Here is a 102,001-nt window from a genome sequence, read left to right as displayed (position 1 = left end):
CACGATCGCCGTGTCGCTGATCTGGTTGACGACCGCCAGGTCGTGGGAGATGAACACGTAGCTGATGCGGCTGCGGCTGCGGATGTCGGCCAGCAGGTTGAGGATCTGCGCCTGTACGGAGACGTCCAGTGCCGCGACCGCCTCGTCCAGTACCAGAACCTGCGGTTCGACGGCGATGGCGCGGGCGATGGCGACGCGTTGTCGCTGTCCGCCGGAGAGTTGGCGGGGCAGCATCGTGGCGTGCCGGTCGGTCAGTCCCACGGCGTCGAGCAGTTCCAGAGCCCGGCTGCGGCGCTGCCGCGCGCTCAGCGGGAAGTGCAGGGCGAGGCTGGTCTCGATGACGTCCCCGATGCGCTGCAACGGGTCGAGCGAGGAGTACGGGTCCTGGAAGACCATCTGGATCTCCCGGGCCCGGCGGCGCCGTTCGGCCGAGGTGGTACGGCCCTTGCGCGGACGTCCGCAGACACTGATCGTGCCGGCCGTGGGCGTTTCCAGACCCAGCAGCATGCGGGCGACGGTGGTCTTGCCCGAACCCGACTCGCCCACGACGGCCAGCGATTCACCGCGGGCGACGGTGAAGGACAGGCCGTCGACGGCGACGGAGCCCTTCCCGTAGACCTTGCGCAGCCCCTCGGCCCTGACCAGGATCTCGGTCACGGTTCCTCCGCTCGTATGCAGGCGACGTGGGCGCCGTCCACCGCGCGCAGCGGGGGGCGGACGGCAGAACACTCCGGTGTGCTGACCGCGCAGCGCGGGGCGAAGGCGCAGCCTTCCTCCGCCTCGAAGGCCGCGACCGCCCGGCCGGGTACGACGGGCAGCGGATGGACGACCCGGTCCAGGCTCGGCCGGGAGGACAGCAGGCCACGGGAGTACGGATGCCGGGGCGACTCGGTGAGCGCCTCGGCGGACTGCACCTCCACGATCCGTCCGGCATACATGACGCCGATGCGGTCGCAGGTCGCCGCGGCGAGTCCGATGTCGTGGGTGATCAGCAACATCGCCATGCCGCGATCCCTGCGCAGTTCGTCCAGGACGGCCATCACCTCCGATTGGGTGGTGACGTCCAGAGCGGTCGTGGGCTCGTCGGCGAGCACCAGATCGGGTTCCGCGGCCAGCACCGATGCGATCATGACGCGCTGCAGCAGCCCGCCGGACAGCTCGTGCGGATGCTGCCGCATCCGTCGCTCGCCGTCGGTGATGCCGACGTCGGCGAGGAGCCGCACGGCCTTGGCGTGCGCCTGTTTCGGGGAGGCCGACAGATTGGTGATCTGCGCTTCGGTGAGGAAGTCACCGATGCTGCGGACGGGGTTGATGTGTGCCCGGGGCTCCTGGAAGATCATCGCGATGCGCCGCGCCCGCAGGGCGCGCAACTCGCGCGTGCCCAGCTCCAGGACCGAGGTGTCGTCGAAGGAGATCCGGCCGCCCAGCCGTGCGCCGGGTGGGGTCAGTCGAAGGACGGACCGCGCGGTCATCGACTTGCCCGAGCCGGATTCGCCGACGAGGCCGACGGCTTCGCCCGGGGCGACGGTGAGGCTGACGTCGTCGACGAGTGTCCGCCACTGTCTGCGGCCGGCCGGCACCTCGAGCCGCAGCCGGTCCAGGACCAGCAGGTCCTCGCTCATCGCGCACCTCCCTGCCGACTGCCCAGCCGGTCGCCGAGCGCCGTCACCGCGACCACCACGACCACGATCAGTACGCCCGCGCTGATGGCCTCCATCGGCCGGCCGCGCATCGCGCCGTCCAGTCCGCTCTTGACCATCAGGCCCCAGTCGGCGGAGGGCGGCTGCACACCGAGTCCGAGGAACGAGATCGCGGCCAGGTCGATGATCGCGAAACCGAACGCCGACACGGACTGGGCCACGATCAGCGGGCGCAGGTTGGGCAGCAGATGCCGCCAGCAGATGGCCACGGCCGACCTGCCCTGGAGCCAGGCGGCGGCGACGTAGGGCAGGTTGCGCTCACGCAGCGCCGCGCTGCGGACGACGCGGGCCACATAGGGCATGTACGCCACGGAGAGGCCGATGACCACTCCGGTCATACCGGGACCGAGTACGGCCACGGTCACCAGGGCGAACACGATGCCGGGGACGGCGAACAGGACGTCGAGCAGCCGGGAGATGACGGCGTCGACCCGGCCTCCGGACCAGGCGGCGGTGATCGCGAGTGCGGTCCCCACCACCGTGGACAGCGCGATGGTGATCAGCGGTCCCAGGAGCGTGGTGCGGGCCCCGAACATCAGCCGCGACAGGATGTCCCGGCCGAGCGCGTCACCACCGAGCAGGTGGCTGCCGGTGCTCCCGGCCAGTGCGTTCAAGAGGTCGGGCCGGTCCGGATCGTAGGGCGCCAGCAGCGGTGCACAGGTGCTGACCACGGCGATGACCGCCAGCAGTGCGACCGCGGCCAGGCCCGTCGGGCCCAGGCGTGTCCTCATGCCGCCTCCCCGGGAGACAGACGGGGGTCGATGAGCGAGTAGCACAGGTCGACCACCAGGTTGACGATGACGAAAGCGGTGACCAGGACGAGGACGACGCCCTGCACCACGGCGAAGTCCCGCTGGAGAATGGCCCGCACCAGGAGCGAACCGAGCCCGTCCAGCGCGAAGATGTTCTCCACGACCACGGAGCCCGCGATCAGGCCGGCCACGGTCAGGCCCGTGACGGTCACGACCGGGATCGAGGCGTTGCGCAGCACGTGCCGCCGCACGATGTGAGATTCGGGAAGTCCCCGGCTGCGCGCGGTCTCCACGTGTTCGCGGCCCAACTCCTCGCCCACCGAGGCGCGGGTGATGCGGGCCAGGAAGCCGACGCTGCCGAGACTGAGCGCGATCGCGGGCAGGGTCAGGTGATAGAGCCGGTCCCCGAAGCCCGTTCCAGGGCCGAAGACCGGGAACCACCCCAGGCCGAGGGCGAAGACGACGACCAGCACCACGCCCACGACGAAGGGGGGAGTGGCGAGGAAGACGCTGTTCACGGCGGAGACGACCGTGTCGACCGGGCCCCGTCGCAGCGCTCCGAGCAGGCCGAGGGCGACGCCCGCGACGACGATGATGCCCGTGGCGTACAGCACGAGCAGCCCCGTCGTCGTCAGCCGGGTGGACATCAGGTCGGACACGTCCTGGCGGTAGACCAGGGACTGACCGAAGTCACCGTGCAGCGCGTCGCCCAGCCAGCTGAAGTAGCGGACCAGGAACGGCTGGTCGAGGTGGTACTGGTGGCGGATCGCCGCGATCTGCTCGGGTGTGCCGCTGCGATTGCCCAGCAGGAACGACATCGGACCGCCGGGGACCGTGTAGAGCAGTCCGTACACCAGGAACGAGGCCACGAGGAGGACCGCCGCGAGCGCGGCCAGCCGCCTCGCCAGGAATATCGGCCACCTCATCGCGCACCGATCCCGACGGCCCAGGGGTAGTACAGGTAGGAGAACGAGGCGACCGCTCCGGTGATCCGCTTGTTCATGTAGAGGATGACGGGGAGGGAGGTGATGGGGGTCCAGGGATCGTCTCGGCTGACCGTGGCCTGGAGCTTGCTGACCAGTGCGGCCCGCTGTCGCGGGTCGTAGGCGGCCTGTGCCTGTTTGACGGCGCCGTCCACGGACGCGTAGTCGTCGAAGTTGGACCGGCCGCCCTTGGTGAAGACCCGGTAGACGTCGAGTGGATCGGGCATGTTGCCGTACCAGGTGCTGAGGAAGGCGTCGATGCCCTCACGGGCCTTGGCGTCGCTGTAGAGGTTGCCGTACTGCTCGACCGGGATGACCTTGATCTTGACGGGGATCCCGATGTCCTCGCCGGCGGCCTTGATGATGCTCGCCGTCTGTTCGTGCACCGCGGAACTGCCCTGGATGCCGATGGTGAGGGGCCGGGACGGCTTGCCGGCGGCGCGCAGGAGCCGCCGGGCGCGGGTCAGGTCGGGGCTCGCCTCGGGCAGAGCGCCGTGTGCGGCGCGGAAGGTGCCGGCGGCGTAGCCCCAGTAGTCGGAGTTGGCCAACGCTCTTTCCGGGGCGGCGGCCCCCTGGAAGATCACCCGGGCGATGCCGGGGCGGTCGAGAGCGGCCGAGAGCGCCTGGCGCACGCGCGGGTCGGCGTACGGCCCGGACCTGGCGGCACCGAGCAGGGCCCAGAAGGTGAGGGAGCGGCCCAGTGTGACCGATCCGGCGCGGGAGTCGCGCAGTTGGCTGAGCCCGGCAGGGGGGAGGTAGAAGTACTGCCCGTCGACCTCGCCGGATCGCAGGGCGTTGACCGCGGTGGTCTCGTCGGCGATGAAACGGAACAACAAGGTCCGTGATTTCGCCTTCAGTTCGCTGTTCCAGTAGTGGTCGTTGCGGGTCAGCCGCAGCGAGTCGCCGGGTTTCCAGCTGGCGAACTCGAAGGGTCCGGTGCACATGAGGCCGCCTGTGGGAGAGCCCAGGTTCCTGTCGGCCTTGTCCAGGAACGACTTCTCCACGACCGCCCCGGCAGCGGTGGCCATGGCCTGGTTGAAGAGCACGTCGGGCTGCTTGAGGTCCACCGTGACCCGGTACCGCCCGGTGGCCTTGATCGAGGCGACGGTCTGGAAGTAGTCGCTCCACCAGGTGCCGAGCGCCGGGTCGAGGTGGCGGTTGAGGGAGGCCGCCACGTCGTCGGCGGTCATCGGGTTGCCGTCCCAGAACCTGACGTCCCTGCGCAGCGTGTAGACCCACCGGGTCGGGGTCGGATTCTCGGCCTTCTCGGCCAGACCGGGGCGGATCTTCAGATCGGGAGTGAGCCGCATCAGGCTCTCGCACATGTTCGCCAGCGCGGTGTTCTCGGCGTAGTTGAAGGAGCGGATCGGGTCGAGCGTCTGCGGCTCGTACGGCAGGTTCCAGGTGATCCGGTCCACGCCGTGGGCGGCCGCCGCCGTGGTGGTGGCGAGGTTCGCCGCCGTGTGGGCCAGCTGCGCCCCTCCCAGCGCCGTGGTGCCGCAGGCGGTCAGGGTGAGTGCGAGTCCGCCGGTGAGCAGGGCCGGCCGGCGGCGCTTCACCGAAGGCTCCCTTCGAGCCGTCCGTCACGGGCGATCACGTTCCCGGCCCGGACGACCATCGAGGGCAACGGCCGGTCGACGAGGACCTGGGCGACGGACTCCCCGGCCAGCAGGACGAAGTCGGCGGGGTCGCCGATGCGCAGGTCGGACCGTTCCAGGCCCATGACGTCCGCGCCGCCGTGCGCCGCCACGGCGTAGCACGCCGCCAGATCCTCGTCGGTACGGGCGTCGGTGCGGTACGCGAGCAGGTGCGCACGGGTGAACATGTCGCCGTCGCCGAACGGGGTCCATGCATCCCGCACTCCGTCCGAACCGGCGCCCACCCGCACGCCCCGAGCCACCAGCGGCCGGAAGGGCACGACCGGCTCGGCGCCCAGCGCGCACGTGGTCACCGCCACGTCCGCGTCGGCCAGCAGCTCGGCGGTGCGCTCCAGTTCCCCGGGGCCGCAGTCGGACAGGCAGAACGCGTGGCTGATCGTGACCTTGCCCTGCATGCCCGCGGCCCGGGTACGGCGGGTGATCTCCGCGATCTGCTGAAGGCCCGCACGGTCGCGGTCGTGCAGATGGATGTCGATGGGCGCGCCGGTGCGCTCGGCGATGCCGAACAGCACGTCCAGATGCCCATCCAGATCACCGTCGATGCCGACCGGATCCAGGCCGCCGACGATGTCGGCGCCCTCCTTGACCGCCTGCTCCAGCAGGTCGGCGGTGCCGGGCTCGGTGAGGAGGCCGAGCTGGGGGAAGGCCACCACCTGCAGGTCCATCGCCGTCGCGAACGGAGCGGCGGCGGCGCGGATGCCGTGCACGTGGGAGAGGCCGTGGACCGGTGCGACATCGGCGTGCGCGCGCATCGCCCTGGTGCCGCGGCCGACGGCCCGGGCGATCAGGGCGCCGGCGCGCTCGCGCACCGGAGAGGTCATGGCGCGCTGAGCGGCGACGTCGTCCGCGATCAACTCGCGCAGCGTGCCGGCGGGTTTCCGGCTCAGCCACGGCCGGCCCCAGGCCGACTTGTCGGGATGGATGTGTGCGTCGACGGGGGACGGCAGGGCGAGAGCGCCGCCCCCGTCGACGACGGCACAGTCCCCGGGCCGGGTCGCGGGATCGATGGCCGCGATGCGGCCGTCGGTCACCAGGACGTCGTGAGGATCGCCGCCATGGGGACGTATATGGGTGAACAGGGCGTGGGGCATGCCAACGACCGACCCCCTTCGAGTCGGTGGAAGGGCTGGATCTCCATCCTCGGAGGGTCATATGGTTATCAAGTCATCAGATGACTGGGAAGAGGGTGCATGAAACGCGTCGGACGGGTGTCGATCGTCGACACCGTGATCAACGAGATGCGCGGCGAGCTCGCGCGGGGCACATGGCAGGTCGGCGACCGGATACCGCCGGAGGACAAGCTCGCCGAAACCCTGGGCGTGAGCCGGCTCTCCATCCGCGAGGCGGTCCGGGTGCTCGTCCACGCGGGGCTGCTCACCACCCGGCAGGGCGACGGCACCTACGTCACCGCCACCGACGAGAGCCAGGTCGCGCTGCGCCGGCACTTCGACCGGGCCAGGACCGCCGACATCCTGGAAGTCCGCCGCGGCCTGGACATCGTCGCCGCCCGCCTCGCCGCCACCATGCGCACCGATGACGACCTCGCCTCGCTCCGCGAAGCCATGGAACGCAGGGAGGCCGCCGGACGGGCCGGGGACGTGGACGCGTTCACCGACGCCGATGTCGACTTCCACCTGCGCATCGCCGAGGCGTCCCACAACCAACTGCTCAGCGACCTCTACCGCAACATGAGCGACGCACTGTGGGAGACCGTCAAGGCCAACCAGTGCATGGACGACGCCGGTGACGACCCGTTCCACACGTCGCTGTTCGAAGCCGTGCGCGCCGGAGACCCGGTCGCCGCGACCGCCGCCGCGCTCGCCATCCTCGACGACTATCCGGAGGCTGAGGCGTGACCGCCGCCGATCTGCTGATCCGCGACGCCGACCTGGTCGTCACCATGGACGAAGCCCTCGGCGACCTGCCCGGAGGCTGGGTCGCCGTCACCGGCGGTCTGATCACCGGCCTGGGAACCGCTGCCGACCCGCCGCCTCCTGCCCTGAAGGCCGTCGACGCCGGCGGCTGTCTGGTCACCCCCGGACTGGTCAACTCCCACCAGCACCTGTACCAGAACCTCACCCGATCCGGAGACCGGCCGGACCTGGACGGCAGCCTGGAGGCCTGGTTCTGGCACTACTTCGGGATGTGGTCGCAACTGGACGAAGAGGCCGTCCGGCTGTCCACCGCCGTCGGTATGGCCGAACTCGCCTGGTCCGGATGCACCACGACGGTCGACCACCTCTACCTCCACCCGAGGCCCGGGCTCCTCGACGCCCAGATCGACGAAGCCGCCCGGCTGGGCATGCGGTTCACCGCCGTCCGCGGCACGATGACCATGGGGGAGCAGAACGGCGGCATCTGTCCCGACCACCTCGCCGAGGACGAGGACGCATACCTCGCGGACTGCGAACGACTGTTCGCCCGGCACCACGACCCCGCTCCGTCCGCGATGGTCCGCGTCGCCTTCGGGCCCACGAACCTGCTCAGCTGCACCCCCTCCACGATGACCAGGACGGCCGAGCTCGCCGACCGTCTCGCCGTTCGCCTCCACACCCACGTCGCCGACGACCCCGAAGAACACGCGTTCGTCACAGCCCGCTACGAGCGCCGACCCCTGGAAGTCCTCGACTCCCTCGGCTGGCTCACCGAGCGCACCTGGTGCGCCCACGTCGTCTACCCCTCCACGGCCGAGATGGCTCTGCTCGCCGAGCGCGGCGTCGGCGTCTCCCACTGCCCGAGTTCCACCGTCATCGGCGGCGGCCTGCCCGGCGGCCCCACTCCCGTACGCGAGATGCTCGACGCGGGCATCGCCGTCGGCATCGGCTGCGACGGCGCCACCGCCGCCGACCACCAGTCCCTGTGGATGGAGACCAAGACGGCCATGCTGCTGGCCCGCCTGCGGGGTGGTACGGCCGATGCCATGCCGGCCCGTGAGGCCCTGTGGATGGCCACCCGCGGCGGCGCCCGTGCCATCGGCCGCGAGGGAGAGGTCGGCGTTCTGCGTCACGCAGCCTGCGGGGACCTGGCCGTGTGGCGCATGGACACCCTTCCCTACGCCGGGGCCCTGGCCGACCCCGTCACCGCCCTGTTCAACTGCGGCCCCACCTGGGCCTGGCACACCGTCGTGGGCGGCCGCTTCCTGGTCGAGGACGGAGAACCCCGCATCACCGGACTCGACGAGACCCTCCGCCGCCACCGCGAGACCGAACGCAGGATCCAGGGAGTGACTGCTCCCAGCCTCTGAATCGTCACCACCGGCTGAGTGGCCCGGCGAACCCGTTGCCGGCCTCGGTGAAGAACGACACCTGGTGCACCGCACCGTGCCCAGCCGGCGGCGGGTCGTCCTCGCGGCCTGCCACGCGCCGCAGGGCCGGGAAGCGGCGCAGCCGTGCCAGGGCTGGAACTCTCAAGATGGGCTGGGAAGGTCCAGCTCGGCCCAGATGGTCTTGCCGTGCCGGGCGTACCGGGTTCCCCAGCGCTGGGTCAGCTGGGCGACGAGGAGCAGGCCGCGTCCGCCCTCGTCGAACACCCGAGCGCGCCGGAGGTGCGGCGCTGTGCTGCTCTCGTCGCGGACCTCGAAGATGAGGCTGCGGTCGCGGATGAGCCGCACCCGGATGGGCGGCCGGCCGTATCGGATCGCGTTGGTGACCAGTTCGCTCACCACCAGTTCGGCGACGAACGCGTAGTCCTCCAGTTCCCAGGCGGCCAACTGGTCGAGGGCGCTCTTGCGGACCTCGGCGACGGCCGTCGGTTCGGGCACCACGTCCCAAGTGGCGACCTGGTCGGCCCGGAGAGCGCGGGTGCGGGCCAGGAGCAGCGCGACGTCGTCGTCGGAGCGATCGGGGAGCACCGCGTCGACGACGGCGTCGCAGACGGTCTGTAGAGAACCGGCAGGCTGGGCCAGGGCTTGGCGTAACGCGTCGAGCCCCTCCCCGGCGTCGCGGTGACGGCCCTCGATGAGGCCGTCGGTGTAGAGGGCCAGAACGCTGCCTTCGGGCAGTTCGACCTCGGCCGCCTCGAAGGGAAAGCCGCCCAGGCCGAGAGGCGGGCCGGCGGGGAGGTCGAGGAACTCCACGGCGCCGTCCGGGCCGAGCACCGCGGGCGGGAAATGTCCGGCGCGGGCGAGGGTGCAGCGGCGGGAGACCGGGTCGTAGACCGCGTAGAGACACGTGGCACCGACCTCTCCCTGGGGTTGGGGGCCGGAGTCACCGGTGGCTTCCGCGGACAGGCGGATGACGACGTCGTCCAGGTGGGTGAGCAGTTCGTCGGGTGGGAGATCGATGTCGGCGAGGGTACGCACGGCGGCGCGCAGCCGACCCATGGTGGCCGACGCCTGAATGCCACGGCCGACGACGTCGCCGACGACCAGGGCGACCCGGGCACCGGAGATCGGGATGACGTCGAACCAGTCGCCGCCGATCCCGGCCTGAGCATCGGCGAACAGATAGCGGTGGGCGACTTCGACCGCTGTCTGCTCGGCCAACCGCTGGGGCAGCAGACTGCGCTGCAGGGTCACGGCGGTCATGCGCTCGCGTGTGTAGCGGCGGGCGTTGTCGATGCATACGGCCGTTCGGGCGGTGATCTCCTCCGCCAGCAGCAGGTCGTCGTGTTCGAAGGGGTCCGCGCGCCGATGACGGACGAAGAGGGCCACCCCGAGTGTGGCGCCGCGGGCCTGCAGCGGCACCACCATCACCGAATGGGCTCCCATGTCGCGGAGCCGGGCGGCCTGGGCCGGCTCGTGCTCCGCCCAGCGGATCAGGGCAGGATCGGTCCACTGGTATCTTGCCGGGCGCCCCGCCAACGACTCGGCCAGAGGGGAGGCGGCGGCATGAGTGACCGCCTCGCCCAGACCGATCGCGGACTCAGGCGTTCCCTGAAGGACGGACCGCTGGGCGGTACGGCGCATGGTGACCGGGCCCGTCACCGGGCCGGGCGGCGGCTCACCGCCGCCGTCGAGACTGGTCAGCAGATCCACGTCGGCGAAATCCGCAAGCCGGGGAACGGCCAGGTCGGCCAACTGCTGGGCGGTGAGAGTCATGTCCAGGCTCGTACCGATCTGGGTACCGGCCTCGTTGAGAAGCAGCAGCCGCTTCCGGGACTCGTACTGGTCGGTGGTGTCGTGCGCCGCGAAAGACACCCCGCGCAGGCGGCCGGCCGGGTCTTTCAGCGGTGCGAGATGAATCGACCATGCGTGCTCACGGCTCTCGCCCGGGACGCGCAGGTAGATCTCCAGGTGCTGCCGCTCATCGGTCTCCAGCACGCGGCGCATGGCATGGGCGACCTTCTCGGACTCCGGGTGGGGCACCATCTCCGTCACGCGCATCCCGCGCAGATGCTCCTCGGTGAGAGCGACCGCGCGTTCCTCGTCGGCGTTCGTCCGCACGTACCGCAGATCCGTGTCGAAGATCGCCAGAATGCACGGTGACTGGTCGAAGCACCACTCGACCGGGATGTCGTCCGGTGATCGGCGCGGCTCCGGGCCCGTCCGCCACACAAGGAGCCAGTCGGCACTGTCCGGCACGACCCGGTGATATGCGAGCAACTCACCCGCCACACGGCGGCCGTCCCGATGCCGCACCGCCACCTGGCCGCTCCAGCTCTGCCGTCCGAACAGGGGCTCCCCGAGAGCCTGGACATCCTCGGCGAGAAGGTCGAGGGCCGAACGCCCCACGACCTCCTCGGGCCGGTAGCCGAGCAGACGCCGCGCTCCCTCACTCCACCCGGTCACGATGCCCTGCTCATCGGTGGTGGCGGTGGCGGCGTCCGCCGTACCGAAAGGATCACTAGGCGCGTCTTTGGAAGCGCCGACGTCTCCCGTCACAGTGACTCCTACGCAGGGGATCATTTCCTGAGAGCGATACCCGCGCACGGGCATGACAGCTGCACCGCGTTACGGCAATTGGACGCCTTTGTCCGGAACCCTCGGCGGGCGGCTGTCAGTCGGGTCGACCATCGGCGGCATCGGCATGGCGATGGGCGCCATCACCAGGCGACCTGCGCCTCTCCACCCGGATGGAAGGCCCGGTAGGCGCAACAGCGTTGACTCCGGCTGCCGGGCCACGTGCCGCAGCGCCGCCAGCAGGTCGCCGCGCTCCAGCTTCCCGACGCCCTTGAGCGTCTCCCTGGTCGTCGAACGCTGCCGCAGGAAGTCCTCCTCTAAGTCCGGCGACATCGGCATCTTCGCCGGAGGGCTTCTCGCAGGCGCGGAGTCAGCGCCGTCGGCTCCTTGCTGCCGCTGTGAGGCCGGGCTGGAGGCGGCGAGCGGTGTCGAGATGATCGGCGGTCCAGATGATGCGGACTGCCGTGTCGGCAGCCTGCCGACGGTCGTCGCAAAGATCTCGACCGACGGACTCGACCAGGCAAGCCTCGTCATCGGGGTTGCGCGGAAGCGGGTCGGGGACCGAGTCCCGGTGCTCCAGGCATGCGGCCAGATCCCGGTACCAGCCGGTCACACGGTCGGAGATGGTGAGCAGGACCAGACGGGCGTCAGCACGGTCCGTTCCGGTGGACTGTGCGCCGGCGCGCTGCCACAGCCCCAGCACGGCCTCCGCTGCTAGGCGCAGTCCGACGATGCCGGTCACCAGGGTGGTCAGGTCGGCCAGGCGAACGGGCTTGGGGCCGCGCTCGGCAAGGTAACTGCGGAATGCGTCATCCAGCCGCCGAGCGGCTGCGGCCGCCTGGCGCTCCTCCTTCAGCGGCGACCCTGCGACCGGGGGGCGATTGCCGCACCTGCCGACCGCGTACTCGACCGCGCCGGCCAGGTAGTGGGCGCTTTCGGCGTACGCGGCGGCGAGAGCCCGGTCGACGGCGGCCGCTGCCCCGCGGGGCCAGAAGAAGATGCCCACCAGCATGCTCACTCCGCAGCCGATGGCGATGTCCTGCAGGCGCAGCAGCGCGATGTGCCAGTCGGGGTCCTGGCCGATGTTGAACAGGATGACGAGCATGACGGTGAAAGCCGCCTGACCGGCTGCGAAGGAGATCGCGGTAGGGGCGATTCCGGCGACGAGGACGGCGAGGGGAAGTAAGAACCAGAGCGCGGTGCCGTGGTGACCGATCAGGCGGAGCACCCCGGCGCCGGCGAGTGAGCCCACGATCGTGCCACCAAGGGCGCGTACCGCGTTCTGCCCGGTGTTGAGCGCGTTCGAGCGAAGAACCGACAGGGTGCCGAGCAGGATCCAGAACGAGTGCTGGACACTAGTCAGGCTCGCCAGGGCGACGGCGATGCCGAGACCGAGCGCGCCCCTCAGGCTGTTGTGCAGCCAGACCGAGTGAGGCTGGAGATGGGCCTCTGCCCGCTCGCGGGCAGCGGCAAGCGGTTCGGTGACGGAGCCGGGTTCGTAGCCGAGCAGCCGTTCACGCCAACTGCGCTGTTCGGCCGCAACGGCGAGGCGTACGTTCGCCGCGATCTGAAGGGTCGCGAATCCCAGCTTCTGGACGCGGAAGGGCATGTCCAAACTCTCGATGAAGGCGCGAGTATCCACTTCGGTTCCGGGGCGCCGGACGACGGGCAGACGGAGGGTGGCGCTGCGCTCGAGACTCTCCAGGGCCTTTCTGAGGTCGGCTGAGGCTGCCGGGAGCGGGTTGAGCGGAGCGTGCGGGTCCTCCAGCAGGCCGGCTGCCTGCTCAAGGGCCGTGGCGGCGGTCCCCAGCACGGCGTGGGTCTCGGGATCGCACGCGAAGACATCGGTCGCGTGCCGGTGTGCGGTCAGGGCGGCGGTGAGCCAGGTGAGCTCGTCGACCAGGCGCACGAGCGCGCGGGAACTGGTGGACAGTCCGGTGGGCCGGTAGGGAGTCGCGTCGAAGGCAGTGCGTAGATCGGTCGCCGAGGCGGCGGCCTGGCCGGCGATTTCCTCGCCCTCCTCGGGCGTCGGGGCATTCGGTTCGCCGGCCGACCGGGAAGCGTCGGCGCGCAGTTGCGCCGCTGCCGCGCGGCATGCCCGGGCGGCGGGCGCGCTGAGTGGGTCGGCGACCGGCCGGGGCCACAGGAGGGAGATCGCGAGCGTGGCGGCCAGCGCGGCAAGGCCCGCGCCTGCCAGCCTGCCCGGCAGCTCCGACAGCGGCGCCGGCGTGGTCACCGGGAGGACGAACGCCAGGAGCAGGGCGGTCGTCGAACCCGCAAGCACCGAGCTGACGACACCCGAGAAGAGGATCAGGAAGCCGATCACCACCATGACGGCGACCGCGAGCCAGGTAGTCCGGCCCACCAGCGTGCCGAGACAGATCAGCAGGGCCCACGCCGCCGCCAGGCCAACGTGTGCCCGGAGCCGCTGCACCATTGGACCGGTGAAGTCGACCAGCAGCAACATGGAGAATGATCCGAACGCGGAGTACGTCGCTATCGTTTGCGCCTGAATGACGTGAGAGCACAGCGCGAAAAGTGCGGGCATCACAAGCGCGGTACGCCCGGCCCGGCGTGTCGCCGCGAACTCCGGATCGTGCACGCACAGCCACTCCCGGAGTCGCGTGAGCCGGGTCCGGTCTGCTGTCGGCATCTGCCGGCACACCTCCTGTGCGGGCGACTCATCTGGGTTCTTTCAAGGGGGCACCGCTTTCGTCGGTGCCGCACAGCCGATGCGTCAGGTGCGGTGCTTGTTCACCCGGTCCAGGGTGAGGGCCGTGACGAGAGCTCCCACGACCGGAGCGGGCAGGTACACCCACATGGACGAGAGCAGCCCGGAGACCACGGCCGGTCCGAACTGGCGTGCGGGGTTGACGCAGCCTCCCGTGGTGGTGCCCAGCAGGGTTGTCGCTCCACCGATCAGCAGTCCGACCAGCCAGGGGACCAGGGGCGCCAGGTGAGCACTCCGGAGAAAGTACCCGACGAGAAACACGATGACGCCCATGCCGGCGGCCTCGGCCACGAACAAGTCGGGCGCCGTCCAGCCCGCTCCGGGCTGCAGCAGGGCGTAGGCGGTCGGGGACTCGGCGGTGAGCACCCCGACGGCCGCGCAGACGATCAACAGTTGAAGGTGAATCTGCTTGACCTGATCGGAAATGACGGATGGGCCGATCACCCATCGGACTATCGTGGTGACGCCGAAGAGAAGCACACATGCCAGGAGACATTCCAGGGCGCTGTGGCCGGCTATCACCGTTGGCCAGGGAGAGGCGTTGCCGTTCCGGCCGGCCTCGGCCCGCCGGAGGGCGCGGAGGTTTCTGGTGGTGCCTCATGAGTGGCTGCGGGACAGTTCCGGCTCGTGCTGCGACGTCTGGTCCTGTCGGGGAAGCAGGAGCGGGGTGGTCAGGATGAGCAGTCCCGCGACCGTGAGAGCGGTGCGTGTGCTGGTGACGTCGGCGAGCAGCCCGGCGAGTGCGGTGAGGACGGCGATGGAGGTCTGCTGGCCGATCGACCAGGCCGACAGGGTGCGGGCCACGAGATGCCTGGGGGTGTGTTCGAGCCGGTAGGTGGCGAGCACCGGGCTGTACAGGCTCATGTTGATGATGATGGCCAGCTCGACGGCCATCACAGTGACGAGACCGACGACGCCGGGACGGACAAAGGCCAGACCGATCAGCCAGATGGCGCGCAGGGTGCCGACGGTCCGGAAGACCGCGTGCTGGCCGTAGCGGACCACGACACGGCGGGCCAGCCGGGAGCCGATGAGTCCGCCGACACAGGGCGCGGCGAAGGCGAGGCCGTACTGCCAGGGCGGGAACCCGAGCTGGCGAAGCAGGAGCACGGCCAGCAGGGGCTCGGTGGCCATGATCAGACCGCCGACGAGCATGTTGTTGAGGTAGAGCGCCCGCAAACCGGGGTGCCCCATGAGGTGTCGCCAGCCGTCGAGCAGTGCGCCCGCCCGGACCGGGCCCTTGTCGGTCGTTCGCGCTGCTTCTTCCCGGCCGCGGATCGCGGTGATGCCCAACGCGGAGAGCAGGTAGCTGAGCGCGTCGGCCACCACGGTCGTGACCGGCCCGAACAGGCCGATCGCCGCCCCGCCAAGCGGTGGCCCCACCGCGATGGAGCTCCAGTTCGTGGACTCGAACCGTGCGTTGGCGACGAGCAGGTCATCCGGTCGGACGAGGGCCTTGAGGTAGGCGCCGCTGGCTGAGTTGAAGGCGATCTTGGCTGCGGCGACCACGGCCGAGACCACGAGCAGTTGGACGAAACTGAGCCATCCGAAGGCGTAGGCGACGGGGATCGTCGCCATGGCCGCAAACCGGGCCAGGTCCATCATGATCATGACCGGGCGCTTGCGCCGGAACTCCACCCACGGCGCGAGCCGCGCCGCGATCAGCGCACCCACCGCAGGCCCCACCGCGGACAGCGCAGACACCTCAGCGGGTCCGGCATGCAGCACCAGCACAGCGATCAGTGGCAACGCCCCGAACCCCAGACCGGACCCATATGCGCTCACCGCATATGACGCCCACAGCCAGCCGAACTGCCGGCCCAACCGTCTCCTGCCCACCATGCTCAGCGCACTCCCGTTGAGGTCCCACCCGAACAAACTGACGTTGACCGATGAGAGATAAGCGGGCAGGACAACAGCAGGTCAAACAACTGACCCGCCAGCAATCCACAACAATCAGTTGTTCACTAAGGTGGGTCGGCGTGGATCTCGAAGCAGTACGTACCTTCGTCGCCGTCGCGGAAGCGGGCCAGTTCCAGAAAGCCGCCGCCGACCTGTCGATCACCCAGCAGGCCGTCTCCAAACGCATCGCCACGCTGGAGCGCATGCTCGGCGTGCGGCTGTTCACCCGTGCCGCACGCGGCGCTGAGCTCACCATCGATGGGCAGGCGTTCCTGCCCCACGCACGCGAGCTGCTGCGCGTCGCCGAGCGCGCGGGCGCGTCCGTGCGCCCCGGCCGCCGTCCGCTGCGCGTCGACGTGCTCGCCTCGCGCAGCGCGCAGTCGGGCCTGATGCGCGGCTTCCACCGGGCACACCCCGAGATCGACCTAGACGTGATGATGCTGTTCGACATCGACACGGCCGTCACTGCCATTCGCTCCGGTGCGATCGACGCGTCCTTCCGCGCCGTCGCCGCGCCCGGCCGACCCCTTCCCGAGGACATCGCCTCCGTCCGGGTGCTCGACGAGCCGCTCCAGCTCCTCACCGGCCCCGCCCACGCACTGGCAGGCGCCCAGTCGGTGCCCCTCGCCCAACTCGTCGGACACCGGATCTGGATGCCCGGCATCGCCCCCGGCACCGAGTGGGCCGCCTACTACGACGACCTCATCGCCGAGTACGGCCTCACCATCGAGGCCACCGGCCCCAACTTCGGCTCCGATGCTCTCCTCGACACCATCGCCGACACACCGGCCCTGGCCACCTTCATGGGCGAGCCCACCCGCCTCATCTGGCCCGCCGGCCACGGCCTGCGCCGCATCCCGGTGACCGACCCGACGCCCGTCTACCCGCACTCGCTCCTCTGGCACCGCGACAACCCCCACCCAGCGCTGGCCACTCTCCGCACCCACCTCGCCGCCACGACGGCCGGCCACGACGCCGCCGGGACCTGGGCACCGGGCTGGGTGATTCCGCGTTGAACGCCCCGCCCCTGCCGGGCCAGCCCTACCCTGCCCGGCGCAGGCGGTCAACGGCGGGCGTCGCCGGGGGCGAGCAGGCTGGTCAGCTCGGAGATCGCCTCGGGGGAGGGCTTGAAGTAACGGCGGACGTTCTCCGGCTTCTTGTGCCGGGACTTCGCCATCAGCATCAACAGCGAGTCACCCTGCTCGCCGAGGTGGGTCAGGGCGGAATGGCGGTACTCGTGCAGGTCCCAGCCCGTACCCGGTCCGCGCAGGGCGGTGTGCTCGTCGAGCAGGGCGCGGGCCTGCCCGTACGAAAGCCGGGCCAGCCCGGTGTCCGGGCATACGTCGCGGGAGCTGACGACCTTGCCCGGCCCCGGGCGGCGGTGGGTGACAAACACCGGCCCGCGGGTGCGGCCCTTGAGCAGCCGGGGCAGCAGCCGGGCGGTGCCGGCATCCCAGTACACGGGCTCCAGCACGTAGTCCTCGCGTGACTGGCCCCGGCGGCGGGCCTTGGTCCGGGCACCCTTGGCCTTGACCAGGCAACGACGCCCGGCGACGTCCAGCTCCTCGATGTTGACGCCCAGGATCTCCTCGAACCGCCCGGCGGTCTCGTAGAGCATCCGCCACAGGGTCTTCTCCCGCAGGTGCACCTCCCTGCGCGCGATCAGCCGGTCGACCGCCATCTTCGAACGGGCCGGGGTCTCGGAATGCTGTCCGTGCTCGCCGAGCTCCAGCGCGAGCTGATCGTGGCCGTCCAGCAGATCGCCGACATGTTCGGCGTGCCCCGGTCGACGGTGTATGGCCACCTCGACAAGACGAAGACCGTGCCCCGCCAGCCCAAGAAGACCACGGCCGCGAAGCCCTGAAAGCTACCGGCGGGTTACTTGCTCCCCGGTGTCTGAGCTAGGACTCCGGGGCCGTGAAGTTCATGGTGCAGACCCTCGCCGCCGCTGGCGAACTCCAGCGCGAGCTGACCTACGACGGACTGCGCGCCGCCGAGGCCAAGGGCAACAAGGGCGGTCGCCGCCCCGCCATCGCGGCCGGGGCGACCGCAGCCGTGCGCAAGGCGTACCTGGAGGGCCGCTCCATCGCCGCCCTCGCCCGCGACCACCGCGTCAGCCGCGGCGCCATCCGCACCGCCGTCGCCGACCTCCTACCCGACCACACCGCCGCCGAGGAAGACGTCCCGGCTCCGGAGCTGCCGGTCACCCTCGACATGCCCGGCAAGGTCGCCGACTTCCTCCGCGCCACCGACCTGGACGACGTCGAGCGCGCTGCGCTCGATCAAGGGACGACCGTACGGCGCGGCCAGGGCTACACCCTGCGCGTCACCGCCGTCCCCGCCGTGCACCGCCAGTTCCTCGCCCGCTGCCAACCGCTCGACTTCGGCCAGGGCGTCCCGGCGGTACTGGCCCAGCGCAAGGCCCGCCGCGAGTACGAGAATCGGGTCAGCACTCTCACGCCCGAACCATGATCGTTCTCAGCGCCAACCGCTGTACCGTTGTTCCTACCGACGCCAATTGCATTGGATGCGGATAGGCGACACCTGTCCTGGAGGCGGCCCCGGGACCGCACAGAAGTGGGCCCACCAGGGCCGTTGACCTCGGTAGAACGGTAGCGATCGCGTCGGCGGACGTCTGCGAACCTCACTCCATCGAGCGATTGAACTGCGAAGACGCCCCCGAGTCGCATCTGATGCGAAATTCTCGCGTCAGATGCGATAGACGGAGAGTGATGGCGGATGGGTGGGGACGGTCTCGTTCCAGGGTCTGCTCGACTGCACTTGATCGACGGTCTGCCGATGCTGCGGCCGGATGAGCAAGTCTTCGAGGCGATGATCAAGGGCTGGCGCAACCAGCAGCTGGCCCGGAATCTCTCGCCGGGATACATCGATGACCAGGAACGCACGGTCCGGTCCTTCACCCGGCATTCCGACGCTATGCCGTGGCAGTGGACGTCACAGCACGTCGATGAGTGGTCGGCCGATCTGCGGGCCGTGCACGGCTGCGTCCGCTCCACCCTGCGCAACTACCAGGGTTCGGTACGGCAGTTCTGCGACTTCCTGACCAACCCCGCCTACGGGTGGGGTGACGAGTGTCTGCGGCACTTCGGGCCCCACCCCGTCCAGGTGGTCTACGACTGGAACGCCGCAGTGCACGCCGATGAAGCCGAGGGCCAGCCCGAACGCCGAGCCTTCACCAGGCCCGAGTTGGAAGCGTTCTTCGACCATGCTGACGAGGAGGTCCTGCGCGTTCGCGGCAAGGGCCGCAAGGGCTGGTTGCCGGCCTTCCGGGACGCCGCTTTGTTCAAGGTCGCATACGCCTACGGCCTGCGACGCAACGAGACCCGGATGCTGGATCTCACGGACTTCGGCCGCAATCCGGAGGGCCGAGAGTTCGGTGAGTACGGCACCCTGCTGGTCCGCTATGGCAAGGCCAAGAAGGGCTCGCCGCCCAAGCGTCGCAGCGTGCTGACCGTCTGGCACTGGACACCCGGCACCGTCGAGGAATGGATCAGCGAGGTCCGGCCTGGGATGCGGCACTCGAGCAGCCGGGCCCTCTGGCCGTCCGAGCGAGGCCCACGGATCGGGGTCCAGCGGCTGGACTCCCGATTCTCCGCCTACCGTGACGCCCTCGGCCTGGATTCTGCGCTGGAGTTCCACTCGCTGCGCCGGTCCTACATCACCCATCTGATCGAGGACGGCCACGACCCGCTGTTCGTCCAGCAGCAGGTCGGCCATGACCACGCGTCCACCACCGCGATCTACACCTGTGTTTCCTCCGACTTCCGCACCCGCTCCCTGCGTCGCGTCCTGGACGCCACCATCGAGGCCGCTCTGCGGCCGGGAAGGATCTCGTGATGCCACGCCAGATCAGCTATCGGTGGCGCCTGCGAGAGCTGATGGCCGCCCGAGGTATGTTCACCGTCGCCGAGCTCCTGCCGCACCTGACCGAACGCGGCATCACGCTGTCCTCCTCCCAGGTTCACCGTCTGGTCTCCGGCACCCCGGAACGGCTGTCCCTGCCGGTGCTGGCCACCCTCTGCGACATCCTCGACTGCACGCCCACCGATCTGATCGCCACCTCGGCTCAGAATCTCCCCGCCCGCCGCGCGGCCAGCGAAGAGGCGCCGATCAATCCCGCTGCCCGGCGGCCCACACGGGTCCGGCTGACGCCCGAGCGATGAGCGGTGACGCCGGAGGAGTACGAGCGGTGGATGATCCGCGACTGCGCACGCTGCGGCCGTCGAGCCTCGAAGTCCGCCGAGTGGTCGGACGGCCCGATCTGCCGGACCTGCTACGAACGCGCGATGCGCGTTCGCGGCTGCTGCCCCGGCTGCCGATCCGACCGACTGTTGCCGGGCCAGGACGTCGCTGGCACACCGATCTGCCGTGACTGCGCGGGGATTGTCCGTGACTTCTTCTGCGACCGCTGTGGCTTCGAGGGGTTGCTCCTCGGCGGGCGTCTCTGCGAACGCTGCACGCTCGCCGACACACTCCGCCAACTCCTCAACGACGGCACCGGCCGTGTCGCTCCTTCACTGCAACCACTGGTCACCGCCCTGCTGGAGACAGACCGGCCCAAGAGCCGCCTGATCTGGCTCCGCAACCCCAACGTCGTCCGCCTCCTCCGAGGCCTGGCCTCCGGCACCATCCCGCTCACCCACGACCAGTTGCACCAGGAAACACCCTGCCGAACCGTCGCTCACCTGCGTGACCTGCTGATGGACAGCGGCGTGCTGCCACGCGTCGACCGGCAACTCATGCTCTATCAGCGGTGGCTGACCGAACGGCTCGCCATCATCGAGGACCCCGAACACCGTCGGCATCTCCAGCGCTTCACCACCTGGCACCAGATGCGGCGCCTGCGGAGCAAGGCGGAGAAGGGGCCTCTGGGACGCTCCCAGACCGGCCAGGCGAAACAAGAGGTCACCCAGGCCGGCGCCTTCCTCGCCTGGCTCGCCGACCGAGGCCGCACCATCGAACACTGCCAGCAGGCCGACCTCGACGCCTGGCACACCGAGAAGCCGGCCACCCGGCGCCCGGCCCAGACGTTCCTGCGCTGGTGCATGAAGACGAACCGGATGCCCCACCTCACCCTGCCACCCCAGGTCATCAACCAGGACCAAGCGCCACTGCACCAGCACAGCCGACTAGCCATTCTCCGGCGGACCCTCAACGACGACTCCCTACCCCTGCGGGCCCGGGTCGCCGCCGTGCTCGTTCTCCTCTACGCGCAACCCGTCACCCGCATCGTCCGCCTCACTGTCGAAGACGTGACCGACGACGGAGTCACCGTCACCGTCCGCCTGGGAGACCCGCCCTCCCCGCTTCCGGAGCCCGTCGCTGACCTGATGCGGGCATACGTCCAGTCCTGCCAGCACCTCCCCTACGCCAGCAGCAGAAGCTCACAGTGGCTCTTCCCCGGCCGTCAGCCCGGACAGCCGATGAATCCCGTCAGCCTCCAAGCCCACCTGCGGAACATCGGCGTCCCGTCACAGCGCGGCAGAACCTCCGCGATCCGCCAACTCGTCCTCCAGGCCCCAGCCCCCGTCATCGCGAAGGCCCTCGGTTACCACGACAAGACAGCCACCCGCCTGGTCACCGAAGCCGGAGGAACCTGGAGCCGATACGCACCCGGCGACCACGCGCGGTGACACCGGGACCAACCGCACCCAGGAATACATGACACCTCAGCAGGCGAGCCCACCAGTCCCGCGGCCGTTCTCGGCGGACCTGATCTCGTCCGCGGTCATCCGTAGATCCCGCCAATCCTCGACAGCCAGCCGGGCCAATCGGATCATCTGCGCGAGATCACCCTGGGAGCACGTCAGGATGTCCTCAACCACATTCTCGCTCGGCGTGATGTCGCCATAGCAGTCGTGCCACGCGAACTCGACCAGTTCCAGCAAATCGAGCGCTGCAGGAGCCGCACCCTTCCCGACCGCCGCCTCGACTCTCGCCGTGCGTTCTGCCCGACGAGCCGCCCTTCCCACTGCCACAAGCCCCTCCACCTGGAAGACGTGTTACCGACAAGACACAAACTTGCACAGGAGCACCCGCCACGGCACCGCGGCCTGGAACATTCTCCAGCCCGGCGGCCGTGTGAACTAAGCCGAGGGCAGGCCAGCAGACATGAAAGCTCGCCACTCAGAGTGACCCACCGCAGTGCTCCACGCTCGAATACGCGACACATCAACATGCGGGGTTACCAGTCCCGAGGTCGTTCCACGCCTGGCGCCGACGTTACGAAGCCGGGCCTGTACGGCCTGAAAGACAGCTCCGGCGCTCCGCACCACACGCCGCGCGGCACGACAGCCGACGTGGCCGAGAAGATCCTCTGGCCGCGTCGGCAGTACCACTTCGGCGCGGGTGGAGATCGCCATGGATCTGCGGCGCGCTCGGTCAGCGCTGGGGCACCCGGTACACCACGAACGGCAAGGTCATCCGGGTCGAGCAGTCGCTGCCCTGGCGGTCGGGGACAGAGGGCCAGGAAGCACGCCTCAGCGCCTACGGCATACTCCCCGTCCCTCGGTCGCGGGGCTCGGTGAGCGCGTGACGCGGTGGCGTCGCGGGGCCAGGCGGCACAAGGACGCCGTGCCGGCGAGGCCACAGCGGAGCGGCGGCTTCCGACGCATCCACGGTGGCATGGCGGGGCGCACGGTGCGGTCGTCAAGCGTCGACCTGCTGTTTGACGCGCGGTGCAGCCGGACCTAGAGTTTGAAACCAATCGGTACCAAACTGGGTCCCGACAGACGCGGAAAGGCGCATCGTGACGCTCAGCGCTGCACTTGTACAAAAGCTCATCACCGCCGCGCAGGCGGAGGCCGTCCAGCGGGGATTTCCGCCGGTCAACATCAGCGTGTGTGACTCCGCAGGGCACCTCGCGGGATTCCTCCGCATGGACAGGGCCGTCCTCGGCACCATCGACGTCGCGCATCGCAAGGCGCGTACGGCTGCCCTCTTCGAGACCGACAGCGCGGCCCTCGGCGGGGTGGCGCACCCCGACGGGCCCAGTTACATGGTCGAGCACACCAACGGCGGGCTGATCAACTTCGGCGGCGGAGTCGTCGTCAAGGACGACGGCGGCATCGTCATCGGCCCGGTCGGCGTCTCCGGCGCTTCCGTGGAGCAGGACGAGGCCATCGCCCAGGCAGCCGCCGCTGCCGCACGCACCAAGGAGCTCCTCGGCGATGCCGCGTAGCGTTCTCTCCCTGGCCATCTCGACATTCGCCATCGGGACCACCGAATTCGTGATCGTCGGGATCATCCCGTCGATCGCAGGTGACTTGAGGGTCAGCCTCCCCACCGCCGGACTCCTGGTGAGCCTGTACGCCCTGTCGATCACCATCGGCGCGCCGTTGTTCACCGCGCTCACCGGGCGGGTCGACCGCCGCAAGCTCGTCATATGCCTGATGGTGATCTTCCTCCTCGGAAACCTGGTGGCGGGCTTCGCGCCGGGCTTCGGCACGCTGCTCGCGGCGCGTGTCATCACAGCCTTCGCTCACGCGGTCTTCTTCAGCGTCGGGGCGGCCGTCGCCTCCTCGCTCGTTCCGCGGGAGAAGGCCAACGGTGCCGTGGCCGTCATGTTCGGCGGCCTGACGGTGGCCATGGTGCTGGGTGTGCCGCTCGGCTCGTGGATAGGCGAGACATTCGACTGGCGTCTTCCTTTCCTGGTCGTGACCGCGCTGGCGGCGGTGAGTGTCATCGCTTTGCTGGCCCTTCTGCCGAAGGAGATCCCCCACACGCCGCCGAGCAGCCTGCTCTCCCAGCTCCGGCTGCTCCGCAACGGCCGGCTGGTGACGATGTACCTCATCACCGCGTTGGGTTTTGGTGCCAATTTCGTCGTCTTCACATATGTCTCGCCGCTGCTGACATCCGCGACGGGTTTCAGTGACGACATGGTCAACGTCGGTCTCGTCCTCTTCGGAGCCGCCACAGTCGTCGGCAATTTCTGGGGAGGGAGACTGGCGGACCGACTGGGGACCAAGCAGGCCGTGATCGTGGTGTTGCTCGGCCTGACCGCGACGCTCGCTTTCCTGCCCGTCACCGCCCACTCGGCGGCCGCTGCGCTGATCAACCTCGCCGTCTGGGGCTTCTTCGGATTCGCGATCAACCCCGTAGTGCAGACCGGAGTGGTGACGGTGGCCGAGGATGAGGTGCCCGAGTCGGTGGGCGCCGCGTCCGGGTTCAACATCGCCGCGTTCAATCTGGGAATCTCCGGCGGATCGCTCATCGGCGGACGGGTCCTCGCCGGATCGGGTGTGCTCAGCACTCCATGGGCGGCCGTTGCCCTGGCCCTGGCGGCGGCAGCCGTGGCCGGCCTTGCGCTCAAGACGCGTGCGGTCCGGCCGGCGCCGATGGAGGAACTTGCCAAGTGATAGCCTTGGGGGTCGCGCGAAAAGCGTGACCCCCTGGGTTCATGAGCCCTTCACCGGACAGGCTCGAATGAAAGGCGGTTGAGTTGTCCAGGCCGCGGACCTTCGTCGAAGAACATGCTCTCCGTAACGCCATGTTCGCCTTCTGGAAGTATGGATATGAAGGCGCTTCGATGAGTGTCCTCATGAAAGCCACAGGCTTGGGCAAAACCAGCCTCTATCGAACCTTCGGCAGCAAAGAGGAACTCTTCCAGAAGGCGCTGCAGCTCTACCACTCGGAGTACCTGGACTTCCGGGTCGAAGCCCTGGCCGAGACCACGCCCAAGCGCATCGCGGAAAAACTTCTCTACGGCATCGCGACGCTGCACACGGGGGAGGCGACCCCGCCCGGATGTCTGGAGACGAACGGCGCCCTGGCCTGCGGTCCCGACAACGACCCCATCCGCGAGGAGCTTGCCCGCAAGCGCGATCTGATCGGGCCCGTGCTGAGCGAGCGGTTGCGCGAGACGAGTGTCGACGGGCCGCTGCCTCGAGGGCTGGACGCCGACGCGACGGCGGCCCTGCTGGTGACGCTGATTCAGGGAATGGCCGTACAGGCCAAGGGTGGCCACAGCAGGACGGAACTCGAAAGCACCGTGCGCGCTGCCCTCAGCTTGTGGGACGTAACGGAGAAAGAGAACGACGCGGACGCTTCAGCCCCGCCCGCTGCCTGACTCGGCTCCTCGGGCCAAGGGTGCGACACCATCGCGTCATCACCCGATGACGTCGTTCCAGGTGTCCAGGAAGACCTTCACATCGGCCGCTCCCAACCGTTGTTCGCTGCGATGGCCATCGCCCCAGCGCGGAGCATCAGCAGGCGCAGTTGGAGTACGGGCAACCGCGGAACCCCGCGGCCGCGGCCTCTTGGTAAAGGCGCCGACCGGGCGACCGACTGCGCGGGTCATCGCGGTCGCACCCGGTTTCATCAGAACCGGCATGTACGAGCGCGTCACCGGCAGTGACGCCGGGCGCGACGCCGTGAACTCCGTTCTTCCCCTGCACCGGCCCGGCTACCCCTGAGGAGGTCGCCGACGCCGTCCTCTTCCTCGGCTCCGACCAGGCCCCCTGCCTCACCGGTCAGACTCTCACCCTCGAAGGCGGCCTCATGGCCGGCCGGCCTCCATTCGCGGAGCACTGACCCACTCACCTGAGCTGCAGCAGCCGCATCCGACAAGACACGAGGCGCTGGACCGGAGTGACCGGTCCAGCGCCTGAACTGCGGCTGCCGACAGGAACCTACTTCTGCAGGAAGGACTGCAGCATGGCCGTCACTTCCTGCGGCTTCTCCTCGGTCACCCAGTGACCCGAGCCCTTCAGGACCCGGCCGTCGACGTTCACGGCGTACTTACGCCATTGGTCGGCGATACTGTCACCGAACGATTCCGAGCCGCCGATCGCGAGGATGGGCATCTTCAGTTTGCCTTCGGCCGCGAACTTCGCGTTCTGCCGGATGTCTTCGCGGAGCTGGCGGTACACGCTCATCCATGCCGTCGTGCGCCCCGGCCGCTTCAGGTACTGGGCGTAGAAGTCGTAGTCGGATGGTGTGAACGCGGACTTGTCGTTCCCCAAGTACTCGCCGACGAATCCCTCCACGAAGGCGCGCTCGTGGCCGGCGATGAGCTGCTCGGCGAGAGGCAGTTGGAACATGCCGAAGTGCCACGCCGAGGGCTTGTTCGGATCGGCCTCCAGAGCCGGGAAGGTGTAGATGCTCTCGTCCGGGACAGGGGCTTCCATCACGGCCATGCGGCGCACCTCCGACGGCCACTGGGCCGCGTAGGCGTAGCTGACCCACAAACCTATGTCGTGGCCGACGAGCTGGACTCCGTTGTTCAGCTTCAGCTGCTTCAGCAGCTCATGCACGTCCATGGCCATCTGCGCCGTCTGGTAACCGCTCTTGGTGACCTCGGAGTTGCCCATGCCGCGCAGGTCGACGGCAATCACGGTGTGGTTCTTGGAGAGTGGGCCCATCTGCTTCCGCCACTCGGCCCACGTCTGAGGGAACCCGTGGATCAGCGCCAATGGCGAACCCTTGCCGCCTTGCATGTAGTGCATGCGGAAGCCGTTGACTTCCGCGTACTTGGACTGGAAGCCGGGGGGCGGTTCCGCTTGCGGGAAGGTCGACTGCCCGGACCCGGGGCCATCCTCCCGGCTCTGGCTCCATGCTTGGGCGCTTGCCGTGACGGAGACCATTAGGACGGTTACCAGCGCCGCCATGAGCGCGGTGATCCTATTGGTCTTTCCTATTCGGGTACCCACGAGTCCCTCCTGAAGTCAGTTTCTCGTCATGCGCCGAATCCGGCACGGCGCACAAGGGCGAACTCCCCCGGCAGGCCATCTCTATTTCCCCCCAAGTTCACACGGACAGCAAGCTGAGCAGAACATCCCAGACCAAATCAACCCGACGAAGTGGTACTAGGCCATTGGAGTGGCTTCCGGCCTCCGTCCAGCAGCTGGTGCTGCCGATCCGGGCTCATGTCCCACGGTCTTGCTCCAACTCCCTTATTTACTTGCGGTCGTGTGAGGTGTACTCCGAACCGCGGTCCGAGTGCGCAATGCAGCCTTCCTTCGGAGCGCCTCGACCGGCAGCCATCTTCAGCGCATCGACCACAAGCTCGGCGCGGTGGTGATCGGCCATCGCGTACCCGATCACCTCACGGGTGGCCAGGTCGATGACCGTCGCGAGATGCCACCAGCCGGCGAGGTCGGCAGATACGTGATGTCCGAGAGCACATGGCGCCGGAAGACCGCATCACCCTGGCCAAGCTGCTGGCTCGGTGACGAGCCGATCTGGAGAGGGCCGCAGACCACACTGGGTCGGCGGGTCCGTGATGCACCTTCCAGACAAGGCATTACACATGCCTCATGGTAGATCGCGGCGCTGCACGACCCGCAGCTTGGCGCCTCCGCGTTGCGTCGACTGGTCCGGAGACGCCCCCTGTAAGTAACAACTTTGTCATCCCGGGATGTTGACGAAGTAAAGTTCTGGGGCCAATGTTGCTGTTCGCTTGCCGCTTACACCTACCTCAGCCCCGGAGGTCCATGTGTGTGACCTGCACGATCAGCATGAGCACGAGCACGAACCTCTGAACATGAGCGGTCCCACACTCAGCAGACGTCGCATCATGCAGCTCCTCGGCGCCGCCGGCGTGACCGCCGCCGCGATGACCGCGGAGGCCGACCCGGCGATGGCAGCCGCCGCGGACGACAGTCCGGCCGCCGGCTACCGCGCCCCTACGGGCCTCGCCCAGGACAGCCCCGCCAAGGCGTCCGCGCTCGCCTGGATCACCGCCAACGCCGACCAAGTCACCGGGCTCAACTCCGAGATCTGGGAGAACTCCGAACTCTCACTGCGAGAGTGGAAGTCCTCTCTCGCCGAGGCGGCGTTCCTGGAGAAGGCTGGATTCCGCGTCGAGTTCGGCACCGCGGGCTTCCCGACCGCGTTCACCGCGACCTTCACCTCCGGCAGCGGCGGACCGGTGCTCGGCTTCAGCGGCGAGTACGACGCGCTGCCTGGCCTCTCGCAGAACAAGGGCGTCGGCCACCACGACCCGCGCGAGTATGTCCACGATCCCTTCGCGCCCAGCTATGGCCCCGGTCACGGCTGCGGGCACAGCGCGCTCGGCACGGCCGCGGCGGCCGCCGCGGCCGCCGTCGCGCAGGCGGCGAAGAAGCACAAGCTCCCGGTGACCGTGAAGTTCTTCGGCTCGACGGCTGAGGAGACGCTGATCGGCAAGACCTACGCCGTCAGCAAGGGCGTGTACGACGGCCTGGACGCCTTCCTCGACTGGCACCCGTCGACCGCCAACGCCACCGGGTGGGGCTCCACCACCGCGATGACCGCCGTCACCTTCACCTTCCTCGGCGTCGCGGGCCATGGCGGCACCCCGCTGGGCAACAAGAGCGCGCTGGACGCGGCCGTGATGATGGCGACCATGTCGGAGTTCCTGCGAGAGGAGAACCTGGCCCCGTCGGGACGGCTCCACTGGGTGATCAACAACGGTGGCGACATCCCCAACGTCACCCCTGAGATAGCCGAGATCTCCTACTACGTTCGCGAGGGCAGCCCCGCGCGCGTGCAGGTGCTCCTGGACAAGGTCATCGCCGTCTCCGAGGCCGCGGCGAAAGCCAGCCAGACCAGCGTGCGCCACCGCATCACCTCGGCCTGCTGGAACCAGCTGCCCTCCAAGTCGTTTGCGGAGCTGCTGCACGAGAACATGCGGCAGATCGGGCCGCCCCAGTTCACCGACGAGGCGCACAAGCTCGCGAAGGACCTCCAGGCGTCACTGGGGCTGCCGCAGAAGGGCATGCACGACGCGATAGGCGACCTCACCCCGCCCAACCCGGCCTTCCTGGGCGGCGGTTCCACGGACGTCGCCGACATCAGCTGGAACGTGCCGACCGTCTCGATGGGCGCGGCGCTCGCCCCCATCGGCACCAAGATGCACACCTGGTCCACCGCGGCCTGTGCCGCCGCTGCCCCCGGCCAGGCCGCCGTGCTTGCGGCCGCGCGGTATCTGGCGGCCACCGCCGTCGACCTCGTCACCCAGCCCGACCGGCTCAAGGCGATCAAGGACGAGTTCAAGGAGCGTACGCGCGGGGTGCAGTGGAAGACGGCACTGCCCGACGGGTACGAGCCGCCGATGTACGAGCCACCGGAGTGGTTCCTGAAGAAGACCAGCCAGAAGTGGCCCCCGAAGAACATCACCTGGCCGCCCCAGCGGATCGTCTCTCAGGAGAAGTTCTCCTCCCTCGGCCCAGACCTCGCGCCCCAGAAGTAGGAGGCCGTGCCCGAGAGGTGAGCTGTGGTGCGGGGGGTGCCGACGAGGAGTCGGCCGGCCCCGCACCACCTCATCGGCGTCCCGCCGCGTACCGGCTCCACGGTGTCCTCGCGCTTGCGGCGGGCCGGCGGGGACTGCTGCATGATCGGGTGACAGCGGGGTTTATGCAGCCAGAGCTGCGGGTGGGGTCATGATGGTCTCGTACTCGACAGGGGTCAATCGGGCCAGGCGTTTCTGACGCCGGCGCCGGTGGTAGGGGCGCTCGATCCAGGTCACGATCGCGATCCGCAACTCCTGGCGGGTGGCCCAGGTACGGTGGTCGAGGACGTTGCTCTGGCACTCAACAGCAGGCCCCGCAAAACACTCGGCTGGAAGACACCAGCCGAAGCCCTCAACGAGCCGGTTGAGTCTGGGCTGCGAGCCACGGTCCGAATGCACCACGCATCCGGCCACCTGGCCGCGGCGGGCGACGGCGGACTCCAGGGCTCTCACCGCCAGGCTGGACTGCATCCGGGCGTCGATGGAATACCCACGATGCGGCCCGAAAAGGCGTCCTTGACGGCGCAGAGATACAGCTTGCCCTCGCCGGTGGGATGCTCGGTGATGTCCGTGAGCCACAGCCGGTTCGGTCCTTCGGCGGTGAAGTCGCGGCGTACCCGGTCATCGTGGACCGGCGGGCCGGCCTTGGCGTTCTTGCCGCGGCCCCTTCGCTTGCCGAAGGCGCTCCACCAGCCGTTGTCCCGGCAGATCCGCCAGGCGGTCCGCTCGGCTTCGAAGCCCTGGCCCGCGACTGGAGAGCCGGTGCTGTGTGCACGACGGCCGCGACCGGCTCGCACTGAGCCCGCGGGTGGCTGAACGGCCTGTGGGCGAACAACCCGTGTCGGTCGGACTGCGGCGCAACCTGGGCGGCTGACCCTGGTCCGGCCCCTACGGAGCACGGGTGTCGAGCCGGTGCTCGGCCGCGTCTTCGACCTTGCCGACGCCGGCCACGAGGACGCCGCCCGTGTGCCCGCCACGGGAGAGGTGCGCCGGCGACTGATCCTGACCACAGCCTGTCGCCGCCCTTGAACATCCTGCCGGTGATGTTGCTCGGGACCGACCGGGCGCGCGGCCGGAGCCCGGACCGTAGGTGTTGGGGCTCCGGCCGCACGGGGTCATCGGCCGCAGGCGGCCACGAACCCGTGAAAGATGCGCAGCCGGTGTTCGTCCGACCCGTCCGGGTCCTCGGGGTGCCACTGCACACCCACCACCCACTGGCGAGGATGCTCGACCGCCTCGATCACCCCGTCCTCGGCGTGCGCCACCGGCACGAGCCCGTCGCCGACCGCGGCCACCGCCTGATGGTGGCCCGACCGCACGGTCAACCGGTCGGCGCCGGTGAGGCCGGCCAGCCGCGAGCCCTGCGCCACCGTCACCTTCTCGTCGAGGAACAGCGGTTGCCCCGGACCGCCGCGGTGCAGCCGGTAGTCCTCCAGGTCGGGGACCAGAGTTCCGCCGAAGGCGATGTTGACGAGCTGTGAGCCGCGGCAGACGCCGAACACGGGCCGCCGCGCGGCTGTCACCGCCCGGATGGCGGCGATGCTGTGGTCGTCCGCTCGGCGGTCCACCCCGTAGGAGTTGGGCACCGGCCCGCCGGCCCCGTACAGCTCCCCGTCCACATCGCCGCCGCCGAGCAGCAGCAGCCCGTCGAAAGCGGCGGTGGCCGCCGGGTCGCCGAGCTCGTCGGCGGAGGTGTCCACCAGTTCGTACCGGGCGCCCAGATCGTGCAGGGTGGTCAGCGCCGTGCGGGTGAAGCGCCGTACGAGATCGGCGACCGGCTCGGTCAGCTCCGGGAAGTTGAGCGAGACCAGGACCGCGATCCGCGGGCCGCCGGCGGGGGCCGCGCCGTCCGGCTCCACCTCCTGCCGGTGCACCACCGGGCGGCCGCTCACAGCTTGATCCACGTGGTCTTGAGCTGGGTGTACTTATCCAGCGCGTGCAGCGACTTGTCGCGGCCGAAGCCGGACTGGGCATAGCCGCCGAACGGCACCGTGATGTCGCTGTCGTCGAAGCAGTTGACCCAGACCGTGCCGGCCCTGACCGCCCGCGACATCCGGTGCGCGGTGGAGAGGTCCCGTGTCCACACCGAGGCGGCGAGGCCGTAGTCGGTGCCGTTGGCGATGCGCACGGCCTCCTCGGCGTCCTCGAAGTCGATCACCGCGAGAACCGGGCCGAACACCTCGCGCTGTGCGATGCGCATCCCGGGGTCGACCCGGTCGAGGACGGTCGGCTCCACATAGCAGCCGCCGGTCTCCGTGAGCACCCGGCTGCCGCCGAGCAGCGCTTGCGCGCCGTCCTCCACAGCGCCCTGGACGTGGCCGAGGACCCGCTCCAGGTGCTTCTCCTCCACCAGCGCCCCGACCCCGGTGCGTGGGTCGAGCGGGTCGCCCACCGCGGTCCGGCCCGCCTCCTCCACGACCAGGTCGAGCAGCTCGTCCTTGACGGAGCGGTGCACCAGCAGGCGCGATCCCGCGGAGCACACCTCGCCCTGGTTGAAGAAGATGCCCCCGGCGACCGCCTTGGCGACCGCGGCCAGATCGGGTGCGTCGGGGAGCACGATCTGCGGCGACTTGCCGCCCAGTTCCAGGGACACCTGCTTGAGGTTGGACTGGGCCGCGTACTGCATGAACAGCCGCCCGACCTCGCCGGAACCGGTGAAGGTGATCGCGTCCACATCGGGGTGGAGACCGAGCGCGGCACCGGCCGTCGGCCCGAAGCCGGTCACCACATTGAGGATCCCGTCCGGCACGCCGGCTTCGGTGGCCAGCTCGGCGAAGCGCAGTGCGGTGAGCGGAGACTGCTCGGCCGGTTTGAGGACCACCGCGTTGCCCACCGCGAGCGCGGGTGCGATCTTCCACACCGCCATCATCAGTGGGAAGTTCCACGGGACCACCGCGCCGACGACGCCGAGCGGCTCTCGGGTGACGGTGGCAAGGACGTCCCGTCCGGTGGGCGCCACCTCGTCGTACTGCTTGTCGACGGCCTCGGCGTAGAAGTCCAGGGCCTGCACCGTCACCCGCAGGTCCACCGCCAGTGCGTCGGTGAAGGGCTTGCCCATGTCGACGCTCTCCAGCAGCGCCAGCTCCTCGGCATGCTCCTCGACCAGCCGTGCCAGCCGCTGCAGCACCGCCCGCCGCTGCCTCGGGTGCAGGTCCGTCCACACGCCGCTTGCGAAGGCGCGGCGGGCATCGGCCACGGCGCGGTCGACGTCCTCGGCACCACCCGCCGCGACCTGTGCGATCACGCGGCCGTCGCGCGGCGAGATCCGCTCGAACGTCGTGCCGTCCAAGGCGTCCACCTGCTGTCCGCCGATGTACAGCCGGGTCGCCGGGGACAGGCCGGCGAACCGCTTCTCCAGTTCGTCGCGCCGGGCCAGGGCCGCGGCGGTATCCAGGGTCGCGCTCATGCGGCGACCTCCTTTCGGGTTCGGGCACGGTCGATCAGGTCGGCGAAGAGCACGGCGTCCTGCCGGGAGGAGGCCGCCAGGTCCTCCGGGTGCCACTGCACGGCGAGCAGGTCCGCGGACGTGTGCTCCAGCGCCTCCACGCAGCCGTCGGTAGACCGCGCCGTCACTGTCAGCCCGCGGCCCACCCGGTCCACCGCCTGGTGGTGGTACGAGGAGACCGTGAAGGCCTGCGAGCCCACCACGGCCTCCAGCCGGGAGCCGCTCACGGCCGTGACCTCGTGCAGCGCGTCCAGATGCTCCACAGGGCCCGGCGGGAGGTGCTGGATCAGGGTGCCGCCGCAGACGGTGTTGGCCACCTGCAGACCGCGGCAGATCGCCAGCGTCGGGATGCCCAGCTCCAGCACCGCCCGGGCGACCGCCAGGTCGAGCGCGTCCTGCTCGTCGTGGTCGGGTGCGGTTTGCGGGTGCCGCTTCTGCCCGTAGTGGGCCGGATCGAGGTCGGAGCCGCCCGGCAGCACCACGCCCGCGAAGCCGGACAGCCGCCGGGGCAGGTCGGGCAATCGGCCACGGTCGGCGCCGTGCAGCACGAGGGGTTCGCCGCCGGTCGCGAAGACCGCCTCGCAGACCGCCTCGGCGGCGACCGTGGCGCTGAACCGCAACCCGGAGACGGAGGCGGCACGGCGGCCGACGACCAGGATCGCAGGCCGCACGCTCACCTCTCCGCCCCGCCGTCGAAGGGGTACTCGAGCCCTGACAGCCACCGCGTCCAGGCCTTGGCCAGCCGTCCGTCCGCCGTGATCCGGTCCAGTGCCCCGTCCAACTCTGCCCGCAGCTCGGGCCGCTCCTTGGCGGTGCCGATGGCCCAGCGGTTGCCGGTGCGCACGGTGAAGGCGAGGTCGAAGTCCGGGTGGTCGCCCAGCGGGACGAACACCACGTCGTCGTCGACCACCGCGTCCACCGCCCCGGTGCGCAGCGCCTGGAGCATGTCGCCGAAGACGTCCTCGGAGCCTCCGCCGAAGGCCACGGTGACCGCTTCTTCGAAGGTCTCCGCCAGAGCCATGTTGGTGGAGCCCTCGATCGCGGCGACCCTGCGGCCGCGCAGGTCGGCCGCGCTGTGCACCGGCTCCCCTCGGCGGACCAGGACCGATTCGTGGAATACCGCGTACGGGCGGGTGAAGTCCACGAGCGCGGCGCGGGCCTCGGTGACGCCCTGGCCGCACAGCACGGCGTCCGCGTCACCGCGCCGCACGGCGGGGATCATCTCCGCCCAGGGCAGGTAGACCCACTCCAGCGGCCGCCCCAGCTCGGCGGCGACCAGTTCGCCGATCGCCGGTTCGTAGCCGCGCCGCCCGGCCACCGGGTCGGCGAGGTGGAACAGCGGCGGGGCCTCGGAGTCGATGCAGGCCAGGCGCAGCGGCGCGGTCACGGGGCCTCCTCCGCGTACATCATGTGCTCCCAGTCGGTGACGACACCGCAGAACCGCGCCCACTCGTCACGCTTCAACTCGCTGTACAGCTGGACCAGTTCGGAGCCGAGCGCGGCCTTGACAACCTCGTCCGCGGCGAAGACGTCCAGGGCCTCGCCGAGGGTGAGCGGCAGCTTGGCGAAGGTGACCTCGCCGGTGTAGCTGGAGCCGCGCTGGGCCGCTCCCGGGTCGATCCGGTTGTCCAGGCCGTCCTCGATGGCGGCGAGCAGCACGGCGTGCGACAGGTAGGGGTTGACCATGGCGTCCGGCAGCTTGAACTCCAGCCGGCCGTTGGCCGACAGGCGTACCGTGCATGTCTTGTTGTCCATGCCCCAGTTGATCTGGGACGGCGCGAACTGGCCGGAATCCCAGTACCGCTTGTAGGAGTTGACGGTGGATCCCATGACGGCCATGGACCCCGCGGCGTGGGTGAGGATGCCGCCGAGGGCGTGCCGTCCGATCTCGGTGAGGTGCAGCTCCTGCACGCCCGGTTCGGCGAGCACGTTGTCGTCGCCGCGCCACAGGCTGAGGTTGTGGTGGCAGCCGTTGCCCATCATGCCGGTGGCGGGCTTGGGCATGAAGCTCGCCGTCACGCCGAGCTCGCGGGCCACCTGCCGGCAGATCTGCCGGTAGACGATCAGCCGGTCGGCGGTCAGGTCGGCGTGGTCGTACATCCAGTTCAGTTCGAGCTGGCCCGGGTCCTCGTAGTCGCCCTCGATCATGTCCAGGCCGAGTGCCCGGGCGTAGCCGATGACCTTCTGGTAGATCGGACGGTACCGCTCCAGATGGTCCACGTGGTAGGCCGGGCTGGAGCCGGGACGGAATCGGGCGTCCAGGCCGGGGCCGCTCCAGGTCATCTCGGGCTCGCAGCCGGTGCGCAGCTGGAGTCCGGTGCGCTCGGTGAAGTCGGCGTGCAGCCGCAGCAGGTTGCCGCGCACGTCGGTGGCCAGCGGCTGCCCTCCGACGCCGGGCCGGTGGTCGGGCTCGTAGAGCCGGCAGAAGAAGCGGCCGACCTTGTGGTCCCACGGCAGTACGGCGAAGGTGTCGAGGTCGGGCACGGCGGTGAACTCGGCCGCCTCGGCGCCGCCGCCCAGCAGGTTGCCGGCGCGGTCGACCTGGAGGTCGGAGACCGCGGTGCGGTGCAGCTGGACGCCCCGCTCGGCGTTGCGCACCAGGTGGCCGGCGGGGACTACCTTGCCGACGACGCGGCCGGTGACGCTGACGGCCTGGTAGTAGAGGTACTGCACGCCGGCTTCGGCGATGCGGGCCTGGATCTCCGCTATCGCGGCCCGGTCGGTGTTGCGTTCGCGGTGCCTGTCCAGCGCGGTGGCGCCGGGGATGACGGTGGATGTCATGGGGTTCCTCGCGGCAGTGAGGGTCAGGCGGCGGGGGTGAGGGCGGTGAAGGCCTCTCGCAGCTCGCGCTGACGGGCAGGAGGGAGGTTGATCGCGACGGTGCCCACGTGCTCGGACCGCCGGTGGTAGGTGGCCAGCACACCGCCGAGGAGGTGGTCCGGGTCGCCTTCGTGCAGGCGGACCTCGTCGGCGAGGGCGGGCGAGCCGAAGCTCTGGAAACGCAGGTCGAGCTGATCGCTCCAGAACGAGGGGATCGGTGTGAAGGGGGTGGGGTCGGGCTCCCGGCCGGCCAGCTGCGCGGTCAGGGTGGCCGCCGCGCGCTTGGCCGTGTCGGCGGGGATGGACCAGTGCTCGACGCGGCGGGGCAGGTCGTCGAAGAGGGGATTGGGGAAGCGGGCGACGTCACCGACGGCGACCACTCGGTCGGCGCCGGCGGCCCGGAGCAGGTTGTCGCAGAGGACGCCGTCGCCGAGGTCGAGTCCGGGGTTGCCGGCCAGCCACTCGGTGTTGGGCAGGGAGCCCACGGCCTCGATCACGACGTCGGCCCCGAGGGTGGTGCCGTCGTCGAGGTCGACCGCCGAGACATGCTCCCGGCCGAGGATGCCGGCGACGCAGCGGCCGGTGTGGAACCGGATACCGGCGCGCTCGTGGTGCCGCTGCACGGCCCGTGCCAGCTGCGCGCCGAGGACCCGGCTCATCGGCGCCCCGGCGGGCTCCACGATGCTGACCCGGCATCCCAGGCGGAGCGCTGTCGCGGCGACCTCGCAGCCGACGAAGCCGGCGCCGACGACCACCACTCTCGCCTCCGGCCGCAGTGCGCCGCGCAGAGTCAGGCAGTCCTCCAGGGTGCGCAGGACGTGTCGGCCGGCCACCGGGCCGGGCAGTGAAAGCCGCCGCGGGCGCAGCCCGGTCGCCACGACCAGGCCGTCGTACGCGATCTCGGGGCCGTCGGACAGGACCAGCCGGCGCTGCCGGAGGTCGGCGCCGGTGACGGCCCGGCCGAGGCGGAAGTCCACGTCGCCCACCAGAGCCCGGCGCCGGAAGGCCACCGAGGCGTGCAGCTGCTCGGGGGAGGGGTCCCCGGGGGTGGCGAGCGTCTCCTTGGACAGCGGCGGGCGGTTGTAGGGGAGATGGGGTTCGTCGCCGAGGACGGTGATCGGGCCGGTGTGCCCGGCCGTTCTCAGCTGCTCCGCCGTGCGCAGGCCGGCCAGGGAGGCGCCGACCACGGCGATGTGGGCGGGCATGTCAGTCCTGGATGAGGATGGCCTGGACGGGGCAGACGTCCGCCGCCTCCTCGGCTTCGAGGCGCTGCGACTCGTCGGGGCTGCCGTCCCATACGAGCTTGCCCTCCTCGTCCATCTGGAAGACGACGGGCGCGGCGATCGCGCACTGGCCGTGGTCCTGGCACTTGGCCAGGTCGACGATGACCTTCATGGCAGGGCTCCTTACGGTGTCGGCCGCTCAGGCGGCCGGGGTGAAGGTGATGGGCAGGCGGACCGGGCCGGTGTTGCCGGAGTCCGGCAGCCACTCCTCCCCGCCGGCGGGGCGCGGGTCGCGCATCCGCCGGGCGAGCAACGGCAGCGCCTCGCTCATGTCGCTGCGGGCGACGAAGTGGCCGAGGCAGTGGTGCGCGCCGCCGCCGAAGCCGAAGTGCGGTTTGCGGTCGGCGGCGATGTCGAAGGAGTACTCGCCGAAGACCCGGGGGTCGGTGCCGGCGGACTCGCTGAAGAGGTGGACGGTGGTGCCCGCCGCGATGTCCAGGTCCTGGAAGGTGAAGTCCTCGCGGGCCTCACGGGTGACCCAGGTGACGGTGGGGTTCACCCGCATCACCTCCTCGACCGCCTTGCCGCCCAGCTCCGGTCGCTCGGCGAGCAGCCGCCACTGGTCGGGGTGGCGCATGAAGGTCTGCATGGCCAGGCCGAGCTGGTTGCGGGTGGTGTCGAAGCCTCCGAAGATCAGCAGCAGCAGGCCGTCGCGCAGTTCGGTGTCGCTGAGGCTGTCGGAGTCGCGGTGGGCGCGGACCAGGGCGGAGACGAAGTCGTCCCGCTCGCCTCGCCGGCGGTCGGCGATCAGCTCGTCCGCGTAGGCGTAGAGGTTCGCCAGTGCCGCCTCGATCTTCGGCATGTCCTGACGGATCGTCACGCCCATGGCGAGACCGATGGTGGCGGACTCGCGGGCGATCACCGGCCACTCGGACTCGGGGATGCCCAGCATGATGGCGATCACCCGGGCCGCGTACGGCTCGGCGAACTCGGAGACGAACTCGCAGCCGCCGGACTCCCGGAAGCCGTCGATCAGTTCTCCGGCGAGCGCCTGGAACCGGGGCACCAGTCCGCCGATCAGCTTGGGGGAGAAGGCGGGGTTCATCAGCCGCCGCAGCCGGTGGTGCTCCTCTCCCTCCTTGTTGAGCACCCAACTGGCCCACCAGTCGGCGAACGGGCCCTCGGTGATGCCGTTGTGGGCGGGCCAGGCGGCGCTGCCCTGGCGCAGCTTGGGGTGCTTGAGCAGCCGGCTGACCTCCTCGTAGCGGAGTACGGCCAGGCCGTAGTTGGTCCGCGCGTACCAGCTGCGCTCGCGTGCCTCGTGCACGGCGGCGGACTTGATCGAGAAGCTCGGGTCGGTGACGTCGAAGTACGGCGCTGCGTCCACTGCGGCGGTGCCCGTCACGGGGCCTCCAACTGTGTGTCGGGGCGGGTGAGTGAGCTGAATACTCTAAAACTAGAGTTTGGATGTCAATGGGGTCGGCGAAGACGGTGCACCGGTCTTTCGGTGCGACGATCAGGGGCCTCCTGGCGTCCCCGCTCAGGCGGTGCCAGGCGTCCATCGGCGCACATCGCGCGTGTCCGGACGCGTCCGATCGGGGGCGTGCGGGGACTGCGTGCCTGGTCAGGGAGCCGCTGCGACCGGACGGTGTGCGAAGGGGACGAGAGCGCGGGACGGGGGAACGGTGTCCGGTCACCACCGAGCTGCAGGGGGAGCGTTTAGCATGCCCATGACATTCGGCTGTCGGAAGGTCCGTGTGGGGTGCCCGCAGGTGAAGGTCGGCCGGATGACCCCGAGTTATTCGGGCTTGGCCAGCCCCAGCACCCAGCCGCTGTCCAGCCCCACCTCGCCCGCGGCGAGGAACACGCCGTCCCCCGCTTGCGGCACCTGCGGCAGGCGCGAACCCACCAGCCAGCGGGAGGTGTTCGCGGCCACCACCCGGCGTTCCGCACCGACGAGCACGGCGTCGTGGCCGGCGCGGCGCAGCAGGCCCAGCAGCCGGGGTTCCAGATCGCTCATCCGCAGATCCGTCCCGGCCACACCGAGGAACTCGCCGCCGTCGACCACGGGAACGGTGAAGGTGCAGATGTAGCTGTCCGCGGCGGAGTAGTCCACATAGGGACCGAAGACCGCGCGCGCGGAGTGGTCGCGGGCCGCCGCGTACCACTCCATCTCGAAGTAGTCGTAGACATCCACGCAGGTCGGATCGAGGTTGAGCCGCATCGGGACGAAGCCCGTCGCCCCCCGTTGCCACCACTGGATGTGCCGGTCGCGCTCCGGCAGCAGTCCCGCCGCCGCCAGGAAGCCCAGCCCGTCCGCCTCCGGGTGCTCGGTCAGCCACCGCACGACGGTCGGTTCGAGGCCCGCCAGGTCCGCCGTCCCGAAAACGCCGCCCGCCACCCGCACCGTACGGCGCCGGCGGACGACCTCGTCGGCGACCGCCTCCGGACCGGCGAAGACCGCTCCGAGCAGGTCCGGCACCCGTTGCAGCAGCGTGTCCAGCATCATGGTCGCGGCGTCCTGCGACGCACGGGACTCAGTCGCCATCAGACACCTCCACAGATTCCCGCTCGGCCATCCGGAGATGGAGCTCGATGAGCCGGCGCAGGTTGCGCTGCACGTGGCGCTCGGCCAGGGCGCGTGCCCGCTCCCCGTCCTCCTCTGCGATCGCGGTGGCGATGGCGTGGTGCTCGGCGACCACTTCGTCCAGCTCGGGTTCGGACTCGTAGGAGAGCCAGAGCAGGCCGGCCGTGCAGGACTGCATGTCCACCTCCAGCCGGGTCAGCCGCTCCGACTGGGAGGCGATCGCCACCTCGATGTGGAACCGGCTGTCCGCACGGATCCGCGCTCCGAGCCCGTCGGCCCTGGCCAGCTGTTCGACCAGGCTCAGCAGCCGCCGCAGGCTGGTGGCCGAGGCGCGCTCGGCCGCCAGCCGGGCCGAGGCGCCCGAGACGGCGAACTGCTCGTCGGCGAGATCCCGCAGCTCCGAGACGGTCGTGGAGCGGATCCGCTCCACCAGCGGCTCCAGGGGAGGGTCGGCCGGGCGGCGCACGAAGGTGCCGCCGGTGCGGCCGCGGCGGGTCATCACCAGCCCCTGCTCGCGCAGTACGGCCAGCGCCTCCCGCAGGGTCATCGGCGACACCCCGAGCTGGTTGGCGAACTCCACCTCGGTCGGCAACTGCTCGCCGTCCACCACCAGGCCGAGGTGGATGGCCTCGGTTATCCGCTGAACCACCTCGTCGGTGCGCCCGGCCGCCCTGAGCGGGGAGATCAGGGAGGCGCGCATCACGGGTGCGCCCTGTGTCGCCACTGCCCCTCCTCGCATCATCCCGCCGCCGAACCCTTGTGCAATAACCCCTGCGCTTGTAGTTTTTCGCAGCACATCGCACCGAGTCCCCGCATCATAACCAGCCCCGGTCGATGAGTCGGCGGCATGTCATGCCGCCCCAGGACTGACGCCCCCACCCTCTGGTACGAGAACACGGGAGCCAGCATGAGCCCCATCACCCCAACGGACCCCGCCGACAGCGACGCCGCACATCTGGCCTCGCTCGGGTACGAGTCCGAGTTCAAGCGGGACATGAGCCCATGGGCCAATTTCTCGCTCGGATTCACCTACCTGTCCCCGGTCGTCGGGGTGTACTCACTGTTCGCCTATGCGCTGGCGAGCGGCGGCCCGCCGATGATCTGGAGTTTTGTGATCGTCGGCCTCGGGCAGCTGCTCGTCGCCCTGGTCTTCAGTGAAGTCGTGGCGCAGTTCCCGGTGGCGGGCGGCGTCTACCCGTGGGCACGCCGGCTGTGGGGGCGCCGGTGGGCCTGGATGACAGGCTGGGTCTATCTGATCGCGCTGATGTGCACCATCGCCAGCGTGGTGTACGGCGCGGGCCCCTACATCGCCACCACCTTCGGTTTCACCCCCACGGTCAACACCACCATCGTCTGCTCCCTGGCGATCCTCGCGCTGGCCACCCTGATCAACTTCATGGGCACCCGCGTGCTCGCGGCGGCCGCCGTCATCGGCTTCTCGGCCGAGATCGTCGGCGCGCTGGCGGTCGGTGGCTGGCTGCTCGTCTCGCACCGGCACCACAACCTCGGTGTGCTGTTCGACTCCTTCGGCTCACAGGGAAGCCACAGCTACCTGTGGGCCTTCGCGGCGGCCGGACTGATCGGCGTCTACCAGTACTACGGCTTCGAGGCCTGCGGCGATGTCGCCGAGGAGGTGCCGGACCCGGGCCGCCTGATCCCCAAGGCCATGCGCCGCACCATCTACATCGGCGGCGCGGCGGCCACCTTCGTCTGCCTGGCCCTGGTGCTCTCGGTGGCCGACATTCCGGCGGTCATCGCGGGCAAGGACGTCGACCCGGTGACCACGCTGCTGGACGGCGCCTTCGGCTCGGTCGGCTCCAAGGTCGTACTCGCCGTCGTGCTGCTGTCCTTCCTCTCCTGCGCCATGAGCCTCCAGGCCGCGGCCAGCCGCCTGGCCTTCAGCTACGGCCGCGACGACATGATCATGGGGAGCCGCCTGCTGCGGAAGTTCTCGGAGGCCCGGCACGTCCCGCCCTACGCCCTGCTGCTCGCGGCGCTCCTCCCGGCCCTGATCGTGATCGGCTCCAAGGTCTCCACCGACGCCCTGGCCAAGGTCATCAGCTTCGCCGCGGTCGGCATCTACCTGGGCTTCCAGATGGTGGTGCTCGCCGCGCTGCGGGCCCGGCTCAAGGGCTGGCAGCCCGGCGGCAAGTACCGGCTGGGCAAGTGGGGCCTGCCGGTCAACATCGCCGCCCTGGCGTACGGCGTCCTGGCCATCGTCAACATGTGCTGGCCGCGCACCCCCGGCGTCCCCTGGTACGACAACTACATCGTGCCGCTCTCCGCGGTGGTGGTGATCGGCGCAGGCGTGCTGTACATGGCCGTCCACCGCAGCTACGGCCGCAGCGACGCTCCCTACGACGACGCGATCCCCAAGCCCACCCGGGCGCCGGGCCTCGCCGAACCGGAACCGTCCACGACCTGAACCGACACGCAAGGGCCCGGCGCGGACCACCGCGCCGGGCCCTTGCCTGCTTTTGGGGGCCCTATCGCGGGGCAGCGCTTTCTACGATCGGGAGTGCGCTGGAGGATGCCGGGGCGGACGGCCGCAGCCGGCCGGACGCCGGGGGAGTGGGTGCGGGCTCACTCGCCGAGCGGAGGACTGGGGCATCCAAGAGCAACAGGAGTGGCATCCCCACCGCCCCGGGCCTGATCCCCGCTCGGCTTCAACGGTCAAGTTCCTGCCAGGCCGAGAGGGCCAGCAACAGCTCCGCGCGTACGTGCGCGGAGTCGAGGTCCACGCCGAGCAGGGACTGGGCCCTGTCCATGCGGTTGCGCAGGGTGTGGCGGTGCACCCCCAGGGACACGGAGGCGGCCTCCCACTGGCCGTTGTGCTCGAGGAAGGCACGCAGCGAGCCGAGCAGCTCCGTGCCGTGGGCGGCGTCGTGCGCGGCGAGCGGGGCCAGCCGTGCCTGGGCGATCGACTCCAGGACCGTGCGGGTGCCGGGCGTGGTCAGCAGCACATGACCGGCGAGCGCCTCGAAGCGGATCACTTCCCGGCAGCCGCGTGCCTGGGCGGCCGACGCGGCGCTCAGCGCCTCGCGCAGGGCCGCCGGCCCGTCCTCCAGGTCGTGCGGGCTGCTGAGACCGGCCCAGAGGCGGGCGCGCGTCCGCGCGGCCAGGCCGTCCGTCACAGCCTGTGCCGTCATCGCGTGGCCGCCAGGGAACAGCAGCACCGCGCACTCGTCCCGGACGGTGCCGAACAGCGGCAGGCCGCGCTCGCTCAGGTGCTCGCCCGCGGCGTCGAGAGCCTGGCGGGGGTTGCCACCGCGCACGGCCAGGACGCGCACCCCGTCACGGACCGGGAAGCCCGCCTCGGAGAGATGGCTGAGCGCGGCCGACGCGGAGACCGCCCCGTCCAGGAGCATCCGGAAGAACAGGCCGTTCACCCGGTTCTGCTCGTCGCGGAGCCGCAGCGGCTTCTCGGCCTCCAGGGCGACCAGAGAGGCCGCGTGTCCGAGCAGCAGATGGTCGACCGGTGTCAGCGCCCGGTCGGTGACCAGTACGAGCCGCCCGTGGACCCGTGGGCCCACCCGTACCTGCTGCACCGCCACCCCGGCCTCCGGGCCGGAGCTCACCGCCGCGGCCGCCTCGTCCGCGGTGCGCAAGCCTGCCAGGACTTCGGGCGCGGGCGCGGGGACGCCGGCCGGATGGGCGGCGCGCGTGCGGCCCTCGTGGTCCAGGAAGAGGACGGCCGTGCCCGTGGAGACCGCCAGCTCCCGGACCACGGCCTGCGCTCCGCCGTGCAGGGCGGCCCGGGTCATACGCGGCTGGATTCGGGAGGCCTGGACGACGCCCTCGTACTGCTGCTCGGCGAGCCGTTCCATCACCGCCTTGGCGATGGCGGCGAACGGTGTGGGCAGCGGGACCTCGAGCAGCGGCAGACCGGCCTCCTCGGCGGCCGCCACGACAGCGGCGGGCACCACCTCGTGCGACAGGCCGACACCGAAGCCCAGCGCCGCCACCCCGGCGTCGGCCAGGCGCTGGACATACTTCCGCTGAGCGTCGGTCTCGGCCGGTAGGCGCAGGCCGGTGGTGAGGAGCAGTTCGCCACCGCTGATCCAGGGCACGGGGTCGGCGAGTTCGATGCTGTGCGCCCAGAGCACCTCGCGGTCGAGCTGCTCGCGTCCCGCCAGCAGGCGCAGGCGCACCTCCGAACGCCCGAGCAGCCAGCGCAGAGGTACACCCACCGCCGCGTCACCACCTTCGAGCCCCGTCTGACCTCTAAAACTTTAGGTCACCCTATTTCACGGGATCGGGACTCGTCCGAGAGGCCGGAACCATGCCGGCAGCGCAGGCTACGAGGAGACCTGCCGCTCACCGGGTGGGCGGGGAGCGGCCGGTACGGTCAGGCGGCCGAGGCGGCTTCCTTGGCGATGGCCTCGCCGAGCAGCGTGAGGCCCTCCTCCAGCAGGGTGTCGCAGATCGACAGCGGAGGCAGGAACCGCAGGACGTTGCCGTAGCTGCCCGCCGTCAGGACCAGCAGTCCCTCCGCATGGCAGCGCCTGGCGATGCCGGCGGCCAGCTCGGGCGCGGGGACGCGGTCCCCGTGCGGCTGCACGAGTTCGATGGCGATCATCGCTCCCCGGCCGCGCACCTCTCCGATGGCCGGGTGGGCGCGGGCGAACTCGGCGAGGCGCTCGTGCATGGTGTCACCGATGTCGCGCGCCCGTGCGAGCAGGCCGTGGGCCTCGATCTCCTCGAAGACGCCGAGCGCCGCCTCGCAGGCGACCGGGTTGCCGCTGAAGGTGCCGCCCAGGCCGCCCGCCGGGGCGGCGTCCATCAGTTCCGCGCGGCCGGTCACCGCGCCCAGCGGCAGGCCGCCCGCCAGGCCCTTCGCCGTGGTGACCAGGTCCGGTCGGATGCCCTCGTGCTCGCACGCGAACATCCGGCCGGTGCGGGCGATGCCCGTCTGGACCTCGTCGGCGATCAGCAGGATCCCGCGGGCCCGGCAGATCTCGGCGACCCGGGTCAGGAAGCCCGGTGCGGGGACGATGAAGCCTCCCTCGCCCTGGATCGGCTCCACGAGCACCGCAGCGACGTTGTCCGCGCCGACCTGTCGGTCGAGCAGGTCCGTGAGTGCGGCCGCGGCCTCCTCCGCGCAGTGCTCGGGGCCGGTGGGCCAGCGGTAGGGATAGGCCATCGGGGCGCGGTGGACCTCCGGCGCGAACGGGCCGAAGCCCTGTTTGTAGGGCCGGTTCTTGGCGGTCAGGGTTATCGTCAGCAGGGTGCGGCCGTGGAAGGCATGGTCGAGGACCACGATCGCCGGGCGCCCGGTGGCGGCCCGGGCGATCTTCACCGCGTTCTCCACCGCCTCGGCACCGGAGTTGACCAGGAGGGTCCGCTTCTCGCCGGGAACGGGCGCGAGCTCGTTCAGCTTCTGGCAGACATCCAGGTAGGACGCGTAGGGGTTCACCAGGAAGCAGGTGTGGGTGAATCGCCGCAGCTGCGCGGCGGCCCGCTCGGCCACCGCCGGGGCGGAGTTGCCCACGGTGGTGACGGCGATGCCGCTGCCGAAGTCGATGAAGGAGTTGCCGTCCGCGTCGACGATCACGCCCCCGCCGGCGGCCTCCACGAAGACGGGCAGGGTGGCGCCGACGCCGGCGGGAACCAGGCCGCGCTGGCGAGCGAGCAATTCGCGTGAGCGCGGACCGGGGATCTCGGTGACGATCCGGCGGACCTGCTCGAGGCCGGGACCGCCGGCCGGTCGGGAATCACCGGGCATGGGACTCCTCCGGGAGGTTGTGGGTTCGGGGACGCCGAGCCAAGCACCGCCGCGCACACCGCACCATCGACGGATCGGCGTGCCCGGACCACCTCGGACAGGCCATGTCGTCCAGTGCGCCCGAGGTGCGGCCCCCGACAGAATGACGACCTCATCCACCCACCGCGCCCCGGGACACCACGGCGTACAGGGACGTCCCGAAAGGAGTGCCGATGCGACCCACCGCAGGCAGCAGCGCGAGGGGGGCCGGAGCGGCCCGGCGGGCCCAGGCCCTTCGCCACCTCGTCGCAGGGCAGTGGCGGACCGGCGACGGCGACGAACTCGTCGACCTCAACCCGGCACGCCCCGGCGAAACCGTCGCCGTAGGACGGCTCGCCAAGGACCACGACCTCGATCGGGCCGTCGCGGCGGCGCGGGACGCATACCCTCGCTGGGCCGCCACCCCGCCCCAGGCCCGCGGCCGGATCCTCGACCGCGCCGCCGACGTCATCGACGCGCACGCCGACCAGTGGGGCGAGGAACTCTCCTGGGAGGAGGGCAAGACCCGCGCCGAGGGCATCGGCGAGGTACGCCGGGCCGCGGAGATCTTCCGCTATTACGCAGGGGAGGCATCCCGCCCGGTGGGCGAGGTGTTCGCCTCGCCCCGTCCCGGCGAGCAGATCCACGTGGTCCACCGGCCCATCGGCACCGTCGCGGTCGTGACCCCGTTCAACTTCCCCATCGCGATACCGGCCTGGAAGATCGCACCCGCGCTCAGTTACGGCAACACCGTCGTGTGGAAGCCCGCCAGCCTGGTGCCGCTGCTGGCCGTGCGCCTGGCCGAGGCACTGGTCGAGGCCGGCATCCCGGACGGCGTGCTCTCCCTGCTCATCGGCGGCGGGAGCCTGGGCGCCCGGCTGGTCGAGCACCCGGGCGTCGACGCGGTCACCTTCACCGGCTCTACCTCGGTGGGCCGCGGCCTGATCGCCGCCTGCGGGCGACTGGCGCGGCCCGTCCAGACCGAGATGGGCGGCAAGAACGCGGCCGTCGTGCTCGCCGACGCCGACCTCGACCTCGCCGTGCAGGAGGTGCTCGCAGGGGCCTTCCGGGCCGCCGGGCAGAAGTGCACCGCCACCTCCCGGCTCATCGTGCAGGAGCCCGTCGCCGACGAGTTCCTCGCGCAGCTCACCGAACGCGCCGCCGCCCTGCGGGTCGGCGACCCCCTGGACGACGCCACCGAGATGGGACCGGTCGTCTCGCTCCAGGCCCGCGACGAGATCCAGCACGCCGTGGACGGCGCAGCCGCTCGCTCCGGCACGGAATTCCTCACCGGCGGGCGGCACTACGACGACGACCGCATGAGCGGGGCGTTCGTCCAGCCCACCGTGGTCGAACTGGCCGGCGAGGACCCGCTGTGGCGCGAGGAACTGTTCGGCCCCGTCCTCGCCGTCCGCCGGGCCAAGGACACCCAGGAGGCGCTGGCGCTGGCCGACGACAGCGACTTCGGTCTGTCCGCTGCCGTCTTCACCGACGACCTGCGCGCCGTCACCGCCGCCATGGAACAGGTGGACGTCGGCGTGCTGCACATCAACTCCGAGACGGCGGGCGCCGATCCGCACGTGCCGTTCGGCGGCGTCAAGCAGAGCGCCTACGGACCGAAGGAACAGGGGCGCGCAGCGCGCGAGTTCTTCACCCGCACCACCACCGTGTACCTGTGCAGCTCCGGAGGGCCCACGCTGTGACCACACCCTCTCCGCTGCCACTGAGCGGCGTACTCGTCGCCGACTTCGGACGCGTACTGGCCGCGCCCTACGCCACCATGCTCCTTGCAGACCTCGGAGCCGACGTCATCAAGGTCGAGCACCCCGCCGCGGGGGACGACACCCGCGCCTGGGGCCCGCCGCACGCGCACGGCGAGGCCACCTACTTCCTCTCGGTCAACCGCAACAAGCGCTCCCTCGCCCTCGACCTGCGCGACGAAGCCGACCGGCGCCGCGCCGCCGAACTGGCACGCCGGGCCGATGTGCTCTTCGAGAACTTCCGGCCCGGAACCATGCACAAGTACGGGCTCGGCTACGACGACGTCCGTGCCGCCAACCCGGGGATCGTCTACTGCTCGATCACGGGATTCGGCGCGGGCCCCGGAGCCGATCTGCCCGGATACGACCTGCTGATCCAGGCCGTCGGCGGGCTGATGAGCGTGACCGGGCCCGCCCCCGGGCAGCCGGTGAAGACCGGCGTGGCCGTGGTGGACGTCCTCACCGGCCTGCACGCCGCCATCGGCGTGCTCGCCGCGCTGCGCCACCGGGAGGCGAGCGGCCAGGGACAGCACGTCCAGGTCAACCTGCTCTCCACCCTGCTGTCGAGCCTGGTCAACCAGGCCGCCGGATACACCCTCGCCGGACAGGTACCGGGCATCATGGGCAACCGCCACCCGTCCATCGCGCCGTACGAGGTCTACCAGGCCAAGGACCAGCCGCTCGTCATCGCCGTCGGCAACGACCGCCAGTTCGCGGCGCTCTGCCGCGGCACCGGCGCGCCGGAGCTGGCTGAAGACCCGCGCTTCGCCACCAACGGCGACCGGGTCGCCCACGTCGAAGAACTGTCCCGGGAACTGGCGCGGTTGCTCGCCGCCCGCACCGCGGCCGAATGGTTCGAGCACCTCACCCCCCTGGGCGTCCCCTGCGGCCCCGTCAACAACCTCGCCCAGGCATTCGACCTCGCCGACCGCCTCGGCCTCGCGCCGCGAGCCGTGGTCGACGGCGACGAGGGCCCTGACACGGATCTCGTCGCCAACCCCATCTCCCTGTCCGCCACCCCGCCCCGGTACGACCGCCGCCCGCCCCGGCTGGGCGAGCACACCGCCGAGATCGCGGACTGGCTGGACTCCTGACCCCACTCACCCGGAGGAACACACCATGAGCGGCGCCAAGCCGATGAAGGACCCCCTCGACCTGCTCGACCTCTCCTCGGTCCTCTCCGACGAGGAACGCGAGATCCAGGCCACCGTCGCCAGGTTCCTCGCCGACCGGGTGCGCCCGCACATCGGCGAGTGGTTCGAGAACGCGCACTTCGCCCGCGAGCTCGCCCCCGAGCTCGGCAAGCTCGGCCTGCTGGGCATGCATCTGGAGGGCTACGGCTGCGCCGGCACCAACGCCGTCAGCTACGGACTGGCCTGCCTGGAACTGGAGGCCGCCGACTCCGGCTTCCGCAGCTTCGTCTCGGTCCAGGGCTCGCTGTCGATGTACTCGATCTGGAAGTGGGGCTCCAAGGAGCAGAAGCAGGAGTGGCTGCCGCGGCTCGCCGCAGGCGAGGCCATCGGCTGCTTCGGACTCACCGAGCCGGACTTCGGCAGCAATCCGGCGGGCATGCGCACCCGGGCCGTACGCGACGGGGCCGACTGGATCCTCAACGGCTCCAAGATGTGGATCACCAACGGCGGCATCGCGGACGTCGCCACGGTCTGGGCGCAGACCGAGGACGGCGTGCGCGGCTTCCTCGTGCCGCGCGGCACCCCCGGCTTCACCACCCACGACATCAAGCAGAAGATGTCGCTGCGCGCCTCGATCACCTCGGAGCTGTACTTCGACAACGTGCGGCTGCCCGATTCGGCGCGCCTGCCGCACGCCCAGGGCCTGCGCGGGCCGCTGTCCTGCCTGAACGAGGCCCGGTTCGGGATTCTCTTCGGAGCGGTCGGCGCCGGCCGCGACTGCATCCAGGCAGCCCTGGAGTACGCCGACTCCCGCGTCCAGTTCGGCAGGCCGATCAGTGCGTTCCAGCTGACCCAGAAGAAGCTCGCGGACATGAGCGTCTCCCTCGGCAACGCGGCCCTGCTCGCCCTGCACCTGGGCAGGCTCAAGGACCAGGGCCGCATCCGTCCCGAACAGATCAGCGTCGGCAAGCTCAACAACGTCCGCGAGGCCATCGCCATCGCCCGCGAGTGCCGGACCGTCCTCGGCGCCAACGGCATCTCCCTCGAGTACTCGCCGCTGCGCCACGCCAACAACCTGGAGTCCGTCCTCACGTATGAGGGCACCAGCGAGATCCACACACTCGTCGTCGGACAGGCCCTCACCGGCCAGGCGGCCTACCGCTGACACTCGCTTCGTCCGCCGGGCGGAAGGTCGCTGTCTGCGTGGTGGTCGTCCAGCGTGGTGACATTGCCGGTCGGGCCGGTGAGGTGGCGTATGAGGGCGGCGTTGCGGCCGGGCGGGGTTGTGCTTGATGGTCACGCCATGGTTGGCATAGCCGTCAGCGGCGTCCGGAGGACTGCCGAGGCCGGCGACGCTGGTTGCCGGCTCGCCTGAACCGGCCGAGGCCCCGGGCGCTGACGACGCTGTGGTCGGTGCAGTCGATGGCGTTCGGCTCGGAGAGCCAGGTAATTCCGTCAGACATGTCGATACCCCACCAGGCCCCGATGACGATCGCTGTCGTGGGGGCCACAAGTCCGGTTGGGGCGGGCCGTGGCCCTGGAGACTCCTCCGGGGCCACGCCGTGGTCCGTGCCGGTGTCAGGGGGCGATCTCCTTCGACACCCGTTCGCCGGAGGCGATGGCCCCGTCGAGGAAGCCGTAGCTGTCGAGGGACGTGTGCTCGCCGGCGAAGTGGACGTTGCCCTCGGCGCCGGGCTGGGCGCCCCAGAGGGTCGTGTACTGGCCGACGCGGGGGCAGCTGTAGGCGCCCTTGGACCAGGGGTTGAGGTGCCAGACGTCGCGGTACGCCCTTCCGTTGTAGGCGGCCGTCACTCCGGGGAATATCGGCTCCATTCCAGTCAGAAAGGTGTTGACCTGCGCCGCCGGGGCGGTGCCGAAGGCCGCTCCCGTCCAGCCGTTCGTCACGACGGAACCGGCCGGGAACTGGCACAGGATGCCCTGGGGCAGCGCCTGGCCCACGCTGTCGTCCCAGACGGTCTGCAGGGTGTCGGGGTTGGTGTACGCGACGCCGCCGTACTTCTGCGCCACCCACGGCCGGCTGGTGAACTGCACGTGGAGCTTGGCGTTGGTGCCCAGGTCGAGCTGCTGGATCGCCTGTGTCTTCAGCGCGGAGAAGCCGGCGTTGGTGAGGTCGCAGTTCCGGAGCGTGGTGAAGGGCAACGCCAGGATCACCTTGTCGGCGGTCACGTCGGAGAGGGCCAGGCCGTCGCTGAAGGTGCAGGTGACCGTGCCGTCGGCGTTGGACCGGAGCGCGGTGAGCTTCTTCCCGTACTGCACCGTGCCGGGCGGCAGCTGGCCGATCATGCCCGAGACGAGCTGGTCGTTGCCTCCGACGATCGAGTACTTCTCGTCGTCGCCGGGGAGTGGGGCGAGGGAGCCTGGGCTGTTCCAGCCCAGCAGGTAGATCAGATTTAGGGCGGGCTGCCGGCTGGGGTCGAGGCCGTACTCGGAGAGCACGTTGGACTGCATGAGCTTGGCGAACCGGCTGCCGAGGCCGCCGGGGACGTTGGCGGTCAGCCACTCGTCGACCGTCATGAGGTCGAGTTGGCGGCCGCGTGCGGTGTGGTTGTCGTAGGTCTGTGGGTAGGGAGCGGCGGCCAGTTCGGCGGCGAACTTCGGCTGCACCGCCTTCCAGTCGGCGTTGGCCTCCTTGGTGCTGTAGAGCGCCCCGTCGATCCAGTACTTGTCCCCGTAGGGTGACGTGTTGCCGCCGCTGACGACGCGCAGGGTCAGGCCGAGCGTGGCCGCCAGGTTGCGGGCGGCGGTGTGGTCGGTGTTGATGAAGGCGCCGCCGTGTTCGACGACATCGCCCGCGTCGAAGAAGTCACGCAGGCTCCAGCACCGGCCGCCGGCACGGGTGTTGCCCTCGTAGACCGTGGTGGCGATGCCCTTCCTGCGGTACAGGTCGTGGGCGGCCCGCAGACCGGCCAGGCCGGCTCCGACGACGACGACTCTGGGTGCGGTGGCGGCGTTGGCCGCCGGAGCCTGGAGCAGCGAGCGGACGCCGAGCCCGCCGGCCGTGGCGACCGCCAGTCCGCTCGCGGCACCGCGCAGGAACTGCCTACGGCTCGCGCCCTCGGCTCGCGTGCCCTGGAACTCTTCCACCGGCACGCCGGTGCGTGCCGCGTCGTGGTGTGCCGAGAACATCGCGCGCATGTGGGTGCTAAGGCGCGTACGGCCCTGGAATCCTGCCATGCCGAAGTCCTTGCCTGTGAGGGGGGAGTGGTGAGCGGCGGCCGCGGTGCACGAATCCGCCGGTCTGGGGACGGGTTGGGGGGTTGGTCGTGCGTGACGCCGTGCGTGCGGCACGGCTCGGGGCGGGAGCGGGACGCGGAATGCGGCGGAAAGTCCAAGGAAGGCGAGTGGCGGTGCGACGACCGCCGCCTGACGGTCACGGCACCGTGCAGTTCAAAGGCGGGGGGCTTCCTCCGCCTGCTCGTGGATGGCGGAGTCGCCGGCCGGTGCTGAGGCGTCGCGGTCCTGGACACGGCGGCGGTACTCCCACAGCACGACCGCCGCGGCCAGTACGCCCAGGGCGATGGCCAGTTCCCTGAAGCCGCCGTAGCCGGTGATGGAGAAGCCGGTGGCGCCGACGACCAGGATGACGGCCAGCAGTGCGGTGAGGAACCAGGCCAGCGGCACGAAGAAGTCGGGGAGCCGGATCGGGCGTGCCAGGTCGGGGCGGTCCCGGCGCAGCAGCGCGAAACCGGAGATCGCCAGGATGTGAGTCAGGATGTAGCCCAGGTTGCCGGTGACTATGATCGCCAGCGGCGTCTTGAGTACCACCAGCACGATCACGTTGATGATCAGAGCGACGGTGAGCGCGCGAGCCGGCACACCGCGTCGGTTGAGCACACCTACCTGACGGATCGTCACGCCCTGTCGGCCCATGTCGTAGAGCACCCGCGAGCCGTCGGCCAGTCCGGTGATCATGATGAGCAGCAGTGAGGCGATGAGGAACACGATCATCAGGTCGGCGGCGCCGCCGACCAAGTCCTGGAAGGCGCCGACGTAGAAGGCGGTGGGGTCCTCGCCGATCTTCTTCTCACCGACGTAGCCGGAGAGCGCCAGCGGCAGCACGATGAAGACGCCGAGGCAGAACAGCACGCCCGCGCGAAGCGCCCGGGAGGTGTCCCGCACGGTCTCCTTGTACTCGGGGGCGAAGGTCGCGCACACCTCCACGCCGAAGGAGGTCCAGGCCATGATGTACAGCCACACCAGGGCCTCGCGGAGCCCGCTCGTGCCGTGCAGGTTCCAGTGCAGGCCGGCCGTGCTCCAGTCACCGGAGAGGAACGGCCCCACGATGAAGACCGCGAGCGGGATCAGCAGGATCCCGCCGGTCACGTAGACCACCCACATCGCCGCGTGCAGGCCGTACATCGCGGCCGCGTACAGCAATCCCATGACGACGAGTCCCACCACGATCGGCAGGCTCAGCTCCGCCACGCCCAGGTCGAGCGTCCAGGTCTGGCCGGGGAACCACTGCGCCTGCACCAGGGAGCCGATGATCCCCGCGTACACCGACAGGGCGGTCGTCCAGGGCAGCCAGTAGCCGACGCCGGCCAGGGCTCCGACGACGGGGGCGCGGCTGCGCCAGCCCTCGGTGGCGTAGTGCGCGATTCCGCCGGAGGAGTCGGGGAACATCGCGGCCATCTCGGTGTAGATCCAGTTGGTGGCGGTGGCCAGCACCATGGACACCGTCCACAGGGCGATCGCGCCCCATGCGCCGAGCCCTCCGATGGAGGCCCCCAGGGACGCGATGAGCGCCGCCGGCATGGTCAGTGACATGGCGAAGCCGTCGTGCCAGCGCATCTTCTTGGCAAGGGCGGGTTGCTCGGACATGGGTCTCCTTCGGACGGCGAGCGATGACGAAGCCGGAAGGGAAGAGCCGGGAAGGGAGAACGAGGAGGTGTGCCCGCGGCAGAGCCGGGCCCATGAGCCACGCACCGTAGGCCCACCGATTTCGCAGTGTCAATGGCTTGTGCCTGCTGATTCAGCAATCAACTGGGCCTCGAATTGCGGGTTCCGTCCTATTGACAGCCTTTCATTGCCACCCGATGGTGTGGTCAGCACCCCCCTCTGCGCTCTCCCCGTTACGACCAGAAGGGCTCTCCATGTCTGCCGTGCACCCGTTCTTCGTCAACGGCGAATACGCCGACAGCACCGGTACCGAGACCTACGACGTCATCAGCCCGGTGACCGGCGCGCGCATCGGCACCATCCCTCTCCCCTCCGCCTCGGACCTGGACATCGCCGTGAAGGCCGCGAACGAGGCGCAGCAGGCCTGGGCCAGGGTCAACGTCTGGAAGCGGGCGGAGATCTGTCACCGTGTCGGCGACGCGCTGTCCGGCCGGGTGGAGGAACTGGCCCGTCTGCAGACGCTGGAGCAGGGCAAGCCGCTCGCCGAGTCGGTCGCCGACGTCGAGGAGGCGGCGCAGCTGTTCCATCTGCACGCCGAGGACGCGGTACGGCTGCACGGTGAGACGATGCCGTCCACGGACAGCACCAAGCGGATGTGGACCTTCTACCGACCGGTCGGCACCTGGGGCATCATCACGCCCTGGAACTTCCCGCTGCTGATGTTCGCCGAGTTCGTCGCGCCCGGTCTGGCAACCGGCAACGCGCACGTCATCAAGCCGCCGGCGAACACCCCGCTGACCGTGCTGAAGGCCATGGAGGCGATCGTCGAGGCAGGGGTACCGGTGGGCCTGGTGAACGTCCTGCCCGGCGAGGGTGCGGCCGGGGACATGCTGGTGCGCCACCCCGGTGTGGACGCCATCGGTTTCATCGGCTCCTCTGCGACCGGCGCGAAGGTAGCGGCCGCCGCCGGGCTCAAGCGCTCCCTCATGGAGTGCTCGGGCAACGGGCCGCTGGTGGTGCTCGCCGACGCCGATCTGGACGCGGCGGCCCGCGCCGCGGTGTACGGCGCGTACCTGTGCTCCGGGCAGGTGTGCTGTGCCACCGAGCGGGTGGTCGTGCACGCCGACGCGCACGACGGCTTCGTCGAGGCCGTGCTCCGCGCCGCCGAGGACGTCGTTCTCGGCGACCCGTTCGACGCGGCGACGAACCTCGGACCGCTCAACAACGAGGGTGTCGCGGCCAAGATGGACCGGCACATGGCGGACGCGCGGGAGCGTGGCGCGCGGATCCTGCTCGGCGGGCAGCGCCACCCGGGCCAACCGACCGATCTCTACTACGAGTTCACCGTGGTGGACGATGTGCCCGAGGACAGCCTGCTCTCCCGCGAGGAGTCCTTCGGCCCGGTTGTCCCGGTCATCACCGGCGGCAGCGACGACGAACTGCTGCGGATCGCCAACGACGACAGACTCGGCCTCCAGGGCGCGGTTTTCACCCAGAGCATGGCCTCCGCCCACCGATTCGTCGAGGAGTTGGCCGTCGGTCAGGTCGTCGTCAACGACAGCACCTGCTTCTGGGACGTCAACATGCCGTTCGGCGGTGCGGGCAACCGCGGCACCGGCTGGGGCCGGATCGGCGGCAAGCACACGCTGCTCGACATGTCCGATCTCCGTACGGGCGTCATGAGCCTCTGATCCTGGCTGGTGACTGGCCCGCTCCGCGGGGCTCCGTACCCTGGACCGGCGGACCCGGTGGCCGTCCCCGTGCCGAGGGGACTGCCACCGGCCCGGTCCACATCTTGGTCGCGACCTCCGGAGCAGCCGTATGTCCTCCCCGAGCCCGCTCGACGCCATCGACCGGCGCATCATCGCCATCCTGCAGGCCGACGGACGACGCGCCTACAGCCTGATCGCCTCGGATGTGGGCATCCCGGCGTCCTCCGTGCGCTACCGGGTGCAGCGGCTGAAGGACGCCGGGATCCTGCAAGTCGTCGGCATCGCCAACCCGCTGACCATCGGGTTCGACCGGCTCGCGATGATCGGCATCCGGGTACGGCCTGGTACCGCCCCGTCGGTCTGCCGGGCGCTGCGGGAGCTTCCCGAGACCGCGTACGTCATCATGACGGCGGGCGGATTCGACATCATGGCCGAGGTGATCTGCCGGGACACCGCGCACTTCACCGACCTGATGACGCGGCGCCTTCATCTGATCGACGGGATCGTCGCCACGGAGTCCTTCTTTGTGCTGGAGGTGCACAAGCTGGCGTACGGGTGGGGCGTCGGGGAGGTGGAGACCTCCGTCCTCGACGCCCCGGGCTCTCCCGACGACGCCGGCATCGACCAGCGGGCCGACCGCTGACCGCCGACCGTCGCCGCACGCCCGGGGGCTCAAACCGCGAAGAGGACCGCGCTCGGACGACAAGGTCGGCAACGGCGAGCCCGGTCCCCACGAAGGGAATCCGGCCCGGGCACATCGTGGTAACAGCTGTTACCATGCGGGTATGGCGAAGACACAACTGGGCGCGCGCGTGGACGAGGACGTCGCGGAACTCGCGAAGAAGCGCGCCGCCGACCTGGGGTTGAGCATCGGGGACTACCTCGCCCGGCTCGTACAGGACGACGCCAGCGGCCTGCGCGCCCGTGCGGTGGACGCGGCCGCCCGCTTCCTGGCCGAACACCAGGCGGTCTTCGACGAGGCCGAGGAGGCCCAGCAGGCGCCCCGGGGAGGGCGCGCGGCCTGATGAACCTGCACATCGACGTTGCGTGGATCCTGCAGGTCGCCGAAGCTGCGGGGGCGAACGATCCGGCCCCTGACGACTACGGTGTTCCCGTGTCGGCGGTAGCCCGCCACCGGGCCGACCTGTTCGAGCAGCCCATCTACGACGGCCCCTACGCCAAAGCTGCCGCCCTGGTGCACACGCTGGGCCGCTGCCGCTGGCTGGAACGCTCCAACCTGGCCGTCGCCGCCGCCTGCGGGGTGATGTACCTCGAAGCCGTCGGGACTCCGGTCAAGCCCGCTCGCGAGGATGCCATCGCCCTCAAGGACCTGCTCCTCGACCCCGCCTGCACCGCCGGGAAGATTGCCGCCCTGCTGCGGTCCTGGCCCACCGCCACCTGACAGGACGGCGCCGACGGGCCAGGATCGAACGACGGGCGGCCCCTGCGTTCCACCCGTCCCATACTCATCTGCTGAACGCAGGACGCCTATAGGGACCAGCATCCATCTTCGGACGGGAACACCGTGTAGAGGCGCCTGTCACTGACGCGCCGCTCATCCCGGCCATGGGTGACGGACCCGATGGACATCCCCCGCCTTCGCAGACACGCTGGCATCTACAGGCCGGCCCCGCGGTCAGCGAGGCGGGCGCCATCCGCGGATGTGAAGAGGGATGGCAATGCCGATGAACATCATCGAAGACCCTTGCATGGTCGTCAGCTGCGACGTCATGAACGGCTGGACCGTTCTCCATGTCGACGGTGAGGTCGACATCCACACCTCGCCCATGATCCGCAAGGCAGTGGCAGAGCTTCTCGACGAGGGACATCGCCACTTCGTCCTGGATCTGTGTGCTGTACCCCTCCTGGACTCGATGGGACTGGGCATGATCGTGGCCGTCACCAAACGACTTCAGGACCACCAGGGTTCGCTGCGCTTCGTGTGCGCCGACGACAGGCTGCTGAGGGTTTTCCGGGTCTGTGGCTGGCACGAGGTCTACAGGTTCTACGACGCGCCGGAGGAGGCAACGCGACGCGCTCCGTCGGGCTGCGGTCTGGAGTCCTGGCCGCGTCGCCTCGCACGCTCGTAGGCCGTGATGGAAGTCGGCTGCTCCGGCCGGGCCGGCCGGTCTCGATCCTGTGGCGGGGGGATCACAAGATGACTTCCCGCGGTGGCCACCCAGTGTGTTTCCTCGTTGACCCTTTGTGGCTACTGTGAAGGATGAGACCTCCGGAGTGATCTACGCCCGGCTGACCGGTGCCTACTGGCTGGATGCCGCGGACGGAGATGACCGCCGGAGCCGTGCACTGTCGCCTCTGCCGCGCCGGCAAGGGCTTCCACCTGCGGATCCAGACCTTGACACAGTCGGGCGGTGGGGGCGACTGCGGGTGGTCATGGCACCGGTCGCCGCGCTCACCGTGATCGTGGCACTGCTGGTGGGGATGCTTGCATGAATCCAGTGGCGGGCGCTTTTCGTCCTGCCACCGGCCCTGCGGGCCCGACCAGAGACAACGCCCGCCGACCCACCCCGGCCATGACGGCCCCCGGTGCCGGCCGCAGACGAGCGCCGGCCTCGGAGGCGCTTTTTCGCGTTCTCGAATGGAGTGACGTGCGTCACATCGCAGCATGTCACGTCTCGGCGTTCCGCGGTGTCTTGAGGGCATGAGCGAACACAGCAACCCCAGCAAGGTCGTGGTCCTCGGCGGTGGTTACGCCGGAACACTCGCGGCCAACCGTCTGCGAACGCGTGCCGATGTCGACATCACGCTGGTCAATCCCCGCCCTGAGTTCGTCGATCGAATCCGGTTGCACCAGTTCGTGGCCGGCACCGGTGACGCCGCCGTGGACTACGCCACGCTGCTCGGTGAGGGTGTCCGGTTGGCTGTCGACAGCGCCACGCGCATCGACACCGTCGCCCGCACGGTGCGGCTGACCTCGGGCCGCGCACTGGACTACGACTACGTCATCTACGCGGTCGGCAGCACCGGAGTGACACCGCCATCGGTGGCCGGCGCGGCCGAACTCGCCTTCCCGATCGCCGAATTCGAATCCGCGCGGCGGCTGCGCGCCAGGCTGGACGAGTTGCCCCTCGATGCTCCCGTCACCGTGGTCGGCGGCGGATTGACCGGGATCGAGACGGCCGCCGAACTGGCCGAGCAAGGACGCACGGTCACGCTGGTGTGTGGCGGAACCCTGGCGCCGTCACTGAGCGCCCCGGGTCGTCGGTCCGTCGCCAAGTGGCTGTCCCGGCACGGTGTCGCCGTGCTCGAGGCGGCCGTGGTGACCGAGGTCCGGCCGGATGCGGTCGTCCTTGCCGACGGTGTTGCCGATGGTGCGGTGCGTCCGAGCGCACTGACCATCTGGACGGCCGGTTTCGGCGTGCCGCAGTTGGCGGCCGAGAGCGGGCTGCGCACCGACGCGCTCGGCCGGCTGCTCACCGACGAGACGCTCACCAGCGTCGACGACGACCGCGTCGTCGCGGCGGGCGACGCCGCCGCACCGTCGGGTCAGCCGCTGCGGATGAGTTGCTATGCCGCCGGGCCGCTCGGGGCGCAGGCCGCCGACACGGTGCTGAGTCGCATCGAGGGGACCGACCCGGCGGTGATCGACGTGGCCTTCTCGGGGTCGTGCGTCAGCCTCGGCCGGCGCGCCGCCGTCCGCCAACTCGCCCGCAAGGACGACAGCGCGGTGAACGTCTACGTCGGCGGCCGGATGGGCGCGAGGATCAAGGAGGTGACCTGCAAGTTCGCGGTCTGGAAGATCCGCCGCGAGGCCCGCAGGCCGGGTTCCTTCATCTGGCCCAAGGGCGGCCCGCGCCCCGAGCAGCCGGCCTCCGCCTCGCACGAGGTCACGTCTTCGTGACCACCGACGAGCACTCCGAGCGATTCACTGTGTTGCGGCCGCTGCTGTTCACGATCGTCTACGAGATACTCGGCTCGGCGACCGAATCCGACGACGTGCTGCAGGACAGCTATCTACGGTGGGCCGACGTCGACCTCGCGACGGTACGGGACACCAAGTCGTACCTGGCACAGTTGGTGACCCGTCAGGCGCTCAACACACTGCGGGCGAGCGCGCGCCGTCGCGAGGACTACATCGGCCCGTGGCTGCCCGAACCGCTGCTGCTCGACGAGCACGACCCGTCGGCCGATGTGGTGCTCGCCGAGTCGGTGTCGATGGCGATGCTCGTGCTGCTCGAAACGCTCACCCCCGATGAGCGCGCGGTGTTCGTACTGCGCGAGGTGTTCGGCTTCGGCTACGACGACGTCGCCGACGCGGTGGGCAAGTCCGTGGTGACGGTGCGCCAGGTGGCGCACCGCGCCCGCGAGCACGTACGGGCGCGGCGCAGGCGCTTCGAGGCCGTCGACGCGGCGAAGACCGTGCGGATCACCGAGCAGTTCATGACCGCGGCGACAACCGGTGACCTGGAGGGGCTGCTCTCGCTGCTCGCTCCGGACGCCACCTGGACCGCCGACAGCGGCGGCAAGACCACCGCGGCACGCCGGCCGGTGGTGGGTGCGGAGAAGGTGGCCGCGGTCCTCGTCAACGTCTTCCGCATGAGGCGGCTGGACCTGCGGATCGAGGTGGTCAACTGCAACCACACGCCCGCGATGGTTGTTCACGGCGGTGACCACCTGGAAGGCGTCTTCCTGGTCGAGATCACCGACGGAAGGATCAGCGGCATCTACGCGATCCGCAACCCGGACAAGCTGGTCGCGGTGGCGGTTCCGCGTCAGATCAGCCGGTGAGGAAACCATGAGGCACGGCATCGTCGTAGCTGTGATGGTGCCTCTATGCGGCCCGGGGACAGTTCCCCGGCCGTTTCGGTGGAACGGCTCGGCTACTTGCCGGCCAGGCCGAGGTTGGCCCCGTCGCGCAGGTCGGAGAAACCCTGGGCGAGGACGGCCGCCGGTTCCTGGCACGCTTGGCGAATGGCCGCCTTCGCCGGGTTCGTCGCGCAACCCAGGTGCTGATATGCGACCGCCGCGGTCCGGATCCTCTGCGCGGTCGAGCGCAGCGTGGCGAACCCTTCCCGGCCTCGGATCTGCGTCAGGGAGAACGATGCGTCCGCCCCTGTTGCCCTTGCCGCGGCGCCGCAGTCCTGGGTGAACATCTCGGCCGACGCGGTTGAGCAGGGTGAGTTCGCACCGGAACCGAAGCGCTCCTCATGAGCCGAGATCCGGCCCTCCACAGCGGACTTGACCTCTTCGGCGGTCGCCACCTTCACGGACACGGCGGCAGCGGACCTCCCAGGGGAAGCACTCACCGAGGGCGTCGCATCAGCACCGGGATCCCCGCCGGCACCGCTGCAGGCCGCGAGCAGCATCACCGCCGCCGTGACACCGCAGGCCATCGATCCCGGCAGTCGTCGGTTCACGCGCCCGTACCCCCGAATCTCGCCTTGAGCGTGTCACCATACCCACTGTTGATCAAGCTTCGTCAAGGTGACGGCGGCAGCGGATCGGAGGCCCCTTCGTCCAGCTGGCCATGTGGTGATTTCGGTGTGCTGCTCAGACCGCGACTTCGGCGCCGACTGTCACCCGCTCGCCCGGGGCGCACCGCACCATGCGCGCGTCGTGGCCGCGGCGTCCGGCCTCGGCGAGGAAGTCCTCCAGCGGGGAGTGGAAGACCGTGTAGTCGTTGTAGTGAATAGGCAGCGCCCTGCGAGGGCGCAGCAGGTCGAGCAGGTCGGCGCCCTGTTCGGCGTCCATGGTGACCACCAGGCCGCCGGGCAGGGTGGTACCGCCGAGGTGCAGGACCGCCAGGTGGATGTCCGGGCAGCGCTCGGCGATCTCGCGCAGGCCGTCGTACATCAGGGTGTCGCCGGTGAGGTAGAGGATCAGCCGGACCTCGCCCGAGCGGTCGCCGAACTCCAGCAGGCTGCCCATCACCGGCGGCAGCAGGGCCCGTGCCGGGCCGGGCGCGTGGCGGCCGGGGAGCGAGGTGATCCGGACGGAGGAGTCCCCGTGCAGCACGGTTTGGGTCTGCCAGGTGCGCAGGCCGGTGGCGCGGTGGAAGCCGAAGAGACCCTGCAGGATACGGGAGGCGTGCGGGGTGGTGACGAACGGCAGCCCCCGGTCCAGCCCGCGTCGGGCCACCCGGTCGAAGTGGTCGCCGTGCAGATGCGAGAGCACAACGGCATCCAGGTCTTGGTGGGGCAGGTCCGCCACGTCCATGGCCGGTTCGGTCAACCGGCGCGAGACCAGACCGTAGCCGAGGTGGGCGAGCTGCCCGCGGTGGAGGAAGTTGGGATCGGTCAGCAGCGTCAGCTCTCCGTAGCGGATCAGTAGTGTGGCGTTGCCGATGAACAGGATCTCCGCAGTGCCCTCGGGCGACGTGTGCTGCACGGCCGACTCCCTTCACCGCTGTGACCCCCACGCGCCCCGAGTGCTCCGTGGCCGCGGATTCACACCCCGGGCCGGCAGGGATCCCGGGGCCGCCCGCAGCGGCCATCCGGCTGAGCGGGACTGGACTGCGGCCGGGGAGAGATGAGGTCGATCAGCGGGGCGGGAAGGACTCCAGAGCCAGATCCCACTCGTCAGCGGCGCGAAGGAGGGCGGCCGCGTCCAGCTGCACCTCCACGACGTACTGGTAGATGCCCGCTCCATCGTTACCCAGCTGCCAAGGGGGTGCGCCCTCCAACGACAGGTGAACGCGCAGTACCAGCCCGCGCTCGTTCCGGCCGGCGAGGCTGAACGCCAGAACCGGCTCGACGAACCACGTGTCCGGGGACAACCAGCCGTCGGTATCGGGTCCGGTCACAGCCACCGTCCCCGCTGCCACTGCGCGCAGCCAAGCGGCCACCTGACGCGCTTCATCGGTCAGCAGGCAGGGATCGGCGAAGGACCAGCTGCCCTCGGGAATTGTCACTGAACCACCGATGACCAGCCAGTTGTCGTCGTAGGAGTCGCCTCGGGCCGCGGGGAACTGATAGCGCATCGGGCGGAGCTCGACATTGTTCGCATGATCGGTCAATCGCACCGTCGCAGGATGCCAGACCCCTCGCGGTCTGAACATGGCCGACCAGGAAAATCGGCGGCTCGGTACGGCAACCGGTCGCTGAGCGGCGTGCCGTGCACCTGTTCGCGAAGCTCGGCGACGGCGGTACGGCTGCCCTCGCCTTCGGCATCGCCGCAGGGACAGTGGCGCTCGCGCCACTGCCTCTGGCCGGAAGCCCTGACACCGGCGAGTTCTCCCGGTGATGCAATGAGCCGCACCCGTGTGGGCCGGCGGTCGCGGTTCAGCGGGCTCTCCTGGTGGGCTGATGTCGTTCTCGACAGCAGACCCCGGAGCCCGGAGAGAGTGCGTTGGGACACAGGCCGAGGCCGGTGAAACCGGGGTGCCTCGACGGGCGTCGGTCGGGTACCCTGCGGGCCATGTCGAGTCCTGAGTCGGACAAGGTGGGGGCTTTCGGTCACGCCGTCAGCCCCTGAACCACTGAGCCCCGTAAGCCCTGTCGTCGCGTCGCATTCTGCGGTCGTACGGGTGTGCTCTCGGGGGCTGGCCGCGGTGACGAGATGACCTTCTCGCGCTTCTCCTCACCTCGGAGCCACTCGATGCCTCTCCCGCTGTACCTGCTTGCCATGGCGGTCTTCGCCATGGGCACCTCGGAATTCATGCTCGCCGGCCTTCTGCCGGACATCGCCTCGGACCTCGACGTCACTGTCGGGACGGCAGGCATGCTGACCCCGGCCTTCGCGATCGGAATGATCGTCGGCGCGCCACTCATGGCCGGGCTTGCCCGCAACCGGCCGGGACGGTCCAGCCTGCTCGGATTCGCCCTCGTGTTCTCGGCCGCCCACGCCGTGGGCGCTGCCACCTCGAGCTTCCCGCTCGTGTTTGCGACCCGGGTGGTCGCAGCGCTGGCGAACGCCGGGTTCCTCGCCGTAGCTCTGACGACCGCCGCCGCGCTCGTCCTCCCAGGCAACAAGGGACGCGCGCTCGCCGTGCTGCTGTCCGGCACCACGGTGGCGACGATCGTCGGCGTGCCAGGAGGATCGCTACTGGGCACACTGCTCGGCTGGCGGGCCACGTTCTGGGCTGTCGCCGCCCTCTGTCTGCCCGCAGCCATCGGCATCCTCGCGGGCATCCCGGCACGTCCGATGGAGGAACGCGAGCCCGACGGGCCGACCTTGCGAGCGGAGCTCGCACAGCTCAAGAATCCGCGGTTGCTCCTGGTCATGCTGCTCGGCGCACTGGTCAACGCGGCGACCTTCGCGAGCTTCACGTTCCTCGCCCCCGTGGTGACCGACACCGCCGGGCTGGGCGAGCTGTGGATCTCTGTCGCCCTGGTGCTCTTCGGGGTCGGTTCCTTCGTCGGCGTCGCCGTCGCCGGACGGCTGTCCGACCAGCGTCCGGACCTGGTCATCGCGGTCGGCGGCCCGCTGCTGCTCACCGGCTGGCCGGCCCTGGCCGTGCTGGCCGACCAGCCGGTCGCTCTGCTGTCTCTCGTGTTCGTGCAGGGCGCGCTGTCGTTCGCGCTGGGCAGCACGCTGATCACACGGGTCCTGTACGAGGCGGCCGGAGCCCCCACCATGGCCGGCTCCTACGCGACCGCCGCCCTCAACGTCGGCGCCGCCGTCGGACCACTCGTCGCTGCGACCACCCTCAGCACCGGAGCCGGGACCCTCGGGCCGCTGTGGGCAAGCGGGCTCCTGATCGCTGTCGCGTTGCTCATCGGGTTGTTTCTCCGCTCTGTGATCGCGGTGGGCCGAAGCACCGAGGTGCTCCAGTGACACATGCGAACGCCCGCTCCTTCTCGCCGGATCGCGCTCGAACTCGCGGACCAGGACCTGCGGTTCAACGAACGCACCGCCGGCCATCGCCTGGGCGCGCCTCGGCATGGATCACCGCCGGCTCCTCGAATCGGTCCGCGAACCGTCGCCCGCTCGGAAGCATCGGTGCCCACCATCCGGGCCACAGGGTCCGTGAGTCAGCCGAGTGCGAGCAGCACGGTGGCCGCCGCCGCGCCCAGCAGGCCCGCCGCCTGCCGCCGGTCCACCCGCTCGTGCAGCACGGCGAGTCCCAGGATCACGGGCAGGGTCGGGTACAGGGAGGCGAGGACGACGGCGACCGCGAGCATCTGCCGTTGGGTGGCGAGCAGGTACAGGCTCAGTGCCAGGGCCGCGCCCGCTCCGGTCAGTAACGCCTGAGCACTGCGCATCGGCGGCACACGGAGGTGGCGCCCGGCGGTCGGCAGCAGCACCGCGACGGCGGCGAGACGGCCCGCGGCCACCGGCCACAATCCGCTGGAGGGTCCGGCCTGTGCGAGCGCCAAGTACTGCACGGCGACTCCCGCGCTCGCCCACAGGCCGTCCGGCGTGCCTCGGCCAGTGGCCGCATCCGGGCTCTCCGGGAAGGTGCTCCGCCCGCCGGAAACCAGCCACAGGGCGGGCGCCGTGACAGCGATGCCCGTCCAGGCCACGGGTGTGGGCCGGTCGCCGAGGAGGAGAACTCCACCCAGCACGGAGAGGACCACGGACGTGACGGCGCTGACAGGGACCACCACGCTCATCGCACCTCGGCTCAGCCCACGGTTGAGCAACAGCATGGCGGCGGCGCTGCCGACACCGGACAAGGCTCCCCAGCACAGATCGGCCGAGTGAACGGAGGAGGCCGGGACGAGGAGGGCGGCCACCGCGGCGAGCAGCAGCCCGCCGAGCTGACCCAGAAGCGTGACTGCGGTGAAGGGGGCGCGGCGGGAAAGGATCCCGCCGGCGAAGTCGACGATGCCGTAACAGACGGCGGAGGTCAGCGCGAGAAGGGCACCCATTCGCTGTGAGGTGCCCCTCCAGGGGGATTTGAAGCCCGCGGCGTCCGGATCACCTTACGAACCAGGCGGCAGCCCCGCATGTGGCCTCGCGAACCGACGCTCAAAGCCGGAGTCGGCTTCAACACCGCTGTGTCTCAGCTGTTCGACTACCTGATGCCCGCGGTGTGCGGCTGACCGCCCTGTGAAGCGGCACGCGTTCGGCGGCCGCGCCCTGGCCGACCGGTAGGGCCGCGCCGGCCTGCCCGACGCCCCGGTCGCCGAGACCTGCGAGGTCAGCGACGTGGACGGCCAGGGTTGGGTGCGACGGTGGCCGAGGGGCCACTGGCTGGCGCACTCTGCGGCAGCTGGTCGAGGGATACCCGGACGAACTGGTCGGACGTGGCTGGTGTGGGCCGCACCTCCTGGTGCTGGCCAAGTTCATCGATGCCACCGGGCCGCGGCCGGTCCATCCGCACGCCGACGACGCCATCGCCCGCCGCCTGGAGGGCCGGTACAACGGCAAGACCGAGGTTTGGCACATCCTGGACGCCGCACCTGGTGCCACCGCTATGGTCGGCGGCAGAGTCGGCGTCGACCGCGAGCGGCTCCACCGAGCGCTCCCGGCGCAGGACTTCGACACGGTGATGCGGCGCCTGCTGGTGCGTGCTGCCCTCCTCGCCGCCTGACACGGCCCCGCCGCGATCGCCGCCCTGGGTGAAAGCCTCGACGCAGGGTCCGGGGAGGGCACCCGCCGGTGGGGCCCCGTCCGGGGAGCCGCTCAGGGGGAGCCCCCGGCTGCGGGCGAGCCGGCGGATCAGGGGCGGCCGTCCGCGCCCTGCGATCGCGTGGTGAAGTCGGAGAGGAGTCCTTGGAGCCGCTCCACCATGAACGAGTAGTACTCGCGCATCTGCTGGACCCGCCGCTGCTGCTCGGCCGGGAGGTCCCGGGCGTGCGCCTGCGCACGTTCGGCGAGGGCGAGCAGTTGCATCGTCTGCTCGAGCTGGTGCTGCAGACAGCCGATCCAGGCGTCGTCGCGCCAGCGATAGACGAACTGCCGTGAACCGGACGGCTTGTAGCGTTCCACCGTGCCGTTGGTGATGAGTAGGCGCGTCGTCTCGGAGATCGAGCCCTTGCTCGCCCCCAGCGCCTTCATCAGCTGCTCCAGGGTCATGGGGGCGTCGCTGAGCATCAGCACGCCCGCGGCGCGGCCGGCCATGGGCGGCCAGCCCATCGCCTGCCCCACGTGCAGGCCGAAGTCCTCGACCAGAGCAGCCTTCTCGCCGGGCTCGGCGCCGCTCACCTCCGACACTCGTACCTCCATGGTTCGGAAATCAATGAACGTTCACTCTTGACTGAACTTTCGGCCGCATGCAGTCTACCTGTCACAGCGGCCCGAGCGGTGCGCCGGGACCTTCGCTGATTCGACTACCGGAGGTGCGGCGTGTCCACTACCGGCTGGGATCTGATTGTCGTGGGCGCGGGATCGGCAGGGGCTCCCCTGGCCGCCCGCTCGGCCCAGCGCGGCAAGCGTGTGCTTCTGCTCGAAGCGGGGCCCGACTACCGCTCCGCACAGATGGCGGAGGTCTGGCGGTCGCCGAACCCTGCCCGGGCATTGCTCGATGCGACCGCGGCGCAGGATCTGGTGTGGACGGGGCTGAACGCGGCTCGCACCGACAGGCAGCCGCAGGCGCCGTACTGGCGGGGCCGCGGAGCAGGGGGAAGCTCCGCGATCAACGGGCAGATCGCGATACGGCCGCCGATGGAGGACTTCGAGGACTGGGTGGCGGCAGGCTGCCTGGGCTGGTCGCCCCATGACGTTCTGCCGTACTTCGCCCGGCTCGAGGACGACGAGCAGTTCGGGGACGAGCCCTACCACGGCCGGGGCGGGCCGACGCCGATCTTCCGCATGCCGTCCGAGGGCTGGGGCGGAGTGGACGCCGCACTGTACGAGGCGGCGCTCGCGGCCGGCCACGGCTGGGCGCCGGATGTGAACGCTCCGGGTGCCATCGGCGTCTCGCCCTACCCGATCAACTCCCGGGCGGGCCGACGGGTTTCGGTCAACGACGCCTACCTGGAGCCGGGCCGGAACTCGGGCGGTATGACCATTCGCGGTGGAGCCCTCGTCGACACGGTCGTGTTCGAAGGCGACCGCGCCGTAGGAGTGCGGTTGCTCGTCGAGGGCCGATCCGTGACCGAGTACGCCGACGAGGTGGTGCTCAGCGCCGGAGTGATCCACTCGCCCGCGATCCTCCTGCGTTCCGGCATCGGTCCCGCCGAGCAGCTGTGCGCCCTCGGCCTTGACGTACGGGCGGAGCTCCCGGTCGGCCGCGGGCTGCAGGACCACCCGATGATCGTCGTAGAGCTGCCGCTCACCGAGCAGGACGCCATCCGCACGCCGGACGACCGCCACACCAACGTCTGCGTGCGCTACACCAGCGAACCAGGCGCGCCCATGGGCGACATGATGGTGGTCTCCCTCAACCAGAACGTGCTGTCCATGGCGGCTGCCGACACCCGCCTGCCGGCCGGCGGTGTCGGCGTGTGGCTGAACCAGAACTTCTCCCGCGGCCATCTGACGCTGACCTCCACCGATCCCACAGCCCAGCCCGAGGTCCACGAGCGAATGCTGTCCGACGCCCGCGATCTGTCGCGCCTGCGGGATGGCGTCCGAAGCCTCGCCGAGCTCGCCCGCGGCTCAGCGATCTCCGCCATCGTCCGCGACGACATCGAGACCCACAACCCGGCACTTTTCGCCGTGCTCGACGACGACGCCAAGCTCGATGACTTTCTGCTCGCCGGTGTCGTCGACGCCCAACACGGCACCTCCACCTGCCGGATGGGCGACCCTGCTCAGCCGACGACGGTCGTCGACCCCTCCTGCCGTGTGCTCGGCGTCGAGCGGCTCCGGGTGGTGGACGCGTCGATCTTCCCCGCCGTACCCCGCGCCAACACCAACCTGACCTCGATCATGGTCGGCGAGCTGATGGCGGACCGGCTCGACTAGGGGCCGGCCTGTTCGGCCGACCGCCTCCGCCCACCGTCGAAGGACCGTCGAACCACGGTCGTCACAAAGGACATCGCGCTGATGAAGACCTTGCAGAATCACATCGCAGGAGTCTGGGAGGACTCGCGCAGCGGGGCCTTCCAGGACCTGGTGAACCCGGCCACCGAGGAGGTCGTCGCACGCTGCCCGGTCGGCTGCGCCGAGGACGTGTGCCGGGCCGTCGACGCCGCCGTCGCCGCGCATACTTCCTGGGAGGCGCTGCCGCTGACCGAGCGGATCGACCTGCTCAACCGGTGGGCGGATGCGGTAACCGAGCACGCCGCGGAACTCGCGGAACTCGAGTGCCAGGAGATGGGCAAGCCGGTCGGACTCGGACAGATGTTCATCGAGAGCGCGGCGCTGGGATTGCGTGCGTCGGCGAGTCAAGCCCTCGAGTACGAGTTCGAGGAGACCGTGCCCGGCCCCGGTGGGAGCAACACCAGGATCGTACGGCGGTCGCTCGGCGCGGTCGCTGTCATCACACCGTGGAACTTTCCTGTTCCGATGGTCCTCGGCGCCCTCGGACCGCTCCTGACCGCCGGCAACACCGTGGTGGTCAAGCCGTCTGAGCGGGCGCCGATGGCGGTGACGCGCCTGTTCGAGCTGGCCGGGTTGCCCGCCGGAGTGGCGAACCTCGTGCTCGGCGACGTTCGGGCCGGTGCCCCGTTGGTGCAGAGCGAGCCGGTCCAACTGGTCCACTTCACCGGGTCCGTGGCAGCGGGCCGCTCGGTGGGTGCGGAGACCGGCCGGCTCCTGCACCGCTCCGTGCTGGAACTGGGCGGCAAGGACCCGGTCGTCATCGACGCCGATGTTGATCCGGAACAGACCGCGGCCGCGGTCGCCTTCGGAGCCTTCGTCAACTCCGGCCAGATCTGCACGTCCATGGAACGCATCTATGTCCACCGCGCCATCGCACAGCCGTTCATCGAGGCGCTGGTCTCCGCCACGGCCGCACAGACCCTCGGCGACGGACACGACGACCGGACGGTCCTCGGGCCGCTGGTCGACCAGCGCCAGCGAGACATCGTCCACCACCACGTCACCGACGCCGCCGAGCGCGGTGCCGAGGTCCTCATCGGTGGCACCGTTCCCGACGGCAAGGGCTTCTTCTACCCCGCGACGGTGCTCACCGGCGTCGACGACACCATGCTGGTGATGACCCAGGAGACATTCGGTCCGGTGGCCCCGGTGATGATCGTGGACTCCTTCGAGGACGGCCTGAGGCACGCCTCCCGGTCCAGGTTCGGTCTGGCCGCCACCGTCTACACGAACAACCCGGACCACATCGCCGCCGCCGAGCGCCTCCCCGCCGGAGTGGTGTGGGTGAACCAGTGGCAGGGCGGCGGCCCTGAGCGCCTGTACGAGCCGGCCGGCGACAGCGGCATGGGTGCGACCGGCTCACGGGCCGCCTACGACGCCGCCACCCGCCCCGTGTCGGTGCACCTCGCTCATCGTGCGCAACCCGCGGAGCAGGGGACCGGGCGATGACCACGACCGAAGCCCTCAAGCGGCGCATCGCCCGCCGGATCGGAGACGAGAGCGATCGGCTGATCGCCCTGTCCCGCCGCATCCATGCCGAACCGGAGCCGGCGTTCGAGGAGGTCAAGGCCAGCCGATGGGTCGCCGACGCGCTGAGCGCGGCCGGTTTCGACGTCCGGCACGGCTGCTACGACCTGCCCACCGCCGTACGCGCCACGCTGGGCACCGGCCCCATCCACGTCGGCATCTGCGCCGAGTACGACGCGCTGCCCGACATCGGTCACGCCTGTGGCCACAACATCATCGCCGCCGCGGCCGTGGGCGCCGCCATCGGCCTCGCCCCCGTCCTGGACGACCTCGGCCTGACGGTCACCGTCCTGGGCACCCCGGCGGAGGAGGGGGGAGGCGGCAAGGTCCTGATGCTCGAACGCGGCGCCTTCGCCGGGCTCGACGCCGCCATGATGGTCCACCCGGCGGCGACCGAGATGGCCGCGATGCCGGGGCTCGCCGTCTCCCAGTTCGAAGTCGACTACCGGGGCAAGGGCGCCCACGCGGGCGCCTGGCCCGAGCAGGGGGTGAACGCCGCGGACGCCATGACGATCGCCCAGGTCGCCATCGGACTGCTCCGGCAGCAGATCCGCGGCGACGACCGCGTCCACGGGATCGTCACCCAGGCGGGATCGGCCGCCAACGTCATCCCCGACCGTGCCCGCGGCCGCTGGGTCGTGCGCTCCACCACCCAGGAGGCGTTGACGCAGCTCACGCCACGCGTTCATCGCTGCTTCGAAGCCGGGGCCCTGGCCACCGGGTGCACGCTGACCATCGAGCCGACCGGACCGGACTACGCCGACCTGCGCCCCGACCCGCACCTGCTGGCCTTCTACCGGGCCAACGCCGAGAAGCTCGGCCGGACCTTCCCCGACCTGCCCGCAGGCGGCATCGTCGGCGCGGCGACGGACATGGGCAACGTCTCCCACGTGCTGCCGACCATCCATCCCATGCTCGGCCTGGACTGCCCGGGCGCGGTCAACCACCAACCCGAGTTCACCGCCGCCTGCATCACGCCCGCCGCGGACCGGGCAGTGCTCGACGGCGCCATCGCGATGGCCTGGACGGCGGCCGACCTGGCCGCCGACCGCCGCTTCGAACGAGAGCCGGAACCATGAGCAGGCGCACCGCGAACGCCCCGCGAAGCGGGAGTAGTTCGTGTTTCGCCGACCGTACGGAGGTACCGTCACCCGCGTCGGCCGAGATCTGCACTGGACCCGCGCGGGCCGCGGCGAGGCGACCGTGGTCCCGGAGGCCGGCATCGCCGACTCCAGCAGCGTGAGCGGCCTGGTCTTCGACAGCCTCGCCGACTTCACCCAGGTCGTCGCCTGTGACCGGGCGGGCGACGGCAGCAGCGGTGGCCCCGCGGAGGCATCGGCCGACGAAGCACTCCGCGATCTGGACCGCGTCCTGCACGAGGCCGGTGCCGGAAGGAGACTCGTCCTCGTGGGCCACAGCTGGAGCGGGTGCTCGCCCGCCGGTCGGCCGCACGGGGAAAGAGGCCCGCCGCGACCGGTGGCGAACAAGCCGGTCGCGGCAGGCCTCGGAGGTGGTGCTACGGCCGGTCGGCCGGGGGGTAGCCGGTGGGCAGGTCCACCGGGGTGCCGTAGACGCGCATCTCGGCGGCGGCCGCGAAGGGCTGGCCGTTGAGTGCGCTCAGTGCGGTGAACTTCACGTACGAGGCGCGCACCGAGGGGAAGGAGATCTGCTGCATCTGCGGCGAGTCGACGAGAGAACCCTTGGCGACTGTCGTCCAGGTGCTGCCGTCGTCGGACACGGCCACCTCGTAACCCGCCACACGGCCGTTCTGTCCGCCGCTCTGCCGGTCCAGATAGCCGAAACCGTTCACGTCGGCCGGACCGCCGAGCTGCAGCGTCACCCAGTGCGGGTACGGAGCTTGCGAGTTGGTGTAGTCGGTGTGCCAGATGGTGCCCGGGTCACCGTCCAGCACATTGGACACCGGGCCCTCCGCCTGTCCCGAGGAGAGGTTCTCCGAGTCCGCACTCGCCCGCATCGAGCCGGGGGAGAGGACCGGCACGCTGGCCACCGTGGCCTTGGCCTCCGCCGACACCGTCTTGGTGACGCCGGAGTCGTCGTAGACGGCCGTGGCCTTCCACGTCGCCGACGTGCCCGCCGCGCTCGCCGGCGGGGTCAGGATCCAGGTGGTGCCGACGGTCGCGCCCGGCTTCACGCGCTCGAACAGGTTCCCGTCGCGGTCCTTGACCATCGCCGTCCAGCCGGCCGGAAGGCCGTCCAGCTTCACGGCGACGTTCGTGGCGTCGGTCTCTTCGTTGTTGGTGAACGACGTGACGTACTCGCCCGGCACGCCGGGGCTCAGGTCGGTGCCGGCCGGGGTGGTCACGCTCGCGCAGGCTGCGCCGCCGCTGACCGGCCCGAGATCCCTCACGCCGAAGTCGTCGAGCACCATGTCGGCGCCCGCCGCGCCGCCGAGCTTGCGCAGGCCGACCCAGGTGTCGCCGCAGCCGGCGACGATCTCCTTGGTGTACGCCGCGGTGTCCAGCGCCGGTGCGAGCGTGTCACGTGTGATGTCCTTGGCGACGACCTTGCCGTCCCCGACCTGGTCCGCGCCCGTCACCCAGGCCCACTGGCCGTCGATGTTCGTCTGGTACTTGAACGACACCGCGTACTTGTGACCGGCGACGAACGGCACCGTGGCGGGAACCGTGCGGTACACCAGTCCCGTATTCTCCGCATGGGCCTTCAGCGAGTGGTTCCCGTCGATGACGTCGTCCACCGCCCGGTCCTTGAGGGCGCCGGAGTTGTAGGGCGAGTAGGTGTTCTTCCAGCTCTTCTGGCTGTACGGCGCGTGCAGGTCGCTGATGCTGGTGCGTGGGTCGGTGACGCCGCCCGCGTCGCCCTTCACGAACGGCCCCCAGCCGGGCTGGTTGCCCTCGAAGTCGTCGTGGGCGATCACCGGACCACCGGGTGCCGGTGTGGAGGTGTCGGCCATGATCCGCACGTCGTCGACGGTGACCGCCGCGTCCCCGGCGGCCGCCGCGATCGCCACGGTGACCTCGCCGTCCGCCGGCGCGGTGAAGGTGACGGACGCGCGCTGCGCGTAGGTGCCCTGCTTGGCGTCGGCCGCCACCGTGTTGCGCAGTGGAGTGGTGTCGAAACCGTTGCGGTCGTTCGTCCCCTCGCCCGTCACACCGACCGTGACGGCTCGGCGCCGCCCGGCTTCGACCTCGACGTCCGCGCTCAGCGTGTACCGCCGGCCGGGCGTGAGGCCGGTGACCCGCTGGGAGACACCGGAGGCGTCGCCGGTGCCCAGCCGCACCACGTTGTCGCCGGTGGCCGTGCGCGCGAGCGCCGCCCCGCCCCGCGGGTTCCAGGCGTCCAGGTCTCCGGCGTTGAAACCGGGGTCGGTCAAGCCGGTGCCCGCACCGTAGTGGGCGTCCCTGTTCGGTGCCCGGTCCCCGCTGGGTGCGAGGACGTAGGGCTGGTCCTTGTCGCCCGTGAGCGTCACCTTGCCGCTGTGCGCCCGCACCTGGCCGACCTTCACCCGGCCCTGGTCGGTGAGCTTGTAGAGGGTGAAGCTGCCGGTCGAGGCGAACTGCTTCGTCAGCGCGAAGGTGTGCGTCCCGCCCGAACCGCTGTAGTAGTACATCTTGTCGGCCCGGCTCGGCGAGGACGTGGCGTTGCCGCCCTTCGCCTCGCCCCAGGGCAGCAGGTAGGTGTCGCCGTCGAGCACGACCGTGCCGTCCATGGACACCTGGCGCCGGCCGTCGACCATGGAGACGCGGACGCCGCCGGTGAGCGTGGCGGACTTGCCGAAGTCCCAGTCCATGACCTGGTAGTGCTGGAGGAACTTGGTCGGCAGGTTGTCCGTCCAGATGTTTCGGTAGAAGGCGTTCCAGTCGTCGTGTCCGGTCCAGCCCTCGAACTCCTTGATGCTGCTCCCGCCGAGCAGCGGGTCGACGTTCCACACGTCGCGGTCGGAGTTGGCGATGAATCGGATGATGTCGGAGTTGATGCCCTTGTTGGTGGCGCCGCCGTAGTTCTTGTCACTCGCCCAGTGGGACCAGACCGAGTTGCCCTCGAACTTGTACGACCACTCGGTGGCGACCTCGAAGCCCATCTTCCGCAGCTGCGCGGCCAGTCCGTCGGCCAGCCAGCCACTGGAGTAGTAGGCGTCGATGTAGACGGTCCTGATCCCCGGGGCCTCCTTGCGGAGTTGCTTGAACCGGTCGAGGATCGCCCCGCTGCCCAGGTCGGTGCGCTGGTCGATGTGGTACGACTGGTTCAGCCAGTCCCAGCCGTTGACCTGGCCCTTGACCAGAGCCTCACTGAAGTTCTTCGCCTGGGGGTAGGCCTCGGTGGCGTTCACGTGCACGGCGACGTCGGCGTTGTAGCCTCTCCCGGCCTTGGTGAGCTTGTTCAGGTCGGTGAGCCCACCCGCCCGGGTGTTGTAGTTGCCGCCGTAGTCGGGGTGGGCCGAGTCGTGCCCCTCGTTGGCGTAGCCCTTTTCCAGGACCCACTGACCGAGGTCGTCCGTGGCCATCGAGATCCGCTTGACGTTGTCGAGCGTCTTGAGGAACGGATTGGTCGCCTGGCTGGCGAAGTTGAAGGGGATGTGCTGCACGACGCGCTCGGGCACGCGGTCCGCGCCGAGCGGGCGGGTCATGTGGGCGCGGTAGGCGATCGCGCCGTCCTGCCAGTCCACCTGCCCGTCGCCGTTGGCGTCCGCGGCGAGTACGACGGTGGCCTCGGGCAGGGCGTACGTCCGCACCCGCGCGTCGGTGGCGCCCCGGGGCGCGTACGTGTAGGTGCCGACGGACAGCTCCGCGCGCCGGGCGCCGTTGCCGGCGTCCAGGATCCGCGACTGCAGGCGGGTGTTCCAGTTGTCGTTGTTGTCCTGCGCGGAGTCGTCGGTGGCGTTGGTGATGACACCGGCGGCCAGGTCGCCGTTGCTCACGAAGCCGTACGGGGTACCGACGGCGGCCTTGTCCGGGGTCGTCGCCGCGGTGATCGGGACGAACTGGTCCGCCGTGGTGGTCGAGTTCGCCGAGATCTTCGTACGGGCCAGGGTGGAGTGCGCAGAGGAGGAGTCGGCCGAGACGAGTGACTGGTCGGGGATCGCCAGCTGGTCGACGGTGGGAGCGGCGGCGCCCTCGATGCTCTTCACCGCGAAGACGACTGTCTTCTCGTCGGTCACCGTGATCGTCGAGGTGATGGTGAGGTCCGGCAGATCGGCGAAGGTGGAGGTGTAGACGGCCTGGTTGCCGTGCGCCGTCATGGCCGTGGTGGCGGTGTGCGCCTTGCCGTTGATGGTGAAGGTGTCCAGGGCCCGAGCCTGGCCGCCGAGTGTCCTGCCGCCCATCGTGTACGAGATGACCTGCGGGAACTCCTTGGCCACCCGGACCGTCAGGCCCGGAGCGGTCAGGTCGACCGGTGTGGCGGGGTTGTCCGGAGGCGCCGGAGAAGCCGGCGCCGGGACGTCCGAAGGGCCGGCATGCGCCGGCAGGGCGCCGGCCGACAACGTGCCCAGGGCGATGAGCAGGGCGGTCGCCGCGACGCCGCCGGATCTTGGCCGGCCCGCGCGCCGTGAACGCCGGGAGTGGTGCAGGGTCATGGGATCCACCTGGGAGCTTCCTCGTGACTCTGAACGGGAGAGTGGGGAAGACAGTAGGGGAAGGTTATCGATAACAACAGGACCTGGGGGCGCTCGAATTCGCCGGAGCATCGAATTGTGGAGTCGCCAACCGCTCGGAGCGGGCGGCAAAGTGAGTGCTCCGCCTGGTGCGAGTCCGGAGCAGAGGGTTGCCTTGGGCGGGGCGAGTAGAAGATGCATGGCATCGATAACACCACGCTGGTGGCGGATCGCCCCTCGCAGCCGACGCGGCCGGCCCCCGCAGTCGCACCAGGTGGGCGATCTCTCGCTCGGCGAACCCTGCCTGACGCCCAGGGCGAGAACGGCGCCTGCCCGGGCGTACATGTCCAGGTGGGGCGCCTTCGTGTACCGCGCGGTCGGCGGCGGCGCGCTCTTCGGCGAGCAACTTCTGGCCGTACTTGTCGGTTTCCAGCTCTGCGGCGAGCCAGCGGAAAGTCGCCGGCGCTGGACCAGACCTGCGCGCCGAACTCGCCGCCCACACCACGCATCCCCACACAGACGGCGGGCCCGGCCGCTGAACCAGGCGCGGCAGCCCGCGGACCGCACCGCCGGTGCACCGGCCGAGGTGTGTCCTGTCGCGGTGGTGCCTTTCCGGCTACCCGGGCAGTGATTCGTCAGCCATGGACGTGCCGAATCCGCCACAGGCAGGCTGTGGTCCACACCCGGCAGGGTTTCCACCGTCGCTCGCCGCTCCGCTCCCCCCTCATCTGGTTGACATGTTCGCGTCTCAAGGTGGATGTTGATGCGTGAACGTGCTCACAACGACGAGCTTTCAAGCATTAATACTCATCGAGCGGTTGGTCTGAGCGGAGATGGATCCTATGCGAGGAATACGGCGAAGACTTCGACACCGCTCACGGTGGGCGGCAGGCGCCACGGCCGGTCTCGTCACCGCGCTCGGCGCGGCCCTCCTCACCGCCCCCGCCCAGGAGGCGAGCGCGGCGACACCGTCGAACGGCGTACTCGACGACGCCCACAAGAGCGTGACCTGGCAGAGCCCGGTCTACCCCGCGGGAACCGTGGGCGACCCGGGGAAGTGTCCGCCCGTGTCTGAGGACCCGGATGGCAAGGTCTGCGACAGGTTCGACCTCAAGGTCTCGGTGCCGGACGGCTATTGGGACGACAACCCCGAGGCCGGCGTCCCGATCTCGATCGAGTGGCAGAAGCAGCCCACCGACGACTTCGACATGTACATCTATGACGACGCGGGCAAGCAGGTCGCCGCGAGCGCGGGCACGGCCGACCCCGAGGCCACGGTGATCCCGAAGGCCAATGGCACCTACCACGTCGTGGTCGTCCCTTACGACGTGCACGACAACTCCTTCACGGGCAAGGCGTATCTGCCCGAGACGACCGACGCGGGCGACCTGACGTCCTTCGACGGTGGGAACGGCAGCTACACCTTCGCGGCGGGCAACCTGAAGGCGAAGGCAGACTTCCTCGCGGGCGGTCAACTACGGCTCCAGGCCGATCCGTCAGGCGCGTTCAGCGATCCGGCCGGCACGCAGATCGTCCGCAAGCAGCCCACCGCGCAGAAGCACACGTCGTCCTTCGACGCGGGTGCGTACTACGGCATCCGCTCCCCGGAGGCCGTCCTGCGCGTGTACAAGAAGCCGCTGCGCTTCGGGCTCTACAAGGCCGACAACAAGACCCGCATCTGGCAGGAGGACAAGCCGCTGCGCTGGTCCACGGGCGGCATGCGGCAGAGCCTGGCGCGAGCCGAGGACGAGCAGTTCTTCGGCGGCGGCGAGCAGAACGGCAGCTTCTCGCACCGCGACAAGACGGTGTACGTCGCCAACAACACCAACTGGGACGAGGGCGGATACAACAACTCGCAGCCCTTCTACCTCTCTTCGGCGGGCTACGGCGTCTACCGCAACACCTTCGCACCGGGGGTCTACGACTTCGGCCCCTCGGTCCACACGGGCCAGCAGGAGCGCCGCCTCGACGCGTACTACTTCCTCGGTGACGCGAAGAAGGTCATCGGCCAGTACACGTCGCTGGTCGGCAAGCCGTTCATGCCGCCGGTCTACGGTCTCGAACCGGGTGACGCCGACTGCTATCTCCACAACGCCAACCAAGGCGAGCGACACACACTCGACTCCCTCAAGGTCGCGGACGGCTACGTCCAGAACCAGATGCCGCTCGGCTGGATGCTGGTCAACGACGGCTACGGCTGCGGCTACGAGGACCTCGCCGAGACCGCGAAGGGCCTCCAGGAGCGCGGAGCCGAGATGGGTCTGTGGACCCAGAACGGCCTCGACAAGCTCGCCGAGCAGGTCAAGGCGGGTCAGCGCGTCGCGAAGCTCGACGTCGCCTGGGTCGGCAACGGCTACGGCATGGCGCTCGACGCCTGCGACCGGGCGAAGAGCGGCATCGAGGACAACAGCGACGCGCGTGGGTTCGTATGGCTGCCGGTGTCCTGGGCGGGCGCGCAGCGCTGCGGCGTCCTGTGGAGCGGCGACCAGAAGCTGTCCTGGGACTTCGTCCGCTGGCAGATCCCGACGTACGCGGGCGCCACGATGTCCGGTATCGCGTACAACACCGGTGACGTGGGCAGCATCTACCGCCACGACCCCAAGATGTACGCCCGCGACCTCCAGGCCAAGATATTCCTTCCGGCGATCATGACGATGGACGGCTGGGCGAGGGACATCACCACCGGCCAGAAGATCAACCAGCAGCCATGGGTGGACGGCGAGCCCTACACGTCCATCAACCGCAAGTACCTGCAGCTGCGCGAGCGCCTGCTGCCGTACCTGTACACGCTGTCCGCCCAGGCCGCGAAGACCGGCGTCGGCGGGGTGCGCCCGCTGTACCTGGAGTATCCGGACGACCCCGACACCCTCGGTGCCGACGCCAAGTACGAGTACCTGGCCGGTTCCGACTTCCTCGTCGCCCCGGTCTACAAGGACGCGGAGACCCGCGACGGCATCTATCTGCCCAAGGGCACCTGGACTGACTACTGGACGGGCAAGAAGTATCAGGGCCCGACCACGGTGAACGGCTACCACGCCCCCCTCGACACGCTTCCTCTCTTCGTCAGGGACGGCGCGATCGTCCCGATGTGGCCGCAGGGCACGACGTCGTACAAGACCCGTGACCGACACGAGCTGGGCTGGGACCTGTACCCGCAGGGGCACAGCTCGTACACGCTGTACGAGGACGACGGTGTGACGCGCCAGTACGCCGACGGTGCGTCGGCGACGCAGCGTGTGACGATGGACGAGGACGGGCACGGGGTCGAGGTCAACGTCGGTGCGAGCAAGGGCGCTTACGCGGGCAAACCCGCTGCCAGGGCGTACCGATTCACGATCCACACGGACGCGGCCCCGCGCCGGGTGTCCCTGGGCGGCAGCACGCTGCACCGGGCTGACTCCCCGGCCGCTCTCGGCGCGTCCGGAGCCGGCTGGTACTACGACGCCGGGACAGGGGTGACAACGGTCCTGACCGAACGCATCTCCCTGGAGCAGGAGTTCACGGTGGCGTTGAAGTCCTGATCGGACGCGCCCCGACGGGGCCGGGGTGGCGCTCAACGCGCCCCCCGGCTCCGCCGGTTGCTGCGGCACGGCCGGTGTCGGCTCGGGTTTCGTAGCGGACCCTTCTGCCGGGCGCGCGTGGACCGGAGCGCACTCACCCTGAGGTGGCACTGGTGGCCGAGCAGCCATCGGCAGGGTTTTCCGCGTGCGGTCACCCGTCCGAGGCCTCACGACCGGTGATGACGCGATACAGGTCCGGTCGGTTGCCCCTGCGGCGCGGATGCCGAGGGGCGGAGCCGTCGGCGCCCAGGAGGCGGGCCTGGCGCAACCCCGCGTTCTCTCAGAAGAGCAGCGGCATGGGACCGGACCAGTGTGCTTCGCCGCCGAGGACGCCGACGCGGCGGCTCAGAAGGTGACCGCGGGCGGCCGAGCGGTGCTCCAGCCGCCGTTCGGCACGGTCGCGAGGCGGATGTTCGCGGTGCGGGACCCGCCGGGCGCGGTGTTCGCCGTCATCGCCGTTCGCTGCCCGATCCGTCCAGTTCGAGTTCCGGCAGGTCGTCCCTGGTCGCCTCGGTGGTGTCGAGGACGGCCTCGGGGCCGGGACGGCGCGGCCGGACCCAGAGGGCGTAGACACCCGCGAGGAGTGCCAGCCACACCACGCCGACGACCAGGGCGACCCGGGTGCTCGCGGAGAAGCCGAGCAGCACCATGACCGTGGCCATGAAGACGATGGCGGCCATCTGGCCGTACGGCCAGAACGGGGCCGGGAACTTCAGAGCCGCTGTCTCCTCGGGGGACATCTTCCGCCGTGCCTTCACGTGGGTCAGCAGGATCATCAGCCACACCCAGACGGTGGCGAACGTCGCGATGGAGGAGATGACGAGGAAGACCTCGCCGGGCATGAGGACGTTCATCAGGAGGCCGAGCAGCAGGGCCCCGACCACGACGAGAGTGGTCACCCACGGTACGCCGTTGCGGGTGAGCCGCCGCATGGCGGCAGGGCCCTGCCGCAGCTCCGCGAGGCCGAACATCGTGCGGCCCGCGGCGAAGATGTCGCTGTTGATCGCCGAGAGGGCGGCGGTGAGGACGACGACGTTCAGAACGGCGGCCGCCGACTTGAGTCCGACACCGGCGAAGATCTCGACGAAGGGGCTGCCCGAGGTGTCGATGTTCTGCCAGGGGTTGATCGACATGATGACGACGAGCGTCAGGACGTAGAAGAGGATGATGCGCAGCGGAATGGAGTTGACCGCGCTCGGGATGGTCTTCTCCGGGGACTCCGCCTCGCCCGCCGTGACGCCGATGATCTCCGTGCCGCCGAAGGCGAACATGACCACGGCGAAGGAGGCGACGAAGCCGTGGGCCCCGTTGGCGAAGAAGCCGCCGTTCTCCCAGAGGTTGGAGACGCCCACGTGGGCGTGACCGCCGTCGATACCGAGGGCGATCACGGCGATGCCCGCCAGGATCATCGCGACGATGGCGACGATCTTCACCAGGGAGAGCCAGAACTCCAGCTCACCGAAGACCTTCACGCTGACGAGGTTGAGCGCGCCGATGAGCAGGACGGCGGCCAGCACCCAGATCCAGCGCGGCACATGGGGAAACCAGAACCCCATGTAGACGCCGACCGCGGTGATGTCCGCCACGCAGACGATCACCATCTCGAACGCATACGTCCACCCCGTGGTGAAACCGGCGAGCGGGCCGAGATGCTTTGTCGCGTATTCCCCGAAAGAGCCGGCGCTCGGAGAGCTCACGGCCATCTCGCCGAGGGACCGCAGAACCAGGAAGACGGCTGCTCCGCCGATCAGGTAGGCCAGCAGGACCGCGGGCCCGCCGGCCCGGATGGACTCGGAGGAGCCGTAGAAGAGCCCGGTGCCGATCGCGGAGCCCAGGGCGATGAAGCGGATGTGCCGGGAACTGAGTCCCCTGCTCAATCCGGCCGTTTCGGTGCGCAAGCGTGTGCCTCTCTTTCGGAGCGGGCGCCGGAGGGGTGGCGGGGCGGTGTCTGGGCCACGCCGGTTCGTCGAGGGAATCGGGACGACGAACGGGGCCTGTATAGTCCTGCATATACAGGCCGGTCAAGGGGTGGTCCGATGAGCCGAGGCAAGCCGACGCCGGGTGCGGCGTCCTCGTCGAGTGCGTCACCGGCCGTCGGCCGGGCGCTGGACATCCTGGTCCATCTCGCTGAGCGCCCCGGCCTGGTACAGGTCGCGACAATCGCCCGTGACCTGGGCATTCCCCGGTCGTCGGCCTACCACATCCTCACCGTCCTGGCCGACCGCGGCTTCGTCACCCACGTGCCGGAGGAACAGGCGTACGGGCTGGGCGTCGCCTCCTTCGAGGTGGGCTCCGCCTACCTGCGGCACGAGCCCCTCGAGCGGCTCGCCCGTCCCATCCTGCGCACCCTCGCCGGCCGCCTCGGCCAGACGGTGCACCTGGGCATCCTGCACGGCGCGGAGACGGTGTACCTGCTCAAGGAGCGGCCGCCCGCGGGCCGGGCCGGCGATGTCGACATCGCCCTCGTCACGGACATCGGCGTACGGTTGCCGGCCCATCTGACGGCCAACGGGCGTGCCATCCTCGCCCACACGTCCGAGGCGCAGCTCCGAGCGCTCTTTCCCCGGCCCGGCGACCTGACGACCCGCACGGGAAAGGGGCCGCGGACGCTGCCGGGACTGGCCGGCGAACTGGCGGGGGAACGTGAGCGCGGCTGCTCGGAGGAGGTCGAGCTGGTCACCCGGGGATTCCGGTCGATGGGGGTGGCCGCCTTCGACCACAACGAGCGGCCCGTCGCCGCGATCAGCAGCACCTGGCGCCGGCACCACTGCCGGCACGACACGGGCACGGTGCGGGACATCCTTCGCCACGGCGCCGCACGGCTGACCGCCGCCGTGTCAGGCCGTACGCCACGGACCTGGGCCGGGGACGGGACGGGCCACGGGGCGGGCGGCGAACCGACCGCGGCGTAGGCGCGGCCCGCCGCTGGTCAGTGCGTGTCGAACGTGCCCTCGAGGCGATAACGGGAACCGGGATGCAATAGCCGCGCGATGCTGACGAGGACGTCCCGTGACCAGGTGCGGCGCTGCACGAGCAGGCACGGCTCGGACGGCGCGACGTCGAGGATCGCGCACTCCTCCGCGGAGGCCAACACTGCCTCCACGATGTGCTCGCCCTTGCCCAGCGGTGCCACTTTGGACAGGAACGTGAAGGGCGTCTGCAGGCTGAAGTCCTGCTCCAGGTAACCGGGGGCGAAGGCCGGATTCACGTAACGGTCCTCCAGCTGGACCGCCACCCCGTCCTCGTAGTGCACCACTCGGGAGTGGAAGACCGGCTGTCCCTCGTCCAGGCCGAGCTGGGCGCCGGTCTTCTGGTCCGCCTGCTCCTCGCGCACGGACAGCACCCGGGCCTCGTAGCGGTGGCCGCGCCCGCGCACCTCGTCGGCGATGTTGTGCACCTCGAACAGGGCCGAGCTGGCCTTCCGGGGAGCGACGAAGCTGCCGACGCCCATGACCCGCCGGATGACGCCCTCGGTGGCCAGCTCACGCAGCGCGCGGTTGATCGTCATACGGGACAGGCCGAGCGCCGCGACGAACTGGCTCTCCGACGGCAGGGCGTCGTCCTCTCGCCAGTGGCCGTCCGCGATCTGCCGGGCGACGAGGTCCTTGACGCGCTGATACGCCGGAGTGGAGCCGGCCCCGCGCTGTTCGTACAGCCGGCCGAGGTCCGCTGGGTCCACGACCAAGCCGCCCACCGTCCTCGTCATCCGCTCCGCCGCCTGTTGCTCCACGAAATCCTAGAGGAGACCTCGCGAGGGGGGCGAACCCGCGGTACGCGAGGGAGGCGTCTCGGATCCGAGAAACCCGGCGGGAGTGGCTGGCTCCGCATCCGTTCGGTGCCGTGTGATGCAGGCACAACGGCTCGATCCCTCTTCTGAGGAGTGCACATGACCAACGTTTCCCCCAGCGCACCGGGCGTCGTCCGCGCACCGCGGGGCACCGAACTGAACTGCCTCGGCTGGCAGCAGGAAGGCGCCCTGCGGATGCTCATGAACAACCTCGACCCCGAGGTCGCCGAGCACCCCGAGGACCTCGTCGTCTACGGCGGCACCGGCAAGGCCGCCCGCAACCGGGAGGCCTACGACGCCATCGTCCGTACGCTGAAGACGCTGAAGGACGACGAGACGCTGCTGGTGCAGTCCGGCAAGCCGGTCGGCGTGATGCGCACCAGCGAGTGGGCGCCGCGCGTGCTGATCGCCAACTCCAACCTGGTCGGCGACTGGGCCAACTGGGAGGAGTTCCGGTCGCTGGAGGCCCGCGGGCTCATCATGTACGGCCAGATGACCGCGGGTTCGTGGATCTACATCGGCAGCCAGGGCATCCTCCAGGGCACCTACGAGACCTTCGGCGCCGTCGCCCGCAAGAAGTTCGGCGGCAGCCTGGCCGGCACCATCACCCTCACCGCCGGTCTCGGCGGGATGGGCGGCGCCCAGCCGCTCGCGGTCACCATGAACGAGGGCGTCGCGATCTGCGTCGACTGCGACCCGACCCGTATCGAGCGCCGCATCGCCCACCGCTACCTCGACGTCGCCGCGGACAGCCTGGACCACGCGCTCCGACTCGCCGTCGAGGCCCGTGACGCCCGCAGGCCGCTGTCCATCGGCCTGACCGGCAACGCCGCGGAGATCTTCCCCCAGCTGCTCGCCATGGGCGCGCCCATCGACATCGTCACCGACCAGACGTCCGCGCACGACCCGCTGTCCTACCTGCCGCTCGGCGTGAGCGTGGAGGAGTGGCACGAGCAGGCCCGCAAGGACCCCGCCGACTTCACCGAGCGCTCCCGCCGGTCCATGGCCAAGCACGTCGAGGCCATGGTCGGCTTCCTCGACGCCGGCGCCGAGGTCTTCGACTACGGCAACTCCATCCGTGACGAGGCCCGCAAGGCCGGCTACCAGCGCGCGTTCGACTTCCCCGGCTTCGTGCCGGCCCACATCCGGCCGCTGTTCGAGGAGGGCCTCGGCCCGTTCCGGTGGGCCGCCCTGTCCGGAGACCCGAAGGACATCGAGGCCACCGACAAGGCGATCATGGAGCTCTTCCCGGAGAACGAGCACCTCCACCGCTGGCTGAACATGGCCGGCGAGCGCGTGTCGTTCGAGGGTCTGCCCGCCCGCATCTGCTGGCTCGGTTACGGCGAGCGGCACCGGGCCGGCCTGCGCTTCAACGAGATGGTCGCCTCCGGCGAGCTGTCCGCCCCGATCGCCATCGGCCGCGACCACCTGGACTCCGGCTCCGTCGCCTCGCCGTACCGCGAGACCGAGTCGATGCTCGACGGCTCCGACGCCATCGCCGACTGGCCGCTGCTCAACGCCCTGGTGAACACCTCCTCCGGTGCCTCCTGGGTCTCCATCCACCACGGCGGCGGTGTCGGCATGGGCCGTTCCATCCATGCCGGCCAGGTCTGCATCGCCGACGGCACCGAACTCGCCGCCCAGAAGCTCGCCCGCGTGCTGACCAACGACCCGGGCATGGGCGTCATCCGCCACGTCGACGCCGGTTACGAGCACGCCACCACGGTGGCCAAGGAGCGCGGCGTGCGCATCCCGATGACGGAGACGGAAGGCGACGCGTCATGAGTACGGCCACCGAGTCCCCGTACCTGCGCGCGGACGTCCCGGCCGCGCCGTGGGCCGGCCGGGACGACGGCCCAGGCGCCGACAACGCGCGCTGGCACAAGGCCGTCCACCTCGACCCGGACCGGGTGGGTCCAGGGAACGTCGCCTTCGTCGGCTTCCGCAGCGACGAGGGCGTACGCCGCAACAAGGGCCGGCAGGGCGCGGCGAACGGCCCGGCCGCCCTGCGCCGCGCCCTCGCCTCCATGGCGCTTGCACGACCGCTGCGCGCCCTGGACGCTGGCGACATCGAGGTTGCCGGGGACGGCGAAGGAGTCCTGGAGTCTGGGCAGGAGCGTCTGGGGCGTACCGTCGCGGCGCTCGTCGACCGCGGTCACCCGGTGATGGTGCTGGGCGGCGGCCACGAGGTCGCCTACGGCAGCTACCGGGGGCTCGCCCGCACGCGCGCGATGCGCGGGGGCGGCCGCCTCGGGGTGCTCAACCTCGACGCCCACTTCGACCTGCGCGACGACGTGGCACCCAGTTCCGGCACGCCGTTCCTGCAGATGGCAAGGGACGAGGAGCGGCACGGGCGGGAGCTGAACTACTGGGTGCTCGGCGTCAGCCAGCCGAGCAACACCGAGCGGCTCTTCCGAACCGCCGATCGACTCGGGGTGCGTTATCTGCCGGACACCGAGTGCGGGCTGCTCGATCTCGCGCGTACGGAGACGTTCGTGGACAACTTCCTCGCGAGCTGCGACGTCGTACACCTGAGCATCGACCTCGACGTGCTGCCCGCCGCCGTCGCACCGGGTGTCAGCGCCCCCGCCGCCTACGGGGTGCCGATGGACGTCATCGAACGCGTCTGCGCCCGCGTGGCGGCCAGCGGCAAGCTCGCGGTGTGCGACATCGCCGAGCTGAACCCGCAGTTGGACGTGGACCAGCGCACGGCGCGTGCCGGCGCCCGCCTGGTCCACCGCATGGTGACCGCCCGCAGCGCGGCACTCGGCGGGGCCTGAACCGCCCGCCCCCGAACAGGTCGCCAGGCCGTGAGAAGCGACGAAAGCCGCGGCCTGGCGGCCGCGGCTTTCGCGACGCGGACGGGCCGGGCCGCCCGGGCGGTCAGTCCTTGCGGCGGCTCACGAGAGTGACGAGGGCGAGGACACCGTCGACGCTGACGGCGTCGACATGCCCCTCACCGAGCAGGGCGGCGTCCAGACGGCCGAGGCGGACACGTGCCCGGTCAAGGACGGCAGCCCCCTCCAGGACGAACGCGAGGACGCACGTCCCGGCGACAGGCCGTACCGATGTGTCGGTACGTACGATCCGCACGTCCGCCGTCATCTCGGCACGCCGGACCATCACGTTGAAGTCGACGATCGGCCCGCCGAGCAGCTGGCACTCCGTGGCCGCGTCACCGCAGAAGGCGAAGGGCTCGTACGGAGCGGCCATCACGTGGGAGACCCCGTCGACCGTCAGGGCCATACCCGGGCCGTCGACGACCGTGATGATCCTGTCGACGCCTTCGAACGCGGAGAACGGTCCGCTGGACGCGACGTCGGCGACGCTGACCCGCCACAGGAAATCGTCGGTTCCAGCCCCCTCCGGGCAGGCGGCCACCTGAGACGTCACGCCTCCGCCGTTCTTCCACGGTGCGGGCGTTCTCTCGGCCGCACGCAGAATCTGAAGTGCCATCTGGTTTCCTTCCGGATCGAGCGGCAAACGAAGGCCTCCCCCTGGGCATGGGCCCAGGGGGAGGACGATGCTGTGTCCGGAGACGGCCGGCGCGTTGTCGCGCATCCGCGAGGCGTGCCCGCGGTGCCAGCTTCCCCGTCGCGGCGGAATTTTCCTCCCGCCGCGACGGCGGGTAATCGCACGCGACGGCGAGCAACCGCTCCGGACAGCGTCCGGCGGGATGCGGGAGAGCCGAGCCCACCACGTCCGGCCGGGCCGGACACAGCCTGCTCAGAACAGCGAACCGGTGACGGACTCCGCGGCGGCGAGGGCGCGGCCGGAGGTCACGTACTGGACGGTCTCCTCTATCTCGGGGGCGAGCCAGCGGTCGGTGCCGGGGCCCGCGACCCTCTCGCGCAGCCCGTCGCGCACGGCCGCGGTGGCCGGCGCCGGCGTCAGCGGCGCCCGCATGTCGAGGGCGCGAGCGGCGGTGTAGATCTCCACCGCCAGGACGCGGCCGAGCCCGTCGATGGCGCGGCGCAGCTTGCGGGCGGCAGCCCAGCCCATCGAGACGTGGTCCTCCTGCATGGCGCTGGAGGGGATCGAGTCGGCGGAGGCCGGAACGGCCAGCCGCTTGAGCTCGGAGACGATTGCGGCCTGCGTGTACTGCGCGATCATGTGGCCGGAGTCGACGCCGGGGTCGTCTGCCAGGAAGGCGTTCAGACCGCGGTTGCGGGCGGGGTCGAGGAACCGGTCGGTACGGCGCTCGGAGTTCGAGGCGACGTCGGCGACCGAGATGGCCAGGAAGTCGAGGACGGCCGCGACCGGGGCGCCATGGAAGTTGCCGTTGCTCTCCACCCGGCCGTCGAGGGTGACGACGGGATTGTCGACCGCGCTGGCCAGCTCGCGGGAGGCGACCAGCTCGGCATGGGCGAGGGTGTCCCGGGCCGCGCCGTGGATCTGCGGTGAGCAGCGCAGCGAGTACGCGTCCTGGACGCGGGTGCACTCCGGCCCCTGATGGCTGGCGACGATGGCCGAGTCTGCGAGCAGGGAGCGCAGGTTGGCGGCGCTGTCGCCCTGGCCGGGGTGCGGGCGCAGCGCCTGGAGGTCGGCGGCGAAGACGGCGTCGGTGCCCAGTTGCCCCTCGACGCTCATCGCCGCGGCGACGTCGGCAGTGCGCAGCAGGCGGCGCAGGTCGTGCGCAGCGAGGACGAGCATGCCGAGCATGCCGTCGGTGCCGTTGATGAGGGCCAGGCCCTCCTTCTCCTCCAGGACGACCGGGGCGATGCCCGCGGCGGCAAGCGCCTCGGCGGCGGGCTTGCGCTCGCCGTCGGCGGTACGGACCTCGCCCTCGCCCATGACGGCGAGCGCGCAGTGCGCGAGGGGCGCGAGGTCGCCGGAGCAGCCGAGGGAGCCGTACTCGTGGACGACCGGTGTGATGCCGGCGTTGAGCAGCGCGGCGTAGGCCTCCGCAGTCTGGGTCCGCACGCCCGTCCGACCCGTGGCGAGGGTGGACAGGCGCAGCAGCATCAGCGCGCGGATGACCTCGCGCTCGACCTCGGGACCCGAGCCCGCGGCGTGCGAGCGGACCAGGCTGCGCTGGAGCTGGGCCCGCAGCTCGACGGGGATGTGGCGGGTGGCCAGGGCACCGAAACCGGTGGAGACGCCATAGTGGGGCTTCGCGTCGTCGGCGAGGGCTTGGATGACCTCGCGGCTACGGGCGATTTCCTTGAGCGCTTCCGGGGAAAGGACCACCGGCGTACCGAGACGGGCAACGGACACGACTTCGTCGGCGGAGAGCGCGCCGACACCAACAACAACGGTCATGTCCCTATGAAGCCGCAGGCGGGTGGGGGTCCGCGAGAGGGTCTCGGCAGGTAGTGTCTGGTATCCCAGACGCCCGGTTTACGGCAGCACCGTTTACGCTCGCCTCATGAGCATCGTCCCCGCCGCCGCGCAGGTGCTGGCCGTCCTGCGCTATCTGGCACGGCAGGCCGCCCCCGTGCCCGCGGCCGCCATCAGCCGCGACGTGGGGCTGCCCCGCTCGACGACGTACCACCTGCTCGACACCCTGGCCGCGGACGGCTTCGTCGTCCACCTGCCCGAGGAGCGGCGCTACGGCCTCGGCGTCAGCGCCTTCGAACTGGCCTCGGGATACGAGCGCCAGGCACCCTTCCAGCGGCTGGCCCGGGTGCCGCTGGCCACGCTCGTGGACCGTACCGGGCACAACGCGAACCTCGCCGTGCTGCACGGCCGCGAGGTCATCTACGTCATCGAGGAGCGCGCCCCCGGCCGGGCCCCTCTGGTCAGCGAGGTGGGGGTGCGACTCCCGGCGCACCTGACCGCCAGTGGACGGGCGGTGTTGGCGCTGCTGCCGCCCGCGCAGGTACGGGCGCTCTTCCCGGACCGGTCGGCCTTCGTGTCGCGGCACGGAGTCGGCCCGGCGTCGCTGACGGCGCTGCGGGGCCTGCTGACCCAGGTGCGGCGGCGCGGATACGCGACGGAGGAGGGCGAGATCACCCCCGGCCTCTCCTCCGTCGCCGCGCCCGTGCAGGACCACCACGCCCACCCGATCGCCGGCGTCTCGGTCACCTTCCCCGGCGAGTCGGCCGACGAGGCGGAACGCGATCGGATCGCGGGCCATGTAGCGCAGACGGCACGGGAGTTGACCCGCCGGGTGGGGGGAGTCACCGCGGCGGGGCGGTGACGCTGACGCGCACTTGTTCGTCCGGACGAGGTTCCTGAGGGCGAACTCCCTCATGCCATCTCACGGTTCGAGGCTGGATGCCACTGCCTGATCGGTGATGAGTTCAGGAAGGACGCCGCCGATGGGGGCGGCTGCGCGGGGCGTCCACAGGCTCCGCAGCTGGCCTCGGACCGCCTTGGAACAGGTCGACCAGCGACACTGTGAGGCCGGGGACGTCGCGCAGGAAGCCAGCCGGCGCCGGGTCGGCAGCGGCCCGGGCAGGGCGTTGATGACGAGCTGCGGTACCGGCCGGACCGCTACCGTTCAGGACGAACAGGCAAGCCAGCAAGCCGCGTCCCCGCACTGCACGACGATCCCACTGGTGACAGCGAACACGAAGAGCCAACACCTCCACCCGCCACCGTCATGCGTATGCGTTGCGGAAGGAGGGCTCGGACAGCGCCGCGCGGCGCAGGTGCTCGGCGAGCGCCGCGGTCGCCGTCGACGTGGCGTGGTCCTTGACGCCCCAGGCCAGTAGATGATGGCGGCGAGCCCAGGCATCCTGCAGCTCGCACACCTCGAGGGGCTGGTGGGGATCGATGGCGCGGCGTGGTACGACGGCGAGCCCGGCGCCCGCGACGGCGAGGGAGACGAGGACGCTCAGGCTGGCGACGGTGGTCCGGTGGCGCACGACCGGGGCGTGGGGCCCCAGGTGCTTCTCGATCCAGCGGCGCAGCGAGGAGTCGGCGTCGAGGCCGACGAGAGGGTGTTCGGCGACCTCGCTGTAGGTCAGCGCGGTCCGTCCGGCCAGGATCCCTCCGGCCTGGCCGATCACGACGAGGGAGTCGTCTCCGAGGGGCTCCATGCGCAGGCCGCAGTCGCGGGCCTCGTCGTCGAGGACGACCCCCAGGTCCGCTTCGCCGTCGGCGAGCATCCGCACTGTCTGTGGCGTGCGGCTCTCGGACACTGTGACGTCGATGTCCGGGTGGGCGCGGAGGAACGAGATCAGGGCCTGCGGCACGAGCCGGTGCATCGCGGAGCCGCCGCCCAGCAGGGCCAGCGGAGCGGTCGGGGACCGGGTGTAGCTCGCGACGGCACTCTCGAGCCTCGCGGTCCGGTCGAGTACGTCGCGTGCGTGGCGGGCCAGTGTCGTCCCCGCCGGCGTGGGCCGCACGCCCCGTCGGCCGCGGATCAGCAGTGCCACGCCGGCGTGATGTTCCAGTGAGCGCACTCTGGCACTGGCCGAGGGCAGGCTCAGGTGCATGCGATGAGCGCCCGCCGTGATCGACCCCTCCGTGACGATGTGGAGAAAGAGCCGCAGGTCGTCCAGGTCATAGCGCATCAGCTCAGCCTAAGGCCCAGCCTTAGGCTCAGTACACTGATTCCGCATTGTGGAACCGCTCGTCCACAGGTGATGCTCAGCGTGTGATCGAGTTCCCTCTTGTCCTGCTGGCCGGTGTCGCCGCCGGAGCCCTGAACGCCATAGGGGGCGGGGGCACGTTCGTGGCGCTGCCCGCTCTCGTCGCCTTCGGCCTGCCACCGGTGGCGGCGAACGCGGTGTCGCGGGTCGCCCTCGTACCCGGCGCCGTGGCCGGCGCGTGGGTGTACCGACGCGAGCTCGCCCCTGTCGGGCCTACGCCCACGAAGAAGCTGACTGCGATCAGTGTGATCGGCGGTGGAGTCGGCGCCGGCCTGCTGCTGGTGCTGCCCGCATCGTCGTTCGACGTAGCGGCGCCGTGGCTGCTCGCCTTCGCCACAGTGGTCCTCGCCTTGGGCCGCCACCTTTCCAGGGCGTTGAGCAGCGCGCTGGGCCGCTCGGTCGGCATGAGCTCACGAGCCGTCCTGATCGGGCAATTCTTCCTCGCCGTGTACGGCGGATACTTCGGCGGAGCCGTAGGCATCATGATGCTGGCCCTGTGGAGCATCGGCCTCGGTCTTGACGCCGCGGTCAGCAACCCCATGCGGATCACCCAACTCGCGGCCATCTATCTCAGCGCGACCGCGCTGTTCCTCATCGCCTCGGAGGCACTGAGCGCTCCGCTTCTACTCGGCGCCATGCTGGTCGGCGCCGTGGCTGGGGGGTTCGCCGGCGCCCACCTGGCCCGCCGTCTTCCCGCCTGGCTGCTTCGGGGCATCCTCCTGGCGACCGCCGTGATCACGACGGTCCTGTATTTCCTGCACGGCTGACCACGCGGGGGGCCGCGGCGATCACCGCCCCTCGTCGGAAGCGGAGGCTTGCTGACATGACCGAAAGCGGCGCCGGAGATGCCGCAGCGTACACGGACGCGGCGCGAGCGAGGTTGGTGATGGCCTACGAAGCATGCGAACTGGCCGACCTCGCGCGCGCCAACGTCCCCATCGGCGACCATGAGCTGAACCCCGACGGCACCACCCGCGTGCCCGGCGCCGTGCTGGCCGACGCAGCACGAGTGCTCGCCGCCGCACAGCGGTTCCTGGAAGCCGCCGCCGTGTTCGAGCGCGTGGGCGGCGCCGACTGGCAGCTCGTCGGCGATGTGCTGGACGTGTCTCCCCACACCGCTCGGGTGCGCTTCGCGATGTCCGAGGCCGCCTTCCGGGAAGAGCTGCTCTCCTCCGAGGGGCCTCGCTCGGGCGGATCCGCCGGCGAGGTGACCAGCCTGCGGGCCCACATGTCCAGGGAACCGCTGGAGACGGCCCTCGACCTCGACGACTGGGTGCTGCGCCACAAGGACGGCGACAGCGACCTCGGCACCACACCAGTCTCCGGCGGCTTGGTCCGGAGTGATGCTCAAAGCCGTACCGAAAGGCCCAAGTCATCCTGACTCACTGAGAGGAGAGAAGTCCGCGGGCATGACCCGCGACTTGATCCCGCTGTCGACCAGCTAGCGCAAAGCGCCGACCGTCTGCCGGTGGCAATAACTCTCCGGCCGCCCGCCCCGTCCGCCATCGGCGCCGACGCCGGCAGCACCGCCCGCACGACGGCCCACTCCGCAATCCGTCATGTCCGAGCCGCAGTGTGGGTGGTGTGGGTCGGTGGTAGGTGGGTGCGGGTTGGTTGGTTTGGTCTGTGTCGGCCTGTCTGAGTCGGGGTTGAGAGGTCACAACCGGCGGCACCCCCCTTCCGAGTCCGCGACCGTCCCCGAGCGCTCGCGGCCTCGACCCATGCCCGGACGCTCCCCGCCCTGCTGCCCTCGTCAGCCCTTGTCCCGCCCTTGCTCCCCGGAGGGACAGTCGAGGCCCTCGTGACTCCCCATCAGAAGCGGGCCGGGCCGCTGAGGCATGGCCCCGGTCGCCGGCCGGGGAGCCGACCGTCCGTCGCTGCCCGGACAGCCGCTCAGCGATGCCGGCCGCCGCCCCCGCGGCTCCCCGCAGGGGCCGGCACCGCGCGGCGCACGCCGCCGGCCGCGCCGGCCGGCGTACCTGGTTGGGTGCGAGTGGGTGGTGACGGCTTGTTGCGTCGGGGGATGAGGGTCGTGTGGTCGTATGCTCGCGGAAACGCAGCCGGCCGCGACATGGAGGGGCGCGGCGGCCCGCGCAGTAGTCGGGTGTGGGTGTCGGCTGGTGCTGTGTTCTGGCGTGTCTGTTCTCACCCACCCTCAGGGAGGACCCCATGGTCGATCGACGCAGCGTGCTGAGTTCCGGCCTGGCCGCGGCGGGCGTCGCCTTCACGGGCGCTGCCCTGGGTCCTGTGCTTACTGCGGGTGATGCGGTCGCGGACACTCTCGGTTCCGGCGCGTCGCCCGTGTCGGAACCGTTCTGTGTGCCCCTGCCTGTTCCGCGGGTGCTTTCCCCGGTTTCCACCATCGGTGGTGTCGATGTCTACCGTATGTCGATGCGACGTACGGTCAGGGAGATCTTTCCGGGTCTGCCGACGGAGGTCCTGACCTACAACGGTCATTTCCCCGGTCCTGTGATCAGGGCGCGTTCGGGGCGTCCGGTGATCGTCCGGCAGCACAACCTGCTCGAGAGGCCCGCCGCGGTCCATCTGCACGGGGCTTCGCTGTCACAGCGCAACGACGGCAATCCCATGAACACCATCGCTCCCGGCGGTACGCGCTCGTATGTGTATCCCAACCGGCAGCCGCATGCGTCGTTGTGGTACCACGACCACGCTCACCACATGGAGTCCGAGCATGTGTATCGGGGGCTGTCGGGTTTCTACCTGCTCTCGGATGCCACCGAGTGTCGACTGCCGCTGCCGTCGGGCGACTACGACCTGCCCATCGCGATCCGCGACGCCCACTTCGACGACGCCGGCCGGCTGGTGTATGTGATGGGCGACCGGTCTCGTACCACTCTTCTTGCCAATGGCGTCCCCTACCCGTATCTGGAGGTCGCCGCTCGCAGGTACCGTTTCCGGCTGTTGAACTCCTCCAACGACCGCATGCTGCGGCTGGGTCTGGCTGACGGCGGCCCGATCGTGCAGATCGGCTCCGACGGTGGGCTGCTGCCGTGTCCGTACGAGACGGATTCCGTCTTTCTGTCCTCCGGTGAACGCGCGGACGTCGTCATCGACTTCTCCCGCTATCCTGTGGGTACTCGGCTGGTGCTGCAGAACAAGGCCGGCTCGGGCGCGGTCGACTCGCTCGGTCAGGTTCTGCGGTTCGATGTCACCCGCACGGCCGATGATCCCACCGAGATCCCCGCCGTGCTGCGTAGCCTGCCGCCTCTGCCGAAGGCGACCGCCGAGCGTACTGTCACGCTGTACATGGACGAGGGCCGTGCCGCCCCGCCACGGGGCTACATCGACGGCAAGGTCTACGACCCCGACCGGGTCGATTCGTATGTGCGCTTCGGGGCCAGCGAGATCTGGACGGTCACCAACGTCGACAAGGTGATCCCTCACAACTTTCACATCCACCTGGTGCAGTTCCGGGTCCTGGAACGCAACGGGCGGAGCCCGGGCCCCGCCGAGTCCGGTCTGAAGGACACCGTCGTGCTCATGCCCGGCGATACGGTCAAGCTGCAAGCGACGTTCGACACCTACCGCGGCCGTTACGTCTACCACTGCCACATGCTCGACCACTCGGCGATGGGCATGATGGCCACTATGAAGATCGTGTAGTGGGGTGGCCGCGGTCCCCGCGGGTTGCGTGGGGTGGGGCTGTCGTAGGTGCGGTGTGGTTGTCGTCAGTCGTTGATGAACGCCAGGTCCAGGCGGCGCAGCCGGTCCGGTTCGGCGAGCAGGTCGATGGAGACGATCCGGCCCTCGGTGATGGCGAAGTCGAACACGACCTGGTTGTCGGGGTGTGCGGGTGTCGGTTCAGTGTTCGAACGGGCTTTTGACGGGGAAGTAGGCGGCCAGGAACGAGGCGATGATGCGGGCTTGTTCCTGGGCGGGGACTTCGGCCTGCCTGGACTCACCGAGGCAGAAGACATCGTGGCCGCGGATGGTCAGCAGGCGTGTGAGTTCCGGGTGGTGTTGGTGGGTGCCCACGTCGATGTAGGCGCAGCGGATGCCGCTGGGTACGGCGGTGCCGGTGAGGTAGCCGTAGTGGTGGTGCAGGGAGGATGCCATGGAGATGTCCTGCCGGCCGCGTAGGGGGTTCGCCGCGGTGCGGGCGACGTCTTCGCGGAAGTCCGTCTCGATGCTTTCCAGGACGCTTTTGCGTAAGGGGTGCGGGGCGTGTGCGAAGCCGTTGGTGACGGTCACTGCGAAGCGGTTCTGCAGTAGGCGGCGGTTGTTCTTGGCCGCGGCGAAGTAGCCCTCGTCGGTTTCGGTCGGCTCGCCGGTCGGTATGGCTGTCGGTGTGAAGAAGAAGCGGCTCATGCCGTTGGGGAGGAAGAACTTCTGCGCGGTGAGCGGTCTGCCGATGAAGACGTCGTCGTTGAGGTACAAGAAGTGCTCGGACAGGCCGTCGATGTGGTGCAACTGGGTTTCGATGGCGTGGGAGTTGAAGGTCGGCAGGCAGCGGGGGTCGGAGAATATGTCGCGGTGTGAGACCACGCGCAGGGCTGGGTGGGTGGTGTCCAGCCAGTGGGGCGTCTGGTCGTCGGTGACCAGGTGGATCGTCCGTACCCAGGGGGCGAACATGGCCAGCGAGCGCAGGGAGTAGCGCAGCTCGTCCCGGTTGCGGAACCTGGCGGCCTCGTCGCCGCCGCCCTCGGGTGTGAGGCCGAGGCTTTCGCGTCGTGCGGCCCGGCGCTGCTGCCACTGGGGGTCGGTGTCGTCGACCCAGGTGTAGACGACGTCGATGGGGTAGGTGATGTCGTTGATCAGCGTTTTGGTGAACGGCTCCAGGGTGGGGTAGTCGCGGTCGCGGACGCGGAGCGTGGCGTCGGCGGTCAGCGAGGGCAGCCTGGGGCCTACGGCGCTGGGACGCAGCGGGGCGACGAACTGCTCCCCGTCGCCGTCCTCTTGGCCTGCCCGGTGCCAGAACTCCACGTCGCAGCCGTAGGCGGGCCCGAAACGCAGGGTGCGGGTGGAGGTCACGACGGGACGGAACACCCGCAGTCCGGCGCCCTCTCCCACGCCGGGGAGGCGTTCTGCGAGGAGAACGGCCGGGGCGTGCGTGCGGGGCTTGAGGAGTTCGGCGTACACCGCCTGGCCCTCGTACGTCGCGGCGAGCGCCTTGTGGACCAGCATCTGGTGGGCGGTGTCGACGGCCACGCGGGATCTGGGGATGTCGCCGCTGTCGCGCAGGACGACGAAGGGGATGTTGTGTTCCTCAAGGGCGGTGACGGCGGTCTCGAAGTTGCGCTGGATGACGTCGGCGCCCTGAAGGTCGTCGCGGACCTCGCAGAGCCGGCCGCCGGCCCGGACGAGCAAGTTGTGGGACGCCCCGATGACCACCTCCCGGGCCCGCTGGTCGCCGGAGGACGGTGCGGTCCTGTCCGCCGCGACGGCGGGGTGGAAGCGGCCGGTGCCGCCGTGGGCGAGGCGGTGGGCCATGCGATCGGCGCGTTCGGTCAGCCGCTGGGGGGTGTCGCGTCGGTCGAGGAGTGCGGTGAACAGCTCCTCCCACTGTTCGACGATCACGTCGGCGGCGAACCGCGCCGATCCTTCGTAGGCCCTCTCGCCGAAGGAGCACAGCAGCTGGTGGTCCTCCATCAGTGTGCAGATCGCCGCGGTGAGGCCGTCGATGTCGCCCGGCGCGACGAGCAGCCCGTCGATCCCGTGCCGGATGATCTCCGCCGGTCCGGTGACGATGTCGTAGGCCACCGCCGGCACACCGGCGGCGAAGGCCTCCAGGAGTACCAGCGGGAAGGCCTCGCCGTCCTGGGAGGGCAGCATGGTGAGGCTGGCCTTGGCCCACTCCTGCGCCATGTGCCGGCTGGGGCCCAGGATCTCGACGGATTCGTGCAGGCCCAGGCCCTGGACGAGGTTGCGCAGCCGGGACATCTGCGGGCCGTCGCCGAAGATGCGCAGCCGCCAGCCGGGGTGCTGGGGCAGCGCCCTGGAGAAGGCGACGATGGCGTGGTCGACCTGCTTGTCGGGGACGAGCCGGCGGGGCATCACGATGCTCTTGCCGGTCAGGCTGGAGCGGGGGCGGAACCCCTCGGGGATCGCGTTGGGGATGGCCGCAAGGCGCGGTGCCGCCTTGCCCAGCGACTCCTGGAGCCACTGCCTCGTACGCTCCGTCAGCACCACGAGCGCGTCCATCTCGGGTGCTCTGAGCAGCAGCGGCTCGCCTGTGGCGCCGCGCAGCTGGGAGGGCCGGTGCTCCTGGTGGACGGTGATCACGCGGGAGGGCGCCAGATCGGCGGCGGCGGACATCAGCGCGGGCGAGGTGGTGACGAGGACGTCGGTGTCCAGGGTCCGCAGGCAGCGGTGCATCTCGACGTCGGACAGGGCGTCGAAGGTGGCCTCCCACGCCGGGTTGATCAGCGTGCTGGGCAGGCCGGCCAGGCGGCGGCACTCCTGAAGGCGCAGACCGCTGTGCCGTACCGGGCGTTCGGTCCTGCCCGTGCGGTCCACCAGGTAGCGCACGGACACTCGCTCGTCGACGGTGAAGAAGGCACGCCGGCGTGTTTTGAACACGCTGACCACCTCGACGGTGTGGCGGGGCGCCAGGTGGGCCGCCTGGGTGTAGACGGCCTGCTCCGTGCCGCCCATCTCGTCGCCCCAGGTGAGCAGAAAGGTGATCTTCATCGGTGTCAGCGTCCCGTTGCGAGGTGAGCGGTGCGGAAGGCCAGGCTGCCGACCGGCGTGTAGTAGGGGTTGATGCGGAGCATGGTGCCGTCCGTGGCCCTCAGCAGCCGGTGCGGCATGCGGAAGACGTCGTGGGGGCTGCGTACGTCGGTGCGGCGCCGTGAGATCTTCAGCGGCCTGCGCCGCCCGCGGCGCAGGCGCACGTCCCAGATCTGCTCCCTGGCGTCGAAGGCGCCGAAGTCGGCCACCTGGATCGGGCAGACGAAGGTGTCGCCGTGCCAGACGGCCGGGACCAGTCGGGCCACCCGCCGGCTCCTGCGTACCAGTTCGACGGCGCCGCGGCACTGCGGGGCCGGCGCGTTGAGCAGGCGGCCCTCCAGGGTCACCTCGGACCAGCCGATACTCAAGGACACCAGCTCCGCCTGGACGCCGTCCCGGCCCAGGGACACATACGCCCGGCCGGTGCCGGAGGCGATGAGACGGCAGTGGGAACCGTCCTCGCGTACCGGCTGGGCGAGGGTGGGGCCGTCGGGCATCAGCTGCGGCGCCCTGGCCAGGGCGTAGCGGTGTTCCTTGCCGCAGATGTCGGTGAAGGCGACCGACAGCGGCCACCGGCCTGCTGGAAGGAGGCAGGTGTGCACCCCGGCAGGCACCGACACCGCCGCGGCATCCTCCGCCTCCCGCAAGCTGAGAAGGGCCGTTGCCCAGGCCTGGAGGGGCCCGTCGCCGCGTCGGCGAGGCGTCAGCGGAACGACACACGCCGAGGAGGCCGGCCCCAGCACCAGGGCGGGAGCCGATGCCTGCCGCGGCACGCGGACGCAGACGTTGAGGGTGCGGCCGTCCAGGACGGAGAGGTGCTCGGCTCTCAGGCGGGGCCAGTCGTCGGCGCGCGGCCTCGCCAGAACCAGGTCGTCCAGGCGGGAGCGTGCCAGGCGCAGGCTCTGGTAGCCGTTGCGGATCACCGTGCGGGGGGCGGGAAGCTGCCTCATCCGCCGTCCGTCTCGTAGGGGCTGGGCAGGGGGAAGTAGGCGTTGAGGAAGCGAGTCATCACGGTCGGCCCACCGCCGTCCTCGGCCTGCGTGGAGGTGGTGTCGTTCAGGCAGAAGACGTGCACGTCCCGGTGGGCCAGCAGCCTGCCCAGCATCCGCTCGATGCCGGGTCTGCCGACGTCGCAGTAGCGGTAGACGAGCCCCTCCCCGGGAAACGACCGCCCGGCGTGGAACGCGTAGTAGTGATGCAGGGACGAAGCCACGGAGATGTCGTCGACGCTTCGGAACCTGCTGGCGGCGGTGCGCCGGTGCTCCTCGCAAAACTCCCTCTCGATGTCGTCCAGGACGCTGCGGTGCAGCGCGTGCGGCACGTGCTTCATCTTGCGGACGATGTGGTCGCCGAACCGGTCGGCGATGAGCCGGCGGTTGTTCTTCGCGGCCGCCGCCACGGGCGGGTCCTGGGCGCAGAGGTCACCGAAGGGAACCAGCGCGGAGGAGAGGTAGAACTTGCCCAGGCCGTTGGGCAGGAAGAAGTGCTCAGGAAGGATCTCCTGACCGAGGATCACGTCGTCGTTGAGGTACAAGAAGTGCTCGGACAGCCCCTCGATGTGGTGGAGCTGGCTCTCTATGGCATGCGAGTTGAACGTCGGCAGGACGTCCGGATCCGTGAAGATGTCCCGGTGGCCGACCACCTTGATCCGCGGATGATCGGTGTTCAGCCACCGGGGACACTGGTCGGCGGTGACCAGATAGACGTTGCGCACCCACGGCGCGTACAGATGCAGCGAGCGCAGCGAATAGCGCAGTTCGTCCCTGCTGAGGTAACGGGCGGCATTGGCAGCCTCGTCGTGGTACGGCCGGTCGGAAAAACCCGCCCGCCGGCGCAGCCAGTCGGGGTCGGAGCCGTCAACCCACGTGTAGACCACATCGATGGGGAAGGCACGGCGTCCCACGGCCTCCACCGCGAAGGCCCGCCGCGTGCGCACCCGGGCCGGCCGGTCCTGCTCGGCCGGCAGGGGAGCGAGGTCGGTGAACAGGCTCTCGTCCGCCTCCACCGCCGCCTGGTCCGCCTCGACGCTCTCGGCGACCGCATTGCGCCTAGGGGAGAGGAGCCGGCCGTCCTCCTGCCGCCAGAACTCGATGTCGCAGCCGTAGCGCAGCCCCAGCACCAGACGGCCCGACGGGTCGGTGCGGTACCAGGTGCACCGAAAGACACTCGAGGCGGACACCCGCCTCCACTGCCCCGGACCGCAGCCGGCCACGGCAGACTCCCTCCCGGCCGCACCCCCACGCACCGGCACCACGTATCCGGGCCTGACCCGGCAGGCCTCACGCAGGGCACCGAGCACCGCCTGCCGGTCCCTCTCGCGCACCGCGAGCGCGGCCGAGGTCGGCGAGGGCGAGCGCACGCAGAAGTAGTCCACGCCCGCGCCGCGCAGCGCGGCGGCCACCTCGTCGAGATTGGACCTGCGGGCCAGAAGCGGCGTGACGTCGGGCATGACATGCGCGATGCGCACCCTGCCGTTCACACTGACGACCACACTGCCCCGCGCCGCCAGCAGCCGCCGGTGGCGGCGCGCCACCCGGCCCCGCTGTAACTGGCCCCTCATCTCGCTCACGGCGGCGATCTTCGACTTGAACTGCTCCCGCAGCTCGCTGTCCACATGCTCGGCGATCACTCTTCGCGCGCCCACCGGAACCGTACGACGGTACACACCGACCAACCGGGACGCCTCGGGATTCGGCAGCGCCGGCGCCCCCAGCCGGACCGTTCGCGCTCTCACAAGCTCCTCCCCCCGGAAGGTGACGGCACCATGGCCGGCAGCTGAACGTTGCCCACCATGACCGTCCACGGCACCGAAAGGTTGTAACCGGCGCCACTTCGCCACCGGCCCCGCACTCGGGCCGCCCGGAGCGGGAAGAGCGCGCCCCAAGGCCCCCTGCCACGGCGGGTGCTGCACACCCCCGGCTCCGCCTGCACCGCCTTGCCCGCCGCGCGCAGTGCCGGGCGCGGCAGCCTTTGGGCGGCCCCTGGGCCGGCCCGCGCCAGGAACGCTGCCCCGCCACGGGATGTGCCCGCGCACGGCGCAACGGCCGCCAGCGCGCCCAGGCCGCCGGCCCGCGATGCCCCGGACCCTGTGCCGTTCGCCGGCACAGGGCCCGGTCACGGACTCCCGTTTCGCAGGCTCCCGCCCGGCCGTTCGCCGTCCGCTGGCGTGCTCGGCGGCTGGCCGGATGGATGTGTGCCGTGTCGCTGCGATGCCCGGTCAGGACCAGTCGATCGGGCCGGTTCGGTCGATGAAGCGGCCCGAGCCGGCGCCGGGCCCTTCGGTGGCGAGCCGGACGATCGCGTCGGTGCCTTCGGTGACGGTCTGCGGACCGGTGCGGCCGTTGAGGTCCGTCGCGGTGTAGCCGGGATCGGCGGGGTCGACCGCCGGCGAGGCGACAAGGACACGATCGTCGGCACGGCGCCGGCGATCGCCCGGAGCGCGGGAGGCGGCCCGCCCGAGCGGGCGCCCGCACGGTCAGCGGGCGGCGAGCAGCGCCTGGCCGAGCGCCACCATGGAGTCGGCGAGTTCCTCCATGAACTGCTCGATCGGCTTGCCGTCCGCCGACTGCAAGGAGACGAACGCGCCGTCGAACCCGGCCATGCCGAAGTGGGCGAGGGCGCCGGCGACCCTGTCGGCGGCGGCCTCGCCCTCGCCCTCGAACGCGGAGCGGATCATGTGCCGCATGTAGTCGCGGCCCTCGTCACGGACCGCCTGCACGGTCTGCAGCGCCTCCGGTGCCTCGGCCGCCTCGTGACTCATCACCAGCACCAGGAGCAGACGCAGGAACTCCTCCCGGTTCTCGATGACTTCGCCTGTCTTCCGCAGGTACCAGCGCATGCGCTCGCGCGGGGTGCCGCCCTGCGGCGGATTGCGGTGGGCCTTGCGCATGGCGCCGAAGAAGCCGTGCGCGCCCTGGACCATGACCGCCGACAGCAGCCCCGCCTTCGACTCGAAGTGGTGGTAGAAGGCGCTCTTGGGCAGACCCGTCTCCTTGACGAGCGTCGACATCGACGTGCCCGCGTAGCCTCGCACGGACATCACGCGCGCGGCCGCGTCGAGGATCTCCTGCCGTGATCTGCGGCCTCGACGGTTGCTGGTGTGTGCTCTCGGCTCGGTGGTGTCCACCTGCCGAAGTCTAGGCGGGCCCCGTCGGAGGTCATCCGTCCCCCGAAGGCCCGCCGTCGCGCAGCATCTGATCTTGAAACAACCCTTGACATCCGACGGCAGCGACTTGTTAGCCTCCCCGCTATTGGACCGACCGATCGGTCCAAAACTTTCGCACGGAACGACGTGCGGATGGGACAACGGAGTCTGCGCATGAGCCAGAGCACTCACAGCCACGACGCGGATGTCGCGATCGTCGGATACGGCCCTACCGGTGTGATCGCCGCACTCACCCTCGCCCGGTACGGCGTCTCGGTCGTCGTCCTCGAGCGTGACCGGGACATCTACCCCCGTGCCCGCGCCGTGACCGTCAACGACTGGACGATGCGGATCTTCCAGGACCTCGGCATCGACGAGCGGATCGAGAAGAAGATCGACCCGCAGCGGGCCCTGCGCTGGGTGACCTACGACGGCACGGAGATCATGCGGATCGAGCACCCGCCGTCGACGCTGGGCCGCAAGCCGCGCTTCTACAACATCTACCAGCCGACGATGGAGACCGAACTGCGCGCCGCCGCACAGGAGCTCGGCGAGCGCATCACCGTCCACTACGGCGCCGAGGTCACCGGCGTCGACCAGGACGCCGACGGCGTCACCCTCACCGCCACGGACACCGCCACCGGCCGGGTGCGCACCGTCCGCGCCCGGTACGCGATAGCCGCCGACGGCGGCTCCAGCGCCACCCGCGGCCGGGTGGGCTGCCGGCTCGTCGGCGACACCAGCCACGTCACCTGGGTGGTCATCGACTGCCGCGTCAAGCGCTGGTGGCCCGACCGCGACTTTCTGACCTTCTGGTCCGACAGCGAGCGCCCGGTCGTCGACATCGCCCTGTCCGCGGGCAACCACCGCTGGGAGATCCCGCTCAAGCCCGACGAGTCCCCGGAGGACTACCCGACCAGCACCGAGGTGTGGCCGCTGCTCAAGGCGCTCGGAGTGACCGAGGACGACGTCGAGATCCACCAGCACGCCTTCTACCGGCACCACGTCCGCATGGCCGACACCTGGCGCCGGGGCCGGGTGTTCCTCGCCGGCGACGCGGCCCACCTGATGCCGCCGTGGGCGGGCGCCGGAATGCAGACCGGGATGCGCGACGCGCACAACCTGGGCTGGAAACTCGCCCGCGTCGTCACCGGCGAGCTGCCCGAGAGCTGGCTGGACACCTACGAGGCCGAGCGGCGCCCGAACGCCGCCTTCTACACCGGCCTCGCGGTCGGCCTCGGCCGCGTCATCAAGCGGGAGGCCTCCGAGGAGGAGCAGGCCGCGATGAACGCCGTGCCCGAGAACACGGTCACCCCCTACGAGCCGCCGCTGATCGCCCCGCCGGTGCTGGCGGGCGGCTGGCTGAGGGGCCCGCTGGGCGACGCCAGCATCGTCGGCCGCATGGTGCCGCAGCCCACCGTCGGCGACACCGCCGGCCGGATGGCCCGCCTCGACGACCTCCTCGGCCACGGCTTCGTCCTGCTCGGCGACGACGTCGACCCCGCGACCCTGCTGACGCCCGAGGAGAAGACCGGCTGGGACGCGCTCGGCGCCCGCTACCTCGCGGTGCGGCCGAAGACGGCATACACCCAGGGCCCGGAGGAACTGGTCGACCTCGACGAGGTCCTGCTGCCGTGGCTGCGCCGCTACGGCGCCCGCGCCGTGGCCCTGCGCCCCGACAGGTTCGTCGCGGCGGCCGACGCGAGCGGCCTCGCCGTACCCGCCTGAAGCCCGCCCGAGGGCATCCCACCGACCTGAGAACACGCCCGCGAAGAAGGAGAACAGACATGTCCGGAGTCAAGGAGCTCGGATACGTCGTCTACGAGGTCAGCAGCCTCGCCGACTGGGAACACTTCGGCGTCGAACTGCTGGGCATGCAGTACGGCGAGAAGACCGGTGACGGATTCACGCTGCGCACCGATGACAAGGCCCATCGCTGGGTCGTCACCGAGGGCCCCGCCGACGACCTGGTGGCCACCGGCTACGAGGTATCGGACGCGGCCGCCCTCGACGCGCTGATCGCGAAGGTGCGTGCGGCCGGGATCGAGGTCACCGAGGGCGACGACGCCCTGGCCGCCGCCCGCAAGGTCGACCGGATCTTCGTCACCGCCGACCCGATGGGCAACCGCGTCGAGCTGGTCACCGGCCTGGCCGACGCCACGACACCGTTCAAGTCCGCGAAACTGCTCGGCGGCTTCGTGACCGGCGCTGGCGGCGCGGGCCACCAGGTCCTGCTGGCGCACGGCGTCTCGCGCGAGACCTACCTG

82 protein-coding genes and 6 pseudogenes are annotated in these 102,001 nt (G+C 70.3%); 40 read left to right on the top strand and 48 right to left on the bottom strand.

From position 1 onward, the window contains the following. From BZY54_RS01215 to BZY54_RS01190, 6 genes are all read right to left on the bottom strand, one after another. A partial coding sequence (locus tag BZY54_RS01215) for an ATP-binding cassette domain-containing protein (RefSeq protein ID WP_086722449.1) occupies positions 1–657 on the bottom strand: 657 nt, incomplete at its 3' end. After that, positions 654–1,622 (bottom strand): ABC transporter ATP-binding protein, encoded by a 969-nt coding sequence (locus BZY54_RS01210; protein WP_086722448.1) that lies wholly within the window; start codon positions 1,620–1,622, stop codon positions 654–656. The genes BZY54_RS01215 and BZY54_RS01210, both read right to left, overlap by 4 nt. After that, positions 1,619–2,431 (bottom strand): ABC transporter permease, encoded by an 813-nt coding sequence (locus BZY54_RS01205; RefSeq protein WP_086722447.1) that lies wholly within the window; start codon positions 2,429–2,431, stop codon positions 1,619–1,621. Before BZY54_RS01205 ends, BZY54_RS01210 begins: the two co-directional genes overlap by 4 nt. Further along, positions 2,428–3,378, bottom strand: coding sequence for an ABC transporter permease (locus BZY54_RS01200; RefSeq protein ID WP_086722446.1), 951 nt, complete (start codon positions 3,376–3,378; stop codon positions 2,428–2,430). The genes BZY54_RS01205 and BZY54_RS01200 overlap by 4 nt, the downstream gene beginning before the upstream one ends. Beyond that, positions 3,375–4,994, bottom strand: a complete 1,620-nt coding sequence (locus BZY54_RS01195; protein WP_086722445.1) for an ABC transporter substrate-binding protein — start codon at positions 4,992–4,994, stop codon at positions 3,375–3,377. Before BZY54_RS01195 ends, BZY54_RS01200 begins: the two co-directional genes overlap by 4 nt. Next, positions 4,991–6,184 (bottom strand): amidohydrolase family protein, encoded by a 1,194-nt coding sequence (locus BZY54_RS01190; protein ID WP_086722444.1) that lies wholly within the window; start codon positions 6,182–6,184, stop codon positions 4,991–4,993. The genes BZY54_RS01195 and BZY54_RS01190 overlap by 4 nt, the downstream gene beginning before the upstream one ends. A gap of 99 nt (positions 6,185–6,283) precedes the next feature. On the opposite strand from BZY54_RS01190, the gene BZY54_RS01185 reads away from it, so the two are divergent. Together BZY54_RS01185 and BZY54_RS01180 are read left to right on the top strand one after the other, a co-directional pair. Next, positions 6,284–6,949: a FadR/GntR family transcriptional regulator gene (locus BZY54_RS01185; RefSeq protein ID WP_086722443.1), complete on the top strand. Its 666-nt coding sequence runs from the start codon at positions 6,284–6,286 to the stop codon at positions 6,947–6,949. Next, positions 6,946–8,337, top strand: a complete 1,392-nt coding sequence (locus tag BZY54_RS01180; RefSeq protein ID WP_244216889.1) for an amidohydrolase family protein — start codon at positions 6,946–6,948, stop codon at positions 8,335–8,337. The genes BZY54_RS01185 and BZY54_RS01180 overlap by 4 nt, the downstream gene beginning before the upstream one ends. 4 nt (positions 8,338–8,341) lie before the next feature. On the opposite strand, the gene BZY54_RS50680 is transcribed toward BZY54_RS01180, so the two are convergent. The 5 genes from BZY54_RS50680 to BZY54_RS01155 all read right to left on the bottom strand — a co-directional run bounded on the left by BZY54_RS50680 (position 8,342) and on the right by BZY54_RS01155 (position 15,505). Then, on the bottom strand, positions 8,342–8,503 hold the full coding sequence (locus tag BZY54_RS50680; protein WP_158103788.1) for a hypothetical protein: 162 nt from the start codon (positions 8,501–8,503) through the stop codon (positions 8,342–8,344). Then, positions 8,500–10,938 (bottom strand): SpoIIE family protein phosphatase, encoded by a 2,439-nt coding sequence (locus BZY54_RS01175; protein WP_086722442.1) that lies wholly within the window; start codon positions 10,936–10,938, stop codon positions 8,500–8,502. Before BZY54_RS01175 ends, BZY54_RS50680 begins: the two co-directional genes overlap by 4 nt. Positions 10,939–11,302: 364 nt before the next feature. Then, positions 11,303–13,399, bottom strand: a complete 2,097-nt coding sequence (locus tag BZY54_RS01165; protein WP_244216888.1) for an FUSC family protein — start codon at positions 13,397–13,399, stop codon at positions 11,303–11,305. Between the two features lie 270 nt (positions 13,400–13,669). After that, complete coding sequence (locus BZY54_RS01160; RefSeq protein ID WP_143667969.1) at positions 13,670–14,107, bottom strand: aquaporin; 438 nt, start codon at positions 14,105–14,107, stop codon at positions 13,670–13,672. A 153-nt stretch (positions 14,108–14,260) separates the two neighbouring features. Next, on the bottom strand, positions 14,261–15,505 hold the full coding sequence (locus BZY54_RS01155) for an MFS transporter (protein WP_086722438.1): 1,245 nt from the start codon (positions 15,503–15,505) through the stop codon (positions 14,261–14,263). Positions 15,506–15,645: 140 nt separating this feature from the next. Between BZY54_RS01155 and BZY54_RS01150 the strand changes: the two genes are divergently transcribed. Continuing rightward, positions 15,646–16,581 (top strand): LysR family transcriptional regulator, encoded by a 936-nt coding sequence (locus tag BZY54_RS01150; protein ID WP_086722437.1) that lies wholly within the window; start codon positions 15,646–15,648, stop codon positions 16,579–16,581. A 47-nt stretch (positions 16,582–16,628) separates the two neighbouring features. Here the strand turns inward: BZY54_RS01150 and BZY54_RS01145 are convergent. Then, a pseudogene (locus BZY54_RS01145) lies at positions 16,629–17,270 on the bottom strand (site-specific integrase); the annotation flags it as partial. Here BZY54_RS01145 and BZY54_RS01140 point away from each other — a divergent pair. The 5 genes from BZY54_RS01140 to BZY54_RS01120 all read left to right on the top strand — a co-directional run bounded on the left by BZY54_RS01140 (position 17,271) and on the right by BZY54_RS01120 (position 21,219). After that, entirely contained in the window at positions 17,271–17,429 is a 159-nt protein-coding gene (locus BZY54_RS01140) for a helix-turn-helix domain-containing protein (protein WP_244216887.1), read from the top strand. It abuts the pseudogene before it with no gap. 62 nt (positions 17,430–17,491) lie between these two features. Then, positions 17,492–18,037: a resolvase gene (locus tag BZY54_RS01135; RefSeq protein WP_244216890.1), complete on the top strand. Its 546-nt coding sequence runs from the start codon at positions 17,492–17,494 to the stop codon at positions 18,035–18,037. A 327-nt stretch (positions 18,038–18,364) separates the two neighbouring features. Beyond that, on the top strand, positions 18,365–19,423 hold the full coding sequence (locus tag BZY54_RS01130) for a tyrosine-type recombinase/integrase (protein WP_244216886.1): 1,059 nt from the start codon (positions 18,365–18,367) through the stop codon (positions 19,421–19,423). Continuing rightward, positions 19,423–19,749, top strand: coding sequence for a helix-turn-helix domain-containing protein (locus tag BZY54_RS01125; RefSeq protein WP_086722435.1), 327 nt, complete (start codon positions 19,423–19,425; stop codon positions 19,747–19,749). The genes BZY54_RS01130 and BZY54_RS01125 overlap by 1 nt, the downstream gene beginning before the upstream one ends. Before the next feature lie 3 nt (positions 19,750–19,752). Then, the gene (locus tag BZY54_RS01120) at positions 19,753–21,219 is read left to right on the top strand and encodes a hypothetical protein (RefSeq protein ID WP_244216885.1); all 1,467 of its coding nucleotides are present in this window, start codon (positions 19,753–19,755) and stop codon (positions 21,217–21,219) included. Positions 21,220–21,255: 36 nt separating this feature from the next. Here the strand turns inward: BZY54_RS01120 and BZY54_RS01115 are convergent, their stop codons facing one another. Further along, positions 21,256–21,576: a hypothetical protein gene (locus tag BZY54_RS01115; protein ID WP_208640508.1), complete on the bottom strand. Its 321-nt coding sequence runs from the start codon at positions 21,574–21,576 to the stop codon at positions 21,256–21,258. A 758-nt stretch (positions 21,577–22,334) separates the two neighbouring features. Between BZY54_RS01115 and BZY54_RS01110 the strand changes: the two genes are divergently transcribed. From BZY54_RS01110 to BZY54_RS55240, 4 genes and pseudogenes are all read left to right on the top strand, one after another. Then, positions 22,335–22,766, top strand: a complete 432-nt coding sequence (locus BZY54_RS01110; protein WP_086722433.1) for a GlcG/HbpS family heme-binding protein — start codon at positions 22,335–22,337, stop codon at positions 22,764–22,766. Then, positions 22,756–23,943, top strand: a complete 1,188-nt coding sequence (locus tag BZY54_RS01105) for an MFS transporter (protein WP_086722432.1) — start codon at positions 22,756–22,758, stop codon at positions 23,941–23,943. Before BZY54_RS01110 ends, BZY54_RS01105 begins: the two co-directional genes overlap by 11 nt. A gap of 131 nt (positions 23,944–24,074) precedes the next feature. After that, positions 24,075–24,653 carry a TetR/AcrR family transcriptional regulator gene (locus tag BZY54_RS01100; protein ID WP_208640507.1) on the top strand — a complete coding sequence of 193 codons (579 nt, stop codon included), beginning with the start codon at positions 24,075–24,077 and terminating at the stop codon, positions 24,651–24,653. A 344-nt stretch (positions 24,654–24,997) separates the two neighbouring features. Continuing rightward, positions 24,998–25,117: pseudogene (locus BZY54_RS55240) on the top strand (hypothetical protein); the annotation flags it as partial. A gap of 98 nt (positions 25,118–25,215) precedes the next feature. Here the strand turns inward: BZY54_RS55240 and BZY54_RS01090 are convergent. Then, complete coding sequence (locus tag BZY54_RS01090) at positions 25,216–26,031, bottom strand: alpha/beta fold hydrolase (protein ID WP_244216884.1); 816 nt, start codon at positions 26,029–26,031, stop codon at positions 25,216–25,218. A 466-nt stretch (positions 26,032–26,497) separates the two neighbouring features. After that, positions 26,498–26,706, bottom strand: a pseudogene (locus BZY54_RS01085) (DDE-type integrase/transposase/recombinase); the annotation flags it as partial. A gap of 362 nt (positions 26,707–27,068) precedes the next feature. On the opposite strand from BZY54_RS01085, the gene BZY54_RS01080 reads away from it, so the two are divergent. Beyond that, positions 27,069–28,757: an amidohydrolase gene (locus tag BZY54_RS01080; RefSeq protein WP_086722453.1), complete on the top strand. Its 1,689-nt coding sequence runs from the start codon at positions 27,069–27,071 to the stop codon at positions 28,755–28,757. A gap of 162 nt (positions 28,758–28,919) precedes the next feature. Here the strand turns inward: BZY54_RS01080 and BZY54_RS55235 are convergent. The 12 genes and pseudogenes from BZY54_RS55235 to BZY54_RS01015 form a co-directional block, all read right to left on the bottom strand. Beyond that, a pseudogene (locus BZY54_RS55235) lies at positions 28,920–29,093 on the bottom strand (IS3 family transposase); the annotation flags it as partial. A gap of 54 nt (positions 29,094–29,147) precedes the next feature. Next, positions 29,148–29,509, bottom strand: a pseudogene (locus BZY54_RS55230) (transposase); the annotation flags it as partial. Between the two features lie 402 nt (positions 29,510–29,911). Continuing rightward, entirely contained in the window at positions 29,912–30,688 is a 777-nt protein-coding gene (locus BZY54_RS01060) for a gamma-glutamyl-gamma-aminobutyrate hydrolase family protein (protein WP_086722429.1), read from the bottom strand. Continuing rightward, positions 30,685–32,202, bottom strand: coding sequence for an aldehyde dehydrogenase (locus tag BZY54_RS01055; protein WP_086722428.1), 1,518 nt, complete (start codon positions 32,200–32,202; stop codon positions 30,685–30,687). Before BZY54_RS01055 ends, BZY54_RS01060 begins: the two co-directional genes overlap by 4 nt. Beyond that, entirely contained in the window at positions 32,199–32,912 is a 714-nt protein-coding gene (locus BZY54_RS01050) for a gamma-glutamyl-gamma-aminobutyrate hydrolase family protein (protein WP_086722427.1), read from the bottom strand. The genes BZY54_RS01055 and BZY54_RS01050 overlap by 4 nt, the downstream gene beginning before the upstream one ends. A gap of 2 nt (positions 32,913–32,914) precedes the next feature. Next, positions 32,915–33,628 (bottom strand): substrate-binding periplasmic protein, encoded by a 714-nt coding sequence (locus BZY54_RS01045; protein ID WP_086722426.1) that lies wholly within the window; start codon positions 33,626–33,628, stop codon positions 32,915–32,917. After that, complete coding sequence (locus BZY54_RS01040; protein ID WP_086722425.1) at positions 33,625–35,022, bottom strand: glutamine synthetase family protein; 1,398 nt, start codon at positions 35,020–35,022, stop codon at positions 33,625–33,627. Before BZY54_RS01040 ends, BZY54_RS01045 begins: the two co-directional genes overlap by 4 nt. A 23-nt stretch (positions 35,023–35,045) precedes the next feature. Beyond that, positions 35,046–36,266: an NAD(P)/FAD-dependent oxidoreductase gene (locus BZY54_RS01035; RefSeq protein WP_086722424.1), complete on the bottom strand. Its 1,221-nt coding sequence runs from the start codon at positions 36,264–36,266 to the stop codon at positions 35,046–35,048. Between the two features lies 1 nt (position 36,267). Next, positions 36,268–36,456: a ferredoxin gene (locus BZY54_RS01030; RefSeq protein WP_086722423.1), complete on the bottom strand. Its 189-nt coding sequence runs from the start codon at positions 36,454–36,456 to the stop codon at positions 36,268–36,270. Between the two features lie 27 nt (positions 36,457–36,483). After that, positions 36,484–37,689, bottom strand: a complete 1,206-nt coding sequence (locus BZY54_RS01025; RefSeq protein WP_086722422.1) for a cytochrome P450 — start codon at positions 37,687–37,689, stop codon at positions 36,484–36,486. Between the two features lie 393 nt (positions 37,690–38,082). After that, on the bottom strand, positions 38,083–38,832 hold the full coding sequence (locus BZY54_RS01020) for a cache domain-containing protein (protein ID WP_086722421.1): 750 nt from the start codon (positions 38,830–38,832) through the stop codon (positions 38,083–38,085). Beyond that, the gene (locus BZY54_RS01015) at positions 38,822–39,595 is read right to left on the bottom strand and encodes a FadR/GntR family transcriptional regulator (RefSeq protein ID WP_244216883.1); all 774 of its coding nucleotides are present in this window, start codon (positions 39,593–39,595) and stop codon (positions 38,822–38,824) included. The genes BZY54_RS01020 and BZY54_RS01015 overlap by 11 nt, the downstream gene beginning before the upstream one ends. 183 nt (positions 39,596–39,778) lie before the next feature. Here BZY54_RS01015 and BZY54_RS01010 point away from each other — a divergent pair, with 183 nt between their 5' ends. Further along, entirely contained in the window at positions 39,779–41,296 is a 1,518-nt protein-coding gene (locus BZY54_RS01010) for an APC family permease (RefSeq protein WP_086722419.1), read from the top strand. A gap of 241 nt (positions 41,297–41,537) precedes the next feature. Here the strand turns inward: BZY54_RS01010 and BZY54_RS01005 are convergent, their stop codons facing one another. After that, positions 41,538–43,061 (bottom strand): PucR family transcriptional regulator, encoded by a 1,524-nt coding sequence (locus tag BZY54_RS01005; RefSeq protein WP_086722418.1) that lies wholly within the window; start codon positions 43,059–43,061, stop codon positions 41,538–41,540. Positions 43,062–43,219: 158 nt separating this feature from the next. After that, complete coding sequence (gabT, locus tag BZY54_RS01000) at positions 43,220–44,596, bottom strand: 4-aminobutyrate--2-oxoglutarate transaminase (protein ID WP_086722417.1); 1,377 nt, start codon at positions 44,594–44,596, stop codon at positions 43,220–43,222. 212 nt (positions 44,597–44,808) lie between these two features. On the opposite strand from gabT, the gene BZY54_RS00995 reads away from it, so the two are divergent. From BZY54_RS00995 to BZY54_RS00985, 3 genes are all read left to right on the top strand, one after another. After that, on the top strand, positions 44,809–46,317 hold the full coding sequence (locus tag BZY54_RS00995; RefSeq protein ID WP_086722416.1) for an aldehyde dehydrogenase family protein: 1,509 nt from the start codon (positions 44,809–44,811) through the stop codon (positions 46,315–46,317). A 77-nt stretch (positions 46,318–46,394) separates the two neighbouring features. After that, positions 46,395–47,468, top strand: a complete 1,074-nt coding sequence (locus BZY54_RS00990; protein ID WP_425276249.1) for a CaiB/BaiF CoA transferase family protein — start codon at positions 46,395–46,397, stop codon at positions 47,466–47,468. 25 nt (positions 47,469–47,493) lie between these two features. Then, entirely contained in the window at positions 47,494–48,672 is a 1,179-nt protein-coding gene (locus BZY54_RS00985; RefSeq protein WP_086722414.1) for an acyl-CoA dehydrogenase family protein, read from the top strand. 154 nt (positions 48,673–48,826) lie between these two features. On the opposite strand, the gene BZY54_RS50675 is transcribed toward BZY54_RS00985, so the two are convergent. From BZY54_RS50675 to BZY54_RS00970, 3 genes are all read right to left on the bottom strand, one after another. Then, on the bottom strand, positions 48,827–48,970 hold the full coding sequence (locus BZY54_RS50675; RefSeq protein ID WP_158103787.1) for a hypothetical protein: 144 nt from the start codon (positions 48,968–48,970) through the stop codon (positions 48,827–48,829). A 115-nt stretch (positions 48,971–49,085) separates the two neighbouring features. After that, the gene (locus BZY54_RS00975) at positions 49,086–50,663 is read right to left on the bottom strand and encodes a flavin monoamine oxidase family protein (protein ID WP_208640506.1); all 1,578 of its coding nucleotides are present in this window, start codon (positions 50,661–50,663) and stop codon (positions 49,086–49,088) included. Between the two features lie 252 nt (positions 50,664–50,915). Next, a complete protein-coding gene (locus BZY54_RS00970; protein ID WP_086722411.1) occupies positions 50,916–52,349 on the bottom strand; it encodes an APC family permease in 1,434 nt (477 codons plus the stop codon). Between the two features lie 272 nt (positions 52,350–52,621). Between BZY54_RS00970 and BZY54_RS00965 the strand changes: the two genes are divergently transcribed. From BZY54_RS00965 to BZY54_RS00935, 7 genes are all read left to right on the top strand, one after another. Next, positions 52,622–54,058 carry an aldehyde dehydrogenase family protein gene (locus tag BZY54_RS00965; protein WP_086722410.1) on the top strand — a complete coding sequence of 479 codons (1,437 nt, stop codon included), beginning with the start codon at positions 52,622–52,624 and terminating at the stop codon, positions 54,056–54,058. A 130-nt stretch (positions 54,059–54,188) separates the two neighbouring features. Beyond that, on the top strand, positions 54,189–54,722 hold the full coding sequence (locus tag BZY54_RS00960) for an Lrp/AsnC family transcriptional regulator (protein ID WP_086722409.1): 534 nt from the start codon (positions 54,189–54,191) through the stop codon (positions 54,720–54,722). A gap of 142 nt (positions 54,723–54,864) precedes the next feature. After that, on the top strand, positions 54,865–55,104 hold the full coding sequence (locus BZY54_RS00955; RefSeq protein WP_086722408.1) for a hypothetical protein: 240 nt from the start codon (positions 54,865–54,867) through the stop codon (positions 55,102–55,104). Further along, positions 55,104–55,481, top strand: coding sequence for a fic family toxin-antitoxin system, toxin component (locus BZY54_RS00950; protein WP_086722407.1), 378 nt, complete (start codon positions 55,104–55,106; stop codon positions 55,479–55,481). Before BZY54_RS00955 ends, BZY54_RS00950 begins: the two co-directional genes overlap by 1 nt. 283 nt (positions 55,482–55,764) lie before the next feature. Next, on the top strand, positions 55,765–56,169 hold the full coding sequence (locus BZY54_RS00945) for an STAS domain-containing protein (protein ID WP_244216882.1): 405 nt from the start codon (positions 55,765–55,767) through the stop codon (positions 56,167–56,169). 572 nt (positions 56,170–56,741) lie between these two features. Next, complete coding sequence (locus BZY54_RS00940; protein WP_086722405.1) at positions 56,742–57,941, top strand: NAD(P)/FAD-dependent oxidoreductase; 1,200 nt, start codon at positions 56,742–56,744, stop codon at positions 57,939–57,941. After that, the gene (locus BZY54_RS00935) at positions 57,938–58,828 is read left to right on the top strand and encodes an RNA polymerase sigma-70 factor (protein ID WP_086722404.1); all 891 of its coding nucleotides are present in this window, start codon (positions 57,938–57,940) and stop codon (positions 58,826–58,828) included. Before BZY54_RS00940 ends, BZY54_RS00935 begins: the two co-directional genes overlap by 4 nt. A gap of 92 nt (positions 58,829–58,920) precedes the next feature. Here the strand turns inward: BZY54_RS00935 and BZY54_RS00930 are convergent, their stop codons facing one another. From BZY54_RS00930 to BZY54_RS00920, 3 genes are all read right to left on the bottom strand, one after another. Next, positions 58,921–59,307 (bottom strand): hypothetical protein, encoded by a 387-nt coding sequence (locus BZY54_RS00930; RefSeq protein WP_143667967.1) that lies wholly within the window; start codon positions 59,305–59,307, stop codon positions 58,921–58,923. Between the two features lie 283 nt (positions 59,308–59,590). Continuing rightward, positions 59,591–60,427, bottom strand: a complete 837-nt coding sequence (locus BZY54_RS00925; RefSeq protein WP_086722402.1) for an MBL fold metallo-hydrolase — start codon at positions 60,425–60,427, stop codon at positions 59,591–59,593. Positions 60,428–60,578: 151 nt separating this feature from the next. Beyond that, entirely contained in the window at positions 60,579–61,061 is a 483-nt protein-coding gene (locus tag BZY54_RS00920) for a WapI family immunity protein (RefSeq protein ID WP_086722401.1), read from the bottom strand. 92 nt (positions 61,062–61,153) lie between these two features. Here BZY54_RS00920 and BZY54_RS54615 point away from each other — a divergent pair, with 92 nt between their 5' ends. Next, entirely contained in the window at positions 61,154–61,282 is a 129-nt protein-coding gene (locus BZY54_RS54615; RefSeq protein ID WP_279634623.1) for a hypothetical protein, read from the top strand. A gap of 354 nt (positions 61,283–61,636) precedes the next feature. Beyond that, positions 61,637–62,815, top strand: coding sequence for a Cmx/CmrA family chloramphenicol efflux MFS transporter (locus BZY54_RS00915; protein ID WP_086722400.1), 1,179 nt, complete (start codon positions 61,637–61,639; stop codon positions 62,813–62,815). A gap of 197 nt (positions 62,816–63,012) precedes the next feature. On the opposite strand, the gene BZY54_RS00910 is transcribed toward BZY54_RS00915, so the two are convergent. Further along, on the bottom strand, positions 63,013–63,852 hold the full coding sequence (locus tag BZY54_RS00910; protein WP_086722399.1) for a GRP family sugar transporter: 840 nt from the start codon (positions 63,850–63,852) through the stop codon (positions 63,013–63,015). Positions 63,853–64,256: 404 nt separating this feature from the next. On the opposite strand from BZY54_RS00910, the gene BZY54_RS52040 reads away from it, so the two are divergent. After that, complete coding sequence (locus tag BZY54_RS52040) at positions 64,257–64,517, top strand: cupin domain-containing protein (protein WP_208640505.1); 261 nt, start codon at positions 64,257–64,259, stop codon at positions 64,515–64,517. Positions 64,518–64,645: 128 nt separating this feature from the next. On the opposite strand, the gene BZY54_RS00900 is transcribed toward BZY54_RS52040, so the two are convergent. Beyond that, complete coding sequence (locus BZY54_RS00900) at positions 64,646–65,140, bottom strand: GbsR/MarR family transcriptional regulator (RefSeq protein ID WP_244216881.1); 495 nt, start codon at positions 65,138–65,140, stop codon at positions 64,646–64,648. A 132-nt stretch (positions 65,141–65,272) separates the two neighbouring features. Here BZY54_RS00900 and BZY54_RS00895 point away from each other — a divergent pair, with 132 nt between their 5' ends. From BZY54_RS00895 to BZY54_RS00885, 3 genes are all read left to right on the top strand, one after another. Beyond that, positions 65,273–66,835, top strand: coding sequence for a GMC family oxidoreductase (locus BZY54_RS00895; protein WP_086722397.1), 1,563 nt, complete (start codon positions 65,273–65,275; stop codon positions 66,833–66,835). 81 nt (positions 66,836–66,916) lie between these two features. Continuing rightward, the gene (locus BZY54_RS00890; protein ID WP_086722396.1) at positions 66,917–68,362 is read left to right on the top strand and encodes an aldehyde dehydrogenase family protein; all 1,446 of its coding nucleotides are present in this window, start codon (positions 66,917–66,919) and stop codon (positions 68,360–68,362) included. Continuing rightward, positions 68,359–69,519: a M20 family metallopeptidase gene (locus BZY54_RS00885; RefSeq protein WP_086722395.1), complete on the top strand. Its 1,161-nt coding sequence runs from the start codon at positions 68,359–68,361 to the stop codon at positions 69,517–69,519. The genes BZY54_RS00890 and BZY54_RS00885 overlap by 4 nt, the downstream gene beginning before the upstream one ends. Before the next feature lie 437 nt (positions 69,520–69,956). On the opposite strand, the gene BZY54_RS00880 is transcribed toward BZY54_RS00885, so the two are convergent. Beyond that, positions 69,957–73,994 carry an endo-alpha-N-acetylgalactosaminidase family protein gene (locus BZY54_RS00880; protein WP_086722394.1) on the bottom strand — a complete coding sequence of 1,346 codons (4,038 nt, stop codon included), beginning with the start codon at positions 73,992–73,994 and terminating at the stop codon, positions 69,957–69,959. Positions 73,995–74,854: 860 nt separating this feature from the next. On the opposite strand from BZY54_RS00880, the gene BZY54_RS00875 reads away from it, so the two are divergent. Next, positions 74,855–77,533 carry a glycoside hydrolase family 31 protein gene (locus BZY54_RS00875; protein WP_425276248.1) on the top strand — a complete coding sequence of 893 codons (2,679 nt, stop codon included), beginning with the start codon at positions 74,855–74,857 and terminating at the stop codon, positions 77,531–77,533. Between the two features lie 488 nt (positions 77,534–78,021). On the opposite strand, the gene BZY54_RS00870 is transcribed toward BZY54_RS00875, so the two are convergent. Beyond that, complete coding sequence (locus BZY54_RS00870; protein ID WP_086722393.1) at positions 78,022–79,470, bottom strand: amino acid permease; 1,449 nt, start codon at positions 79,468–79,470, stop codon at positions 78,022–78,024. A 138-nt stretch (positions 79,471–79,608) separates the two neighbouring features. Here BZY54_RS00870 and BZY54_RS00865 point away from each other — a divergent pair, with 138 nt between their 5' ends. Further along, the gene (locus tag BZY54_RS00865) at positions 79,609–80,484 is read left to right on the top strand and encodes an IclR family transcriptional regulator (RefSeq protein WP_086722392.1); all 876 of its coding nucleotides are present in this window, start codon (positions 79,609–79,611) and stop codon (positions 80,482–80,484) included. A gap of 17 nt (positions 80,485–80,501) precedes the next feature. Here BZY54_RS00865 and hutC read toward each other — a convergent pair whose 3' ends face one another. Further along, a complete protein-coding gene (gene hutC, locus BZY54_RS00860; protein ID WP_244216880.1) occupies positions 80,502–81,302 on the bottom strand; it encodes a histidine utilization repressor in 801 nt (266 codons plus the stop codon). A gap of 156 nt (positions 81,303–81,458) precedes the next feature. Between hutC and hutU the strand changes: the two genes are divergently transcribed. Together hutU and hutG are read left to right on the top strand one after the other, a co-directional pair. Further along, positions 81,459–83,144 (top strand): urocanate hydratase, encoded by a 1,686-nt coding sequence (hutU, locus tag BZY54_RS00855; RefSeq protein WP_086722390.1) that lies wholly within the window; start codon positions 81,459–81,461, stop codon positions 83,142–83,144. Then, a complete protein-coding gene (gene hutG / locus BZY54_RS00850; protein WP_086722389.1) occupies positions 83,141–84,139 on the top strand; it encodes a formimidoylglutamase in 999 nt (332 codons plus the stop codon). Before hutU ends, hutG begins: the two co-directional genes overlap by 4 nt. A 103-nt stretch (positions 84,140–84,242) precedes the next feature. Here the strand turns inward: hutG and BZY54_RS00845 are convergent, their stop codons facing one another. Both BZY54_RS00845 and hutH read right to left on the bottom strand, forming a co-directional pair. Then, the gene (locus BZY54_RS00845) at positions 84,243–84,815 is read right to left on the bottom strand and encodes a HutD/Ves family protein (RefSeq protein WP_086722388.1); all 573 of its coding nucleotides are present in this window, start codon (positions 84,813–84,815) and stop codon (positions 84,243–84,245) included. 270 nt (positions 84,816–85,085) lie between these two features. Then, on the bottom strand, positions 85,086–86,621 hold the full coding sequence (gene hutH, locus BZY54_RS00840; protein ID WP_086722387.1) for a histidine ammonia-lyase: 1,536 nt from the start codon (positions 86,619–86,621) through the stop codon (positions 85,086–85,088). A gap of 106 nt (positions 86,622–86,727) precedes the next feature. Here hutH and BZY54_RS00835 point away from each other — a divergent pair, with 106 nt between their 5' ends. After that, a complete protein-coding gene (locus BZY54_RS00835; RefSeq protein WP_086722386.1) occupies positions 86,728–87,501 on the top strand; it encodes an IclR family transcriptional regulator in 774 nt (257 codons plus the stop codon). Positions 87,502–87,904: 403 nt separating this feature from the next. Here the strand turns inward: BZY54_RS00835 and BZY54_RS00830 are convergent, their stop codons facing one another. Beyond that, positions 87,905–88,822, bottom strand: a complete 918-nt coding sequence (locus tag BZY54_RS00830; RefSeq protein ID WP_086722385.1) for a LysR family transcriptional regulator — start codon at positions 88,820–88,822, stop codon at positions 87,905–87,907. A gap of 83 nt (positions 88,823–88,905) precedes the next feature. Here BZY54_RS00830 and BZY54_RS00825 point away from each other — a divergent pair, with 83 nt between their 5' ends. The 3 genes from BZY54_RS00825 (at position 88,906) to BZY54_RS00815 (ending at position 92,524) form a co-directional block, all read left to right on the top strand. Then, positions 88,906–89,667 (top strand): sulfite exporter TauE/SafE family protein, encoded by a 762-nt coding sequence (locus BZY54_RS00825; RefSeq protein ID WP_086722384.1) that lies wholly within the window; start codon positions 88,906–88,908, stop codon positions 89,665–89,667. A gap of 119 nt (positions 89,668–89,786) precedes the next feature. After that, positions 89,787–90,281 (top strand): hypothetical protein, encoded by a 495-nt coding sequence (locus BZY54_RS00820; RefSeq protein ID WP_244216879.1) that lies wholly within the window; start codon positions 89,787–89,789, stop codon positions 90,279–90,281. Positions 90,282–91,069: 788 nt separating this feature from the next. Further along, complete coding sequence (locus BZY54_RS00815; protein WP_086722382.1) at positions 91,070–92,524, top strand: multicopper oxidase family protein; 1,455 nt, start codon at positions 91,070–91,072, stop codon at positions 92,522–92,524. 198 nt (positions 92,525–92,722) lie between these two features. Here BZY54_RS00815 and BZY54_RS00810 read toward each other — a convergent pair whose 3' ends face one another. From BZY54_RS00810 to BZY54_RS00790, 5 genes and pseudogenes are all read right to left on the bottom strand, one after another. Then, positions 92,723–95,551 carry a stealth conserved region 3 domain-containing protein gene (locus tag BZY54_RS00810; RefSeq protein WP_086722381.1) on the bottom strand — a complete coding sequence of 943 codons (2,829 nt, stop codon included), beginning with the start codon at positions 95,549–95,551 and terminating at the stop codon, positions 92,723–92,725. Positions 95,552–95,556: 5 nt separating this feature from the next. Next, a complete protein-coding gene (locus tag BZY54_RS00805) occupies positions 95,557–96,540 on the bottom strand; it encodes a hypothetical protein (RefSeq protein ID WP_086722380.1) in 984 nt (327 codons plus the stop codon). After that, positions 96,537–98,324, bottom strand: a complete 1,788-nt coding sequence (locus BZY54_RS00800; RefSeq protein WP_425276247.1) for a stealth family protein — start codon at positions 98,322–98,324, stop codon at positions 96,537–96,539. The genes BZY54_RS00805 and BZY54_RS00800 overlap by 4 nt, the downstream gene beginning before the upstream one ends. Before the next feature lie 483 nt (positions 98,325–98,807). Beyond that, positions 98,808–98,972: pseudogene (locus tag BZY54_RS52645) on the bottom strand (short-chain dehydrogenase); the annotation flags it as partial. Positions 98,973–99,065: 93 nt separating this feature from the next. Beyond that, positions 99,066–99,716, bottom strand: coding sequence for a TetR/AcrR family transcriptional regulator (locus BZY54_RS00790; protein WP_244216878.1), 651 nt, complete (start codon positions 99,714–99,716; stop codon positions 99,066–99,068). 192 nt (positions 99,717–99,908) lie between these two features. Between BZY54_RS00790 and BZY54_RS00785 the strand changes: the two genes are divergently transcribed. After that, the gene (locus tag BZY54_RS00785) at positions 99,909–101,462 is read left to right on the top strand and encodes a bifunctional 3-(3-hydroxy-phenyl)propionate/3-hydroxycinnamic acid hydroxylase (RefSeq protein ID WP_086722378.1); all 1,554 of its coding nucleotides are present in this window, start codon (positions 99,909–99,911) and stop codon (positions 101,460–101,462) included. A 59-nt stretch (positions 101,463–101,521) separates the two neighbouring features. Further along, the coding region (locus BZY54_RS00780; RefSeq protein WP_341868653.1) for a VOC family protein at positions 101,522–102,001 on the top strand (480 nt) is incomplete at its 3' end.

Source organism: Streptomyces carpinensis (genome assembly GCF_002154505.1).
GTDB classification, from domain to species: Bacteria; Actinomycetota; Actinomycetes; order Streptomycetales; family Streptomycetaceae; genus Streptomyces; species Streptomyces carpinensis.
The sequence above is the reverse complement of the archived record's forward strand: the minus strand, read 5'-3'. Positions and strand labels throughout refer to the sequence as shown.

Excerpts from the sequence above, each read along its gene's own strand:
- hutH (WP_086722387.1), bottom strand. The coding sequence starts at position 86,621 with ATGACCGTTGTTGTTGGTGTCGGCGCGCTCTCCGCCGACGAAGTCGTG.
- BZY54_RS01055 (WP_086722428.1), bottom strand. The coding sequence starts at position 32,202 with ATGAGCGCGACCCTGGATACCGCCGCGGCCCTGGCCCGGCGCGACGAA.
- BZY54_RS01155 (WP_086722438.1), bottom strand. The coding sequence starts at position 15,505 with ATGGTGGGCAGGAGACGGTTGGGCCGGCAGTTCGGCTGGCTGTGGGCG.
- BZY54_RS01020 (WP_086722421.1), bottom strand. The coding sequence starts at position 38,832 with ATGGCGACTGAGTCCCGTGCGTCGCAGGACGCCGCGACCATGATGCTG.
- BZY54_RS00960 (WP_086722409.1), top strand. The coding sequence starts at position 54,189 with ATGTCCTCCCCGAGCCCGCTCGACGCCATCGACCGGCGCATCATCGCC.
- BZY54_RS00890 (WP_086722396.1), top strand. The coding sequence starts at position 66,917 with ATGAAGACCTTGCAGAATCACATCGCAGGAGTCTGGGAGGACTCGCGC.
- BZY54_RS01010 (WP_086722419.1), top strand. The coding sequence starts at position 39,779 with ATGAGCCCCATCACCCCAACGGACCCCGCCGACAGCGACGCCGCACAT.
- BZY54_RS01035 (WP_086722424.1), bottom strand. The coding sequence starts at position 36,266 with ATGCCCGCCCACATCGCCGTGGTCGGCGCCTCCCTGGCCGGCCTGCGC.
- BZY54_RS00805 (WP_086722380.1), bottom strand. The coding sequence starts at position 96,540 with ATGAGGCAGCTTCCCGCCCCCCGCACGGTGATCCGCAACGGCTACCAG.
- BZY54_RS01205 (WP_086722447.1), bottom strand. The coding sequence starts at position 2,431 with ATGAGGACACGCCTGGGCCCGACGGGCCTGGCCGCGGTCGCACTGCTG.
- BZY54_RS00975 (WP_208640506.1), bottom strand. The coding sequence starts at position 50,663 with ATGCGCGCGATGTTCTCGGCACACCACGACGCGGCACGCACCGGCGTG.
- BZY54_RS00880 (WP_086722394.1), bottom strand. The coding sequence starts at position 73,994 with ATGACCCTGCACCACTCCCGGCGTTCACGGCGCGCGGGCCGGCCAAGA.
- BZY54_RS00815 (WP_086722382.1), top strand. The coding sequence starts at position 91,070 with ATGGTCGATCGACGCAGCGTGCTGAGTTCCGGCCTGGCCGCGGCGGGC.
- BZY54_RS01140 (WP_244216887.1), top strand. The coding sequence starts at position 17,271 with ATGCTGTCCGTGCTCGCCGAGCTCCAGCGCGAGCTGATCGTGGCCGTC.
- BZY54_RS00915 (WP_086722400.1), top strand. The coding sequence starts at position 61,637 with ATGCCTCTCCCGCTGTACCTGCTTGCCATGGCGGTCTTCGCCATGGGC.
- BZY54_RS01080 (WP_086722453.1), top strand. The coding sequence starts at position 27,069 with ATGAGCGGTCCCACACTCAGCAGACGTCGCATCATGCAGCTCCTCGGC.
- BZY54_RS00785 (WP_086722378.1), top strand. The coding sequence starts at position 99,909 with ATGAGCCAGAGCACTCACAGCCACGACGCGGATGTCGCGATCGTCGGA.
- BZY54_RS00875 (WP_425276248.1), top strand. The coding sequence starts at position 74,855 with ATGCGAGGAATACGGCGAAGACTTCGACACCGCTCACGGTGGGCGGCA.
- BZY54_RS00810 (WP_086722381.1), bottom strand. The coding sequence starts at position 95,551 with ATGAAGATCACCTTTCTGCTCACCTGGGGCGACGAGATGGGCGGCACG.
- BZY54_RS00845 (WP_086722388.1), bottom strand. The coding sequence starts at position 84,815 with ATGGCACTTCAGATTCTGCGTGCGGCCGAGAGAACGCCCGCACCGTGG.
- BZY54_RS01185 (WP_086722443.1), top strand. The coding sequence starts at position 6,284 with ATGAAACGCGTCGGACGGGTGTCGATCGTCGACACCGTGATCAACGAG.
- BZY54_RS01105 (WP_086722432.1), top strand. The coding sequence starts at position 22,756 with ATGCCGCGTAGCGTTCTCTCCCTGGCCATCTCGACATTCGCCATCGGG.
- BZY54_RS01175 (WP_086722442.1), bottom strand. The coding sequence starts at position 10,938 with ATGATCCCCTGCGTAGGAGTCACTGTGACGGGAGACGTCGGCGCTTCC.
- BZY54_RS00885 (WP_086722395.1), top strand. The coding sequence starts at position 68,359 with ATGACCACGACCGAAGCCCTCAAGCGGCGCATCGCCCGCCGGATCGGA.
- BZY54_RS00985 (WP_086722414.1), top strand. The coding sequence starts at position 47,494 with ATGAGCGGCGCCAAGCCGATGAAGGACCCCCTCGACCTGCTCGACCTC.
- BZY54_RS01135 (WP_244216890.1), top strand. The coding sequence starts at position 17,492 with ATGGTGCAGACCCTCGCCGCCGCTGGCGAACTCCAGCGCGAGCTGACC.
- gabT (WP_086722417.1), bottom strand. The coding sequence starts at position 44,596 with ATGCCCGGTGATTCCCGACCGGCCGGCGGTCCCGGCCTCGAGCAGGTC.
- BZY54_RS00955 (WP_086722408.1), top strand. The coding sequence starts at position 54,865 with ATGGCGAAGACACAACTGGGCGCGCGCGTGGACGAGGACGTCGCGGAA.
- BZY54_RS00990 (WP_425276249.1), top strand. The coding sequence starts at position 46,395 with ATGCTCCTTGCAGACCTCGGAGCCGACGTCATCAAGGTCGAGCACCCC.
- BZY54_RS01100 (WP_208640507.1), top strand. The coding sequence starts at position 24,075 with ATGTTCGCCTTCTGGAAGTATGGATATGAAGGCGCTTCGATGAGTGTC.
- BZY54_RS00835 (WP_086722386.1), top strand. The coding sequence starts at position 86,728 with ATGAGCATCGTCCCCGCCGCCGCGCAGGTGCTGGCCGTCCTGCGCTAT.
- BZY54_RS00820 (WP_244216879.1), top strand. The coding sequence starts at position 89,787 with ATGGCCTACGAAGCATGCGAACTGGCCGACCTCGCGCGCGCCAACGTC.
- BZY54_RS01090 (WP_244216884.1), bottom strand. The coding sequence starts at position 26,031 with ATGCACTACATGCAAGGCGGCAAGGGTTCGCCATTGGCGCTGATCCAC.
- BZY54_RS00950 (WP_086722407.1), top strand. The coding sequence starts at position 55,104 with ATGAACCTGCACATCGACGTTGCGTGGATCCTGCAGGTCGCCGAAGCT.
- BZY54_RS00945 (WP_244216882.1), top strand. The coding sequence starts at position 55,765 with ATGAACATCATCGAAGACCCTTGCATGGTCGTCAGCTGCGACGTCATG.
- BZY54_RS01030 (WP_086722423.1), bottom strand. The coding sequence starts at position 36,456 with ATGAAGGTCATCGTCGACCTGGCCAAGTGCCAGGACCACGGCCAGTGC.
- BZY54_RS01210 (WP_086722448.1), bottom strand. The coding sequence starts at position 1,622 with ATGAGCGAGGACCTGCTGGTCCTGGACCGGCTGCGGCTCGAGGTGCCG.
- BZY54_RS01165 (WP_244216888.1), bottom strand. The coding sequence starts at position 13,399 with ATGTTGCTGCTGGTCGACTTCACCGGTCCAATGGTGCAGCGGCTCCGG.
- BZY54_RS01125 (WP_086722435.1), top strand. The coding sequence starts at position 19,423 with ATGCCACGCCAGATCAGCTATCGGTGGCGCCTGCGAGAGCTGATGGCC.
- hutU (WP_086722390.1), top strand. The coding sequence starts at position 81,459 with ATGACCAACGTTTCCCCCAGCGCACCGGGCGTCGTCCGCGCACCGCGG.
- BZY54_RS01130 (WP_244216886.1), top strand. The coding sequence starts at position 18,365 with ATGCTGCGGCCGGATGAGCAAGTCTTCGAGGCGATGATCAAGGGCTGG.
- BZY54_RS00965 (WP_086722410.1), top strand. The coding sequence starts at position 52,622 with ATGTCTGCCGTGCACCCGTTCTTCGTCAACGGCGAATACGCCGACAGC.
- BZY54_RS01040 (WP_086722425.1), bottom strand. The coding sequence starts at position 35,022 with ATGACATCCACCGTCATCCCCGGCGCCACCGCGCTGGACAGGCACCGC.
- BZY54_RS00830 (WP_086722385.1), bottom strand. The coding sequence starts at position 88,822 with ATGCGCTATGACCTGGACGACCTGCGGCTCTTTCTCCACATCGTCACG.
- BZY54_RS00910 (WP_086722399.1), bottom strand. The coding sequence starts at position 63,852 with ATGGGTGCCCTTCTCGCGCTGACCTCCGCCGTCTGTTACGGCATCGTC.
- hutG (WP_086722389.1), top strand. The coding sequence starts at position 83,141 with ATGAGTACGGCCACCGAGTCCCCGTACCTGCGCGCGGACGTCCCGGCC.
- BZY54_RS00940 (WP_086722405.1), top strand. The coding sequence starts at position 56,742 with ATGAGCGAACACAGCAACCCCAGCAAGGTCGTGGTCCTCGGCGGTGGT.
- BZY54_RS00865 (WP_086722392.1), top strand. The coding sequence starts at position 79,609 with ATGAGCCGAGGCAAGCCGACGCCGGGTGCGGCGTCCTCGTCGAGTGCG.
- BZY54_RS00995 (WP_086722416.1), top strand. The coding sequence starts at position 44,809 with ATGCGACCCACCGCAGGCAGCAGCGCGAGGGGGGCCGGAGCGGCCCGG.
- BZY54_RS01190 (WP_086722444.1), bottom strand. The coding sequence starts at position 6,184 with ATGCCCCACGCCCTGTTCACCCATATACGTCCCCATGGCGGCGATCCT.
- BZY54_RS01200 (WP_086722446.1), bottom strand. The coding sequence starts at position 3,378 with ATGAGGTGGCCGATATTCCTGGCGAGGCGGCTGGCCGCGCTCGCGGCG.
- BZY54_RS00970 (WP_086722411.1), bottom strand. The coding sequence starts at position 52,349 with ATGTCCGAGCAACCCGCCCTTGCCAAGAAGATGCGCTGGCACGACGGC.
- BZY54_RS50675 (WP_158103787.1), bottom strand. The coding sequence starts at position 48,970 with ATGTCTGACGGAATTACCTGGCTCTCCGAGCCGAACGCCATCGACTGC.